Below are 94661 nucleotides of genomic sequence, written 5' to 3'. Positions count from 1 at the left end.
GCGGAGGGGAAACGCCCGGTAACATTCCGAACCCGGAAGCTAAGCCCTCCAGCGCCGATGGTACTGCACTCGGGAGGGTGTGGGAGAGTAGGACACCGCCGGACAATCTTTCAATGAGGGCCACCCCCGACGGGGTGGCCCTCATTGCGTTTCCCCCCGTTTCCGGGGAAGTGGCTCAGCGGCGCTGGACGCCCTCGCGGATCTGCCGGAACAGGGTCGCCGCGTCGCCGACCGGACGGCCCGGGAACATGCCCATCGCCACACTGCCGTGGTCGGCCCACCCGCAGACCGCGAAGTCGCCGCCGTCGCCGCTGGTCCGCCCGCACTTCATCACCCCGCCCAGGCGGCCCGCGTCGACCTCGCGGAGGCCGGCCACCTTGCCGGTCTCGTCCGCCATCAGGTCGAACAGGGTGTCCAGGTCGCGTTCCGGCTGCCAGAGCAGCGTGGTGCCGCCGAACAGCAGCACCGACCGCTTCGCGTCCGCCGGATCGCTGTAGACCGTGCCGAAGCTGCGGTCCAGGTCGATGTCGGCGGCGAACCCGTCGCGCAGGTACTCGGCGGTGCTGCGGGCCCGGTCGCTGTCGTCGCGGGTGAGCCCGGCCACCCCGGCCGGCGTGGTGAGCCGCGTGTCCTTCTGCTCGAAGACCCGCCAGCCGGCGATGCCGAGCGCGCCGGCGCCGGCGAGACCGACCGCCAGGGCGGCGGCCAGCACGATCTTCCGGCGCCGCGAGACGGGCCGCCGTTCGGGCTCCAGCGCGGGATCGCGGCGGCTCAGTCTGATCGGCTCGTCGGTCAACTCGACCGGACCGTGACCCCCGTCGACCGGACGCTCGAAGAGATGCGCGTCGGACATGTCCGCCACCGTACGCGAATCACCGGTGGCGCACGTCGGGTCCCCGAAAGCGCTCCGTAGACTTTCCCAGGTGACCGAGAGACTGGATGCCCGACGCCCCGACGCCCCGACCCTTGCCGGCCAGTACCAGCCCGGCGAGGTAGAGCAGCGACGGTACGAGCAGTGGGTAGCCGGCGGGCACTTCCGGGCGTCGGCCGACAGCGACAAGCCACCCTTCACCATCGTCATCCCGCCGCCGAACGTCACCGGGTCGCTGCACATGGGCCACGCGTTCGAGCACACGCTGATGGACGCGCTCACCCGGCGCAAGAAGATGCAGGGCTTCGAGGCCCTGTGGCTGCCCGGCATGGACCACGCCGGCATCGCCACCCAGAACCTGGTCGAGCGGCAGCTCGCCGGCGAGGGCCTGTCCCGCCACGACCTGGGCCGGGAGAAGTTCGTCGAGCGGGTCTGGCAGTGGAAGGCCGAGTCCGGCGGCGCGATCCTCGGCCAGATGCGCCGGCTCGGCGACGCCGTCGACTGGGACCGCGAGCGTTTCACCATGGACGCGGGCCTCTCCCGGGCCGTGCAGACCATGTTCAAGAAGCTCTTCGACGACGGCCTGATCTACCGGGCCAACCGGATCATCAACTGGTGCCCGCGCTGTCTCACCGCGCTCTCCGACATCGAGGTCGAGCACACCGACGACGAGGGTGAGCTGATCTCGATCCGCTACGGCGACGAGGTGGTGGTCGCCACCACCAGGGCCGAGACCATGCTCGGCGACACCGCCGTCGCGGTGCACCCGGACGACGAGCGCTACCGGCACCTGATCGGCACCGAGGTGGCACTGCCGCTCACCGACCGGCGGATCCCGATCGTCGCCGACGAACACGTCGACCCGAGCTTCGGCACCGGCATGGTCAAGGTGACCCCGGCCCACGACCCGAACGACTTCGAGATCGGCCAGCGGCACGACCTGCCGTCGCTGACGATCATGGACGAGCGCGGCGTGATCACCGCGCCCGGGCCGTTCGAGGGCCTGGACCGCTACGAGGCCCGCCCGGCCATCGTGGCGGCGCTGCGCGAGCAGGGCCGCGTCGTCGCCGAGAAGCGGCCCTACCTGCACGCGGTCGGGCACTGCTCGCGGTGCAAGACGACCGTCGAGCCGCGGCTGTCGCTCCAGTGGTTCGTCAACACCGGTCCGCTGGCCAAGGCCGCGGGTGACGCGGTGCGCGACGGCCGGGTGACGATCGAGCCGGCCGAGTTGGCCAAGCGTTACTTCGCCTGGGTCGACAACATGCACGACTGGTGCATCTCCCGCCAGCTCTGGTGGGGCCACCGCATCCCGGTCTGGTACGGCCCGGCCGGCGAGATCGTCTGCGTCGGCCCGGACGAGGCGCCGCCGACCGGCGAGGGCTGGCGGCAGGACGAGGACGTGCTGGACACCTGGTTCTCCAGCGGCCTCTGGCCGTTCTCCACGCTGGGCTGGCCGGAGCGGACCCCGGACCTGGCGAAGTTCTATCCGACGAGCGTGCTCGTCACCGGCTACGACATCCTGTTCTTCTGGGTCGCCCGGATGATGATGTTCGGCCTGTACGCCATGGACGGCGTCCAGCCGTTCGACGTGGTGGCCCTGCACGGCATGGTGCGCGACGAGCACGGCAAGAAGATGTCGAAGTCCTTCGGCAACGTGGTGGACCCGCTGGACTGGATCGACCGGTTCGGCGCCGACGCCACCCGCTTCACGCTGGCCCGCGGCGCCAACCCCGGCCAGGACGTGCCGGTCAGCGAGGAGTGGTGCCAGGGCTCCCGCAACTTCTGCAACAAGCTGTGGAACGCCACCCGGTTCGCGCTGCTCAACGGCGCGCACACCGACGGTCCGCTGCCGGCCGCCGACACCCTGTCGACCGTCGACAGGTGGATCCTGTCCCGCCTCGCGCACGTCACCGCCGAGGTGGACGAGCAGTTCGAGACGTACGAGTTCGCCAAGGTGTGCGACCTGCTCTACCACTTCGCCTGGGACGACGTCTGCGACTGGTACGTGGAGCTGAGCAAGCCGGTGCTCGCCGAGGGCGGCCCGGCGGCCGACGCCACCCGGCGGGTGTTGGGTCACGTGCTGGACCAGCTCCTGCGGCTGCTGCACCCGGTGATCCCGTTCGTGACCGACGAGCTGTGGGCCGCGCTGACCGGCGGCGAGACGGTGCTGACGGCGGCCTGGCCGGTCGCCGACCGTACCGGAGTCGACGACGCCGCGGAGGGTGAGGTCGCCACGGTGCAGCGGGTGGTGACCGAGGTCCGGCGGTTCCGCTCCGACCAGGGACTGCGGCCGACCCAGCGGGTCGCCGCCCGGCTCGACGGCCTGGCCGGCGCCGGCATCGCCGCGCACGAGCCGCTGGTCCGCTCGCTGGCCCGGCTCGACGCCCCCGGCGACGACTTCCAGGCCGGCGCCACGCTCGCCATGCCCGGTGCGGTGAGCGTCACGCTGGACACCCGCGGCGCCATCGACGTGGCGGCCGAGCGGGCCCGGCTCACCAAGGACCGGGCGGCCGCCGAGAAGGAGGCCACCCAGGCGCGGGCGAAGCTGGACAATCCGGCGTTCGTCGGCAAGGCGCCCGAGCCGGTGGTGGCGAAGATCCGGGAGCGGCTGGCGGTGGCCGAGGCGGATCTGGTCCGGATCGACGCCGCCCTGGAGGGGCTGCCCTCATGAGTGACCGCACCGATCCGGCGTTCGCCGAGGTGGAGGCCGCGCTCGCCGCGCGCGGCTTCACCCGGATCCGCTTCGACCTGGAGAAGATCGAGAGCCTGCTCGACCTGCTGGGCAGCCCGCAGCGGGCCTACCCGTCGATCCACCTGACCGGCACCAACGGCAAGACCTCGACGGCCCGGATGATCGACTCGCTGCTGCGGGCGTTCGGGCTGCACACCGGCCGCTACACCAGCCCGCACCTGGAGACCGTCCGGGAGCGGATCAGCCTGGACGGCGAACCGGTGAGCGAGGAGCGGTTCGTGTCGACGTACCGGGAGATCGCGCCGCTGGCCGAGTTGGTCGACCAGCGGTCCGCCGAGCCGCTCACCTACTTCGACCTGACCACGGCGCTGGCGTTCGCCACGTTCGCCGACGCCCCGGTCGACGTCGCGGTGGTGGAGGTCGGGCTGGGCGGCGCGGAGGACGCGACGAACGTGATCCAGGCCGGCGTCGCCGTGATCACCCCGATCGGGCTGGACCACACCGAGTGGCTCGGCGACACCATCGAGGACATCGCGCTGCACAAGGCGGGCATCATCCACCCCGGGGCCACCGTGATCGCGGCGGCGCAGGAGGAGGACGCCGCCCGGCCGATCCTGGAACGCTGCGCCGAGGTCAACGCCACCGTCGCCCGCGAGGGCGCCGAGTTCGGGGTGATGCGCCGGGCGGTCGCCGTCGGCGGCCAGGTGCTCACCATCCAGGGCCTGGGCGGGGTGTACGAGGAGATCTTCATCCCGCTGCACGGCGCGCACCAGGCGCAGAACGCGGCCGTGGCGCTGGCCGCGGTGGAGGCGTTCCTCGGTGCGGGCGCGCGGCGGCAGCTCGACATCGAGGCGGTCCGGGAGGGCTTCGCCGCGACCAGCTCGCCGGGCCGGCTGGAGCGGGTACGCACCGCCCCGACGGTGCTGCTCGACGGCGCGCACAACCCGCACGGGATGGCCGCCACGGTGACCGCGGTGCAGGAGGAGTTCGCGTTCAGCAAGCTCGTCGGCGTGCTGGCCGTGCTCGGCGACAAGGACGCGGCCGGCCTGCTCGAACTGCTCGAACCGGTGCTCGACTCGATAGTGGTCGCGGAGAACAGCTCGCCCCGGGCGATGCCCGTCGACGAGCTGGCCGAGCTGGCCCGGGAGATCTTCGGGTCGGAGCGGGTGCAGGTGGCCCGCGAGATGCCGGACGCGATCGAGGCGGCGGTGGCCGAGGCCGAGGCCGACGTGCCGGGTGAGCTGGCCGGCGTGGGCGTGCTGATCACCGGTTCGGTGGTGACCGTGGCCGACGCCCGCCGGCTGCTCAAGCGATGACCGGCCCTTCGCCGGAGCAGCCGGGCGGCCCGCGCCGCTCCGGGCTGCGCAACCCCGACAAGGCGGTACGCGGTCTGGGTGCCGGCACGCTCTCGCTGGAGGCGCTGGTGCTGCTGCTGGCCATCCAGCCGATCCGGGTGGTCGGCGGCGACCTGAGCGGCGCCGCGATCGGCGCGATCGTCGCGTTGGCGGTGGCCTGCGTGGTGCTGGCCGGAATGATGCGCCGGAGCTGGGCGTGGCACGCCGGGACCGTGGTGCAGGGGCTGCTGCTGCTCTCCGGGCTGCTGCACTGGTCGCTGCTGGTGCTCGGCGTGATCTTCTCGCTGGTGTGGGCGTACGCGTGGCACGTGCGCCGGGTGATCCTCGGCTGAGCCTTCCCGGGTCAGGCGTCGGCGAGCGAGCGCCATTGGGTCAGCGCCACCCCGTGACCGTCCGGGTCGCGGAAGGCGGCCGCCCACACCTCCAGCTTGGTGCCCCGGTTGACCACCCGGGGGGCGTAGGTGAACCGGACGCCGGACTCGCGCAGCCGCTCGTAGGCCGCCTGGATGTCGTCCACCTCCAGGTTGACGTGCACCAGGCGGCGGCTGATCGGGGCGGCGCCGGTCACCCGGCGCAGCACCAGCCGGGTCGGCCCCGAGCCGAGCACCGCGTTGCCCTCGCCCCGGTCCAGCTCGTCGAAGCCCAGCTCCCGGTAGAAGGCCAGGGACCGGTCCAGGTCGGTGACGAGCAGCGTGATGCCGACCCCGCTGATCGGGCTGCCCAGGTCGTCCGGCTCGGCGGCGCCGGACGGACCGAAGATGGCCTCGTCCAGCTCCTCCGGGGTGGGCGGGGCGTCCCGCTCCGGGGCGTCCAGCGGAACGTCGATCGAGTCCACCGCCACCGTCGTGTCGTCGGCCCGTTCCTCGGCCGGCGGGCGGGGCGCCGGCGCGCGCCGGGGGAGCGGGCCCGCCGGCGTCGGCTCGACCAGTTGCCCCTCCAGCACGACCGGGCCGCCGGGCCGCTGGCGCATCACCACCGGCTCGCGGTCCTCCGGCCGGGGCGGGAGGTCGTCCCGCAGTGGGTCCGGCGCGGGCGGGTAGTCGTCGCGGAGGAAGTCGTCCTCCGGGGCGCGGCCGGCCCACGGCGGGGCCTCCTGCGCGATCAGCGTCTCGTCGAACGGGTCGGCGTCGGCGTACTCCGGCGGGAGGTCGGCGACCGGGGCGGAGTTCTCGGCGTGGGTGGGCACCTCGTCCCAGAGGACCCGGACGTGGCGCTGGTCGTCCAGGGCCACCCGGACCGGCAGCGCCTGGCCCAACGAGGGCCACTTGGCGACCGGCACCCGCGGCTCGATGATCTTCTTGGAGCGGGGCGGCAGCCCCGGCGCGTCGATCACCAGTTGCAGCTCGCAGCGCCCGAAAGCGTACTGGGTGGGCGGTTCGGAGGCGCTGTGCACGTGCCCCAGGCCGACCACCCAGGTGCGGCCCCCGCCCCGGACCGTGGCCAGGGCGATCGCCAGCACCAGCAACGCGACGCCGAGCGCCACGATCGCCCAGCTCGTCATCCCCAGGCCGAACAGGGTCACGAACGCGGCCACGGTGCCCAGCACCGCGCCGATCAGCTTGCGCACCGGCGCGATGGTGCGGTTCCCGCCATTCGCCACAGTGGACCTCCCAGGGGTTCCATGGTCAGGCTAGGCCGCCGCGGCGGGCCAGGGAAGACGCAGCCGCCGCGCCGGCGCCGGGACCGGGTCGCTACGCTGACCGTACCCAGCCGACCCGGTTTGAGTGCACAGGAGGAAGCCAGCGTGTCCAGCAGCAGCCCGGACGAGCGGACGCTCGTACTGATCAAGCCCGACGCGGTGCGCCGTGGTCTGGTGGGCGAGATCCTGTCCCGTTTCGAGCGCAAGGGCCTGCGGATCGACGCGCTGGTGAGCCGGACCATGGACGGCGACTTCGCCGACCAGCACTACGCCGAGCACGTCGACAAGCCGTTCTACCCGCCGCTGAAGACGTTCATGACCGGCGGCCCGCTGGTGGCGCTGGTGCTCTCCGGCGACCAGGTGATCGAGGTGGTCCGGGGCATGATCGGCAGCACCGACGGCCGCAAGGCCGCCGCCGGGACCATCCGCGGCGACCTGTCCCTGTCGAACCGGGAGAACCTGGTGCACGCCTCCGACTCGACGGACAGCGCCAAGCGCGAGATCGCTCTCTGGTTCCCCGAGCTGGGCTGACCGACCTCCCGAGGGCCCCGGCTCCCCGCGTGGGACCGGGGCCGCCGTCCGTTCAGCGGCCGACCCGGGTCAGCTTGTCCGGGTTGCCGACCAGGTAGAGGCTGGTGATCCGGCCGTCGGCGGCCGCTACACCGAGGGTGTACCGGACCCCGGACGGCCAGGTCAGCAGCAACGCCGGCGCACCGTTGAGTTCCACCGGAACGGCCCGGACGCCGGGGCGGCGACGGTGGTAGACGCCGGCGAAGAAACGGGCGATCCGGTCCGCGCCGTACACCGGTCTGCGCGCCGCGCGGATTCGCCCGCCGCCGTCGGACCACGCGGTGGCGTCGGTCGCGACCAGCTCGGTCAGCCGGACCAGGTCGCCGTCGCGGGCGGCGGCGAGGAAGGCGTCGAGCAGCCGGCGCTGCTCGGCCGGGCCGGCGGTGAAGCGCCGCCGGTCCCCGGCGAGCCGGGCCGTCGCGCGGTGGTGCAGTTGCCGGCAGTCCGCCGCCGACCGGTCCAGGATGTCGCCGATCTCCGCGTACGGCAGCGCGAATGCGGTGTGCAGCACGTAGACCGCCCGCTCCGGCGGGGTGAGCCGTTCCATCAGGTGCAGCAGGGCGGTGGAGACGGTCTCCCGCAGCTCGGCGGTCTCCAGCGGGCCGAACGGCGACTCCTCGGTGGGCACCGGCTCGGGCAGCCACGGCCCGACGTACGTCTCCCGGTCGGCCCGGCGGGCGCGCAGCCGGTCCAGCGCCAGCCGGGTCACCACCCGCGACAGGTAGCGGCGTGGCTCGGCCACCGCCCCCCGGTCGACGTCGAGCCAGCGCAGGTACGCCTCCTGGAGCACGTCCTCGGCGTCGTGCAGGCTGCCCAGCAGCCGGTAGGCCAGCCCGAGCAGCATCGGCCGGTGCGCGGTGAGCGCACCGGCCGCCTCCGCCGCGCCGGTGGAGGTCACACCTCGCGCGGTGGCTGGGTCCGGCTGCTGACCACGATCCGGTTCCACACGTTGATTGTCGCGATCGCGACGACGAGGTCGGCCAGCTCCTTCTCCGACCAGACCTTCGCGGCGGCGTCCCACACCTCGTCGGGCACGCCGTGCTCGCCGAGCCGGGTGACCGCGTCGGTCAGCGCCAGCGCGGCGCGCTCCCGCTCGTCGAAGAACGACGGGGCCTCCCGCCAGGCGGCGAGGACGAAGAGCCGCCGGCTGTCCTCCTCGGCCGCCAGCGCCTCGCGGGTGTGCATGTCCACGCAGAACGCGCAGCCGTTGATCATCGACGCGCGGATCTTCACCAGCTTCAGCACGGTGTGGTCCAGGTTGCCCCGGATGTAGGTCTCCAACCCGCTCACCAGGCGGTACGCCTCCGGGGCCACCGCCATCATGTTGATCCGGCTCATCGCCGCCTCCCTCGTGTCGTCGGTTCACCCGCACGACGGATCAGCACCCGTCCGGCGTGACGGCGCGACGGTGTGACACCGGTCATGCGAGGTGTTAAGCGGGGCCCCCTCCTCTACCGGAGGCGTTAACCGGGGGCCCCGCCTTACTCGAAGGCGGGGCGGGGGGTGGGGCGGGTAAGCTTGGACGCACAGGCGACGACCCGGCCATCACCGGTGAGCCTCCGGAAGAACGGCCGGGCAACCGGCCCAGTAGAACCGGACGGGACGGCCCGTCACAGCCGACCAACGAGCGGGCGGTCGATCCTGACCGTCAAGCGGGGTGGTACCGCGGACCACCCGGGAGCGCCGTCGAGGCGTACCCCCGGACGGTTCGTCCTCGCAGACCCACCGACGAGTGAGCTGCGCGAGGAGAGCGACACCCGATGGCCTATCCGTTGCACGACCCGACCGGCGCCGGCGTCCCGGCGAGCCCGGACCTGCCCGCGGTCGAGCGCGGGGTGCTGGAGCACTGGACCGCCGACAAGACCTTCGAGGCGAGCCTGGAAGCCCGCCCCGCCGGAGACGACGGCAAGAACGAGTACGTCTTCTACGACGGCCCGCCGTTCGCCAACGGCCTGCCGCACTACGGCCACCTCTTCACCGGCTACGTCAAGGACGTGGTGCCGCGCTACCAGACCATGCGCGGGCGGCACGTGGAGCGGCGGTTCGGCTGGGACTGCCACGGGCTGCCGGCCGAGGTGGTGGCCGAGAAGCAGCTCGGCATCACCACCAAGGCGGAGATCCTCGACCTCGGCGTGGCCCGGTTCAACGACGCCTGCCGCGCCAGCGTGCTGGAGTTCACCCAGGACTGGGAGCGCTACGTCACCCGGCAGGCCCGCTGGGTCGACTTCGCCAACGACTACAAGACGCTCGACCTGGACTACATGGAAAGCGTCATGTGGGCCTTCAAGACCCTGCACGACAAGGGCCTGGTCTACGAGGGCTTCCGGGTGCTGGCCTACTGCTGGCGGTGCGAGACCCCGCTGTCCAACACCGAGACCCGGATGGACGACGTCTACCGGGACCGGCACGACCCGACACTCACCGTGTGGTTCGAGCTGACCGCGGACGAGAGCGCGCCGGAGCCGCTGCGCGGGCCGGTCAGGCTGGGCGTCTGGACCACCACGCCGTGGACGCTGCCGTCGAACCTGGCGCTCGCCGTCGGCCCGGACATCGAGTACGCGGTGCTGGACCGCGACGGCGAGCGGTACGTGGTCGGCGCGGCGCGCCTCGGCGCGTACGCCAAGGAGCTGGAGGGGTACGAGCAGGTCGGCACCGTGCACGGCCGGGACCTGGTCGGGCGCCGCTACACGCCGCTCTACGACTTCCTGGTCGAGCCGGCCGGGCCGAACGCCTACCAGGTGCTCGGCGCGGAGTTCGTGACCACCGAGGACGGCACCGGGATCGTCCACCTGGCGCCCGCGTTCGGCGAGGACGACCAGAACACCTGCAACGCGGCAGGCATCCCGACCGTGGTCACCGTGGACGACCACACCCGGTTCACCGCGCTGGTCCCGCCGTACCAGGGCGAGCAGGTCTTCGACGTGAACAAGCCGGTGATCCGGGAGCTGAAGGAGCGGGGGGTGGTGCTGCGGCAGGACGTCTACACGCACTCGTACCCGCACTGCTGGCGCTGCGACACCCCGCTGGTCTACAAGGCGGTGTCGTCGTGGTTCGTCGCGGTGACGCAGTTCCGGGACCGGATGGTCGAGCTGAACCAGGAGATCAACTGGACGCCGGGGCACATCAAGGACGGCTCGTTCGGCAAGTGGCTGGCCAACGCGCGGGACTGGTCGATCAGCCGGAACCGGTTCTGGGGCTCGCCGATCCCGGTGTGGCGCTCCGACGACCCGAACCACCCGCGGATCGACGTCTACGGGTCGCTCGACGAGATCGAGCGGGACTTCGGCGTACGCCTGACCGACCTGCACCGGCCGGCGGTGGACGACCTGGTCCGCCCCAACCCGGACGACCCGACGGGCAAGGCGATGATGCGCCGGGTGCCGGAGGTGCTGGACTGCTGGTTCGAGTCTGGCTCGATGCCGTTCGCCCAGGTGCACTACCCGTTCGAGAACCGCGACTGGTTCGAGCACCACTACCCGGGTGACTTTATCGTCGAGTACATCGGGCAGACCCGCGGCTGGTTCTACACCATGCACGTGCTGGCCACCGCGCTGTTCGACAGGCCGGCGTTCCGCAACTGCCTGAGCCACGGCATCCTGCTCGGCTCGGACGGGCGCAAGATGTCCAAGAGCCTGAAGAACTATCCGGACGTCTACCACGTCTTCGACTCCTACGGGTCGGACGCGATGCGGTGGATGCTGATGTCCTCGCCGGTGCTGCGTGGCGGCGACATGGCGGTCACCGAGACGCTGATCCGGGACGCGGTGCGCCAGGTGCTGCTGCCGCTGTGGAACGTCTGGTACTTCTTCACGCTCTACGCCAACGCGGACGGCTACACCGCGCGTCGGCGCACCGACTCGACGAACGTCCTCGACAGGTACGTGCTGGCGAAGACGAACGAGCTGGTGGCGACCGTCGGCGCGCAGATGGACGCGTACGACATCTCCGGCGCCTGCGCGACCGTCCGGTCCTACCTGGACGCGCTGACCAACTGGTACGTGCGCCGCTCGCGGGACCGGTTCTGGGCCGGCGACGCGGACGCGTTCGACACGCTCTGGACCGTGCTGGAGACGCTCTGCCGGGTGGTGGCGCCGCTGGCGCCGCTGACCGCCGAGGAGATCTGGCGCGGGCTGACCGGTGAGCGGTCGGTGCACCTGACCGACTGGCCGGCCGCCGAGGAGTTCCCGGCCGACCACGAGTTGGTCTCCGCGATGGACAACGTCCGGGCGGTCGCCTCGGCCGCGCTGTCGCTGCGCAAGGCGAAGGGCCTGCGGGTCCGGCTGCCGCTGGCGAAGCTGACCGTGGCGTCGCCGGTGGCCGACCAGCTCCGGCCGTTCGCCGACCTGGTCGCCGACGAGGTGAACGTGAAGGAGGTCGTGCTCGCCGGCGACGTGGAGAGCTACTGCCAGCAGGTGCTGACCGTGGTGCCGCGGGCGCTCGGCCCGCGCGTCGGCAAGGCGGTCCAGCAGGTGATCAAGGCGGTCAGGGCGGGGGAGTGGGAGCTCGTCGACGGCGCCCCGGTCGCCGCCGGGGTCACCCTGGCCGAGGGCGAGTACGAGCTGCGCCTCATCGCCGCCGACGCCGAGCACTCCGCGCCGCTGCCCGGCGGCGAGGGCGTGGTCGTGCTGGACACCGAGGTCACCCCGGAACTGGCCGCCGAAGGGCTGGCGCGGGACGTGGTCCGGGTGGTGCAGCAGGCCCGACGGGACGCCGACCTGGACGTCTCGGACCGGATCACGGTGGCGGTCTCGGCCTCCGAGGAGGTGCGCGCGGCGGTCGCCGCGTTCCGTGACTTCGTGGCGCGGGAGGTGCTGGCGGAGAGCATCGACTTCACCGAGGGCCTCGACGGTTTCGCCGGCGAGGCCGGCGACGGCGAGCGCGTGGTGGTCGCCGTCCGCCGGGTGTAAGGCGGGGCCCCTTCTTAACGCATTCGGTAGAGGAGGGGCCCCCGCTTGACCGGGCGTACCGAGCGGGTGGACTGCGGGCCACCCGCTCGGCCTCCGGTGGCGGCGTCGGCTACCGTGACAGCGCCTGTTTCGCGTACGACCGCCGGAGGACCCGTGCCCCTGCTCTACACCATCGGCAAGCTCACCGTGGCGCCCGCGCTCCGGTTGGCCTTCCGGCCGCACGCGGAGGGGTTGGAGCACATCCCGGCGACCGGCGGCGCGATCTTCGCGGGCAACCACCTCTCCGTCGCCGACGAGCTGCTGCTCGGCACCGTGGTCCCGCGGCACCTGGCGTTCTGGGCCAAGTCGGAATACTTCAACGGCACCGGGGTCAAGGGCGGCTTCTCCAAGTTCGTGCTCACCGGGCTGGGCGCCATCCCGGTCGAGCGGGGCGGCGGGCGGGCGGCGCTGTCCGCGTTCGACGCCGCGATCCCCGTGCTCAAGGCCGGTGACCTGGTCGCCGTCTACCCGGAGGGCACCCGGTCGCCGGACGGGCGGCTCTACCGTGGCCGCACCGGCGCGACCCGGCTGGCGGTCGCCGCCGGCGTCCCGATCATCCCGGTCGGCGTGACCGGCACCGACAAGGCCCAGCCGATCGGGACCCGGGTGCCCCGACCGGGCCGGGCGAAGATCACCATCAAGTTCGGCAAGCCGCTGGACTTCACCGGCCGGCCCGACGACCGGTCGTCGCTGCGGGCCATGACCGACGAGCTGATGGCCGAGATCCAGAAGCTCACCGGCCAGGAGTACGTGCCCCGCTACGCCCCGAAGCGCAGCGAGGAGCCGCCGGCCTGACCGGCCCGCTCAGGACTGCTTCGGGACCACCACCTGCTGGCGCAGGTCGTTCAGCAGTCGACCGCTGTCGTCCACCGACAGCCGGGTGAACACGCCGGTCGCGAGGCTGCCGTGGTCCACCGAGGTGCACACCACCACCGCGTCGCCGTCCGCGCGGCCCACCGCGCAGCGCTCGTACCGGCCGCGTACGCCGGTGTCCACGGTCACCGAGGGTTGCAACGCGTAGTCGTCGGTGAGCCGCTTCAGCTCGGCCTCGGCGTCGGACTCCGGGGTGAAACGGAAGCCGGTGCTGCCGAAGAGCGTCACCCGCTTGCCGTCGTCCGTGCCGTAGATGCCGGCGAACGTGTCCTCGGCGAGCCAGTCCGCCTGGCGTATCCCGCTCTTCAGGTCCTCGGCCGTCGACTGGCTGCCCTGGTCCTGGCGCAGCCGCATCGAGTCGAGCTGGTCCGGGAGGGTGGCGCTGGCCGGGTACTGGCTGGACAGCGGCTGGATCCACCAGAGCGGTACGCCGCAGCAGCACGCCACGCTGAGCAGCAGCACCCAGGGCCAGCGCCGCCGACGGCGGACCGGCACCGGCACGTACCCCTTGGGAGCCTGCCATCCCAGCGGCGGCGCGGCCGGCGGCGCGGGCCGGCCCCGGCGCTGCTTCGGCGGCCGGGCCTGCTTCGGCGGTGGGGACACCGGGCGGCTGGCCGGCGGGCCCGGATACGGCGGTGACACCGGCCGGGCGGCCGGTGGGGCCGGGTAGGGCGGGGTCCGCGCGGGCGGTGGGGTCGGGTACGGCGGGGTCTGCGCGGGTGGCGACACCGGTCGGGCGGCGGGCGGTGACGCCGGGTGAGCCGGCCACGGCGCGGTGTAGGGCATCGTCGGCGGCAGCGCCGGAAGCTCGACGGAGTGCAGGTCCCAGCCGGTGGTGTCCACGCCCGCCCACGGGTCGACCGGGGTGGCGTGCTCGGGGGAACCGGCCGGCGGCACCGGCGTGGGCTCGGCCGACTCGCCCCAGGAACGCCGGCGCGACGGCGGCGGCGGGACCGCGGCCGAGCCGCTCCACCGCGGCGCGTCGTCGACCCGGGTGGGATTCGGCGGGTTCGGGCCGCCCTCGACCTTCGTCCGGTCCGGCGCGTGCTCGATCTTCGTCCGGTCCGGTCCGTGCTCGATCTTCATCCGGTCCGGCGCGTCCTCGGCCCGGGCGGAGTGCGGCGCGTCCTCGACCCGGGTGGGGTCCGGCGTGTGCCCGACCCGGGCGGGGTTCGGGACCGGCGTCGCGCGGCCGGACACGGCGGCCGAGCCCCGGGCCCGAACGGCCGGCACGGGCGGGGTGTCGTCGGCGTCGGACGGCTCGTCAGCGGTCTCCGGGGCGGGTGTTCCGGCCGGGCCCGGCGGGGTCGCTCCGGTCTCGCCCGGGGTGGCCGTCGCGGTCTCCGGCCGGGCGTCCGGCGGCTCGGGGCGGGCGTCGCCCGTCTCCGCCGGCGCGGTGGCGTCGACCGGCACGTCGGAGCCCTCGCCGTCGACAGGCTGCGGCGTGGCGTCGACCGGCTGGCCGGACCCCTCGCCGTCGACAGGCTGCGGCGTGGCGTCGACCGGCTGGCCGGAGCCCTCGGCGTCGACGGGCTTCGGCGCGGGCGGCGTCGGCTCGGCGACGGCCCGCTCCTCGGCACCCTCGGCCGGCCGGTCCGCCCCCGGCTGCGGCTGCGACATCGCGGCAATCTCCTCTCGCGCCCGTTGCGAGGTTAGTACCGCCCCGCCACCCCCGCCGAATCCCGACCGCCCCACCCGGCCGGATGATCAAGGAGTTGGCGTCGGCCGGGGGCGCGGTTCGAGGCGTCGACTCCTTGGTCGTCGGCGACGTGGCGCGGGAATGGTGCCGGTGGGGCAGGGGCAGCCGGGGCACCGCGTACCCTTGGGCATCATGAGTGCCCCGTCCACGACCCCACGTCCTCCCGCCGCCAACTCGGTGTGGCCCCGGCTGGAGCCGTTGCTGCCCCAGGTGACCAAGCCCATCCAGTACGTGGGTGGCGAGCTGGGCGCGGTCGTCAAGGACTGGGACGCCGCCACCGTCCGGTGGGCGCTGATGTATCCGGACGCCTACGAGGTGGGCCTGCCGAACCAGGGCGTGCAGATCCTCTACGAGGTGCTCAACGAGCTGCCCGACGTGCTCGCCGAGCGGACGTACGCGGTCTGGCCGGACCTGGAGCGCCTGATGCGCGAGCACGGCGTGCCGCAGTTCACCGTCGACGCGCACCGCCCGGTGCGCGACTTCGACGTGTTCGGCGTCTCGTTCTCCACCGAGCTGGGCTACACCAACCTGCTCACCGCGATCGACCTGGCCGGCATTCCGCTGCTCGCCGCCGACCGCACCGACGCCGACCCGGTGATCGTGGCCGGCGGGCACGCCGCGTTCAACCCGGAGCCGATCGCCGACTTCGTCGACGCCGCGGTGCTCGGTGACGGCGAGGAGGCGGTGCTGGAGATCACCGCCATCGTCCGGGAGTGGAAGGCCGAGGGCTCGCCCGGTGGCCGGGACGAGCTGCTGCTGCGGCTCGCCCGCACCGAGAGCGTCTACGTGCCGCGCTTCTACGACGTCGACTACCTGCCCGACGGCCGGATCCAGCGGGTCGTGCCCAACCGGGCGGACGTGCCGTTCCGGGTGCACAAGCGCACGACCATGGACCTGGACGCCTGGCCGTACCCGAAGAAGCCCCTGGTCCCGCTCGCCGAGACGGTCCACGAGCGGTACGCGGTGGAGATCTTCCGGGGCTGCACGCGCGGCTGCCGGTTCTGCCAGGCCGGCATGATCACCCGTCCGGTGCGGGAGCGCTCGATCACCACCGTCGGCCAGATGGTGCAGCAGGGCCTGGAGTTCTCCGGCTTCCACGAGGTGGGCCTGCTGTCGCTGTCGTCGGCCGACCACTCCGAGATCGGCGACATGTGCTCCGGCCTGGCCGAGCAGTACGCGGGCACCAACGTCTCGCTGTCGCTGCCGTCGACCCGGGTGGACGCGTTCAACATCGACCTCGCCCAGGAGCTGTCCCGCAACGGGCGGCGGACCGGTCTGACGTTCGCCCCGGAGGGCGGCTCGGAGCGGATCCGCAAGGTGATCAACAAGATGGTGTCGAAGGAAGACCTCATCCGCACCGTCGTCACCGCATACTCCAACGGCTGGCGGCAGGTGAAGCTCTACTTCATGTGCGGCCTGCCCACCGAGACCGACTCCGACGTCCTGGAGATCGCCGACATGGCGCACGAGGTGATCCGGGCCGGCCGGGCGGCCACCGGGTCCAAGGACATCCGCTGCACGGTCTCCATCGGCGGGTTCGTGCCCAAGCCGCACACCCCGTTCCAGTGGGCCTCGATGGCCACCCCCGAGGTCATCGACAACCGGCTCAAGCTGCTCAAGCAGGCGATCAACAGCGACCGTTCGCTGGGCCGGGCGATCGGCTTCCGCTACCACGACGGCGAGCCGTCGCTGATCGAGGGCCTGCTGTCCCGGGGTGACCGCCGGGTCGGCGCGGTGATCCGCAAGGTCTGGGAGAACGGCGGCCGGTTCGACGGCTGGAGCGAGCACTTCTCCTACCAGCGCTGGGTGGAGGCCGCCGCCGAGACGCTGCCGGCGTACGGGGTGGACCTCGACTGGTACACCACTCGCGAGCGCGAGGAGTTGGAGGTCCTGCCCTGGGACCACCTCGACTCCGGCCTGGACAAGGACTGGCTCTGGCAGGACTGGCAGGACTCGCTGTCGGAGTACGAGCAGGACGACTGCCGCTGGACGCCCTGCTTCGACTGCGGCGTCTGCCCGTCCATGGACACCGAGATCCAGATCGGCCCGACCGGCCGCAAGCTGCTGCCGCTGACGCCGGTCGGCGGGTTGAAGCAGCCCGCCGCCGCCCAGGGCTGAGCGCGCACCACGTCCGACGGAGCGCGGGAACCGGACGGTTCCCGCGCTCCGTCGCGTTTCCCGCCGACCGTCCCGCCCGCCGGGGCGGGGGTGCCCCGACTGGAGCTTCCTCGATACGCTGCGTCCGTATTGGACCGGCCCTCGGGCCGGCAGCGGGGAGGACAGCATGGGCATCAAGCCGCCGGACACCGGCGATCTGCACGTCAGCGTCGAGGACCTGGACGCCGCCGCGGAATACGTCGAGCGCCTCAAGCAGTACGTCGACGACACCATCGGCTACGAGATGGAACGCATCAAGGAGCGGATGAAGGGCGACAGCGCCAACGCGCAGGCGGTGCCGAACGGCACCCCGTTCGGCGCGTACGAGGACGCCCGGATGCAGTGGGCGGCGCTGACCACGTCCACGGCCAACATGGAGGCCCACCTGAAGGAGATCTCCCGGAGGTTGGCCGGCCTCAAGCAGGGCACCGAGGACATCGCGAAGGCGTTCCGCGACGCGGAGGCCCGCAACGCCGCCAACGGCAAGCAGATCGAGCGGCTGCTGGAGTCCGCGGCGCCGCCGCCGGAGGCCGGGCAGCAGCCCACCTACCCGTACACGGCCTGAGGGGAGACGGTCATGGCTGGAGGCACCTGGGAGCGCGCGGTGCGTGAGGTCACGCTGTCGGCCGACCCGGAGACCGTCGGGTCGGTGGGCGCGGGCTGGAGCAACCTCTCCACCGCGCTGGGCTACCTGCGCGACTCGCTCGTCGGGCGCTCGTTCGTCGGCCCGATCGCGCCCGGCCAGGAGCGCCCGCACAGCGGCGGCCTGCCCGGCCTGCTGGCCGGCTGGAAGGGCAGCGGCGGGGACGCCTACCGCGAGCACCTGGGCGGCATCGGCAAGGACATCGAGGAGCTGATCACGCACGCCAGCGGCGTCAGCGGGGCGCTGTCGCGGATCGAGGGCGACATCCGCACCGCGGTCGCCAGCATCCCGATCCCGTTGATGGACGACTTCGGCTGGAACGAGTGGAGCCTGCCCGGCGGCACCGAGCTGGACGACGCCCGCGACGGGGAGAGCCAGTCGGGCTTCCTCGCCTCGCTGCGCCGCGACTACGGGCAGCACCCGGAGCTGTACGCCGACGGCGCGTTCCGCGACAAGGCCGACGACCTCGAGGCGACCATGAAGGTCGACGGCAACGCCAGCGACCAGAAGCGTGGCGGCTGGTGGGACACCAAGTCGCATCTGGACAACTGGTACCGGGACAACCAGCAGGCGGCCAACACGGCGATGTCGCCGCTGCCCACGGCGGTGGAGACCGAGCGCCCCAAGCTGGCGGTGCCGCGACCGAACACCAGCGTCGACGACTTCCGCCCGGACACCCGTACCCCGCCCTCCGGCCTGCCGGACACCAGCCTGCCGGGCGGTGGCGGGGGCGGTGGTGGTGGCGGCGGGGGCAAGATGCCCTCGCTCGGCAGCACCGGGATCGGCGGCGGTGGTGGCGGGGGTGGCGGCGGCTCGTTCACGCCCCCGCCGACCCTCGACGGCGGCGACTTCGGCGGTGGCGGGTCCGGCGGCCCCGGCTCGTACGTCCCGCCGGTCACCGGCGGCGGGCCCGGCTCGGGCAGCGGCTACCCGGGCTCCGGCGGCCACGACTACGGCACCGGCCTGGCCGGCGCCGGCGGGCCGGGCACCATCACGGCCGGCGGGCCGGGCAGCGGCTTCGGCGGCGGTGCCGGCGGGCTGGGCACGGCCGGCGCGGGCGGCGGTTTCGGCGGCGGCGGGGCCGGCCTCGGCTCCGCCGGCGGAATCGGTGGCGGCGGTCTCGGCGCGGCCGGCGGGATGGGCGTGGGCGCGCTGCCCGGCATGGTGGGCGGCGGCAACGGCAAGGTCCCGCCGCTGACCAGCGCGGCCAACGCGGTGCGCGGCGCCACCGGCGCGGGCGGTGCGGGCGCCGGTGGCGCCCGTGGCGGGATGGCCGGCGCCGGGATGGCGGGCGGCGGCATGATGGGCGGCCACGGCGGCGCCGGGCACGGCGGCGGCGGTGGCGAGCACTCGTCGTGGTTGACTGAGGACGACGATCCGTGGGGTTCCGGTGACGCTGGGTCCCCGGGCATCCTGCGATGAGGACGGACGGATGAGGGTGTACGTCGGTGCGCTCCGGCCGGTGGTGGCCGGGCTGGTGGCCGGTCTGACGGTGCTGGGGGCCGCGCAGCCGGCGGTCGCCGCGCCGCGCCGGGCCGAGCAGTGGTACCTGGACGAGCTGCGGATCGACCGGGCACACCAGATCTCCACCGGTCGGGGTGTCGTGGTGGGGCTGGTGGACACCGGCGTCGAGGCCGACCACCCGGACCTGCGCGGCCGGGTGCTGCGCGGGGCCAGCACCCGGGACACCGGCGACGGCCGGCGCGACCCGGACGGCCACGGCACCCACATGGCCGGGATCATCGCGGCCAACGGCGCCGGAGTGGAGGGCATCGCGCCGGACGCTCGGATCCTGCCGATCCGGAAGCCGCCCGGCGACTCGTTCACCGTGCAGGATTCCGCGACCGGCATCCGGATGGCAGTCGACGGCGGCGCCAAGGTGATCAACCTGTCCTACGGCGGCACGGGCGCCGTCGACGAGGGCGAGGTGGCCGCCGTTCGATACGCGCTGGAACGCGACGTGGTCGTGGTGGCCGGCGCCGGAAACGTCCGGCAGCTCGGCCCGGACATCGCCGCGCCCGCCAAGTTTCCCGGAGTGATCGCGGTGACCGGCACCAGCCGGGGCGGTGGCTTCTGGAGCGGCTCGGCGCAGGGCCCGGAGGCGGTGGTCTCCGCGCCGGCGGACGAGGTCTACAACATCGGCCGGAACCGGGGTTACGGCTGGGGCGACGGCACCTCCGACTCCAGTGCCATCGTGTCCGGCGTCGCGGCGCTGATCCGCTCGAAGTACCCGAAGCTCTCCGCGCCCGACGTGATCAACCGGATCATCCGCACCGCCCGGGACGCCGGGCCGCCCGGCCGCGACTCCCGCTACGGCTTCGGTCGGATCGACCCGGTGGCGGCGCTCACCGCCGACGTCCCGTCGGTGTCGGCGAACCCGCTGCTCGGCGGCGCCACCGCCGCGCCGGGCACGTCCGCGCCGGCGGCCGCCGCCGGCGAGGACGACAACTTCGACGTGACCAAGTACGGCGACCGGGGCGGCCCGACCGACCAGCAGGTGATGGTGGTCGGCATCGGGATCGCGGTGGCGCTGGTGGTGCTGCTGGCGTTGGTGGGGTTCCTGGTCTGGAACCGGCGCCGGCACCGCCGCGAGCTGGCTCGGGCCGGCGACATCCCGGACGAGGTGCTCGACCGGATGGACGCCGACGGGCACGGCCCGCCGGTCCCGGCCGGCCACGCCCCGCCGGGCTCGTACCCCCAGCCGGGCTCATACCCCCGGCCGGGCTCATACCCCCGGCCGGGACCGGGCGGTTATCCGCCCCCCGCGCCCGGCACCGGCCCCTACGCGCCACCACCCGGGCCCCGGAACCCGTCGGGCGACGAGCGTCCCTGACCACCAGCGGTCGATCACGGGATCGGCGGGTCGCGCGGAGATCGACTCCGCCGCCGACCTCGTGGTCACCCGCGTGCACCGGCCGGACCGCCCGCCCCCGGTCGCGGGCCGTGGCCGTGGCTGCGCCAGGATGGGTCGGACACGCAGGCACATCCGAGGAGCTCACGATCGCCAGAAAGCCTCAACCCGAGGGCGGCCAGGCACCCGTCGTCCAGCGGGTCCGCATCCGGTACGCCAAGCGTGGGCCGCTGCGGTTCACCTCGCACCGGGACTTCGCCCGGGCCTTCGAGCGCGCGCTGCGCCGGGCCGGCGTGCCGATCGCCTTCTCCCAGGGTTTCACCCCACACCCCAAGATTTCGTACGCCTCGGCGGCGCCGACCGGCGTGGCCAGCGAGGCCGAGTACCTGGAGATCGGCCTGCGTGAGCCGGTCGACCCGGAGCAGCTCCGGGCGGCCCTGGACGCCGCGCTCTCGCCGGGGCTCGACGTGCTCGACGCGGTCCAGGCCACCGGCGGCAGCCTGGCCGACCGGATCGAGGCGTCGCGCTGGCGCATCGAGCTGCCCGAGGTCGACCCGGAGGTGCTGCGGGCGGCCGTGGCGGCCTTCACGGCCGCCGAGGAGATCCAGGTCGAGCGGATGACCAAGCAGGGTCGGCGCACCTTCGACACCCGCAGCGCCGTGATGGCCATCGATGCGGCGGCGCCGGCTGAGACGCCTTCCCAAGCGGCGGCCGTACCGTGTGCGATACTCGAACTGGTCGTGCGGCAGGTCACCCCGTCCGTACGACCCGATGACGTCCTTTCCGGCCTCCGCGTGGTGGCCGACCTGGAGCCGCCGGTCACCCCGAAGGTGATCCGGCTGGCGCAGGGCACGCTGACCGCGCAGGGCGAGATCGTCGATCCGTTGGACGCGGATCGCGACGGGGCAGCCATCGGAGGGCACTGACCGGACGGTCAGCGCTCTGGCAGGCAGACTTCGGCGGTCGCGCTCCCGCGCGCCCGGCGGAAACACCTTTGCGGCAACCCTGCGTGGCAGCGCTCAACCGCGCCCGGGGCAGCCAGAACTGGAGAACGTCCATGCTCGAGAACGAGCCCGAGGGCGGCGAACGGACCGGCGCGGAGCCGGCCGACGCGACCGCCGCCGACAGCACCGCCGGCACCGCCGAGGCGAAGCCACCGGCCCGCAAGCGGGCCACCCGCCGCAAGGCCGCGCCGCTCAACCAGCCGGAGCAGACCGACGCGCCGGTCGAGGCGCCCGCCGTGGCGACCGGCAGCGGCGAGTCGCCGCAGGCCGAGGTGTTCGCACCGGTGGCGGGGGAGTTGGACACCGCGCCGAAGACCACCCGCCGGCGTCGCAAGGCGACCCCGGCGAAGGCGGTCGAGGAGCCGGTGGCCGTCGCCGGGGTGGAGGCCACCTCGGACGAGGTGGTGCCGCCGGTCAAGGTGACCCGGACCCGCCGCCGCAAGGCCACGCCGCCCGCTGCCGAGGCGGTCGCCGAGTCGCCGACCGAGGCCCCCGCCGAGGCGGCCGGGCCGGCGGTGGAGCCGCGCGCCGACGCCGTGCTCGACGGGCCGGCGGTGGAGCCGTCCGCCGCGTCGCGCTCGGACGCCGTGGTCGACGGGCCGGTCTCGGTGCCCGGCGGCGCCGGCGAGATCGCCGAGGGGCGCGCGCCGCTCGACGAGGACGAGGACGAGAACCCCGACGCGGTGGGCGAGGACGCCGTCGACGAGCCCACCCCGGCCGAGGTCGCCGCGCCGACGCGGCGCACCCGTCGGCGTACCGCCGGGGGCGAGGACGCCGCCCCGCGGCACACCGACGAGGCCGACCTGGCCCGGGCCGGTGGGTTGGCCGACGCCTCCGGCGCGGTGTCCACGGGCGCCGCGGTGCCGGGCGCCGCGGACGAGCCGGCGGCCGAGGAGCGGCCGACCACCGGCCGCCGCCGGCGGGCCGCGCTCTCCGCGCCGACCGTCCTGTTCATGCCCCCGCAGCCGGAGGAGGCCCCGGACGTCCGGGTCACCTACCCGGTGGCCGAGGAGACCGCGGAGGAGCCGGCCGAGACCGGTCGCCGCCGTCGTCGTGGCCGTCGCGAGCCGGAGCCGGTCGAGGCCGAGGTCGAGACGGTCGAGGAGGAGCCGGCCGCCGAGGCCGAGGAGACCGAGACCGACGAGGACGACGAGACGGCCGAGGGCCGGCGGCGGCGGCGTCGCGGTCGCCGGGGCCGGGGTCGCGGCAAGGGCGGGGCCGACGACGCCGAGGACGAGGAGTCCGGTACGGCGGAGACCGCCGACGCCGAGGCCGAGGAGACCGCCGAGGACGAGGACACCGAGGGCGAGGGGATGACCCGTCGCCGCCGTCGCCGGCGCCGCCGGGGCGCGGGGGAGGCGGAGACCACCGCCGAGGACGGCGTGCCCACCGTCGTCAAGATCCGTGAGCCGCGCAAGGCTGTCGACGAGGTGCAGGGCGTCTCGGGGTCGACCCGGCTGGAGGCCAAGCGGCAGCGCCGCCGGGACGGCCGGGAGCAGCGGCGTACCCGGCCGCCGATCCTGAGCGAGTCGGAGTTCCTGGCCCGCCGCGAGGCGGTCGACCGGACGATGGTGGTGCGCCAGCGCGGCGACCGCACCCAGATCGCGGTGCTCGAGGACGGCGTGCTCGTCGAGCACTACGTGACCCGCAACTCGTCCGGCACCATGGCCGGCAACGTCTACCTGGGCAAGGTGCAGAACGTCCTGCCCAGCATGGAGGCGGCGTTCGTCGACATCGGGCGCGGCCGCAACGCCGTGCTGTACGCCGGCGAGGTCAACTGGGACGCCACCGGGCTGGAGGGACGGGCCCGCTCGATCGAGCAGGCGCTGCGCTCCGGCGACGCGGTGCTGGTGCAGGTCACCAAGGACCCGATCGGGCACAAGGGCGCGCGGCTGACCAGCCACGTCGCGCTCTCCGGCCGGCACCTGGTCTACGTGCCCAACGGCAACGCCTCCGGGATCAGCCGCAAGCTGCCGGACAACGAGCGCAAGCGGTTGCGCGACATCCTCAAGAAGCTGGTGCCGGACGGCGCCGGCGTGATCGTCCGGACCGCGGCCGAGGGCGCCAGCGAGGACGAGCTGGCCCGGGACGTCAAGCGGCTCCAGGCGCAGTGGGAGGACATCCAGGCCAAGGCGGCCGCCGGCGGCGCCCCGGTGCTGCTCTACGAGGAGCCGGACCTGGTCATCCGGGTGGTCCGGGACCTCTTCAACGAGGACTTCCGCGAGCTGGTGATCGAGGGCGAGTCGGCGTACGACGTGGTCGAGTCGTACCTGTCGCACGTGTCGCCGGACCTGGTGGCGCGGCTGCGCCGGCACGCCGGGACCAGCGACGTGTTCGCCGAGCACCGGATCGACGAGCAGATCCTCAAGGGGCTGGACCGGAAGGTCTTCCTGCCCTCGGGCGGCTCGCTGGTGATCGACCGGACCGAGGCGATGACCGTCGTCGACGTCAACACCGGCAAGTACACCGGCTCCGGCGGCAACCTGGAGGAGACGGTCACCCGCAACAACCTGGAGGCGGCCGAGGAGATCGTCCGCCAGCTCCGGCTGCGCGACCTGGGCGGCATCGTGGTGATCGACTTCATCGACATGGTGCTGGAGTCGAACCGGGAGCTGGTGCTGCGCCGGCTCACCGAGTGCCTGGGCCGGGACCGCACCAAGCACCAGGTCACCGAGATCACCTCGCTCGGCCTGGTGCAGATGACCCGCAAGCGGATCGGCGCGGGCCTGCTGGAGGCGTTCAGCGAGACCTGCGAGTGCTGCAAGGGCCGGGGTGTGGTCATCCACACCGAGCCGGTGCCGGAGAAGCCGCGCGCCGGTGGCGCCGGGGAGAAGGTCAAGGCGGTCGCCTCGGCGGTCGCGCCGGCCGAGGAGAAGGGCCGCCGCCGGGGTCGCAAGGCCGCCGCGGAGAAGCCCGCCCCGGAGGCCGCGACGGAGCCGTCGGCCGCCGCCGAGCCGGCCCGGACCGTGGCCGAGGTGGTCCAGACCCCGGACGACGACTACTACGACACCCAGGGTTACGACCTGTCCCGGTTCGCCGACACGTCGGCCGCGCCGGCGGTCGTGGACAGCCAGGAGGGCGACTCGGCCCGGCTGGCCGCCGCCGACGACCCGGACGCGCTCGGTGACGGCGAGGCCGACGACGAGGGCGGCGACGGTGGCACCCCGCGGCGGCGGTCCCGGCGCGGCGGCGCCCGGCGGCGTACCCGGCCGTGAGCCGCTGACCTGCGGGGCGTTTGACAGGGCCCCCGCTCCGGCAACAGAGTGCCGGGCAGGGGCCCTGCCGTTTCCCGTCTACCCCCGGTCGGGTCGGCTCGTCCCGGAGGGAGGAGACATGCGTCGGGTGTTCGCGGTCACCGCGTTGGCCGGGCTGCTGCTGGCCGGGGCGGGTTGTGCCCGCAACGACGATCCGTTCGCGGTGGGCTTCGCCTCACCGGCCCCGGCGGCCACGTCGCCCGCTCCGGCCCCGACCGCCACCGGCGACGCGGGCGTCTGCGCCCGGGCGAAGCAGTCCGGCTCGGCGACCGTGCAGACGTACGTGGCGAAGCTGGCGGAGATGCTGCGGGCCGGCGCGACCGGGGACCGGAGCACGGAGAAGGCCGCCCAGCGGGACGCGGAGACCGCGCTGGCGGGCTGGCGGGACGTGCTGCGGGAGCAGTCGGGCAAGGCCACCGACCCCGGACTGCGCACCCTCCTGGCGGACCTGTCGACCGAGGTGGGCAAGCTCGGCACCGACGTGCGGGCGATCGACGAGACGGAGTTCGACCGGCTCCAGCAGCGGCTGGACCAGCTCTGTCCGGCCTGACCGGCGGGCCCGGTTTGGGCGGCGGGCACCTGATGGCGTACGCTTGCCTGCGGCGCACTTTGGTGTGCCTAGTTCCCGCGTGCCCGCGCCGCCGGTGTCACGGCTCCCGGCGAGACGCCGTGGGAACGACCCGCCGGTGACGGTGGGTGAAGACGTCAGCAGCCTCAACGACAGGGAGTCCGCCTCCGATGTACGCGATCGTCAAGACCGGCGGCAAGCAGTACAAGGTCGCCGAGGGCGACGTGATCGAGGTCGAGAAGCTCACCGGCGCCCCCGGTGACGCGGTGAAGCTCACCGCGGTGCTCCTCGTCGACGGTGACGACCTGGTGACCGACGCGGCGAAGCTCGCCAAGGTCGCGGTGTCCGGCGAGATCGCCGCGCACACCAAGGGCCCGAAGATCCGGATCCACAAGTTCAAGAACAAGACCGGCTACCACAAGCGTCAGGGTCACCGGCAGCCGCTGACCCAGATCAAGGTGACCGGCATCTCCAACAGCGGGAAGTAGGTCGTCCTCCAATGGCTCACAAAAAGGGTGCGTCCAGCTCGCGCAACGGTCGTGACTCCGCGGCCCAGCGGCTCGGCGTGAAGCGCTTCGGTGGTCAGGTCGTCAGCGCGGGTGAGATCCTCATCCGTCAGCGTGGCACCAAGTTCCACCCCGGTGACCTGGTCGGCCGTGGCGGCGACGACACGCTGTTCGCGCTGTCGGCCGGTGCGGTCCAGTTCGGCACCAAGCGCGGTCGCAAGACCGTCAGCATCGTGCCGCAGCAGTAGTTCGAAGGCGAAGCGGGCCGCGGACCTCGGGTCCCGGCCCGCTTCGCCTTTCCACGTGCGGGGCGGATCCCCGCTGGAAGGATTGGCGTCGTGACGACGTTCGTTGACCGGGTCGTCCTGCACATGCAGGCCGGCGACGGGGGGCACGGCTGTGTCTCCATCCACCGGGAGAAGTTCAAGCCCTTCGGTGGCCCGGACGGCGGCAACGGCGGCCACGGGGGCAGCGTGTCGCTGGTGGTCGACCCGCAGGTCACCACGCTGCTCGACTTCCACTTCCGGCCGCACCTGAAGGCGGAGAACGGCAAGGGCGGGGCCGGCTCGAACCGGGACGGCGGCAACGGCCGCGATCTGGTGATCAAGGTCCCGAACGGCACCGTGGTGCAGAGCCTCGACGGTGAGGTGCTGGCCGACCTGGTCGGCGTGGGCACCACGTTCGAGGCGGCCCGGGGCGGCCGGGGCGGCCGGGGCAACGCCTCGCTGGCCAACGCCCGTCGCAAGGCGCCGGGCTTCGCCGAGCTGGGTGAGCCGGGCGACAAGCTCGACGTGGTGCTGGAGCTGAAGAGCGTCGCCGACGTCGGCCTGGTCGGCTTCCCGTCCGCCGGCAAGTCGTCGCTGATCTCGGTGATCTCCGCCGCCAAGCCGAAGATCGCCGACTACCCGTTCACCACGCTGGTGCCGAACCTGGGCGTGGTCCGGGTGGACAACCACACGTTCACCGTCGCCGACGTGCCCGGCCTGATCCCGGGCGCGGCCACCGGCAAGGGTCTGGGCCTGGAGTTCCTCCGCCACGTCGAGCGCTGCGCCGTGCTGGTGCACGTGGTCGACACCGCGACGCTGGAGCCGGGTCGGGACCCGCTCGCCGACATCGACGCCATCGAGTCGGAGCTGACCCAGTACGGCGGGCTGGCCGACCGGCCCCGGCTGGTCGCGCTGAACAAGGTCGACGTGCCGGACGGCAAGGACCTGGCCGACATCGTGCGCCCCGACCTGGAGGCGCGCGGCTTCCGCGTGTTCGACGTCTCCAGCGCCACCCGGGAGGGGCTGCGCGAGCTGACGTTCGCGATGGCCCAGCTCGTCGACGAGGGCCGCCGGGCCGCCCCGCCGGCCGAGCCGACCCGGATCGTGATCCGCCCGAAGGCGGTCGACGACGCCGGCTTCACCATCGAGGCCGAGGAGGACGGCTCCTACACGGTCCGTGGCAGCCGGCCGGAGCGCTGGGTGAAGCAGACCAACTTCGACAACGACGAGGCGGTGGGCTACCTGGCCGACCGGCTGGCCCGCCTCGGTGTCGAGGAGAAGCTGGCGAAGGCCGGCGCGCAGGCCGGTGACCTGGTGCGGATCGGCGAGCGGGAGTTCGACTGGCAGCCGACGCTCTACGCCGGCGTCGACTTCGTCCCCGGCAACCGGGGCACGGACCTGCGGCTGGAGGACAAGTCGACGCGTCCCCGGGCCGCCGACCGGCTGGAGGCCCGCAAGGCCCGCCGGCGTCGCCCGGAGGACGAGATCGAGGGCGCGCCCGCGTCCCCGGCGGACGACCTGGACGACCCGGACGACGATTAGTTCGGCTCCGTCCGTGTTGGGGACGTTGGCCGGAAACCTCCGCGAAATCCGGCCGACCTAGCGTGGCCGGATGCTGATCGAATCCCGGCCCGCCACCGATCCGGAGATCGCCACGCTCGTCGTCGCCCAGCAGCGTGAGCTGCGGGACGCCGACGGCGGCCTGGACGGTCAGGTGACCGTGGTGCACGCCGACATCCACTACCTGGCGGCCGTGGTCGGCGGCCGGGCGGTCGGCTGCGGCGGCCTCCAGGCGCTCGACACCGACACCGGTGAGCTGAAGCGGATGTACGTCCGCCCGGCGTTCCGGGGCCGGGGGATCGCGCGGCAGTTGCTGCTCGCGCTGGAGGAACTGGCCTTCCGGCAGGGGCACCGCACGGTGTGCCTGGAGACCGGCACCTACCTGCCGGCGGCGATCGGGCTCTACCGGTCCGCCGGTTACCGGCCCGTCCCGGTCTACGGCGAGTACGTGGACAACCCGTACAGCGTCTGCTTCGCCAAGCGCCTGCCGGTGGCGGCGTAAGGAGGGGCCCCTTCTTGACGCCTGAGGTCGAGAAGGGGCCCCTTCTCACACCCCGCTCGGCGTGTCGTGCCTGGTCAGGGGCGGTCGATCGGGGTGTCCAGGCGGCTGCCGGTGCCCCGGTCGTTGCTCAGCAGCAGGCCGGTGGCGAGCATGCCGAAGCCGAGCGCCAGGTGCAGCCAGTTGTCGGCGTGGTTCACCGGCACGAAGTTGATCGCGCTCTCCCGGCTGTCGATGGCGAAGCCGTAGAGCCAGAGCACCAGGTAGAGCGCGCCGCCACCGGCCAGGAACGCCCGCGCGCCGGCCAACCGGCGGGCCGCCACCAGCCCGACCAGGCCGAACAGCAGGTGCACCAGGTTGTGCAGCACCGACACCTGGAACAGCCCGAGCAGCTTGGCCCCGGAGTGGTGCCCGGCGAACGTCATCTCGCCGTAGTGCGCGGTGACGCCGGGGACGAAGCCGAGCACGCCGATCAGCACGAAGAGGGCCGCCGCCGCGAGGGCGACCTTCTGTACGGCCGCTCGCGCCGGTGCGTGTTCGCGTGCCATCACGGTCACCCCCGTCGGTGCTGCTCGCCGCCCGGGTCGGGCGGCACCCCATTCTCTGACCGTGCCGGGGCGGTTCCGCAGAGAAATGACGAATCAGGCATGGACCCGGCGACCGGGGGTAGGGCAGTTGTCACGCGGAAAGTAATCGCGTGCCCCCCGATATCGAAAACCGCTGGATCACGAGCGGAAGGGACACCATGACTCAGGATCTTTCCCCCACGTCCGCCACGTACGAGTCGACGAACGGCGGCGGCGTACGCGACCAGGCGCGCCAGGTCGGCAGCGACGCCGTCAACGCGGGCGGCGCGGTGGCGCAGACCGCCAAGGAGCAGGGCCGGGAGGTGGTGGGCGAGGCCAAGCGGCAGGCCCGCGACCTCTACGGCGAGGCGCGCAACCAGGTCACCTCGCAGGCCGGCCAGCAGCAGCAGCGGGCCGCCAGCGGCCTGCGGTCGCTGGCCGACGAGATGCGGTCGATGGCACAGCAGGGTGGCGGCTCCGGGCCGGTCACCGAGCTGGCCCACCAGGCCGCCGAGCGGGTGCACGGGGTGGCCGGCTGGCTGGAGCAGCGTGAGCCGGGCGACCTGCTCAACGAGGTGAAGGGCTACGCCCGCCGCAACCCCGGCACGTTCCTGGTCGGCGCCGCCCTGCTGGGTGTGGTCGCCGGCCGGCTCACCCGGAACATCGCCGCGGTGGGCAACGACGGCGGCGCCGGGCAGTCGTACGACCCGGACCGGACCGCCGTGATCCCGACCGCGCCGGTCGTGCCGGCCCAGACGCCGCCGGGCGGCTACCTGGACCCGACCCCGGGCAGCTACGCCGAGCCGGACCCGGGCTACTCCGCGCCGGGCGCGACCTACCCGGGCGGCGGCGCCCCGAACACCTGGGCCGACCCGGCGGGCGGCACCGGCCAGCCGCTGCCCCCGCCCACCCAGACCGACCCGCTGCCGGGCGTCCCGTCCACCGGCGCCCCGCGCCCGTGAGCCGGCGGACCGGCGGAAGGGAGGCGACGGCATGACCGTGCCGACGCAGGACCCGGGCTACCAGGCGCCGGGCGCCCCGCACCAGGCCGACGAGGTGCGGGCGAGCTCCATCGGGCAGCTCATGAGCCAGGTCACCGGCGACCTCTCCACGCTGATGCGGCAGGAGGTCGAGCTGGCCAAGGCCGAGATCCGCCAGGAGGGCAAGAAGGCCGGCAAGGCGGCCGGCCTGTACGGCGGCGCCGGCTTCGGCGGCTACATGGTGGCGCTCTTCGTCTCGATCGCGGTGTGGCAGTTCCTCGACAACGTCATGGACTCCGGCCTGGCCGCGCTCATCGTGGCCGTGGTGTGGGCCGTGATCGCCGCGGTCCTCTACTCGAAGGCGAAGAAGAACGCCGAGCAGATCCGCGGCCTGAAGCAGACCAACGACAGCGTGCAGCGCATCCCCGACGCGCTCAAGCCGCACCCGGAGGGAGTCACCCGATGAGCACCGATCCCGACCAGATCCGCCGTGAGATCGAAGCCACCCGCAACAACCTCAGCTCGGACGTGGACGCCCTGGCGTACAAGGTCAGCCCGGGCCGCATCGTCGACGACCGCAAGCAGCGCGTGCGCAGCGCGCTGACGAACGTGAAGGACAAGGTGATGGGAACCGCTTCCGACCTCGGCCACAGCACCGGCCACGCCGCCCACTCGGTGGGCGACAAGGCGCACTCCGCCGCCTCCACCGTGGGCGAGGCCGCCCAGCGGGCCCCGCAGGTGGTGCGGCAGAAGTCCCAGGGCAACCCGATCGCCGCCGGCGTGATCGCCTTCGGCGTCGGCATGCTGGTCTCCTCGCTGATCCCGGCCACCCGTCGCGAGCAGGAACTCGCCGCGCAGGTCAAGGAGAAGGCGACCGAGCACGGCGGCGCGGTCAAGGAGAAGCTGGGCGAGGTCGCCGGCGAGCTGAGGGACGAGCTGCGCGAGCCGGCCCAGCACGCCGCCGAGTCGGTGCGCTCGACCGCGCAGGACGCCGCGCACGCGGTCAGGGACGACGGCCGCAGCGCCGCCCAGGACGTCCGGGAGAGCGCGCACCAGGCCCGGTCCTGACCACCGCTCCTCGTGTGAGGCGGGGGCCCTTCTTATCGCTAAGGCGTTAACAGGGGCCCCCGCCTTCGCATGTCTCGACCCAGCCGGCCAGCTCGTCCGGGCGACGGGCCATCCGCCTGCGCAACGCGCGGGGGGAGTGCGCGGCAACCGTCAGCCGGCTGCCCGCGTAGGGCACCCCGCCGCGCAGCCGCCGGCCCAGCGCGAGCCAGCCGCACACGCCGCGCTCCAGCAGCCACAGCGGCGCGGCGAGCGTGGTGTGCGCCGGGAAGACCCGTGCCCCACCCGCCCGCCGCCGGCCCAGCTCCGCCACCGCGACCGTGACCAGCCCGGCCCGCAGCAGCAGCCCCGGACGGCGGGCGGCGAGCGCGACCGCCGAGGCCGGCAGCACCGCCAGCGCGGCCAGCAGCCACGCCGGTCGGGCCGTCTCGTCGTACGCCTGCCGGACCCGCTGGCCGAGGAAGCGCGCGGCGGTCGGCGGGCGCCGCCGCACGTACAGCCAGGCCGGGGTGGCCGTGCTGCCGCCGTACGCGCGCACGGTCCGGTGCAGCTCCAGGTTCTCGAAGAGCACGTCCGGGTCGTAGCCGCCCATGGCCAGGAAGGTGCCCCGGCGCACCGCCAGCGTGCCCGGCCAGTCACCGCCGAACACCCGGGCGAGCAGCGTCCGGCCGGTGTCCCACCAGGCGTGCCAGGGCAACGGGTCGAAGTGGTTCTGCGGCCGGACCAGATCCACCCGGTCGAGCAGCTCGTGCACGGCCCGCAGCGCCGGCGGGTCGTACCGGACGTCGTCGTCGGCGATCACCACGTGTTCGTGCCGGGCCAGCGCGACGCCGGTGAGCACGCCTACCGCCTTGCCGTTGCGCCCGCGCAGCGCCGGGTCCGGCGGGACGTGCCGGACCAGCCCGCGCCAGGCGACCGCGTGCCGGGCGAAGCGCTCCGGCGACGAGCCGTCGACCACCACCACCTCGACCCAGCGGGACAGCTCGCGCAGGTATCCGGTCAGCTCGTCGAGGCCGTGGTCGTCGGTGGCGCGCACCGGCAGGACGTACGCCATCGGCAGCCGGACCGGCGTGGGCCCGGCGGCGGTCCGGGCGGGGCGCGGGCGGGCCGGAGCGGTGCGGGTCACGTCGCCTCCCGTGGGATGGGCTCCGCGAGTAGCCGGAATACGACCCCTGAAACCGGCTCGTGCGGATCCGGTCGGTCCCGGTGCCGACGGACCGGATCGCGGCCGGCGAGGTCGGCCCCGGTCACCCGGCCGGCCGCACCCCGTCGACGATCAGCCCGCTGGGCGGCAGCGCCGGCATCCGGCCCAGGTCCAGCGCGAGGTCCTGCGGCGGGACCCGGTAGCTCATCGCGCCGGTCAGCGCGGCCGCCGCCCGCTTCATCAGCTCGATGGTGATCCACTCGCCGGCGCAGCGGTGGCCGGTGTGGTCGCCGCCGCCCTGCGGGACCAGGCCGAACGGGTCGTCCCGCCAGCCGGCGAAGCGTTCCGGACGGAACCGCTCCGGCTCCGGCCAGATCTCCGGGTGGTGGTTCGTCCCGTACAGGTCGAGCAGCACGCGGCGGCCCTGCGGGAACGCGTGTCCCCGCCACTCGAACGAGCGGCGGACCCGGGCCGCGGCGAGCGGGAAGAACGGGTAGTAGCGGCGGACCTCCTGCACGAACTGCTCGGCCGTGGCGTCGTCGGCGCGTACCGGGTCCCGCCACTGCGGGTGGTCGTGCAGCGCCAGCGCGAGGAAGACCACGTACCTGTCGACCGCGACCGTGGGGCGGAGCACGTTGAGCAGCTCCACCGCGGCGATCCGGCGCGGCAGCGGCGCGCCCCGCTCGTCCCGGTGCTCGGCGATCACCCGCAGCGCGCTGCCCTCGGGTGCGGGCAGCGCGCCGGCGCGTACCCGTTCGACAAGCTCGCCGGCCCACCGTTCGGCGCGGCGGCGGCCGACCAGGCCGCGCCAGTGCTTCGGGCCCAGCACGGCCGGCCCCTCGATCATCGCGTGCATCTCGGCGGTGCGGCGGCGCACGTCGGCCTCGGCGAGCGGCGCCCCGGCCCAGGCCCAGACCGCCCGGGTCAGCATCCGGCCCACCTCGTCGTAGAGCACCACCGGGCCGTTCTCCGCCCAGGCCGGGATCCGGGTCCGCCACTCGTCGGCGAAGAGCTGTCCCAGCTCGCGGATAGAGTCCGGCGTCATGAGCGACATGAACATCGCCTTGCGGGCGCGGTGCGCCGCCCCGTCGAGGCCCTGCACGCCGCCGACCCCGGTCAGCGTGCGCTGCCCGCGCATCGGCATCGCCCCGCGTCGGACGAACCGCTCCTCGTCGTAGAACAGCTCGGCGGCGTCCCGGCCGCGCAGGCAGATCGTCGGCTCCAGGAGCAGCCGTGTCTGCACGACGTCGCTGCCGAGCCGGTCGCAGCGCGCGCCCACGAAGCGGTAGCCCTCACGGAGGAACGCCAGCGTGCTGTCCGGGCTCCGGTCGCTCGGCACGGTGCTCATCTCGGTTGCTCCTGACGCCTGTCGACCGCCCTGCACGGCGATGCCACCACCTACCCGGGGCGACCCGACCGAATCCCCCATCTCCGCAGCTCAAACCCGGTCGGAGCGGAGGCCGGGCAGCCGGAGGAGGGCTGGCCCCTCCCCGGGGACGGAAAAGCTGGTTGGCTCGACTCACGGATCGGCTACCGTCGGTCCGCCCCCGCCGGGCCGAGGTCCGCCGGGGGTCACCGGAGACGGGGGAGGGCACGGATGCGTGACAACCGGGCGGCACGGCGGTGGCACCGCGACGCGGTGGCCGGGCTGCGGGGTGGCGGCCGGGAGGCGCCGTTGATCGGCGGGCCCCGGCGGCCCGGGGCCCGCCCACCGCGGTTCTTCACCGTGCACCTGGGCTTCGCGGCCGCCGACCCCGCCGCCGCACGCGAGCTGGCCGTCGCGTACGCGGAAGCGCTCGACCTGCTCCGCCCGGAGTTGGCGCTCGGCGCGTCGGCGCTGTCCCCGGCGGACGCCTGGCACCGCGCCGAGCGGCTGTTCTGCGGCGCGCTCGGGCCCGACGGCGAGCGTTGCGCGGACGTGGCCGGCCATCCCGGCTTCCACCACGCGCCCGGCCCGGGCGGGCTCGGCTGGGGTGACGGTGACTGACCCGACGGGGTCAGTCCAGGTCGAACTCGCCGTCCTGCGCGCCCGCGACGAAGGCGTCCCACTCGGCCTGGGTGAAGACCAGGACGGGGCCGTCCGGCTCGGCCGAGTTGCGCATGCCGATCAGGTCGTCGACGAAGGCCACCTCGACCGCCCCCTCGGACGTGTCGCCCTCCGCTCGCTGCCAAACCGCCTGAGAAAGGTCGAAATCGCCCTTGGGGTGCTGACCCATCGTTGTTCCTCCATCGCCACGTGTCACGGGAAGGCCCGTCCGGACCTCATCGGGCAGGATAAGCGGATGCCGAGCCTGACCCGTGCAGAGGCGACCGCGCGCCGCGCGTCGATCACGGTCGAGTCCTACCAGGTGGACCTCGACCTGACCGGCGACGCCGAGCGGTTCCGCTCCACCGCCACCATCCGGTTCCGGGCCACCCCCGGCGCCGAGACCTTCGTCGACGTCAAGCCCCGCCGACTCCTGCGGGCCCGCCTCGACGACCGTGACCTCGACCCGGCGACGCTCGTCGACGGGCGACTGCCGCTGACCGGGCTGGCCGCGACCAACACGCTCACCGTCGAGGCCGAGATGGCCTACTCGAACACCGGCGAGGGGTTGCACCGGTTCGTCGACCCTGCCGACGGCGAGACCTACCTCTACGCGATGTCCTTCCTGGACGACGGTCCGCGCATCTTCGCCGCGTTCGACCAGCCCGACCTGAAGGCCCCGGTGACGCTGACGGTCACCGCGCCGCCGGAGTGGACGGTGGCGGCCAACGGCCGGCTCGCCGACCGGCCGGAGCCCGGCCGCTGGGAGTTCGCCCCCACCGCGCCGCTGGCCACCTACTTCGTCTCGCTCGTCGCCGGGCCCTGGCACGTGCTGCGGTCCGAGCACGACGGCATCCCGCTCGGCCTCTACTGCCGGCGGTCGCTCGCCGCGCACCTCGACGCCGACGCCGACGAGATCCTCACCGTCACCCGCCAGTGCCTCGACCGGTTCCACCAGCTCTTCGCCGAGCGCTACCCGTTCGACAAGTACGACCAGGCGTTCGTGCCCGAGTTCAACGCCGGCGCGATGGAGAACCCGGGCCTGGTCACGTTGCGGGACGACCTCGTCTTCCGCTCCGCCGTCACGGACACCCAGCGCGAGCTGCGCGCCACCACCATCGCCCACGAGATGGCGCACATGTGGTTCGGTGACCTGGTCACCATGCGCTGGTGGGACGACCTCTGGCTGAACGAGTCCTTCGCGGAGTACCTCGGCACCCGGGTCACCGCCGAGGCGACCCGGTTCGACCGGGCGTGGACCACGTTCGCGAGCCGCCGCAAGGCCTGGGGCTACACCGCCGACCAGCGCCCCTCCACCCACCCGGTCGCGCCGGTGGAGGTGGCCGACGCCGCCCAGGCCCTGCTCAACTTCGACGGCATCTCCTACGCCAAGGGCGCCAGCGTGCTGCGCCAGCTCGTCGCCTGGCTCGGCGACGACGCGTTCCTGGCCGGCCTGAACGCGCACTTCGCCGCGCACCGCTTCGGCAACGCCACGCTCGCCGACCTGCTGTCCGGCCTGGAGTCCGCCAGCGGTCGCGACCTCGACCGCTGGGCCGAGCGCTGGCTGCGCCGCGCGCAGGTGAACACGGTGCGGGTCGAGACCGCGGTGGACGCCGACGGCCGGTGGACCGAGGTGGCGGTGGTGCAGACCGCGCCGCCGGACCATCCGGTGCTGCGCCCGCACCGCATCGCGGTGGCCCACCACACCGCCGACGCCCCGGCCCGGCTGGTCGAGGTCGACCTCGACCCGGACGCCGACGGTGGCCGCACGCCGCTGCCCGAGCTGGTCGGGCAGCCGGCCACCGGCCTGCTGCTGCCCAACGCCGGCGACCTGACGTTCGCCAAGATCCGGCTGGACCCGGCCTCGGCGGAGGCGGTGCCGACGCTGTTGCCCGGCCTGGCCGACCCGCTGGCCCGGGCGCTGCTGTGGGGCGAGGCGCTGGACGCGGTCACCGACGGGGAACGGCCCGCGACCGCGCTCGTCGGTCTGATCGCCGCCGCGCTGCCCGCCGAGACCGAGGTGACAATCGTCGAGGACGTGCTGCTGCTGAGCCGCCGGCTGGTCGACCGCTACCTCGACCCGTTGGCCCGAGAGGCCGCGTTGCTGCGGGTGTCGACCGCGTGCGCGGCGCTGCTCGCCGCCGCGCCGGCAGGTGGCTCGCTGCAACTCGCCGCGGCCCGGGGGCTGATCGCCGCCACCACCGACAGCGGGCTGCTGGCCGGCTGGCTGGCCGGCAAGGAGGTGCCGGCGGGGCTGGCCGTCGACACCGACCTGCGGTGGGCGGTGCTGCGCCGGCTCGTGGTGCTCGGCGCGGCCGGCGCGGCGGAGATCGACGCCGAGGCGGCCGACGACCGCAGCGCTACCGGCGCCGAGCGGGCCGCGGGCTGCCGGGCCGCGCTGCCCGACCCCGCCGCGAAGCAGGCCGCCTGGGAGATCATCACCCGCAACACCGAGCTGTCGAACCGGCTGGTGGAGGCGACCGCGGAAAACTTCTGGCAGCCCGAGCAGGCCGAGCTGACCGCCGGCTACGTCGAGCGCTTCTTCGCCGACATGCCGGAGGCGGCGCGACTGCGTACCGCGTGGGTGGCCGACTCGGTCACCATCGGGGCCTTTCCGCGCTACGCGGTGGCGCAGCCCACCCGGGAGCTGGCCGCGGCGCTGCTGGCCCGCGACGACCTCACGCCCGGCCTGCGCCGGTGGGTCACCGACCTGGACGACGACCTGCGCCGGGCGCTGGTGGCCCGGACGGCGGTGGCCGCCGCGGGCGCCTGACCGGCGACGCGCCGGGCGGGTCAGGCACCCGTCCGGCGCGCGCCCCGGCGACCCCGCCCGAGGGTCACCGTCGCGCGGCCTAGGATCGCGGGGTGGAGGAAGACATCCGGCGGATCGGCATCATGGGCGGCACGTTCGACCCGATCCACCACGGTCACCTGGTGGCGGCGAGCGAGGTGGCCGACCGGTTCGGCCTGGACGAGGTGGTCTTCGTGCCGACCGGTCAACCGTGGCAGAAGGCGGACGAACCGGTCAGCCCGGCCGAGGACCGCTACCTCATGACGGTGATCGCCACCGCCTCCAACCCGCGCTTCCAGGTGAGCCGCGTCGACATCGACCGCGGCGGGCCCACCTACACCGTCGACACGCTGCGCGACCTGCACGCCGAGTACGGGCCGAAGACGCAGTTGTTCTTCATCACCGGCGCGGACGCGCTGGAGCGCATCCTCTCCTGGAAGGACCTGGACGAGGTCCTCGAACTGGCCCACTTCATCGGCGTGACCCGGCCCGGCTTCGAGCTGTCCGACCAGCACCTCCCGGCCGACTCGGTCAGCCTGGTGCAGGTGCCGGCGATGGCCATCTCCTCGACCGACTGCCGCGCCCGGGTGGGCCGCGGGGAGCCGGTCTGGTATCTGGTGCCGGACGGTGTGGTGCAGTACATCGCCAAACGGCGGCTCTACCAGCGGTGATTCCGCCCGTTGCGTCCCCGTTCGTCCCGGAAACCGACCAGAACTGGCAAGTCGCCGCACCGCCGGGTGTGAGAGGCTTGGAGGCGTCGCACGGATGATCGAAGGAGAACGGTGACCACCATTCCCGAGCGCGCGTACGAGCTGGCGATGGCCGCCGCCCAGGCCGCGGCCGACAAGAAGGCGCAGGACATCGTCGTCATCGACGTCGGTGACCAGCTCGCCATCACCGACGCGTTCCTGGTGGCCTCGGCGCCGAACGAGCGTCAGGTGCTCGCCATCGTCGACGCCATCGAGGAGCGCCTGCTGGAGCTGCCGGAGAAGGCCAAGCCGGTCCGCCGCGAGGGCGAGCGGGGCGGTCGTTGGGTGCTGCTCGACTACGTCGACATCGTGGTGCACGTCCAGCACACCGAGGAGCGCGAGTTCTACGCGCTCGACCGGCTCTGGAAGGACTGCCCGCAGATCCCGTTCGTGGATCGCGACCTGGCCGACTCGGCCGCCGGCACCGCCACCGCCGAATGACCCGCCTGATCATCTGGCGGCACGGCAACACCGACTGGAACGCCGAGAGCCGCGTCCAGGGCCAGACCGACGTGCCGCTCAACGACCTCGGACGGGAGCAGGCCCGCGCCGCCGCGCCGGTGCTGGCCGCGCTGCGCCCCGACGCCGTCGTCGCCAGCGACCTGCGCCGGGCCGCCGACACCGCCGCCGCGCTGGCCGCGCTGACCGGGCTGCCGGTCCGTTCCGACGCCCGGCTGCGCGAGCGGCACTTCGGCAGGTGGCAGGGCCTGGCCCTGACCGAGGTCGCCGAGCGGTTCCCCGACGAGTACGGCCGCTGGCGCGCCGGCGACCCCGACCCCGGCGCCGGCATCGAGAACCTCGACGACCTCGGCAACCGGCTCGGCGCGGCGTTCCGCGACGCGGCCGACCTGGCCGCCGGCGGCACCGTGGTGGTGACCACCCACGGCGGCGGCGCCCGGCAGGGCGTCGGTCACCTGCTCGGCTGGGATCACGCCGTGCTGCGCAGCGTGGGCTCGCTGGCCAACTGCCACTGGACCGAGCTGCGCCACGACGACGTCCGGGGCTGGCACCTGCGCGCGCACAATGTCGGGCTGATCACCCAGCCGGCGCTCACCGACGCGGTCTGAGCCCTTCGGCCCCGGCGCGCGGCGGCGACATCGGCTAGCGTGCCGGTCATGCCCGTAGCGGTCGTCACCGACTCCACCGCCTACCTGCCCCCCGATCTGGCCCGCACGCACGGGCTCACCGTCGTCCCGCTGACCGTGGTGCTCAACGGCGCCGAAGGGCTGGAGGGCATCGAGACCTCCCCGGCGGACGCCACCCTCGCGCTGAGCGCCCGCCGCGTCTCGGTGAGCACGTCCCGCCCCGCGCCGGAGCAGTTCGCGCAGGTCTACCGCGCGCTGCTCGCCGAGGGCGCCGACGGCGTGGTCTCGGTGCACCTCTCCGCCGAACTGTCCGGCACCGTCGAGGCGGCCCGGCTGGCCGCCGGCGAGATCGGCGACGACCGGGTCACCGTCGTGGACAGCCGTTCCACAGGCATGGGCCTCGGCTTCCCGGCGCTCGCCGCCGCCGCGGCCGCCGCCGGGGGAGCCGACCTGACCGGGGTACGCGCGGCGGCGCTGGACGCGGTCGACCGGACCACCATCTACTTCTACGTCGACACGCTGGAGTTCCTGCGCCGGGGCGGCCGGATCAACGCGGCCGAGGCGCTGCTCGGCACCGCCCTCTCGGTCAAGCCGATCATGCACATGCCGGACGGCGCGATCGTGGTGCGGGACAAGGTCCGCACCGCCAGCCGGGGCGTGGCGCGCCTGGTCGACCTGGCCGTCGAGGCGGCCGGCGACGCCGACGTCGACCTCGGGGTGCACCATCTCGCCGCCCCGCAACGCGCCGAGGCGCTGCTGGCCGCGCTCACCGAGCGGCTGGGCGACCGGCTGCACGACACGTACGTCACCGAGGCCGGGGCGGTGGTCGCCGCGCACGCCGGCCCCGGACTGGCCTGCGTGGTCGTCCACCGCCGCCGATGAGCGCGCGGTCGTACGTCGTCACCGGCGGCGGGCGTGGGGTCGGGCGGGCGATCGTCGAGCGGCTGACCGCCGACGGCGGGACCGTGGTCGTCGTCGAGCGGGACACCGACGCGACGGACTGGCTGGCCGGGCACCCGGCGGCCGGCCGGCTGCACGCCGTCACCGGGGACGCCGCCGACGAGACGGTCGCCGGCCGCGCCGCCGACCGCGCCGAGGCGCACGGCCCGCTGGCCGGCTGGGTGAACAACGCCGCCGTCTTCCGCGACGCCGCGCTGCACCACGAGTCCGCGGGCGAGGTGTTCGACCTGATCGCGGTCAACCTGCGCCTCGCCGTGGTCGGCGCCGGCACCGCCGTACGCCGGTTCCTGGCCGCCGGCGACGGTGGCGCGATCGTCAACGTCTCCTCCCACCAGGCTCGTCGGGCCGTGCCGGGCGCGTTGCCGTACTCGACAGCGAAGGCCGCGGTGGAGGGGCTGACCCGGGCGCTTGCGGTCGACTACGGCCCGCGCGGGATCCGCACCAACGCGGTCGCGCTCGGCTCGATCCACACCGAGCGGCACGCCGCCTTCCTCGCCGGGCTGGACCCGGCCGGGGTGGCGCACGTCGAGTCGGAGCTGGCCCGGCTGCATCCGGTGGGCCGGATGGGGCGCGCCGGGGAGGTGGCCGACGTGGTGGCGTTCCTGCTGTCGCCGGCGGCCTCGTTCGTCAACGGGGTGACGCTGCCGGTCGACGGAGGCCGGGCCGCGCTCGGCCTGGACCCGGAGGCCCGCTGACCCCAGTTGTGGGTGGAACACCATGGATGTGCGGGCGTGGGGGAGTCGCGCTCTGGGCGACAGCACATCGGGGGCGTGATCGGGTGGTTGTCCACAAGCGCCCGTTGTCCACAGGCGAGGGTCCGGGGGTCGGCCCTCGGCAGGCGATCGCCGCTAGCGTCCCGAGCCGTGTCAGACGACGAGGAGACGACGGTACGGCAGCGGCTCGCCCGCCTGTTCACGCCGACGGGTCGGACGGTTGCCGCCCCGGCCGCCGTGGACGGCGTGCCGCGAGCCGTCGACGCGGCGACGCCCGAGTCGTCACCGGCGTACCCGTCTCCCGAGCCGGACCGCCCCACGCCGCGACAGCCGGACCGCGCCGTACCGCGGCAGCCGGACCGCGCCGTACCGCGACAGCCGGTCCGTTTCGGCCCGCGACAGCCGAGCGGCCCCGGCCCGCGACAGCCGGGCGCCTCCGGGCCGGGACGCGGCCACCCGGAACCCGATCACGGGTCGACGCCGTTCGGGTCCACTCCGGCGTCCGTCGAGCCCGATCCCGACGTCCTGGCGGAGAGCCCACCCGGGGCCGCGCGCGGGCCGGCGGCCCGACTACCCGGCCCCGGCGCGTTCGACCCGGGTCGGCGCGGTGTCCGTGCCCTCGCCGCCGTGGCCGCGCTCGTCGTGCTGGTGGCCGCCGTCTGGGCGTGGCGCTCCCGCCCGACCGCCGAACCGGTCCGCCCGGCCGCGCCGTCCGGCGACGCCTCGGCCGAGACGGCGACGCAGGCGGTGACCGGGGCGATGACCGGGGCGGCGGCGCCGGCCGGGTCGTCCGGTCAGGTGGTCGTCGCCGTCGCCGGCAAGGTCCGCCGGCCCGGCCTGGTGCGGCTGCCGGCCGGCGCGCGGCTGGCCGACGCCGTGGAGGCGGCCGGCGGCGCGCTGCCCGGGGTGGACGTGGCGCTGCTCAACCCGGCCCGCAAGGTGACCGACGGCGAGCTGATCCTGGTCGGCGTCACCGCCCCGCCGGGGCAGGCCGCGCCCGGCCCGGCGGGCGGCGGCGGTGCGCCCGGTGGTCCGGCCGCCGGGCCGGTCAACCTGAACACCGCCACGCTGGCGCAGCTCGACGCGCTGCCCGGCGTCGGCCCGGTGCTCGCCCAGCGCATCCTCGACCACCGGGAGCAGCACGGCGGCTTCCGGTCCGTCTCCGACCTGCGACAGGTCGAGGGCATCGGCGACGCCCGTTACGAGCAGCTCAAGGATCTGGTGACGGTGTGAGCGGCGACGACGGTGCGGACGCGCGACCGGACCTGCGGCTGGCCGGATTCGCGGCGGCGGTCTGGCTGGCCGCGCTGGCCGGGCTGCACCTCTCCGTCCGGGCGACCGGTTGGCTGGCCGCCGTCGCCGCCGGCCTCGCGCTGGCCGCGGGCCTGCTCCTGCGCCGCGCGCCGATCCGCCGCTACGGCTGGATCACCGTGGCCGTCCTGCTCGGCGTGCTCTGCGGGGCGGCGGCGACCGGGGCCCGACTCGCGGTCCGCGACGCCGCCCCGGTCCGCGCGCTCGTCACCGAGCGCGCGCTGGTGACCGCCGAGCTGGTGGTGCGCGACGACCCCCGCCGGGTGCGCGGCTCACCGGGCCGCCCGGCGCCGCTGCTGGTCCGGGTCGATCTGGTACGCCTCACCGGCCCCGACGGCGGCCGGGTCACCGGCCCGGTGCGCGGCCTGGTGCTGGCCACCGACCCGGGCTGGCAGGGGCTGCTGCCGGGGCAGCGGGTCACCGCCCGGGGCCGGCTCGCCGAGCCGCGCGGCGGCGATCTGACCGCCGCGGTGCTCTCGGCCTCCGGGGCGCCCGTTCGGCAGGGCGTCCCGTCAAGGGCGCAGCGCGCGGCCGGCGCGTTGCGGGCCGGGCTGCAACGGGCCTGTGAGCCGCTGCCCGACGCCCCGGGCGGGTTGCTGCCCGGGCTGGTGGTGGGCGACACCAGCCGGCTGCTGCCCGAGGTGGAGGAGGACTTCCGGGCCACCGGGATGACGCACCTCAACGCGGTTTCCGGTTCCAACGTGGCGATCGTCGTGGGGGCGGTGCTGCTGCTGGCCCGCTGGGCGCGCGCCGGGCCGCGTACCGCGGTGGCGCTCTGCGGGCTGGCCCTGGTCGGCTTCGTCGTCCTGGTGCGACCCTCGCCGAGCGTGGTGCGGGCCGCGGCGATGGGCGCGATAGGCCTCGCCGCGCTTGCCGCCGGGCGGCCCCGGGCCGCGCTGCCCGCGCTTGCCGCCGCGGTTGCCGGCCTGGTGCTGCTCGACCCGGACCTGGCCGGCGATCCGGGCTTCGCGCTGTCGGTCTGCGCCACCGGCGGGCTGCTGCTGCTCGCGCCCGGGTGGCGGGACGCGTTGCGTCGTCGGGGCGTACCGCCGGGGTTGGCGGAGGCGCTGGCGGTGCCGGCCGCCGCGCAGCTCGCGTGCGGCCCGGTGATCGCCGGGCTGTCCGCGACCGTCAGCCTGGTGGCGGTGCCGGCGAACCTGCTGGTCGTGCCCGCCGTCGCGCCGGCCACGGTGTTGGGCGTGCTCGCCGCGGTGCTGTCGCCGGTGTGGCCGGGCGGCGCCGAATTCCTCGCCTGGCTGGCGAGCTGGCCGGCGCGCTGGCTGGTGACGGTGGCGTCGCACGGGGCAGGGCTGCCGGCCGGGAACGTGCCGTGGCTGGGCGGGGTGGCCGGCGCGTTGCTGCTGGCGGCGGTGAGCGTGGCGCTGCTGCTGGCCGCCCGGCGGCGTCGCACCCGCCGGGTGGTAGCGGTCGTCGTGGTGGCCGTGGTGCTGGGCGTGGCGCCGATCCGGTTGCTGGCCTCCGGGTGGCCGCCGCGCGGGTGGGTGGTGGTGGCGTGCGCGGTGGGGCAGGGCGACGCGGTGGTGCTGCCGGTCGCCGCCGGGCGGGCCGTGGTGGTGGACGCCGGCCCGGAGCCGTCCGGCGTGGACGGCTGCCTGCGGCGGCTCCGGATACGCGAGGTGTCGTTGCTGGTGGTCAGCCACTTCCATGCCGACCACGTGGGTGGGGTGGCCGGGGTGTTCCGAGGGCGGCGGGTGGGCGCGGTGGTGGGCCCGCCCTGGACCGAGCCGCCCTACGGGGTGGCCCAGGTGCGCGAGGCGGCCCGTCGTGGTGGCACCCGCGTCGATCCGGTGCCGGCCGGTTGGCGCTGGCGGGCCGGCACGGTCGAGCTGGCCGCGCTCGGGCCGCCGTACCCGCTGCGGGGCAGTCGCTCGGACCCGAACAACAACTCGCTGGTGCTGACCGCCACCGTGGCCGGGGTGCGGATCCTGCTGGCCGGCGACGCCGAGACCGAGGAGCAGCGGGCGGTGCGGGAGACGGTGCCGGCCGCCGCCATCCGGGTGGACGTGCTGAAGGTGCCGCACCACGGGTCGGCGTACCAGGACCCGGAGTTCCTCGCCGCGGCCCGGCCGGCGGTGGCGTTGATCTGCGTCGGCGTGGACAACGACTACGGGCACCCCAACCCGGGCCTGCTGGGCCGGCTGACCAGGGGCGGGGCGCGGGTGATGCGGACCGACACCGACGGCGACGTGGCAGTGGTGCGTGCCGGCGCCGGGCTGGCGGTGGTGGCGCGGGGCGTCGAGCCGGGGCGGTCGCGGTGAGCCCGCCGACGCGGATCGGGGATCTTGTTGGCATAGCTTCCGCATCAAGGCAAATGTCTGGATTTGCGTTGAGTGCGGGCTGTGCCGTCACAGTCCCCGATGAGCAGGCACGAACCGGTCGGAGTGCGTGCGAGTATGGGCGACGTGAGCCCCGCCAGCCTGCCTCCCATTCTGCTCGTCCTCGGCGACGAGGAGCTGCTCGCCACGCGCGCAGTCTCCGAAGCCGTTGCCCGGGCCCGGGCGGTGGACCCCGACGCGGACGTCCGGGAATACCAGGCCGGTTCGGTGGCGGTCGGCGAGATCGACGAGATGCTCAGCCCGTCGCTGTTCGGCGGCCGCCGGGTGCTGGTCCTCCGCTCCGGGCAGGACGCCCGCAAGGACCTGTCCGCCGCGCTGCTGGCGTACGCGAAGAATCCCGACCCCGACGTGCAGCTCGTGGTGCTGCACCTGGGTGGCGGCAAGGGCAAGGCGTTCGCCGACGGGCTGCGGTCGGCCGGCGCCACGGTGGTGTCGGCGGCGAAGCTGAAGGGGCACCGCGAACGGGTCGCCTTCGTCCGGGACGAGATCCGCCGCCACGGGGGGAAGTGCGCCGACGACGCGGCCGAGGCCCTGATCGCGGCCGTCGGCAACGACCTGCGCGAGCTGGCCGCCGCCTGCTCGCAGCTCGTCGCCGACACCGACGGGCGGATCGACGCCGAGACGGTGTCCCGCTACTACCGGGGCCGGGTCGAGGTCACCGGCTTCACCGTGGCCGACGCGACGATGGTCGGCGACGTCCCCGGCGCGCTGGAGGCGCTGCGCTGGGCGCTGCACGTCGGGGTGGATCCGGTGCCCATCGCCGACGCGCTCGCCGACGGCGTACGGACCGTGGCCCGGGTCGCCTCGGCCGGGCGGGGGAGCGCCTACCAGCTCGCCAGCAGCCTGGGCATGCCCGCGTGGAAGATCGAGCGGGCCCAGCGCCAGGGGCGGGGCTGGACGCCGGAGGGCCTGGTCCAGGCGATGCGCGCGGCTGCCGAGTGCAACGCGGCGGTCAAGGGCGGCGCCGACGACCGGGCCTACGCGCTGGAGCGGGCCGTCTTCTCGGTGGCCGCGGCCCGGCAGGGTGGCGCCCGGTGACCCGAGCGTGGTCGACAGTGCCGACGGACGAGGAGCGGTACCGCCCGCTCTACGCCCGGGTGCTCGGACTGCGCTTCGTCAACCCGGGCGGGGTGCTCTGCTTCCTCTTCTTCGAGGGCGCCGCGGCGCTGGCCGTGCTGCTCGCGCTCGCCGAGCTGGTGAGCTGGTGGGCGGTGCTGGTGCTGCCGACCGCCGTGGCGGTGATGGTCAAGCTGAACGACGTGGTGGCCGAGATGGTGATCCGGACCGCCGCGCAGGTGCCCGAGCAGGAGCGGGGCCGGTTCCGCCGGCAGATGGAGCCGGTCGTCGGGCGGGCGCGGGTGCCGACCGCCGCCCGGGCGCTTCCCGGCCGCCGCACCGAGTCCGAGATCACCTGGCCCGACTCCTTCCGCTGACCGGACGCTTGATTCAATAGAAATCTGTCAATAGATTGAGGGTGGGCACCGCCGTGGCCCGGGCGATCGGGCCGACGGCGGCGGACAGGTCCACCCCGAGCCGGGCACCTCGGTCGTACGCGCCGACCAACCGCTGTGGCGCACCGTCGCGCCGCACCCAGGGCGTGCCGCCGCGCCGCGTCCGTCCAGGACGCGCGTCGCCGCGCCGCCTCCGCCCCGCTCGAAGCCGAAGGACCCTCCATGACGATTTCCCGCGCCCGCACCGCCCCTGCTCTGGCGGTCGTCGTCGCGCTGGCCGCCACCGTGGCCGCGACCGGAACGGCCCTGCTCGCCGGCCCGGCCGCCGCCGCGCAGGGCTGCCGGGTCGACTACACGCCCAACCAGTGGACCGGCGGATTCACCGCCACGGTCAAGGTCTCGCCCGGTGACACCGCCGTCTCCGGGTGGACCGTCACCTGGACGTACGCCGGGGACCAGCGCGTCACGAACGGCTGGAACGCCACGGTCAGCCAGTCCGGTGCGACGGTGACCGCCCGCAACCTGTCGTACAACGGCAGCATCCCGGCCGGTGGCTCCACCGAGTTCGGCGTCCAGGGCACGTTCGCCACCGGTGGCGGCGTGCCCACCGGGTTCACGCTCAACGGCGTGCCGTGCAACGGCGCCGGGCCGACTGGCGTGCCCACCACGACGACACCGACCACCGCGCCACCGACCACGGCCCCGCCCACCAGCGCGCCGCCCACCACGGCCCCGCCGCCCACCACGCTCCCGCCGACAAGCGCGCCGCCGACCACGAACCCGCCGGCCGGGTGCGCCGGAGCGGTGCTGTGCGACGGCTTCGAGAACCAGACCGGCTCGACGCCCTCCGGCGACTGGACCGTGGTCAACCCGGACTGTGCCGGCGCCGGCACGGCCACCGTCGACACCGCCACCACGCACAGCGGCAACCGGGCGATCCGGATCAACGGCGCGGCCGGCTACTGCAACCACGTCTTCGTCCGGTCGACCAAGAACCTCGGCAGCGTGGGCAGCGTCCGGTACGGCCGGATCTGGGTGCGGCACACCACCGCCCAGCCCACCGACCACACCACGATGATCGCGATGACCGACGCCGCCGACGGCAACAAGGACCTGCGGATGGGCGGCCAGAACGGCGCCATGCAGTGGAACCGGGCCTCGGACGACGCGACGCTGCCCGAGCAGAGCCCGGCCGGGGTGGCGCAGAGCGTGCCGCTGCCCACCAACCGGTGGGCCTGCCTGGAGTTCATGGTCGACGGCTCGGCCGGTCAGCTCCGCACCTGGCTGGACGGCGCCGCCGTCGCCGGGCTCACCGCCGACGGCGTGCCGACGCACGACATCGACGGCCAGTGGTACAACCGCACCTGGCGCCCGCAGCTCACCGACCTGAAGCTGGGCTGGGAGAGCTACGGCGGCGGGGCCGACACCCTCTGGTACGACGACGTCGCGGTCGGGTCCAGCCGGATCGGCTGCTGACCCGTACCGCCCGGCGGGTCCGGAAACGCGGACAGCCGGAAGCCCCGGGACGGTGCGTCCCGGGGCTTCCGGTCAGGTCTGCGGTGTCGTCAGGCCGAGAACGAGGCGACGCGCTTGGCGATCGCCGACTTCCGGTTGGCCGCCTGGTTGGCGTGGATGACACCCTTGCTGGCAGCCTTGTCCAGCTTGCGGGTGGCCTCCTGCATGAGGACGGTGGCCTTCTCGGCGTCACCGGCCTCCGCAGCCTCGTGGAACTTGCGGATGGCGGTCTTCAGCGACGACTTGACCGACTTGTTCCGCAGCCGGCGCTTCTCGTTCTGCCGGTTGCGCTTGATCTGGGACTTGATGTTCGCCACGCGACAGCCTCGTCTTGATAGCTCGGGTTGGTCAGCTTCCGCGCGCGACGAGCATGCGTCATCGCCGCGCGAATGGCCAGGTTACCAGGTCGGTCCCCGCCGAGCCAAAACGCCTGTGAGAAGGGGCCCCTTCTCCACCGGAGGCGTTAACAGGGGGCCCCTCCTTACACCTGCCAGTGCTGGCGGGTGGCCAGCCAGGCGAGCGCCTGCTCACCGCTCCACCGCTGGTGCGACCGCAGGTGCGGGGAGGCGCTCGACGAGCGGGCGGCGGCGCCGGTGAGGAAGTAGCCGGCGAGTGCGGCGAGGCTCACGTCCAGCGCGTCGGCGGGTGCCCCGGCGGCCGCCGGGTGGCCGGCGAAGGCGGCGTCCGCGTCCAGGCCGGTGGCGTACCCGGTGATCAACAGGCCGGCCAGGTCGAACCAGGGCGGCCCGTGGCAGAGCCAGGTCCAGTCGCAGAGCCAGGCCCGACCGTCCGGGTCGACCAGGAGGTTGTCCACCCGCAGGTCGCCGTGGGCCAGCCCGGCGGCGGCGTCCGCGTAGCCGGGGAGGCGGGACTCCAGCGCGACCAGCTCCGCCAGCGGCGCCCGGGCCGCCGGCTCGGGCAGCGGCTCCCGGCCGGCCGCCACCTCGCCCCACCAGAGGATGTCGTCGCGGGCCAGGTCGGCGAGGCGGGGCAGGCCGAGCGCGACGAGGTCCGCGGGCGGGTCGGCCAGCGCGGCGGCGACCTCGGCGTACGTGGTGAGGGCCGCCGCCAGCTCCGCGGGGTCCCAGGGCAGCCGGGGGGTGCGCCCGTCGATCGCGTCCAGCGCGAGGGCGTACCAGCCGGACTCGGTGAGCGCCCAGCACGGCCGGGGCACCGGCAGGCCGGCGGGGAGCCGGGTGAGGATCGCGGCCTCGTGGGCGTACCAGTCGACCAGGTGCCGCTGCCCGTCCAGCGCCGCCGCCTTGACGAACACCCGCTCGCCGGTGGGGCCGGTGAGCACGGCGGTGAAGCCGCGGGTGAAGCCGCCGCCGGCCACCTCGACCGCGACCGGCGGGCCGCCCAGCCGGGACGCCAGCGCGTCGCGCAGCCCGGCCGGCAGGTCACCCCAGCCGGGCCGGACGGCCGTCGCCCCGTACGGCACGGGCGGTAGCGAGATCGGGCGCACCGCACCATGCTGCCGCACCGGCGCGCGGCCGGGCACCGGCGGCGCGTCGGTGGGCTCTGCCAGACTGCCGACCATGAGGACCGAGGACTTCTGGCAGTTGATCGACCAGGCCCGGGCCGGGGCCGGGGGAGAGGCCGACGCGGTCGCCGCCCGGGCGGTCGCGCTGCTGGCCGAGCGCGACCCGGAGGAGATCGTCGGGTACGCCCACCACCAGCGGCGGGTGCTCGCCGCCTCCTACCGGGTCGACCTGTGGGGCGCGGCCTACCTGATCAACGGCGGCGCCTCGGACGACGGCTTCGAATACTTCCGGGGCTGGTTGATGACGCAGGGCCGGGCCGTCTTCGCGCGGGCGGTGGGCGAGCCGGACTCGCTGGCCGAGCTGCCCGGGGTGCGGGCCGCGGCGCTCAGCGGCGAGGAGTTCGAGTGCGAGCGGATGCTGTCGGTGCCGTGGGAGGCATATCGGAAGGCCACCGCGGCCGAGTTGCCCGCCGAGCGTGATCCGGTCCCGGTGCCGGACCTGAACGACTTCTGGGACTTCGACGACGAGGAGGAGGCCCGCCGCCGGCTGCCGAGGCTGGCCGCGCTCTTCGTCGAGCCGCCGGCGGAGTGACGGGGGAGCCCGGGCGCGGCGCGGGCGACGTGGGAGCATAGAGGGGGCCGGCGCCGCGCCGGCCCGCTCACGTCAGCCGACCAGAACGGACCGCTGTGCCCCCGACGCTCGATCCCGGCGCGAACGCTCCCGGTGCCACCGACCCGGCGCGCATCCGGAACTTCTGCATCATCGCCCACATCGACCACGGGAAGTCGACCCTGGCCGACCGGATGCTGCAGCTCACCGGTGTGGTCGACCCCCGGCAGATGCGCGCGCAATACCTGGACCGGATGGACATCGAGCGCGAGCGCGGCATCACCATCAAGAGCCAGGCCGTCCGGATGCCGTGGACGATCCGGGAGGGCGACCGGACCGGCGAGTCCGCCGTGCTCAACATGATCGACACGCCCGGGCACGTCGACTTCACCTACGAGGTGTCCCGCTCGCTTGCCGCCTGCGAGGGCGCGATCCTGCTTGTCGACGCCGCGCAGGGCATCGAGGCGCAGACGCTTGCCAACCTCTACCTGGCGCTCGAGAACGACCTGCGCATCATCCCGGTGCTCAACAAGATCGACCTGCCGGCCGCCCAGCCGGAGAAGTACGCCGAGGAGCTGGCCCACCTGATCGGCGGTGACCCGGCGGACTGCATCCGGGTCTCCGGCAAGACCGGTGAGGGCGTGCCCTACCTGCTCGACGAGATCGTCAGGCAGTTCGTGCCGCCGGTGGGCGCGGCCGAGTCCCCGGCCCGCGCGATGATCTTCGACTCGGTGTACGACGTCTACCGCGGCGTGGTCACCTACGTCCGGGTGATCGACGGCCGGATCTCGGCCCGGGACCGGATCAAGATGATGTCCACCGGCGCGGTCCACGAGCTGCTGGAGATCGGCGTCATCTCGCCGGAGATGGTGAAGGCCGACGCGCTCGGCGTCGGCGAGGTGGGCTACCTGATCACCGGCGTGAAGGACGTCCGGCAGTCCCGGGTCGGTGACACGGTCACCATCAACGGCAACCCGGCCAAGGAGGCGCTCGGCGGCTACAAGGACCCGAAGCCGATGGTCTACTCGGGTCTCTATCCGATCGACGGCTCGGACTACCCGAACCTGCGCGAGGCGCTCGACAAGCTCAAGCTCAACGACGCGGCGCTGGTCTACGAGCCGGAGACCTCCGGCGCGCTGGGCTTCGGCTTCCGCTGCGGCTTCCTCGGCCTGCTGCACCTGGAGATCATCCGGGAGCGGCTGGAGCGGGAGTTCAACCTCGATCTCATCTCCACCGCCCCCAACGTGGTCTACCGGGCCATCACGGAGGACGGCGAGGAGATCGTGGTCACCAACCCCAGCGAATACCCGACCGGCAAGATCGCCGAGGTGTACGAGCCGACGGTGCGGGCCACGGTGCTCACCCCGAACGACTACGTGGGCGCGGTGATGGAGCTGTGCCAGGGCCGGCGGGGCACCCTGCTCGGCATGGACTACCTCTCCGCCGACCGGGTGGAGCTGCGCTACACGCTGCCGCTGGCCGAGATCATCTTCGACTTCTTCGACCAGCTCAAGAGCCGCACCAAGGGTTACGCCTCGCTCGACTACGAGCCCTCCGGCGAGCAGGCGTCCGACCTGGTGAAGGTGGACATCCTGCTGCACGGCGAGCCGGTGGACGCGTTCAGCGCGATCGTGCACAAGGACAAGGCCTACAACTACGGCACGACGATCGCGGCGAAGCTGCGCTCGCTGATCCCGCGCCAGCAGTTCGAGGTGCCGATCCAGGCGGCCATCGGCAGCCGGGTGATCGCCCGGGAGACGATCCGCGCGATCCGCAAGGACGTGCTCGCCAAGTGCTACGGCGGCGACATCAGCCGCAAGCGCAAGCTGCTGGAGAAGCAGAAGGAGGGCAAGAAGCGGATGAAGATGGTGGGCCGGGTGGAGGTCCCGCAGGAGGCCTTCATCGCCGCGCTCTCGTCCGACTCCGGCGACGCCAAGGGCGCCGGCAAGAAGTAGCCACCAGAGCCCGCACGACCGGCCGGCACCCCTTCCGGGGGTGCCGGCCGGTCCGCGTACTCAGGAAATTTTCAGTTAACGGCAGCGCTCCCACCTGCGGTTTCGGCCGGCGGGGCGGTCGCGGACCGGGTCGACGGGATTCCGGCCGGTTTCGATTTTCGGCCGGTCGGGAACTTAGCGGTCACGACAGCAACCGCACAGAACGTGCGAAACCGCTTATTTGGAGGACCGATCGTGGAGCTCACCGTCTGGGGCATCATCACCGCGCTGATCGTCGGCCTGATCGTCGGCGCGCTGGGCCGGCTGGTCGTGCCGGGCCGGCAGAACATGCCGATCTGGCTGCACATGGTGATCGGCGTCGGTGCCGCGCTGCTCGGCACCATCGTCGCCCGCGCTTCCGGCTTCGCCGACACCGCCGGCATCGACTGGCGCGAGCTGCTGCTGCAGGTCCTCTTCGCCGCCATCGGCGTGGCCCTGGTGGCCGGTGTGGGTCGTCGTCGCGGCGTCACCCACCACTGACCGCGTATCACGCGCCTCGACGGGCGCCCGGCCTTCCGGCCGGGCGCCCGTCGGCGTTTCGGCATTGAACCCCGTCGGTCCGGGCGATGACGCGCCGGGCGGCCTTTTGTGGACCAAGCAGCAGCTCAGGGTCGGTACGAACAATTCGTCACCGGAGTCGGTTTGGGATTTTGGCGGGTCGGGAACTTAGCGGTCACGACAGAAACCACACGAACTCGTGTGACACGATCCGAAGGAGGAGGGCGACCATGGAGCTCACCGTTTGGGGCATCATCACGGCGCTGGTCGTTGGTCTGATCGTCGGCGCGCTGGGCCGGCTGGTCGTGCCGGGCCGGCAGAACATGCCGATGTGGCTGCACATGCTGATCGGCGTCGGCGCCGCGCTGCTGGGCACCATCGTCGCCCGGGCCTCCGGCTTCGCCGAGACCGCCGGCATCGACTGGCGCGAGCTGATGCTGCAGGTGCTCTTCGCCGCCATCGGCGTGGCCCTGGTGGCCGGTGTCGGCCGTCGGCGTGGCGTCTCGCGCTACTGACCCCGCACCACAGCTTCGACGGGCGCCCGGCCACCGGCCGGGCGCCCGTCCGCGTACCCCCGCTCTGGCCTGCCCGGACGGCACCCCTGCCGGCCGGGCCTTCGGCTGCGATACGGTCGCCTCGGCCGCCCGCCGCGAACCTCCCCCTGTTGTAAAGGAAATTTTCCTACTAAGGTGCGGCGGAGAAGGTTAGTGCCAAACGGCCCTGAGGGAGATATGGCGTGAACAGGTGGAAGCGGCTGGCTCCGGTCACCGCCATCGTGGCGTCGGCCGCGCTGGTGCTGACCGGATGCGGTGGCTCCGGCGACGACGACAAGGCCGCCGACAACAGCAAGCTGACGGTTTGGATGATGGGTGAGGGCGGCGACGCCCAGACCGCGTTCCTCGACACGGTCGAGGCGGAGTTCAAGAAGAAGCACCCCGAGACCGACGTCGTGGTGCAGTACATTCCCTGGCTCGAGGCGCCGAAGAAGTTCCAGGCCGCGCTCGCCGGCGGTGAGGGCCCGGACGTCACCGAGCTGGGCAACACCGAGACCCAGGGCTGGGCGGCACAGGAGGCCCTCGCCGACGTCACGGACAAGTTCAACGGCTGGTCCGAGGGCAAGGACATCCTGCCCGACCTGGTGAAGAACGCCCAGCTCGACGGCAAGCAGTACGGCGTGCCGTGGTACGCCGGCGTGCGCGCCGTCTACTACCGCACCGACTGGTTCGCCGAGGCCGGCGTGAAGCCGCCGACGAACTGGGACGAGATGGTCGCCGCCGCCAAGGCCGTCCAGGCCAAGAAGCCCGGCACCTACGGCATCGCCCTGCCCGGCAACTCCGAGCTGCCGTTCTACTCCTTCCTCTGGGGCGCCGGCGGGGAGATCGCCACCAAGGACGGCGACACCTGGAAGTCGGGCTACAACACGCCCGAGGCGCAGAAGGCGGTCAAGTTCTGGACCGACCTGGTGACCGTGCACAAGGTCGCCCCGCCCGCGTCGGCCGGCTGGAACGAGGTCGACGCCCGCACCCAGTTCGCCACCGGCAAGGCCGCCATGGCGTTCGCCGGTAGCTGGCAGGGCGGCGCGATGAAGAAGGACAACCCGGACATCGAGAAGGTCTGGGGCACGTTCCCGATCCCCGGTCCGGACGGCAAGGCCGCCCCGGCGTTCGCCGGTGGTTCCGACATCGCGGTCTGGAAGGACAGCGAGCGGCAGGCCCTGGCCTGGGACTACACGACCGTGCTGCTGAGCAAGCAGAAGGACCAGGAGTTCGCCTCCAGCCTCGGCTTCTTCCCGGTCTACAAGGACCTGGTCAGCGGCGGCAACTACGCCGACGACAAGGTGATGGCCGCGTTCGCCACCGCCATCCAGAACACCAAGCTGACCCCGCTCACCCCGAAGTGGGTCGAGGTCAGCCGCACCAAGACGGTGACCCAGGCGATGAACAGCTCGGTCATCAAGGGCCAGAAGACGGTCGAGAAGGCAACCGCCGACGCGGCCACCGAGATGGAAAGCATCCTCAACGCCAAGTGACCACGCTGACCGAGGCCACCGACGGGGCCGCCGCGCGGGAGACCCCCGCGCGGCGGCCCCGCCGAAAGGTGGACCGCCTCCCGTACCTGCTGCTCCTGCCCTGCCTGGCGATCATCGCCGTGCTCCTGCTCTGGCCGCTCGGCCAGGTCGTGATGATGTCCTTCTACAAGCTGGACAGCGTCCGACAGCTCCGGGGGGACCGCGAGTGGCCGTGGGTCGGCCTGGCCAACTACGCGCAGATCCTCGGCGACCCGTTCTTCCGTACGGTGTTGCGCAACACCGTGCTCTTCGCGGTCGCCAACGTGGCGCTGACCATGGTGCTCGGCACGCTCGTCGGGCTGCTGCTCAACCGGCTCGGCAAGAAGATGGCCACGTTCGTGGCGAGCTGCGTGATGCTCGCCTGGGCCACCCCGGCGCTGACCGGCACGATCGTCTGGAAGTGGATCTTCGACGACACGAGCGGCCTGGTCACCTGGCTGTTCAACAAGCTGCCCGACGGCCTGTCCACCACGCTGTTCGGCCGGAGCGACTGGACCGGCTACGGCTGGTTCAACGACCCGCTGCTCTTCTTCGGCATCCTGACGCTCGTGGTGGTCTGGCACTCGTTCCCGTTCATCGCGGTGAGCGTGCTGGCCGGGCTCAAGAGCGTGCCGGGCGAGTTGCAGGAGGCGGCCCGGGTCGACGGCGCCGGCCCGTGGCGGGTCTTCTGGTCCGTCACGTTCCCGATCCTGCGCCCGGTCTTCGGCATCCTCGTGGTGCTCTCCACGATCTGGGACTTCAAGGTCTTCACCCAGCAGTTCGTGCTGGCCGGCGGCACCCAGGACCGGTCGACGTTCATGCTGTCGATCTACTCGTACGCGGAGGCGTTCTCGCCGCCGCCCAAGTACGGCCTCGGTTCCGCGATCGCCGTCATCCTCACCGTCATCCTGCTCGTGGTGACCGCCCTGTACGTCCGCATGGTGCTCCGGCAGGAGGACGAATCGTGAAGAAGCTCGCGCTCAACGGGGCCGGCCTGCTGGTCGCGCTCTTCGCCGCGTTCCCCGTCTACTGGATGATCGCGACGTCGCTCAAGCCCAACCGGGAGATCTTCTCCGCCACGCCGCGCCCGGTGCCGGCGGAACCCACCCTGGAGCACTACCGGGAGATCCTCACCGGCAACCTGATCCCGGGCGTGACGTTCCTCGACTTCTTCCTCAACAGCGTGCTGGTCGCGGTGGCCACCGTGCTGCTGAGCGGGCTTGTCGCGCTGCTCGCCGCGACCGCGGTGGCCCGGTTCCGGTTCAAGCTGCGCACCAGCTTCCTGATCCTGCTCCTGGTGGTGCAGATGATCCCGCTGGAGGCGCTGGTCATCCCGCTGTTCCTGATGATCCAGCGGCTCGGCCTCTACAACACGCTGCCCAGCCTGATCCTCACCTACCTGGGGTTCTCGCTGCCGTTCGCGGTCTGGATGCTGCGCGGCTTCGTGGCGGCGGTGCCGAAGGAGTTGGAGGAGGCCGCCGCGATCGACGGGGCCAGCCGGGCGCAGACCTTCCGCAAGGTGCTCTTCCCGCTCGTCGCGCCCGGCCTGGTCGCCACCAGCATCTTCTCGTTCATCACCGCCTGGAACGAGCTGATCTTCGCGTTGACGTTCATCAACGACCAGCAGAAGTACACGCTGCCGGTGGCGATGACGTTCTTCTTCGGCCGGGACGACACCGCCTGGGGCTCGGTGATGGCCGCGTCCACCCTGTTCACCCTGCCGGTGATCGTGTTCTTCCTGCTGGTCCAGCGCCGGATGGTCTCCGGGCTGGTGGCGGGCGCGGTGAAGGGCTGAGCCCGGTCGATCAGGTGTCGGCGAAGACCTCGGCCAGCACCTGCGTCGTCGGGTCGCCCTTCACCCGGGCCCAGGTGCCCTGCTCGGCCGTCCACTCCAGGTTGCCGAACCGGACCGACTTGACGCCGTGGTCGTCGGCGTGCGAGACCAGCCAGTGGGCGTACCGCCAGCCGTTGCGGTCGTCGCTTGCCGGCACCGTCAGCCCGGTCAGGTTCGCCGCCGCGGTCAGCCGGGGCAGCCCCCAGTCCAGCGTCAGGCCCTCCAGCACCGCGCTGGCCGCGGCCGGTCCGCGCATGGTCGGCGTCGATCCGACCGTGCAGGCCACCGCGCCGGTCGCCTGGCCGAGCAGCGCGCGGGTGAGCACCGCCGACTCGTCCGCCCACTTCTCGTACGCCTCGGGGTAGGCCGACCGCTGCACCCGCTGCGCGGCCTCGGTGACCCGCATGTCCTGCCAGCCCTTGACCTTCTTCAGCGCGGCGTAGAACTTCCGCGCCGCGTAGCGCGGGTCGCGGATCTCCTCCGGGGTGCCCCAGCCCTGGCTGGGGCGCTGCTGGAACAGGCCGAGCGAGTCGCGGTCGCCGTGGGCGATGTTGCGCAGGTGCGACTCCTGGTAGGCGGTGGCCAGCGCCACCACCACGGCCCGTTCCGGCATCTGGCGCTGGATGCCGATGGCGGCGATGGTGGCCGCGTTGGCCATCTGGTCGGCGCCGAGCACCACCTCGCCGTCGGCCTGCACGGTGCAGGTCCGGCTGGCCAGCGGCAGCCGCAGGTGGTGACCGAACTGCTTGGTCACGAACCAGACCGCGAGCAGGGCCAGTACGCACACCACCACACCAGATGCCACGATCGCCGCACGCGTCCGCACCAGCACCCCCAGTCCCGACAGTCCGACCAGCGTACGTCGCCGGCGCCGGTTCCCGACTCGGCCGACCGGCCTGCTCGCCACCGCGTCACCGCCCCGTCACGGCGCGATCGTCAACAAGGGGCCCCGCCTATACCGGAGGCGTTAACAGGGGGCCCTTCCTTCTATTCTCCGGCGGGCACCCACGCCGCCGGACGCTTCTCGCGGAACGCGAGCACCCCCTCCCGCCCCTCGTCGGAGAGGAAGTACCCGGTGGAGAGCGCCGCCAACTCGCCGATCTCCGCCCGCAGATCAGTCGCGGAAGGCCGCCGCAGCAGCGACTTCGCCCCGGCCAGCGCGGCCGGCGCCCCCTTCACCAGCGAGGCGCAGTAGCGCGCCACGGCCGCGTCCAGCCCGTCCGCCGGCACCGCGGCGGTGACCAGGCCGATCTCGGCGGCCCGCCGCCCGTCGAAGGTGTCACCGGTCAGGTACAGCTCGGCGGCGGCACGCGGGTTCAGCCGGGGCAGCACGGTCGCCGAGATGACCGCCGGGATCACGCCGATCCGCACCTCGGTGAACGCGAACGTGGCCTCCTCGGCGCAGACCGCCAGGTCGGCGGCGGCGATCAGGCCCAGGCCGCCGGCCCGGGCCGGCCCGGCCACCTTCGCCAGCACCGGCTTCGGGCACTCCCGCACGGCGACCAGCACGTCGCCGAGCATCCCGGCCGGCACGCTCCCACTGGCGTACGCGGCGGCGGTCTCCTTCAGGTCGGCGCCGGAGCAGAACACCGGGCCGGTGTGGTCCAGCACGACCGCCCGGACCGCGTCGTCGGCGACCGCCGCGGCCAGCCCGGCCAGCAGCTCGGTCATCAGCGGGGTGGAGAGCGCGTTGCGGTTGTGCGGGCTGTCCAGGGTGAGGGTGGTCACCCCACGGGCCGTGGCGACCCGCACGAGAGCGTCCGGAGAGGTCATGCCGGGCACACTAGTGGCCATGCCCGGCGTCCTTCCAGAAGGTGAACCCGTTCCGCGCGACGGGTCGCTGCCCGCCACCGCCCGAAGCGCCGTCGGCGCCCGCGGCTTCGGGGTGTACGTGCACGTCCCGTTCTGCGCCAGCCGGTGCGGCTACTGCGACTTCAACACGTACACCGCCGCCGAGCTGGGCGGCGGGGCGAGCCGGGAGACGTACGCCGACACCGTGCTGGCCGAGCTGGCGCTCGGCGCCCGGGTGCTGGGCGACACCCCGCCGCCGCGGGTGGACACCGTCTTCGTCGGCGGCGGCACCCCGACGCTGCTGCCCGCCGACGACCTGGCCCGGATCCTCGACGGCATCGACCGCACCTGGGGGCTTGCCGCCGACGCCGAGGTGACCACCGAGGCGAATCCCGAGTCGGTGACCCCGGAGTCGTTGAGGACGCTGCGGGCGGCCGGCTACACCCGGATCTCGCTGGGCATGCAGTCGGCCTCGCCGGGGGTGCTCGCGGTGCTCGACCGGCGGCACAGCGCCGGCCGGGCGGTCGCCGCCGCGCGGGAGGCGCGCGACGCCGGGTTCGCGCACGTGAACCTGGACCTGATCTACGGCACGCCGGGGGAGACGGCGGACGACTTCGCCGCCTCGCTGGCCCAGGTGGTCGAGGCGGGGGTGGACCACGTCAGCGCGTACGCCCTGATCGTGGAGGACGGCACCCGGCTGGCCGCGCGGATGCGCCGGGGCGAGCTGCCGTACCCCTCCGACGACGTGGCGGCGGACCGCTACCTGGCCGCCGAGGCGGCGCTCGGCGCGGCCGGCTTCTCCTGGTACGAGGTGTCCAACTGGGCCCGGTCGGAGGCCGCGGCGTGCCGGCACAACCTGCTCTACTGGACCGGCGCCGACTGGTGGGGCCTGGGCCCGGGGGCGCACAGCCACGTCGGCGGGGTGCGCTGGTGGAACGTCAAGCACCCGTCGGCGTACGCGGAGCGGCTGGCCGCCGGCGCGTCGCCCGCGCTGGCCCGGGAGCGGCTCACCGGTGACGAGCAGCACATGGAGGACGTGATGCTGCGACTGCGGCTCGCCTCCGGACTGCCGCTCGACGTGCTGGACGACGCCGGCCGTGTCGGCGCCGAACGGGCCCGGGCCGGCGGGCTGCTCGACCCCGGCGCGTACGCCGAGGGCCGGGCCGTGCTCACGCTGCGCGGCCGGCTGCTGGCCGACGCGGTCGTGCGCGACCTGCTGCCCTGACCGGTCCGGCCGGCCCCGCCGCGCGGGACCGGCCGGCGGCTGTCACTTGATCAGGCTGGCCGACATCGGATAGCGGTAGAGCTGGCCCTCGTTGGCCTTCACTCCGCCCAGGATGCCGAAGATGATGCCGACGATCATGGCGCCGAAGCCGATCACCACACCGATCAGGATGCAGGTGAGGATCCAGCCGACCAGGGCGATGACCGACCAGATGAGCTGGAAGTTGAGCGCGGCGATCGCGTGCGCCCGGACGGTCGGGGACTGGTTGCCCCGGGCCAGCAGCGCCACCAGCGGCGCGATCCAGCCCAGCACCCCGCCGCCGATCAGCATCCCGGCCGCGCCGCCGAAGTGCGCCACGAGGGCCCAGGTCTTGTCGTCGTTGTTGGCGTAGCCGGCCGGCGTGCCGTAGGCGCCGCCGCCGGGCGCGCCGTAGCCCGGGGTGCCGCCACCAGGCGGGGGGTAGCCGCCAGGCGGGGGATAGCCGCCCGCCGGAGGTTGGCCGCCCGGGGGCGGATAGCCACCGGGCGGGGGATAGCCGCCTGCGCCGGGTGCCCCGGACAGTGGTGCGGTGGGCGGCTCGTCGGCCGGCGACGAGCCGTAGGGCGCCGACGGCGGGTTCGGGTCGGGCTGGGGGTTGGGGTCCCCCGCTCCGGGCGGGCGAGGAGGTTCAGTCATGCACGTCACGGTAGGTGCCGGAAGCAAGTGGCACCAGAGCTGTTCGGCCCGGCCGGACCGGGCCGTCGCGGCGGGTCGGACCGGGGGTCCGCCACTGATCATCGCGCCGGTGGGTCTGCCGACGTAGACTGGCACTCGCTACAGTCGAGTGCCAGCCGCCCGGCGGATGCCGCGCGTCGCCCGGCCGAGGTGCGTCAGGAGGTGGGGAGATGGGTCTCGACGACCGCAAGCTCGCCGTGCTGCGCGCCATCGTCGAGGACTACGTGGCCACGCAGGAACCGGTGGGCAGCAAGGCCCTCGTCGAACGGCACCAGCTCGGTGTCTCGCCGGCGACCGTGCGCAACGACATGGCGGTGCTGGAGGAGGAGGGCTACATCCGGCAGCCGCACACCAGCGCCGGCCGGGTCCCCACCGACCGTGGCTACCGCCTCTTCGTCGACCGGCTCTCCCGGGTCAAGCCGCTCAGCCCGGCCGAGCGCCGGGCGATCGAGCGCTTCCTGGTCGGCGCCGTCGACCTCGACGACGTGGTGCACCGCACGGTCCGGCTGCTGGCCCAGCTCACCCGCCAGGTCGCGGTGGTGCAATATCCCAGCCTGGCCCGGTCCAAGGTGCGCCACCTGGAGCTGGTGCCGATCTCCACCACCCGGCTGATGGTGGTCATGATCGCCGACACCGGGCGGGTCGAGCAGCGGCTTGTCGAGCTGCCCGCCCCGGTCCCCGCCGACCACGTCACCGACCTGCGCCGGCTGGTCAACGAGAAGCTCGTCGGCAGCCAGCTCGCCGAGACGCCACCGCTGGTGCAGGCGCTCGTCGAGGAGTCCGCGCCGCACCTGCGCCCGGCCATGACCACGCTCTCCACGGTGCTGCTGGAGACGCTCGTCGAACGGCACGAGGAACGGATCGCGCTGGCCGGCACCGCCAACCTCACCCGGGGTGGGCTGCTCGACTTCCAGGGCTCGCTGCGCCCCATCCTGGAGGCGCTGGAGGAGGAGGTCGTGCTGCTCAAGCTGATCGGCGAGACCGAGCCGAGCAACGCCACCCGGGTGCTCATCGGCGACGAGAACGAGTTCGACAACCTGCGGGCCGCCTCGGTGGTCAGCACCGGCTACGGCCCGGGCGCCACCATCGTCGGTGGGCTCGGCGTGCTCGGGCCGACCCGGATGGACTACCCCGGCAATATCGCCATGGTGAGGGCCGTGGCACGCTACGTGGGCGAACTGCTGGCCCAGAACTGACCAGTCAGGGCCGACGGCCGGCCACGGCCGACGACCGGCGACACGCGAGACGAACATGAGGACACCGAACGCAGTGGCCAGGGACTACTACGGCATTCTCGGCGTGAGCCGGGACGCCTCCGACGACGACATCAAGCGTGCCTACCGCAAGCTGGCGCGGCAGTACCACCCGGATGTAAATCCGGACCCGGAGGCACAGGAGAAGTTCAAGGACATCAACGCCGCGTACGAGGTCCTCTCGGACGACCGGAAGCGGCAGATCGTCGACCTGGGCGGCGACCCGCTCGCCCCGGGCGGCGGCGGCGCGGGCCCGGGCGGCCCGGGCGGGGCCGGCCCGTTCGTCGGCTTCCAGGACATCATGGACGCGTTCTTCGGCGGCGCGGCGGGCGGCAGCCGGGGTCCCCGGCCGCGCACCCGGCCCGGCGCCGACGCGATCCTGCGCCTGGAGCTGGACCTCAACGAGACCGCGTTCGGCGTCGAGGCGCCGATCACCGTCGACACCGCCGTGCTCTGCACCACCTGCTCCGGCGCCGGCACCGCCGCCGGCACCCACCTGGCCACCTGCGAGGCGTGCGGCGGCCGGGGCGAGGTGCAGTCGGTGCAGCGGACGTTCCTCGGCCAGGTGGTCTCCGCCCGGCCGTGCACCGTCTGCCAGGGCTACGGCACCACGATCCCGCACCCCTGCCCGACCTGCGCCGGCGACGGCCGGGTGCGCACCCGCCGCTCGCTGACCGTGAAGATCCCGGCCGGCGTCGAGGACGGCATGCGGATCCGGCTGGCCCAGCAGGGCGAGGTCGGCCCGGGCGGCGGCACCGCCGGCGACCTCTACGTCGAGATCCACGAGCGGACCCACGACGTCTACTCCCGCAAGGGCGACGACCTGCACTGCCGGGTCACCGTGCCGATGACCGCCGCCGCGCTCGGCACCCGGCTGACCATCAAGACGCTCGACAGCGAGGAGGTCGTCGACGTCAAGCCGGGCACCCAGCCCGGCAGCACGCTGCGGCTGCGCGCCCGTGGCGTGCCGCACCTGCGCGGCGCCGGCCGGGGCGACCTCTACGTCCACCTGGACGTGCGGACCCCGACCAAGCTCGACGCCGACCAGGAGCGGATGCTGCGCGACTTCGCCAAGACCCGGGGCGAGGAGGTCGCCGAGCTGACCAAGCAGGGCGGCTTCTTCTCCCGGATGCGCGACGCGTTCAACGGGCACGCCTGAGGTGTCGGCGCCGCTGTTCCTGGTCGAGGCGCTGCCCACCGGTGACACGGTGACGCTCGACGGCCCGGAGGGCCACCACGCGGCCACCGTGCAGCGGCTGCGCGTCGGCCAGGAACTGCTGCTCGCCGACGGCCGGGGCGGCACCGCCGCCGCGGTGGTCACCGCCGTCGGCCGGGGCGCCCTGGAGGCGCGGATCACCGGCCGGGGGTACGCCGACGCGTGCGTCCCCCGCCTGGTCGTGGTGCAGGGCATCGCCAAGGGCGACCGCGGCGAGCTGGCCGTGCAGGCGATGACCGAGGTCGGGGTGGACGAGATCGTGCCCTGGGCGGCGTCCCGCTCGGTGACCCAGTGGCGTGGCGACCGGGGCGTACGGGCCCGGGAGAAGTGGGCGGCCACCGCCCGGGAGGCCGCCAAGCAGGCCCGCCGCCCGTGGCTGCCGGTGGTGGCCGGCGCACCGGACGAGTCCACCGCCACGGTGGCCCGGCGGATCGCCGGCGCCGCCGCGACCTTCGTGCTGCACGAGGAGGCCGGCGAGCGGCTCACCACCGCCGAGCTGCCGTCGACCGGCGAGATCGTCCTCGTGGTCGGGCCGGAGGGCGGCATCGCCGAGGCGGAGCTGGCCGCGTTCCGCGACGCCGGCGCCCGTACCGTCCGGCTCGGGCCGTCCGTGCTGCGGACCTCCACCGCCGGGGTGGCCGCGCTCAGCGTGCTCGCCGCCCGCCTCGGCCGTTGGTGACTCAGGGGCGCGGGAAGATCGGCACCGGCTGCTCCTCGGGGCCCAGGTCCAGGCCCGCCGGCCCGATGATCAACGGGTCGGGCGTGCCGACCACGTCGACGTCCTTGCCGTCGTAGTCGAACCGGTGCAGCACGTGCCGGATCGCCTCCAGCCGGGCCCGCTTCTTGTCGTTGCTCTTCACCACCGTCCACGGCGCGTCAGCGGTGTCGGTCCAGAAGAACATCGCCTCCTTGGCCTCGGTGTACTCGTCCCAGCGGTCGAGTGAGGCCAGGTCCATCGGGGACAGCTTCCACTGCCGTACCGGATCCACCTTGCGCACCACGAACCGGGTGCGCTGCTCGTTGCGGGACACCGAGAACCAGAACTTCACCAGCCGGATCCCGGAGCGCACCAGCATCCGCTCCAGGTCGGGGGCCTGCCGCAGGAACTCCAGATATTCGGTACGGGAACAGAAGCCCATCACCCGCTCCACGCCGGCCCGGTTGTACCAGGACCGGTCGAAGAGCACCATCTCGCCCGCGCTCGGCAGGTGGGCCAGCCAGCGCTGGAAGTACCACTGACCGGCCTCCCGCTCGTCCGGCTTGACCAGCGCGACGACGCTCGCGCCGCGCGGGTTCAGGTGCTCCATGAAGCGCTTGATGGTGCCGCCCTTGCCGGCCGCGTCCCGCCCCTCGAAGAGGATCACCAACCGCTCGCCGCTGTCCTTCACCCAGTCCTGGAGCTTGAGCAGCTCAATCTGGAGCAGACGCTTCTGGCGGTCGTACTCCTCGCGGTCGAGACGCTGCCCGTACGGGTACTCGTCACGCCACGTCTCGACCGGGCTGCCGTCCGACCGCAGCAGCACGGGATCGTTGTCGTGCCCGTCGACCACGCGGTAGTCGGCGGCGATGTCCAGCAGCTCGGTGTCGGCCATACCCGGGGTACCTACCCCGTCACCCGGTTTCGACGCGTCAGCTCCGCAGGTAGGACGCGCCGTTCAGGTCGACGATGGTGCCGGACGCCCACTCGGCCTCCGGGCTGGCCAGCCAGTGCACCGCCGCCGCGATTTCCGCCGGCCGGGCCACCCGGTTAAACGGCGACTGCGCCCGCACCGCCTCGCCCCGCTCGCTCTTGAGGTGCTCGTTGGTCATGTCGGTCTCCACGAAGCCGGGGGCCACGCACGCCACCCCGATGCGGTACGGCGCCAGCGCCACCGCGAGCGACTGCGCCATCGCGTTCATCCCCGCCTTGCTGGCCCCGTATGCCGGGTTGGCCGGCTCGCCCCGGAACGCGCCCCGCGACGAGACGTTGACGATCCGCCCGCCCCGCTCCCGCATGTGCCGGGCCGCGCACCAGGACGCGTTCGCGGCGCCGAACAGGTTGACGTCCAGCACCTCCCGCCACCGGGTCCGCCACTGCTCGTAGGTGCTCTCGAAGACCGGGTGCGGCGGATCGGCCGGCCCGAACACGCCGGCGTTGTTGACCAGCACGTCGAGACCGCCGAGCCGTTCGGCCGCGGCGTCCACCATGGCCCGGACCGCGTCCGGGTCGGCCAGGTCGGCGCGGACCACCACGTGCCCGTCGCCGGGCAGCTCGGCGCGCAGCGCCTCGGCCAGGTCGGCCGAGTCCCGGTGGTGCACCGCGACCCGGTCCCCGCCGGCCGCGAACGCCCGCGCCACCGCCCGCCCGATGCCCCGCGAGGCCCCCGTCACCAGCACCGCCCGTCCCGCCATGCCGGCCATCCTGCCGTACGTTCCCTACACTGCTGCGATGGGAGTCGACTGCCTGTTCTGCCGGATCGTCGCCGGGGAGATCCCGGCCACCATCGTCCGCGAGACCGCCACCACCCTGGCCTTCCGGGACATCGACCCGAAGGCGCCCACCCACGTGCTGGTGATCCCCAAGGAGCACTACGCGGACGTGGCCACGCTGGCCCAGGGCGACCCGACGCTCGCCGGTGAGCTGCTCCACACCGCCGCGCTGGTGGCCGAGGAGGAGGGCCTGACGGTGGACGGGTTCCGGCTCATGTTCAACACCGGTCCGTACGGCGGCCAGGAGGTCTTCCACGTGCACGCCCACCTGCTCGGCGGCGCGCCGCTGGGCCCGATGCTCTGCCGCTGACCGGTGACCACGATCTCCGACCGGCTCGGCCGGATGACCCGGCAGGCCCAGGCGAAGGGGCGCATCCCGGCCGTGTCGGCGGCCCTGCACCGGGCGGACCGCCCGCTCTGGACCTGCGCGGTGGGCGGCACCGGCAACGACACGCCGCTCGACGAGGAGACGGTCCTCCGGATCGGCTCGGTCACCAAGACCTTCACCGCCGCGCTGGTCATGCAGTGCCGCGACGACGGCCTGCTCGACCTGGATGACCCGGTCGGGCGGCACCTCGACCTGCCCGCGCACGGCGAGCTGACCGTGCGCCGGCTGCTGTCGCACACCGCCGGCCTGCAACGCGAGCCGCACGGCGACGTGTGGGACAGCCTGCGCGCCCCGGCCGTCGAGGAGCTGCTGGCCGACCTGGCCCGGGCCGAGCGGGTGCTGCCCACCGGCCGCCGCTTCCACTACTCCAACCTCGGTGTGGCGCTGCTCGGCGAGCTGGTCGCCCGGCGGCGCGGCGGCACCTGGGCCGAGGTGCTCGCCGACCGGGTCCTCACCCCGCTCGGGCTGGCCGCCACCGCCACCGTGCCGGGGGAGCGGGCCGCCACCGGACACCTGGTCGACGCCTACTCCGACGAGGCGCACCCGGAGCCGCCCACCGACTTCGGCGCGGTGGCGCCGGCCGCCCAGCTCTGGAGCACCGCGTCGGACATGGCCCGCTGGGCGGCCTTCCTTGCCGACCCGGCCGCGCTCGACCCGGCCGGCGCGGTGCTCGCCCCGGCCACCGTCGAGGAGATGCGCTGGCCGCTCACCACGACCGACGAGTCGCTCTGGGCGGCCGGTTTCGGCCTCGGGCTGATCCTGGTGCCGCAGCCGGACCGGGTGACCCACGTGGGGCACGACGGGGCGATGCCCGGCTTCCTGGCCGCCGTCTACGGCCGGCGCGGCGGGGCGGGCACCGCCGGCGCCATGGGGTGCGCGGTGCTCGGTTCGTCCGGCGCCGGGGTGGAGATCTTCGACCTGGCGCACGCGCTGCTGGCCGCCGCCGCCGAGCACGACCCGGCCGAGATCGAGCCGTGGCGTCCCGGCCCGCCCGCGCCCGCGCACCTGCGCGGCATGCTGGGCCGCTGGTGGGGCGAGGGCTTCGAGTACGTCTTCTCCTGGCACGACGGGGCGCTGCGGGCGCGGGGCGCGGACGATCCGGCCGGGAAGCCGCCGGCGGTGTTCGCGCCGCTGGCGGAGCGGCCGGACGTGTTCCGCACCATCTCCGGGCGGGAGTCGGGCGAGCTGCTGCGGCTCACCCGGGACGAGCACGGCGTGGTGGTTCGGATGCACTGGGCGACCTACCGTTTCACCCGCGCCCAGGAGACGTTCGGCGGCTACGACTTTCGGGCCGGTGGCTGACCGCCGAGCACCGGAAATGGGCGCGGTGCCCACGGTGCCGACCCGATACGATGGGAGCTGTCGTCCGCCGCGCCAGCAGGGCCCGGCACCGAGATCGGAGAGCAGGTGGCGCAGGGCCCCACGGCCCGACCTATGACCGGCACCCCACCTCCCGGCCCGCCCCGGGCGCAGACCAGGATCACGGTCTCCGACCCGAAGATCATGGTGAACCTGCTCGGCGCGGGCGACGAGATCCTGCGACTCGTCGAACGCTCGGTCACCAGCGACGTCCACGTGCGCGGCAACGAGATCACCATCACCGGCGCGCCCGCCGACAACGCCCTCGCCGAGCGTCTCTTCAGTGAGCTCCTCGAGTTGATCGAGAAAGGCGAGACCCTGACCACTGACGCCGTCCGGCGTACCGTCGGCATGCTCGAACAGGGCAGCGCCGAGCGGCCCGCCGAGGTCCTGACGCTCAACATCCTCTCCCGGCGCGGTCGCACCATCCGTCCCAAGACGCTCGGGCAGAAGCGCTACGTCGACGCGATCGACTCGCACACCATCGTCTTCGGGATCGGCCCGGCCGGCACCGGCAAGACCTACCTGGCGATGGCGAAGGCCGTCCAGGCGCTCCAGGCCAAGCAGGTCAACCGGATCATCCTGACCCGGCCGGCGGTCGAGGCGGGCGAGCGGCTCGGCTTCCTGCCCGGCACCCTGAACGAGAAGATCGACCCCTACCTGCGCCCGCTCTACGACGCGCTGCACGACATGCTCGACCCGGAGTCCATCCCGAAGCTGATGGCCGCCGGCACCATCGAGGTCGCGCCGCTGGCATATATGCGCGGTAGGACCCTAAATGACGCTTTTATCATTCTCGACGAGGCGCAGAACACCACGCCAGAGCAGATGAAGATGTTCCTCACCCGGCTCGGCTTCAACTCGAAGATCGTGGTCACCGGCGACATCACCCAGGTGGACCTTCCCGGCGGGACGAGCAGCGGCCTGCGGGTGGTCCGGGAGATCCTGAACAACGTCGAGGACGTGCACTTCGCCCAGCTCTCCAGCTCCGACGTGGTTCGCCACAAGCTGGTGGGCGAGATCGTCGACGCGTACGCCCGCTGGGACGCCGAGCGGGAGAGCCAGCAGGCGCAGAGCGTGCACGCCGTGCCGGGGCGGACCGCCCAGGGCGGCCGGGCCGGCCGGCGCCGCTAACCCACCAGAGGAAGACAGAGTTGTCCATCGAGATCGCCAACGAGTCCGGTGTCGACGTCGACACCGACGCCGTGCTCGCCGTCGCCCGGCACGCGCTCGACGAGATGGGGGTCAACCCCCTCGCCGAGCTGTCCGTGCTGCTCGTCGACATCGAATACATGTCGGAGCTGAACCACCGCTGGATGGGCGGGGACGGCCCCACCGACGTGCTCGCGTTCCCCATGGACGAGGGCAGCGTCGACCACGGGCCGGGGGAGAGCGCCCCGGCCGGCGGCGAGCCGGCGCTGCTCGGCGACATCGTGCTCTGCCCGGAGGTGGCGGGCAAGCAGGCGGCCACCGCCGGGCACTCGGCCGGCGACGAGCTGCACCTGCTCACCGTGCACGGCGTGCTGCACCTGCTCGGCTACGACCACGCCGAGCCCGAGGAGGAGCGGGAGATGTTCGGTCTCCAGGCCCGGCTGCTGGCCAGCTGGCGGTCGACCCGGTCGCAGTGATGGTTCCCCTCGCGGCGGCCGGTTCCCCGGCCGGTCTGCCCGACCTCCAGTTGCTGTTCTTCGGAGCCGGGCTGGTGGTGCTCGCCGGTCTGATCGCGATGACCGAGGCGGCGTTGGCCGCGGTCTCCCCGGCGCGTGCCGCCGAGCTGGCCCGGGACGGCGCGCGCGGCGCGCGCGCCCTCCAGGCGGTCGCCGGTGACGTGGTCCGCCACCTCAACCTGCTGCTCCTGCTCCGCCTGCTGGCGGAGCTGACCGCGACCACCCTGGTGGCGCTGGTGGCGGTGGACACGTTCGGCGCCGGCTGGCGGGCGGCGCTGGTGACCGCCGGGGCGATGACAGTGGTGAGCTTCGTGGTGGTCGGTGTCGCGCCGCGCACGTTGGGCCGCCAGCACGCGTACGCGGTCGGCCGGGCGGTCGCGCCGCTGGTGCGCTGGCTGGGGCGGGCGCTCAACCCGTTGGCGTCGCTGCTGATCCTGATCGGCAACGCGGTCACGCCGGGCAAGGGGTTCCGCGAGGGGCCGTTCGCGACCCAGGTGGAGCTGCGGGAGCTTGTCGACCTGGCCGAGCAGCGGGGCGTGGTGGAGCACGGCGAGCGCCAGATGATCCATTCGGTCTTCGCGCTCGGCGACACCATCGCCCGGGAGGTGATGGTGCCGCGCACCGAGATGGTGTGGATCGAGGAGCGCAAGACGCTGGCCCAGGCGCTGGCGCTCTTCCTGCGCTCCGGGTTCTCCCGCATCCCGGTGATCGGCGAGAACGTCGACGACGTGCTCGGGGTGCTCTACCTGAAGGATCTGATCCGGCGTACCCAGGGCGACCGGGGGGCGCGGCAGATGCCGGTGGCCGAGCTGATGCGCCCGGCGACGTTCGTGCCGGAGTCCAAGCCGGTGGACGACCTGCTCTCCGAGATGCAGGCGGCCCGCAACCACCTGGTCATCGTGGTCGACGAGTACGGCGGCACCGGCGGCCTGGTCACCATCGAGGACATCCTGGAGGAGATCGTCGGTGAGATCACCGACGAGTACGATGTCGAACGCCCACCGGTGGAGCACCTGCCGGACGGGGCCGTGCGGGTGACCGCCCGGCTGCCGGTGGAGAATCTGGGCGAGCTGTTCGACACCGAGCTGCCCACCGACGAGGTGGAGACGGTCGGTGGCCTGCTCGCCCAGGCGCTCGGCCGGGTGCCCATCCCGGGTTCCGGGGCCGAGGTGGCCGGTCTGAGCCTGGTCGCCGAGGGCACCACCGGCCGGCGTAACCGGATCGACACCGTCCTGGTGAGCCGGGCCGGGTCGGGCTCGACGCCGGACGGCTCGGGCCCGGCCGAGTCCGGTGGCAATCCCAACCATTCCGAGGAGAGGCAACCCGCCGATGCCTGAGTCAGCCGCCGTGCCGGCCGCCCTGCCCACGCCCGCCGATCCGGCCGAGCTGAGCGCCGAGGACGCCAAGCTCGTGGTCCTGGCCCGGGGCGCGCGGGGCCGGGTGGGTGCCGTGGAGGGCGCGGCGGTCCGCGACCAGGACGGCCGGACGTACGCGGCGGCAAGCGTGGCGCTGCCGTCGCTGACGCTGACCGCGCTCCAGTTGGCGGTCGCCTCGGCGGTGGCCGCCGGGGCGAGCCGGTTGGAGGCCGCGGTGGTGGTGACCGAGGCGTCGACGCTCGACGGCGCGGGGCACGCGGCGGTGCGTGACCTGTCCGCGGACGCGCCGATCCACGTGGCCGCGCCGGACGGCGCCGTGCTCGGCACGGTGGTCGAGTGACCACGCCCGAGGCGCGTCCCTACCGTGCCGGTTTCGCCTGTTTCGTCGGTCGGCCGAACGCCGGCAAGTCGACGCTGACCAACGCGATCGTCGGCACCAAGATCGCGATCACGTCGAGCAAGCCGCAGACCACCCGGCACATCATCCGGGCGGTGCTGCACCGGCCGGAGTCGCAGCTCGTGCTGGTCGACACACCGGGCCTGCACCGGCCCCGCACGCTGCTCGGGGAGCGCCTGAACGATCTGGTCCGGGAGACCTGGAGCGAGGTCGACGTGATCGGGCTGTGCGTGCCGGCCAACGAGCCGGTCGGCCGGGGTGACCGGTTCATCACCGGCGAGCTGTCCAGCCTGAAGGCCACCGTGCTGGCGGTGGTCACCAAGACCGACCTGGTGGACAAGAAGCGGCTGGCCGAGCAGTTGCTCGCGGTGAGCGAGCTGGCCGACTTCGCGGCCGTGGTGCCGGTGAGCGCGGTCTCCGGGCACCAGGTCGACACGCTCGTCGACGTGATGACCGACTACCTGCCGGAGTCGCCGCAGCTCTACCCGGACGACATGCTCACCGACGACCCGGAGCAGGTGCTCGTCGCCGAGCTGGTCCGGGAGGCGGCGCTGGAGGGGGTCCGGGACGAGCTGCCGCACTCCATCGCGGTGGTGGTGGAGGAGATGATCCCGGAGGGCAACCTCACGAAGATCTACGCGGATCTGTACGTGGAGCGGCCGAGTCAGAAGGCGATCGTGATCGGTCACCGGGGCAGCCGGCTCAAGCACGTGGGCAGCACCGCGCGCCGGCAGATCGAGGAGCTGCTGGGCACCCGGGTCTACCTGGATCTGCACGTGCGGGTGGCGAAGGACTGGCAGCGCGACCCGAAGCAGTTGCGCAAGCTGGGGTTCTGAGGTCAGGTTCAGTCTGGCCTATGGGGCATCTCACCCCGAGCGGACGTCCTTACACGTTTCACAGCTCGCCGGAGCAGGGTAGGGGCTTGAGTCTCTGCCCCCGGACCCCGCTGCGAGCTGATGCGAAACCGCTACCTCGACCTGCTGCGTTTCCTGGCCATCCTGCGAGTCGTCACCTACCACGTCACCGGCTACGCCACGCTCACCCTGGTGTTCCCGGCGATGGCGGTGATGTTCGCGCTGGCCGGGTCGTTGATGGCGGCGTCGCTGGACCGCACCGGGGTGCCCGCGGTGGCGCGCCGGCTCCGACGCCTGCTGCCCTCGCTCTGGGTGCTCGCCGCGGTCTTCGTGCCGGCGATGCTGCTGACCGGGCTGCAGTTCAGCCCGAAGGTGCTGCTCTGGCTCTTCCCGATCAGTGACCCGCCGGCCAACTACTGGGGTGGGCTGGCGCTCAGCCCGATCTGGTACCTGCGGGACTACCTGTGGTTCGTGCTCGCGTCGCCGCTGGCGCTCTGGCTGTTCCGCCGCGCGCCGCTGCCCACGCTGGCCGCCCCGTACGCGCTGCTGGCCGCGATCGAGTTCGGTGTCCTGCTCAACCCGCCCACCGTGCTGCGCGAGTTCGGTCTCTACTTCGGCGCCTGGCTGCTCGGCTTCGCCCACCACGACGGTCTGCTCCGGCGGATGCGCAACCGGGTGCTGCTGCCGCTCGCCGGCGTCCTCGCGGCGGCCGGCGGGGCCTGGATCGTCACCCATCCCGGCCCACGCGGCTACGACATCAACGACATCCCGCTCGGCAACGCGCTCTGGGCGACCGCGTTCATCCTGGTGGCGATCGGCCGGGCGCCGACCGGCGTGGCCTGGGTCGACAGGTTCCCGGCGTTCGGCCGCGCGGTGACCGTGGTCAACCGGCGGGCGCTCACCGTCTACCTGTGGCACATGCCGTTCGTGGTGGCGCTCACCCCGCTGGTCGGGCTGGTGGGCTGGTCGACCACCGACCCGGTCGGCCTCTGGGTACGGGTGGGGCTGGTCCTCGCGCTGGTCGGGGTGGTGACGCTGCTGGTCGGCTGGGTCGAGGACGTGGCCGCCCGGCGTACCCCGGAACTGGTGCCGGGCCGGCCCCGGCGGTCGGCGGCCGAACGGGCGGCCGACGCCCCGGCGAGCCCGGCTCCGGCCGGCGCGGCCGGCGGGCTGGTCGGCGCCGCGTCCCGGCTGCCGGCGCCGCGCCGCAGCCCCGAGCGCTCCGCCGACCGCGTCGCCGACTGAACGGCCCGCTCAGCGGCTGGTGACAGTGACGTTCCCGCTGGTCGCGGAGACGTCGAGCAGCAGGGACGCGGCCGGGTCGTTGGTCACCCGCACGTCGGTGTCGCCGGATCTGGCGTCGGCGCGCACCCGGTAGCGCCCGGCCGGTACGGCCAGGTCGACGTTCCCGCTGCTGGCGTGCAGCCGGGCCGGGGCCGGCTGGTCCAGCTCGACGGTGAGGTTTCCCGAGGTGGTCTCCGCGTCGACCGCGGAGGCGAGCCGGCGGGCCTCGACGTCGCCGGAGTCGGCGCGCAGCCGGACCGGGCCGGCCGCCTCGACCAGCCGGATGTTGCCGGACGTGGTGGCGGCCCGCACCTCGCCGCTCGCCCCGTTGACGGTGAGGTCGCCGGAGCTGAGCGTGAAGTCGACCGCGCCGACGTCGGTGAGGTCGACGGTGCCGGAGTCGGTGCCACCGCGCACCGCCACGCCCGCCGGCGCGGTCACCTCCCAGGAGATGCTGCACCGGTGACCGCAGTCGGTGGGCAGCACCAGCTCGTCGCCCTTGAGCGAGTAGCGGCTCTCCGGCTCGCCGCCCTGGTAGCGCACCACGCGCTTGATCTTCACCTGGTCGGCGGGGCCGTTGCCCCGGACCACCACGTCGCCCGAGCCGCCGCCGTCCACGGTGATCCTGGTGACCTTGGTGCGTTCGGTCTGGTGGTATTCGAGCCGGCGGAACGACAGGGTGTCACACCCGGCGAGCACGATGAGCGTGGCGGCGGCGGCCGCGGCCGTCACCGCGCGACCCGTTCGGAGCGGAACCATGGCCAGAACCCTAGGGCGGGCGGGGCGGCCGGCACATCGGGGATCGGCCGCCGGTCCACCCCGAGCCGACCCTGAGATCGCACCCCGAGAGAGAATGGACCGATGGCCGGATACCGCCGACAGCTCTACCGCGACGACGCGGTGGTCCTGCGCGTGCAGAAGCTTGGCGAGTCCGACCGGATCATCACCCTGTTCACCCGCCGGCACGGCCGGCTACGCGCGGTGGCCCGGGGCGTCCGGCGCACCACGAGCCGGTTCGGCGCCCGGCTGGAGCCGTTCGGGCACGTCGACCTGCAGCTCGCCGGCGACCCCAAGGGCAACCAGGGCAGCTCCCTGCACACCGTCAGCCAGGTCGAGGCGATCGAGCTGTACGGCAAGCGGTTCCTCGGCGACTACCCCCGCTACACGGCGGCCAGCGCGATCGCCGAGACCGCCGAGCGGCTGACCCCGGTCGAGCGGGAGCCGTCGCTGCGGTTGTTCCAGCTCACCCTCGGCGCGCTGAAGTCGCTGGCCCGCGGCGACCACGCCACCACGCTGGTGCTCGACGCCTACCTGCTGCGCGGCATGTCGTACGCCGGCTGGGCGCCGGCGCTGACCGCCTGCGCGGTCTGCGGTGAGCCGGGCGCGCACCGCGCGTTCTCGGTGCCGGCCGGCGGCGCCGTCTGCCCGGACTGCCGGCCCCCCGGCGCGGCCCACCCGGCGCCGGCCACGCTCACGTTGATGTCCGCGCTGACCACAGGCGACTGGGCGTACGCCGACGTCGCCGAGACCGCCGTCCGCCGCGAGTGCAGCGGCCTGGTCGCGGCGCACCTCCAGTGGCACCTGGAGCGCGCGCTACGCTCGCTGCCGCTGGTCGACCGGGGTGCCCCGGCGCCCGGCGCGGTCCCGCCGCCCGCCGGCGCGGGGCCGGGTGTGGTCCCGCCGCGCACCGGCGCCGGACCGGCCGCCGCCGGTGTCAACAGGGAGATGACCGAGTGATCCGATCGACGAGGGCGACCCGCCGCGAGCCGTCGCCGCCGACCCCGCACCCGTCCGGCGCCCGCCCGCCGGCGCTGCCGGCCGCCGCGCTGCCCCGGCACATCGCCATCGTGATGGACGGCAACGGCCGCTGGGCCAAGGAGCGCGGGCTGCCCCGCACCAAGGGCCACGAGCAGGGTGAGCACAGCCTGTTCGACACCATCGAGGGCGCGATCGAGCTGGGCGTGCCCTACCTGTCGGCGTACGCGTTCTCCACGGAGAACTGGCGGCGCTCGCCCGACGAGGTCCGTTTCCTGATGGGCTTCAACCGCGACGTCATCCGCCGCCGCCGCGACCAGCTCGTCGACCTGGGCGTGCGGGTGGTCTGGTCCGGCCGGGCCGGCCGGCTGTGGAAGAGCGTCATCTCCGAGCTGCAGACCGCCGAGGAGATGTCCCGCGGCAACTCCACGCTGACGCTGCAGTTCTGCGTCAACTACGGCGGCCAGGCGGAGATCGCCGACGCCGCCGCGGCGATCGCCCGTGACGTCGCCGCCGGCCGGCTGCACCCGGACAAGGTCACCGAGAAGACGGTGGCCCGCTACCTCTACCACCCCGAGGTGCCCGAGGTCGACCTGTTCCTGCGCCCCTCCGGCGAGCAGCGCATTTCCAACTTCCTGCTCTGGCAGACCGCGTACGCGGAGCTGGTCTACCTGGACACGCTCTGGCCCGACTTCGACCGCCGCCACCTCTGGTACGCCTGCGAGCTGTACGCGCAGCGGGACCGCCGCTTCGGCGGCGCGCTGCCCAACCCGGTCGCGCCGGGAGTCTGAGCTCACGCTTACCGACGCGGCGCGCTGGGTACCGGTAGGGACAACAGCACACACGCGGAGGTGAACCACATGATTCAGAAGCGGATCGCGCAGTGGGCGGTCATGGCGGTCGCCGTGCCGCTGGCGGCAGCCGGCGCGCGCCGGCTCAGCCACTCCCTGGAGGCCCGTCGCGGCCCGACCGGGGTGAGCCGCCTGCTGACCAAGGGCGCCGACCTGATGCGGCCGCAGAAGGCCAAGCGACGTCGGTTCTTCTGACCTGTCCGGCCGGCGTCGACCGGCCGTCGGCGGAACGCCCCGCATCCGCGGGGCGTTCCGTCTTACCATCGGCGCAGGGCGCGCCGCCGGGACGCGCCGCCACGGGGGTGGAGGATGCGCGATCTCCGGTACGAGATGACGGCCGCCCTGGCCGCCGCCGACCTGGTGGAGCCGACCCGCCGGGAGGCGGTCGCCGAGCTGTGCGCCGGGGTGGCCGAGCGGCACTGCGCCGACCTCGGGCACACCCCGGCGGTCCGCTCCGGCGAGATCGCCGAGCTGGCCACCGGTGAACCGGTCGCCGGCTGGGCCCCCGACCCGCCCGAGCGGGCGTGGTGAGCCTCAGCCCTCCACTTCGGAGCGGTCGCCGGCCCAGAGCGTGTGGAACGAGCCGTCCCGGTCCACCCGGTGGTAGGTGTGCGCGCCGAAGTTGTCCCGCAGGCCCTGGATCAGCGCGGCCGGCAGCCGCTCGGCGCGCAGCGCGTCGAAGTAGGCCAGCGACGACGCGAAGGCCGGGGTCGGCACGCCCGCCCGGGCCGCGTCGGCCACCACCCGCCGCCAGGCCGGCACGCCGGCGCTGACCCGGTCGGCGAACCAGGGCGCGACGAGCAGCGTCGCCAGGTCCGGCTCACCGTCGTACGCCTCCTTGATCCGGTCCAGGAAGCGAGCCCGGATGATGCAGCCGCCCCGCCAGATGGTGGCCGTGCCGCCCAGGTCGATGTTCCAGTCGTACTCCCGGCTGCCGGCGCGGATGTGGTCGAAGCCCTGCGCGTACGCGACGATCTTGCTGGCCAGCAGCGCGCGGCGCACGTCCTCGACGAACGTGTCCCGGTCGTCCACCTGCCACTTCTCGCCGGCGTCGGCGAACACCCGGCGGGCGGCCTCGCGTTGGTCGGCGTGCCCGGACAGCGACCTGGCGAACGTGGCCTCGGCGATGCCGGTGATCGGGATGCCCAGGTCCAGCGCGCTCTGCACGGTCCAGCGGCCGGTGCCCTTCTGCTCGGCCTGGTCGAGCACCACGTCCACGAACGCCTTGCCGGTCGCCGCGTCGGTGTGGCCGAGCACCTCGGCCGTGATCTCGATGAGGAACGACTCCAGCTCGCCGCCGTTCCACTCCCGGAAGATCTCCGCGATCTCCGCCGGGCTCGCCGACAGGCCGGCCCGCAACAGGTCGTACGCCTCGGCGATGAGCTGCATGTCGGCGTACTCGATGCCGTTGTGCACCATCTTGACGAAGTGACCCGCGCCGTCCGGCCCGACGTGCCGGCAGCAGGACTCGCCCTCGACCTGCGCGGCGATCTTCTCGAAGATCGGGCCCAGCTTCCGGTAGGACTCCGCCGAGCCGCCCGGCATGATGCTCGGGCCGCGCAGCGCGCCCTCCTCGCCGCCGGAGACGCCGGTGCCGACGAAGTGCAGGCCGTGCTCGCGCAGCGCCTCCTCCCGGCGGCGGGTGTCGGCGAAGTGCGCGTTGCCGCAGTCGACGACGATGTCCCCCTCCTCCAGCAGCGGGATCAGCTCGTCGATCACGGCGTCGGTGGGCGCGCCGGCCTTCACCATCACGATCACCGCGCGCGGCCGCTCCAGCGAGCCGACGAAGTCGGCGAGCGACTCGGACGGCACGAAGGTGCCCTCGTCACCGTGCTCGGCGACCAGGCTGCGGGTGCGTTCCGGCGACCGGTTGTGCACCGCCACGGAGAAGCCGTTGCGGGCCAGGTTCCGGGCCAGGTTGCGACCCATCACCGCCAGACCGGTGACCCCGATCTGCGCCGTCGCCTGTTCTGCCATGCGTACCGCCACCTCTCGTCCTCGCTGCGTCCTGCGACCGTATCGCGGTCGTCGCATGAGCGGACCACACCTCGACGGTGGGTGAGGAGGCGGTGGCGCCGTGTCTCACCCCTCGGCGAGACGCGCCTCGACGTGCGCCACCTTCGCGGTCAACGCGTCGGTCACCCCGGGACGCAGATCGGCCTTGAGCACCAGGCTGACCCGGGGCGCCCGGGCCGCGACGGTGTCGACGGCGCGCTTCACCACGGCCATCACCTCGTCCCACTCACCCTCGACGGTGGTGAACATGGCGTCGGTGCGGTTCGGCAGGCCGGACTCGCGGACCACCCGTACGGCGTCGGCGACCAGGTCGCCCACGGACTCACCCACGCCGAGCGGGGTGATCGAGAACGCGATGAGCATGCCGACGATGGTGCCAGTAATTCGGCTGCGGCCGCCGACCGTGGCGGGCTAGCGTGTCGGCATGCGTAACTGACGCCCTTCCTCCGAGCCCGGTCCACCGCCGCAGTCGCCGTGGACCCGTCCCGCTCCGGGCGTCCGCATCCGCTTCCCGTCGCCGTTTCGTCGCGGTGTCCGTCGTGGTCGGTCCGCACCGGGGCACCCGCTCGGCGCGTCGCCGGTCGGCGCGCCCGACAGACAGGAGGCCCGCGGATGCCCGCGAAGCGCAGTCCGAAGAAGTCCCGCCGATCGTCGCCGCCCACCCCGACGCCGCCCGACGGCGCGTCGGCCGTCCCGGCGCTGTCCGACGCGGCGTTGCCCGCTTCGCTCCGGCTCGGTGAGGTGGTGCCCGGTGGTTCGGTCCGGCCCGGTGAACCGGGTGGCAGGTTGGACGCTCCGGTCTTGCCGGGAGTGGCGGCGCCCGCGGCGTCGACGCCCGTCGAGAGCCTGTCCGGCCTGGTGGCACCCGGCGCGCCGGTGCCGGGCGACGAACCGTCCGGCGCGACCCCGGGCGAGCCGAATCCGACCCGTCCGGCGCCGCCGAAGGCCGGCCCGCCCGGTGGCCGGGGCACCCGGATGAAGGGGAACAGCCAGCGTGCCGGCCAGACCCGCTTCTACGCCTTCCGGCGCAGCTGACCGTCGCGGAGCTGCCGGCCCCCGGGGCGGGGCCGGCAGCGCGCCGACCTCCCCGGAAGCGCACCCGCCACGCCCCCAGGGGCCCGAGACACCCACCGCGTTCCACCCGCCGCTCACCGGCCCCGTGAGTGGAACGGCATGGGTGTCTCGGGCGCGCCTAGACACCCATCGCGTTCCATCCGCCGCTCGCCGGGCCCACGAGTGGAACGGCATGGGTGTCTCGGGGTGCGAGTCACACACCCGCGGAATGCGGCGCGATCGCGGTGCGCCCCCCTTGGCCTCGCGCCGGCAAGGCTCCCACCAGCCGGCCTCCCCGAACACCTCCCTCTCCAGACCCCCACCCCGCTCCGTCGATCATGAAGTTGGCGGCGACAAAACGGACGAGACCCGCCGCTAACTTCATGATCGACGGGGCGAGGGCGAGGGCGGGGGGAGGACAGTCAGCCGAGGAGGGGGCGGAAGGTGCCGAGGAGGATGCTTGTGGTCAGGGCGGCGGCGGCCAGCAGGGCGGCGGCGACCACGAGCAGGGCGTCGGCCCGGGTGAAGCGCTGTCGGCGGGCGACCGTGCGCGGGGTGCCCGCGTCGAAGCCGCGCGCGTCCATCGCCACCGCGAGTCGGGTGCCCCGCCGGATCGCGCCGACCAGCAGGGTGAACGCGGTGGACGCGAAGAGCCGCAGCTTGGCCACCGGGTTGCGGCCGGCGTCCACGCCCCGGGCCCGGCGGGCCATGCTGATCATCCGCCACTCCTGTTCGAGGAGCGGCACCAGCCGGAACGCGGCAAGCGCGCCGATGGCGAACCGGGCGGGAGCCTTCGCGTTCTGGATCAGCGCGTCGGCGAGTTCGGTCGGATCGGTGGTGGCGAAGACGATGATGCCGGGCAGCGCCACCGCGAGCATGCGCAGCACCAGCCCGAGCGCGGTGACCAGCACGCCCTCGGTGACCAGCACCGGGCCGGCGTCGACGAGCACCCGGCCGGACCGGTCGGCGGCGAAGAGCACGAGGGTGACCAGGATGCCGACGGCGGCGGCCAGCAGCGGCCACGCCCGCCGGGCCAGCACCCGGTAGCGGACGCCGAACAGCGGCAGCACGGCCAGCTCGACCGCGATGGCGATGGCCGGCGCGACCGGGTCCAGCGTGGCCACCAGCACGATCGTGAACACCATCGCCGCGGCCAGCTTCGCCACCGGGTTGCGCCGGGCCAGCGGGGCGCCCGGCGTCGCCACCGGCTCCAGGTCGATCACGGGGCCACCTCGGCCGGGCGGTCCAGGGTGAGCGTGCGGTCGGCGAGCGCGGCCACGAAGTCGGCGTCGTGGGTCACCGCGACCACGCCGTGTCCGGCGTCGCGCAGCTCGGCCAGCAGGTCGACCAGCTCCCGCCAGGTGCGCCGGTCCTGGCCGAACGTGGGTTCGTCGCAGATCAGCAGGCGTGGCGCGGTGGCCAGGGCGGTCGCCACGCTCAGCCGCCGCGCCTCGCCGCCGGAGAGGGTGTACGGGTTGGCGCCGGCGAGCCGGTCCAGTCGCAGCCGGTCCAGCAGCGCGTCCACGGTGGCGGTGACCTGCGCCTCGGAGCGGCCGGTCCGGCGCGGGCCGAGCGCCAGCTCGTCGCGGACCGTGGCGGTGACGAACTGGTGCTCCGGGTCCTGGAAGACGGAACCGATCCGGCCGGCCAGCGCGGGTGCCCGCCACCGGTGCGGGGGAGTACGCACGTCCCGGCCGGCCAGGTCGGCCGAGGCGGTGACCGTGCCGGTGCCGGGGCGCATCAGGCCGCCGAGGAGCAGCGCCAGGGTGGACTTGCCGGCGCCGTTCGGGCCGAGCACGGCGAGCGCCTCGCCGGCGCGTACCCGGAGGTCGGTGGGGGCCAGGCGGGGTGGCAGGCCGAGCCGGTCGGCGGTGAGCAGCACGTCGCCGGCCGGCGCGCCGGCGTGCCGGGGCGGCACGGTGTGGCCGGGCACCCAGACCCCGGCGGCGGCCAGCGCGTCGCCGTGCGCGGCGAAGACCGCCTCGGGCGGGCCGTCGGCGTGCACCCCGCCGCCGGGTTCCAGCACCACCACCCGGTCGACGAGCGGCAGCGCCTCGGCGACCCGGTGCTCGACCAGGATCAGCGTGGTGTCGGCATCGAGCGCGTCCGCGATGGCGTGGCGGACGAGCGTGGCGCCGGCCGGGTCGAGGTTGGCGGTGGGCTCGTCGAGCAGCAGCAGCCCCGGTCGCAGCGCCAGCGCCCCGGCGAGGGCCAGCCGCTGCTGCTCACCGCCGCTGAGGGCGGCGGTCGGGCGGTCCCGGTGGTAGGGGAAGCCGACCCGGCGCAGCGCCTCGTCGACCCGGGGCCAGATCTCCTCGGCCGGTACGCCGCGGTTCTCCAGCCCGAACGCGACGTCGTCGCCGGAGCGGGCCATCACGAGCTGGGTCTCCGGGTCCTGGAAGACCACGCCGACGCGTTCACGGGCCTTGCGCGGGTCGAGCCCGTCGATCTCGACGGTGCCCTCCTGCTCGCCGGAGTCTTCGGGCAGCAGCCCGGCCAGCGCCGCCAGCAGGGTGCTCTTGCCCGCCCCCGACGCCCCGAGCAGCAGCACCCGCTCCCCGCTCTCGACGCGCAGGTCGACCCCGCGCACCGCCCAGCGTCTCCGCCCCCCGTGCCGCCACCCGAACCCCCGGAGAACCACCCCGCTCACCGTGCCACCCCCTCTGCCTCGTCGATCATGAAGTTGACGGCACCAGAACGCGCCGAATCCACAGTCAACTTCATGATCGACACCGGGAACCCCGTCAGACCAGGGCGCGGTCGCGACCGGCGGGGAAGCGGTCCAGGACGCCGGTGTTGGCCAGCGCCCGGGTCAGCACCCACGCGCCGAAGCCGGCGACGACGGTGGCGCTGACGATGGTGATCAGCGCGTAGGGGATGCGGTAGGAGGTCAGGTCGTAGGGCTTGTTCCAGTAGACGAAGTCGAAGATCGCCGCGCTGAGGCCGGTGAGCGCGCCGGCCAGCACCGCCACCGGCAGCTTGAACGAGCGGTAGCGGAACGCGGCGAACGCCAACTCGGCGCCGATGCCCTGCATCAGGCCCTGGAGGATCACGATGCCCGCCCACTGGCTGCCCAGCAGCGCGGAGACGATCGCGGCCACCGTCTCGCAGTAGAGCGCGGCGCCCGGCTTGCGGATGATCAGGCCGGCGAGCACCGCCGGGATCAGCCAGACGCCGTAGAGCACCGCCTGCGCCGGCGGGAAGAACGCGAACGCCGCGTCGGTGGCGCTCCAGAGCAGGCCCCAGGCCCAGAAGACGACGCCGAAGGCGACGGCGATGACCGAGGCGACGACGATGTCGACGGTACGCCAGCGGTTGCTGTCGGTGTGGTTCATGACGGACTCCCAGTTCGTGGTGCGGAACCAGGAGAAGACGCACGCCGCGCCCGGAAACGCCCGGACGGCGGCGCGGCTGGAGGTCGACCGAACTCCCTGCGCTGGCATTACCCAGATCAGGTTCGAGGGTCTGCGGGCACCGGCCCGCACTCTCAGCGCTGTGCGCTCCCCTGTCGGATGTGAAGTTGTCTCGTCGCAGACGCTAGCACCGCAGCCGGCCCCGGGCCCAGCAGGGCGTCTGTCGGCTACGGTGGCGATCATGCGGATCGAGGCGCGGGGTCTGACGTTCGACGTACGCACCGGCGGCCCGGAGGACGGCGCGCCCGTCCTGCTGCTGCACGGTTTCCCGCAGCACGCCGGCGAGTGGGACGCGGTGACGCCCGCGCTGCACGCCGCCGGGCTGCGCACGTACGCGCTCGACCAGCGCGGCTACTCGCCCGGCGCGCGGCCGGACGCGGTCGAGGCGTACCGGATCCCGGAGCTGGTGGCCGACGCGGCGGCCGTGCTGGACGCGCTCGGGGTGACCGCCGCCCACCTGGTCGGCCACGACTGGGGCGCGATCGTGGCCTGGGGCCTGGCCGCGGCGCACCCGCAGCGGGTGCGGACGCTGACCGCGGTGTCGGTGCCGCATCCGGCCGCGATGGGGCACGCGCTCGCCACCGACCCCCGGCAGAAGGCGAAGTCCGCCTACATGGCGCTGTTCCGGATGCCGGGCAAGGCCGAGAAGGTGCTGCTGGCGATGCGCGGGGCCGCGCTGCGGCGGCTGCTGCGCGGCGTCGGCGACGAGGCCACGGTGGCCCGCTACGCCGACCCGATGCGCGAGCCGGGCGCGCTCACCGCCGCGCTGAACTGGTACCGGGCGATGAGCGGGTCGGACATGAAGGCGGTCGGGCCGGTGGCGGTGCCGACCACGTACGTCTGGAGCGAGAAGGACGTGGCGATCGGGCGGACCGCCGCCGAGGCGTGCGCGGCGCGGGTCACCGGGGACTACCGGTTCGTGGTGCTCCCCGGGGTCAGCCACTGGATCCCCGACGAGGCCCCCGGCCCGTTCGTCGAGGCGATCCTCGCCCGGATCGCCGGGACGGAGGAGGAGGCATGACTGTGGACGCCGAGGCGTACCTGGAGACGGTGACGTCGACGATGCGGCGGGTGGCCGCCGAGCAGCGGGCGAACGTCGCCGCGGCGGCCGACCTGATCGCCGCGGCGGTCCGCGCCGACGGGGTGGTGCACGCGTTCGGCACCGGGCACTCCGAGGCGCTCGCCATGGAGATCGCCGGCCGGGCCGGCGGGCTGGTGCCCACCAACCGGATCGCGCTGCGCGACCTGGTCCTGGTCGGCGGCGAGCCGGCCGACGTGCTCGGCCCGAAGCTGGAACGTGAGCCGGCGGTGGCGCGCCGCCTCTACGAGCTGGCGCCGGTCCGGCCGGCGGACGTGTTCGTGCTCGCCTCGAACTCGGGTGTGAACGGGGCGATGGTGGAGTTCGCCTCCGTCGTCAAGGAGCGCGGACACGGTCTGGTGGCGATCACCTCGGCGCGGCACTCGGCGCGGATGACCTCCCGGCACCCGTCCGGCCGCAAGCTCGCCGACTTCGCCGACGTGGTGCTGGACAACGGCGCCCCGTACGGCGACGCCACGCTGCCGCTGCCCGGCGGCGGCGCGGTCGGCGCGGTCTCCTCGATCACCGCGGCGTTGCTGGCCCAGCAGATCACCGTCGAGGTGGTGGCCCGGCTGCTCGCGGCGGGGGAGCGGCCACCGGTCTACCTGTCCGCCAACATCACCGGCGGTGACGAGCACAACGCCGAGCTGGAGGCGCGGTACGCGGGGCGGATCCGACGCGGATCCTGAGCCGGTTTCGTGATCATCCGATTCGGGCAATGGCGCTGCTGCCGGCGGTCGTTCACCCGCCGGCGGTGCCGTCTTCACCGGAGGTTCACGAGTGTCCAAGGAATCCGAGAAGCAGCGTTGGCAGCGCAACTTCGCCGACCTGCTCCAAGAGCTGCGCGTCGCACAGACCGGCGTGCAGATCCTCTTCGCCTTCCTGCTGACGATGCCGTTCAGCAACGCCTTCGGCCGGACCACCGAGTTCCAGCGTGACGTCTACGTCGTGGCGCTGCTGGCCGCCGCCGCGGCCGCCGCGATGATCATCTCACCTGTCGCGTTCCACCGGGCGCTGTTCCGCCAGGGCCGCAAGCCGGAGCTGGTCCGCTTCGCCCACCGGATGGCCACCGGCGGCCTGTTCTTCATGCTGATCGCGATGGTCAGCGCGGTCCTGCTTGTCACCGACTTCGTGCTCGACCGGCCGATCGCGTTCCTGCTCACCGCGGTCACCGGCGTGTGGTTCCTGGTCTTCTGGGCCGTCCTGCCGTTCGCCCGGCGCAACTGGGGCGAGGACGACGTCGACGACGATGACGACGACCCGGAGACGCTCACCGGCGACTGACGGTCCGCCAAATCGGACGTGCACGCGACGCTACCCCTGGGTAACACCCGGGGGTAGCGTCGTTTTCGTCGCATCCGGACCGACCATCCAGGAGGCTCCCGTGACCACGACACAGAACAATGCCGACGGGGTGGGGCCGCTGCCCACCGAGGCGGGCCAGGTCTCGGAGAAGGAGGCCCGCCAGGTCGCCGAGGCGGCCCGCGAGTCCGCCTGGGACCGGCCCAGCTTCGGCAAGGAACTCTTCCTCGGCCGGTTCCGGCTCGACCTCATCGACCCCTGGCCCCGGTCCGACCCGGCCGACGTGGCCCGCGCCGACGAGTTCCTCGGCGCGTTCGGGGCGTACCTCGGCAGCGAGGTGGACGGCGCGGCGATCGAGCGCGACGCGCGCATCCCGGACGAGGTGTTCCACGGCATGGCCCGGCTCGGCGCGTTCGGCATGAAGATCGACCGGAGGTACGGCGGCCTGGGGCTGAGCAACCTGCACTACTGCCGGGCGCTGATGCTCGCCGGTTCGGTCAGCCCGGCGATCGGCGCGCTGCTCTCCGCGCACCAGTCGATCGGCGTGCCGCAGCCGTTGAAGATGTTCGGCACGCCCGAGCAGAAGGACCGTTTCCTGCCCCGGCTGGCCGCCGGCGAGGTGTCCGCGTTCCTGCTCACCGAGCCGGACGTCGGCTCCGACCCGGCCCGGCTCGCCACCACCGCCGAGCCGACCGCCGACGGCGCCGGCTACCGGCTCAACGGGGTGAAGCTCTGGGCCACCAACGGCACGGTCGCCACCCTGCTGGTGGTGATGGCCCGGGTGCCCGCCGGCGAGGGGCGGCGCGGCGGGATCACCGCGTTCGTGGTGGAGGGCGACAGCGAGGGCATCACGGTGGAGCGGCGCAACTCCTTCGTCGGGCTGCGCGGCCTGGAGAACAGCCTCACCCGGTTCCACGACGTCTTCGTGCCGGCCGAGAACGTGATCGGCGGTGAGGGCAAGGGCCTGAAGATCGCGCTGACCACGCTGAACACCGGCCGGCTGTCGCTGCCGGCGATGTGTGTGGGCGCCGGCAAGTGGGCGCTCAACGTGGCCCGGGAGTGGGCCGCCGACCGGGTGCAGTGGGGCCGGCCGGTCGGCGAGCACGAGGCGGTGGCGAAGAAGCTGTCGTTCATCGCCGCCACCACGTACGGCATGGAGTCCATGCTGGACCTGTCCTGCCTGCTCGCCGACGACGACCGCAACGACATCCGGATCGAGGCGGCGCTGGTCAAGCTGTACGCCAGCGAGATGGCCTGGCGGATCGCCGACGAGCTGATCCAGATCCGGGGTGGGCGCGGATACGAGACGGCCGACTCGCTCGAGGCGCGGGGCGAGCGACCGGCTGCTGTCGAGCAGCTCCTGCGCGACCTGCGCATCAACCGCATCTTCGAGGGCTCCACCGAGATCATGCACCTGCTGATCGCCCGGGAGGCGGTCGACGCGCACCTGTCGGTGGCCGGCGACATCATCGACCCGGACGCGGGGCTGGGCCGCAAGGCCGCCGCCGGCGCGCGGGCCGGCGCCTTCTACGCGAGGTGGCTGCCCACCCTCGCGGTCGGCCGGGGGCAGGCGCCCGGGGCGTACCAGGAGTTCGGGCCGCTGGCCGGGCACCTGCGGCACGTCGAGCGGACCTCCCGCAAGCTGGCCCGCTCGACCTTCTACGCGATGTCCCGCTGGCAGGGGAAGATGGAGCGCAAGCAGGCGTTCCTGGGCCGGGTGGTGGACATCGGCGCGGAGCTGTTCGCGATGTCCGCGGTCTGCGTCCGGGCCTACGCCGAGCTGGCCGAGCACCCGGAGAACGTCGAGCTGGCCGACCTGTTCTGCCGGCAGGCGCGGCTGCGCGTCGACGAGCTGTTCACCGGCCTGTGGTCGAACACCGACTCGGTCGACGTGGCGGCGGCGAAGCGGATCGTCGCCGGCCGGTACGCCTCGGTGGAGGACGGCGTCCTCACGCCCCCCGCCGACCTGCCCTGGGTGGCCCGCTGGACCCCCGGCCCGTCCACCGCCGACGACGTCCGCCGCCGGCTGTGAAAGGAGGGGCCCCCTGTTAACGCCTCCGGTAGAGGAGGGGGCCCCTCCTCACACCCGCTCAGCGGCGGGCGACCGCCCAGGCGATCACCGCGGCGAGGATCAGGCCGTTCAGCGCGGCCAGCACCAGGTACGCCGACGGCGGGATCTTGCGGCCCTTGCGGACGAAACTCACCAGCACACCCGCGTAGACCAGCAGCAGCGCGGCGACGGCGATCAGGAAGTACAGCACCGGCACACCCTACCGGCCGCCGCGCAACCCCAGTCCGCGCAGCTCCAGCGCGGCGAGCGCGTCGACCGTGGCGTCGTCCCCGCGCCGCCACGCCTCGGCCACGTCCGGCGCGATCCGGTTGAGCTTCGACAGCGGCTGGCCGGCCAGCGCGCGCAGCGCCAGCAGGTCCCGGCCGGCCGGGGCGGCGGCCATCGCCTTCGCCGCACCGGCCCGGCGCATCCAGCGCACCCGCAGCGGCAGCCAGCCGAACAGCACCAGGCCGAGCGGGAACACCAGCACCGCGACGGCAAGCGCGAGGGCCAACTGGTCGACCAGCTCCTGCTGGTCGCGGCCGGCCTCGGCCATCGCCCGCGCGGCGTCGGCGGCGCGGGTGAAGGGGGCGGTCAGCTCGTCGCCGACGAGCGGCACCCGGCCCACCTTGCCGCCGGCGTCGGCCAGGTTGTCGGCCAGCCCGGCGCCCGCCCCCTCCAGCTTCTGCCCGGGTACGGCGAGCTTCTCCACCAGGTCGTGCAGCCAGAACGCGAAGCGGATCGCCGCGTACACCCAGACGACCACGAGCAGGTCGGTCAGGAGCTGGCGGAGGGCGGTCGGAAAGCGGTCGGCGTAGATCTTCACGCCGGACAGCCTGCCACGGCTCAGGCGCGCCGGCACCGGTCGGTTTTACCGGCCGGCGCAGGCCGGACAGGTCCCGAAGATCTCGAACGTGTGGCTGACCTCGGTGAAGCCGTGTTCGGCGGAGATCCGCTCGGCCCACTTCTCCACCGCCGGGCCGGCCACCTCGACGGTACGGCCGCAGGCCCGACAGACCAGGTGGTGGTGGTGACCGCCGCTGCACCGCCGGTAGAGGTGCTCGCCGCCAGGCGGGCGCATCACGTCGATCTCGTCGGCGTCGGCCAGCGCCTGCAACGTCCGGTAGACGGTGGTCAGCCCGATCCGGTCGCCCCGGCGGCGCAGCATGGCGTGCAGGTCCTGGGCGCTGTGGAAGCCCTCGACCTCGTCGAGCAGGGCGCTCACCGCGCTGCGTTGCCGGGTGGTGCGTGGGGCGCCGGTGGTCATGACGGTCCCTCCCCGGCGTGGCTGACCGCGTCCGCGACGATGTGCGCGACGTGCTCGTCGACCAGGGCGTACGCGATCTCCCGGCCGCGCCGGGAGCCACGCACCACGCCGGCCCCGCGCAGCACCCGCAGGTGCTGGGAGACCAGCGGCTGCGGCGCGCCGAGCGTCTCGACCAGCTCGTGCACGCAACGCTCGCCCTCGGCCAGCTCGCTGACGATGGCGAGCCGGATCGGGGCCGATAGGGCGCGCAGCAGCTCGCCCGCGCCCTCGAACGTGTCGTACCCGTTGGTGCCGGTCACCCCGTAACGATAACCACTACCGGTTGGGCCGGCCTCATCCGAGCACCACCTCGTGCTCGGCCGGCTCGGCGGCGGCCGTTCCGGACGCCGCCCGGCCGCGTCGCCGCAGCGCCCGCGCGCCGGCCGCCAGCAACGCCACCACCAGGAACGAGCCGATCGCCACCAGCACCACCGAGGCGCCCGGCGCGGTGTCGGCGGTGGCCGCCACCCAGACCCCGGCGCCGGCCGCGAACAGGCCCAGCGCCATGGCCGCGGTCATCGTCGACCGGAAGCCGCGCGTCACCTGCTGGGCGGTGGCCACCGGCACCACCATCAGCGCGCTGATCAGCAGCACCCCGACCGCCCGCATGGCGATGGTCACGGTCACCGCGGTGCCGACCGCGATGAGCAGGTTCAACGCCCGCACCGGCAGGCCGGACACCCGGGCGTACTCCTCGTCGTGGCAGACCGCGAACAGCGCCGGACGCAGCACCAGCATGGTCGCCAGCAGCACCGCGCCGAGCACGCCGATGGTGACCAGGTCGGCCGGCGACGTCGTGGTCAGCGACCCGAAGAGGTACGCGTTGAGCGACCCGCTGCTGGCGTCGGAGAGCCCGACCAGCATCACGCCGCCGGCGATGCCGCCGTAGAACAGCAGCGCCAGCGCGAGGTCCCCGGAGGTGCGCCCGTACGCGCGGACCAGCTCGATGACCACCGCGCCGAGCGTGGCGGCGAGCACCGCCACCAGCACCGGGGAGCGGTTGAGCAGCAGCCCGGCGCCGACGCCGGTGAGCGCCACGTGGCCGATGCCGTCGCCGATCAGCGCCAGTCGGCGCTGCACCAGGTAGATGCCGAGCGCCGGCGCGGCCAGCCCGATGACAAGCGCGCCGACGAGCGCGCGGAGCATGAAGTCGTACTGGAAGAGGTCCATCTCAGATGCCCGTCCAGAGCCCGGCGGGCTCCTCGTCGCAGTGCGGGTGGACGTGCTCGTGGTCCGGGTCGGCGTGGTGGCCGACCGGCTCGGGCACCGCCCCGTCGTGGGCGATCCCGCCCTGGTGCACCACCACGGCCCGGCTGATCAGCGGGCGCAGCGGCCCCAGCTCGTGGGCGACCAGCAGCACCGTGCCGCCGCCGTCGCGGAACGCGCGCAGCGCCCCGGCGAACGCCTCCTGGCTGGCCGCGTCCACCCCGGCGGTCGGCTCGTCGAGCACCAGCAGTTCCGGCCCGCCGGCCAGCGCGCGGGCGATCAGGACCCGTTGCTGCTGCCCGCCGGAGAGGGTGGCGACCGGATCGCCGGCCCGGTCGGCGAGCCCGACCGCGCCCAGCGCCTCGGTCACCGCCGCCCGGTCCGCCCGGCCGGCCGGCCGCAGCACGCCCCGGCGGGCCAGCCGACCGGACGCCACCACCTCGGCCACCGTGGCGGGGACGCCGCCGCCGGCGCCGAGCCGCTGCGGGACGTACCCGATGCGGTGCCACTGCCGGAAGCGGCGCTGCGGCGTGCCGAACAGGGCGACCGACCCGGCGCCCAGCGGCACCAGGCCGAGCGCGGCGCGGACCAGCGTCGACTTGCCGGAGCCGTTGGCGCCGAGCACGGCGACCACCTCGCCGGCGGTGAGGGTCAGCGACACGTCGCGCAGCACCGGCCGGCCGTCGTAGCCGACGGTGGCGTGCGCGACGTCGATCACGGGTGCGGTCATGAGCAGTCCAGGGCGGTTCGCAGGGTCTGGAGGTTGGCGCGCATCGCGGAGAGGTAGTCGCCCTCGGCCGGCGGGCCCTCGATCGGGTCCAGGACGGCGGTCTTCGCCCCGACCGTCCGGGCGATGGTCTCGGCGACCTTCGGGCTGACAAGCGTCTCGAAGAAGATCGTGGTGGCCCGGTGCTCGCGAGCCTCGTCCGTGACCTGGGCGAGCCGCTGCGGGGAGGGCTCGGACTCCGGGGTGAGCCCGGTGAGGCCGATCTGCTCCAGCTTGTAGCGCTCGGCCAGGTAGCCGAAGGCGGTGTGACTGGTCACGATCTCCCGGCGCTGGCAGGTGCGCAGGCCGTCGGCGTACGCGGTGTCGAGCGTCGTCAGCTCGGTGCGCAACGCGCCGGCCCGGGCGGTGTAGTCGGCGGCGTGGTCCGGGTCGACCTTGCCGAGGCGTTCGGCGAGCTTGTCGCCCACGGCGGCCAGCCGGGTCGGGTCGAGCCAGAGGTGCGGGTCCTTGCCGCCGCCCTCCTCCTCGTGACCGGCCTCACCCTCGTGCTCGTGCTCGTGGCCGCCGGCGGCGGCGTCGAGCAGCGGGGCCACGCCGGCCACGTCGAACGCGTGGTCGCCGCCGTTCTGCTCGACCGCCTCGTCCACGGCCGGCTGGAAGCCGGTCAGGTAGACGATCAACTCGGCGTCCACCACCTGCCCGACCTGGCGGGGGTTCAGCTCCAGGTCGTGCGGCTCCGCGCCCGGCTTGGTGAGGTTGCCGACCACGACCCGGTCGCCGCCGATCCGCTCGGCGAGGAACTGGAGCGGGTAGAACGCGGCCACCACGTCGACCTTGTCCGGGTCGCTCCCCCCGCCGCCGTCCGAGCAGGCGGCGACACCACCCAGGGCGAGCAGGGCGGCGGTGACGGCGGTCAGGGCACGGGGGGTGGCACGGACGGTCATGGGATCAACTGTCCGCGACAACGAAAATTATTGTCAAAAACGCATGCTTGCATGTCAGCGCAGGTCAGCTCGCCTCGACTCGGCCCGCGCCGGTCAGCCGACCATCAGCTTGGCCAGCGCCGCCGCGATCAGCAGGGTGAGCATCAGCAGCCGGAGCACCCGGGTCGCGGGGGCCTGCACCGGCCAGGTCACCGACATCAACCAGACCAGCCCGGCGGCCAGCACCAGCAGCAGGACGCCACCGGCCGGACCGGGCGCGAAGAGGCCGACCAGCACCAGCACCAGCGCGGCGAGGAACACCGTCGTCGGGTTGAGCCGGGCCAACCGGGACAGGACGGGACTCTGCGTACGCTGCATGGCACAAACTCTACGAGGAGGAACGCCGTGCTGGTCACCAACCGGTTCGTGGTGGACGCCGAAACGGCTGACGAGTTCACCCGGGAGGCGCACGCGGCGCTGGCCGCCCTCGCCGCCCGACCCGGCTACCTGCGCGGCGAACTGCTGCGGGCGCTCGACGACCCGGCCCACTGGTGCCTGCTCACCGAGTGGGAGTCGGTGGGTGCCTACCGGCGGGCGCTGGGCGGCTTCGACGTCAAGGTCACCGCGGTGCCGCTGCTCGCCCGATCGGTGGACGAGCCGTCGGCGTACGAGACGCTCGCCAACGCCGCCCCGCAGGGCGAGATCGTCGTCGTCGCCAGCGATCGCGCCGCAGGTCCGTACCGCTGAGTCCCGGGGCACTACCCTGGCGCGTATGACCGCTCCCGGACCGGCCGCGCCACCCCCGTCACCCGTGCCGCCCGGCGCGCCGCCGGCGGACCCGGGCGTCCCCGCGCCGCCGGCCGGTCCCGGCGTCGCGCCGCCGTTCGCCGCCCCACCCACCGAGGGCGGCCGGACCCGGCTCTGGCTCGGCCTCGGCGTCGGCGCGCTGGCCGTGCTGCTCTGCTGCGGCGGGGGCGGGGCGGCGATCGTCGGCCTGGCCGTGAGCAACGTGCAGGCGGTCGGCGAGCAGGGCCGGGCGGTCACCGACGACTACTACCAGGCGCTCGTCGCCCGGGAGTGGTCCAAGGCGTACGACCGGCTCTGCGACGACGCCCGGCGGCGCGAGTCCCGGCCGGAGTTCACCCAGCGGGTGGCCACCGAGCCGCAGATCTCCGGCTACCGGGTGGGGCAGGTCGACACCGCCACGCTCACCGTGCCGGTGGACGTCACGCTGGCCGGGGGGCGCCGGGAGGCGCAGACCGTCACGTTGGCCCCCGACCGGCAGACCGGCGGCATGGAGGTCTGCGGGGTGAGCTGACCCGCCCCCGGTATTCTGCTGGGCTCGGGGCCGACGCGGTCGTACCGTTGTCCCGAACAGCCCGGAATCATCCATCTCAACCGCGCCGACCGCCAGCCGGCGTAGGAGGAAACATGCCAGCCGACCGTATCGACGCCGTCGTCAGCCTCGCCAAGCGCCGGGGCTTCGTCTTCCCCTCCAGCGAGATCTACGGGGGCACCCGGTCGGCGTGGGACTACGGTCCGCTCGGCGTCGAGCTGAAGGAGAACGTCCGCCGCCAGTGGTGGCGGACCATGGTCCAGCAGCGCGACGACGTCGTCGGCCTCGACTCAGCGGTCATCCTGGCCCGCAAGGTCTGGGAGGCCAGCGGCCACATCGCCGAGTTCGTCGACCCGCTGACCGAGTGCCAGTCCTGCCACAAGCGGTTCCGCGCCGACCACCTGGAAGAGGCGTACGAGGCCAAGCACGGCAAGCCGCTGACCTCGCTCACGGAGCTGAACTGCCCCAACTGCGGCAACAAGGGCACCTTCACCGAGCCGAAGATGTTCAACGGCCTGATGAAGACCTACCTGGGCCCGGTGGAGAGCGACGAGGGCCTGCACTACCTGCGCCCGGAGACCGCCCAGGGCATCTTCGTCAACTACAAGAACGTGGAGACGGTCGCCCGCAAGAAGCCGCCGTTCGGCATCGCGCAGACCGGCAAGTCGTTCCGCAACGAGATCACCCCGGGCAACTTCATCTTCCGGACCCGCGAGTTCGAGCAGATGGAGATGGAGTTCTTCGTCGAGCCCGGCACCGACGAGCAGTGGCACGAATACTGGCTCTCCGAGCGCTGGAACTGGTATCTCGACCTGGGCCTGTCCGAGGAGAACCTGCGCTTCTACGAGCACCCCAAGGAGAAGCTCTCCCACTACTCGAAGCGCACCGTCGACATCGAGTACAAGTTCCAGTTCGGCGGCACCGAGTTCGCCGAGCTGGAGGGCATCGCCAACCGCACCGACTTCGACCTGTCCACGCACAGCAAGCACTCCGGCGTCGACCTGTCGTACTTCGACCAGGCCAAGGGCGAGCGCTGGATGCCGTACGTGATCGAGCCGGCCGCCGGCCTCACCCGCGCGGTGTTGGCGTTCCTGCTTGAGGCGTACGACGAGGACGAGGCGCCGAACACCAAGGGCGGCGTGGACAAGCGCACCGTGATGCGCTTCGACCCGCGGCTGGCCCCGGTCAAGGTGGCGGTGCTGCCGCTGTCCCGCAACGAGGCGCTCTCGCCCAAGGCCAAGCAGCTCGCCGCCGACCTGCGCAAGCGTTGGGTGGTCGAGTTCGACGACTCGCAGGCCATCGGTCGCCGCTACCGCCGGCAGGACGAGATCGGCACGCCGTTCTGCGTCACCGTCGACTTCGACACGCTGGACGACAACGCGGTGACCGTGCGGAACCGGGACACCATGGCCCAGGAGCGCGTCGCCCTGGACCAGGTGGAGCGCTACCTGATCGAGCGCCTCCCCGGCTGCTGAGCGTGTAAGGAAGGGCCCCTTCTTAACGCCTCCGGTCGAGAAGGGGCCCCTTCTCACACCTGCGCCGGCGGTGGCTCGACGCGCACGTCGAGGGTGGCGGCGACGCCCCGGCGCGACTCGTACGCCTCCTCGACCGTCCGCCGCACCAGCGCGGGGCTCCGCCGGATCTGGGCCGGCGTGAAGTGCAGGATCAGCACCCCCGACCGGCTCAGCTCGTTGTGCCGGTCGAGCGTGCGCGCCCAGTCGCCCGGGGTGAAGTGGAACTCCTGCGAGTCCACCTCCAGCGCCACCGCCGCGTCGACCAGGTAGCCGTCCGGCGTGGGCAACCGTCGCCCGTCCCCGGCGTACAGCCGGGGGTTCCAGAGCAGCTCCGGCAGCAGCCGGCTGCCGGCCAGGCACTCCCGCAGCTCGGCCTCGGGCGCGGACCGGGCACCGGCGACCACCTCGGCGAACGCCCTGCGGACCAGGGCCGTCCGGCTCCGCCGCGCCCGCCGGATCTCCTCGTCGAGCGCGGCGAGGTCGGTGAACCCGCGTTGCACCGACTCGGCCACGATCGCCCGTACCGGACGCAACTGCCGCAGGTCGCGGGCCGCGTCGACCACCGCCCGGGCGGGTGAGCAGACCGGATAGAGCGCGGTGTGCCGGGCCTTGCCGTCCACTGCCAGCGCGCGGGCGATCACCGCGTGACCGGCGGACCTCCGCCGGGCCCGGTGCGGCACGACCAGGTGTACGTCGTCGGTCGGCGGGCCGTATCGGAAGCCGTACCAGCGAAGCGCGGCCAGCCCGGTGAGCTGCGCCTCGGGGCCCGCGTACAGGGCTGCGGAGATCCGCCGCTGCTCGTCCGTGAGGGTCCCGGTGACCAGCGCGTACGTGGCCGGCAGCACGCGTTGCCACAGCCCGCGTCGGGTCTGCCGGTAGAGGAACATGTCGTCGAAGCCGGCGGCGAGCAACTGGGCCCGGGTGAGGATCTGCTGCTGCCGGTGCGCCGTCTCCGCCAGCTCGGTGGTGAAGTCAACCATCCCCGCAGGCTGGCCCACCGCACCCACCCCGTGCCGCCCCGCGCCCCCCGCCCTGTGGACACCGCCCGCTTGTGGAGCACCCCGACACCTGGCCTGATCTGTGATATGCGCCGTGTTAACAGGGGGCCCCGCCTATGCAGAAGGCGTTAACAGGGGGCCCCTCCTTACACTTGGGCGGTGAGTGAGCTGAAGATCGGGCCGTATGCGGTGTGGCCGCCGGTGGTGCTCGCGCCGATGGCCGGGATCACCAACGTCGGCTTCCGCCGCCTCTGCCGTGAGCAGGGCGGCGGCATCTACGTCTGCGAGATGATCACCACCCGTGCCCTGGTCGAGCGGAACCCGAAGACGCTGCGCATGATCGCGTTCGGCGCCGAGGAGCACCCCCGCAGCCTCCAGCTCTACGGCACCGACCCGGAGATCACCGCCGCCGCCGTGCGGATCGTGGTCGAGCGCGATCTCGCCGACCACATCGACCTGAACTTCGGCTGCCCGGTCCCCAAGGTCACCCGCCGGGGCGGCGGCTCCGCGCTGCCGTGGCGGCGCCGGCTCTTCGCCCGGCTGGTCAGGGCCGCGGTGGACGCCGCGTCGCCGGCGGGGGTGCCGGTCACGGTCAAGATGCGCAAGGGCATCGACGACGACCACCTGACGTACGTGGAGGCCGGGCTGGCCGCCCAGGACGCCGGCGTCGCGGCGGTCGCCCTGCACGGGCGTACGGCGGCGCAGCGCTACTCGGGCACCGCCGACTGGGACGCCATCGCCACGCTCAAGCAGGCGCTCGACGTGCCGGTGCTCGGCAACGGCGACATCTGGGAGGGCGAGGACGCGCTGCGGATGGTCGCCCACACCGGGGTGGACGGTGTCGTGGTGGGGCGTGGCTGCCTGGGCCGGCCGTGGCTCTTCGCCGACCTGGAGGCCGCGTTCGACGGCCGCACCGACCGGCGGCTGCCCACCCTGGGCGAGGTGGCGGTGACCATGCGTCGGCACGCCGAGCTGCTGGTGGAGCAGTTCGTGGCCGGGGCCCGCAACCCGGCCCGGGGCGAGCGGGACGGCTGCACCGACTTCCGCAAGCACGTGGCCTGGTATCTGAAGGGGTTCCCGATCGGCAGCGAACTGCGCCGCTCGCTCGCCATGATCGACAGTCTGGCCCAGCTCGACGACCTGCTCGGCAAGCTCGACCCGGAGGTGCCGTTCCCAGTCGAGACGCTGGGCCAGCCACGTGGCCGGACCAACTCGCCGGGCAAGGTCTCCCTGCCCGACGGCTGGCTGGACAGCCGCGACGACGACACCCCGCCGGAGGGCGCCGAGCTGGACGACTCGGGCGGCTGACCCGGTACGCCGAAGGGCCCGACCCCGGTGAGGTCGGGCCCTTCGTCACGCGGTCAGGAGCTGTAGCCGCGGCTGGCGATCCAGTGCGCCAGGGCGTCCACGTCCATCCGGTAGGAGGCCTGGTCCGGGTTCGCCGAGTCGGCGATCGTCACGACCTTGCCACCGTCGCGGTAGCCCACCACGCTGATGTAGTGGCCACCCTCGAAGGAGTGGGTGGTGCCGTCGGTGTCGGTCGCGGTGCCGGCGATGTTGGCCACCACGGCCCGGCCGTCGTCCACCGCGCGCACCACGTCGGCGCGCAGCTTGTCGGCCTTGTCGCGGGCCTTGTCGACGGGGATCTCGGTGGACTTGTAGACGTCCTTGCCGGTCTCCTTGTTCAGCACCGGGGTGATGTCGTTGATGCTGTTGGTGCCGTCCTCGGTGGTGCCCATCTCCTTGGCCATCGCGGCCACGTCGATGTTCTTGCCCTGCACCGACAGCGCGTTGCGCGCCGCGGCCGGGCCGCAGAAGTAGAAGTTCGGCTGCGCCTCGTAGCGCACGTCCAGCTCCCGCTCGCCGTGGCCCTTGCGGTCGACGACGACCTGGGCGGCGCGCTCGGCGGGGGTGGCCTGCGCGGCGACGGCGGGGCCGGCGATGCCACCGGCGGTGGCGGCGATACCGGCGACGGTCAGGGCGGTCTTGCGGATCAGATCGGTACGCA

Annotated in this window: 96 protein-coding genes, 1 rRNA gene and 1 riboswitch (1 of these 98 only partly in view); of the genes, 65 read left to right on the top strand and 32 right to left on the bottom strand. The window is 73.6% G+C overall.

All coding sequences use genetic code 11. From position 1 onward, the window contains the following. Window positions 1–104: ribosomal RNA gene (gene rrf / locus ACIA5A_RS14410) — 5S ribosomal RNA — on the top strand; the annotation flags it as partial. Window positions 105–175: 71 nt separating this feature from the next. On the opposite strand, the gene ACIA5A_RS14405 is transcribed toward rrf, so the two are convergent. Beyond that, window positions 176–853: a hypothetical protein gene (locus tag ACIA5A_RS14405; RefSeq protein WP_396761195.1), complete on the bottom strand. Its 678-nt coding sequence runs from the start codon at window positions 851–853 to the stop codon at window positions 176–178. A gap of 70 nt (window positions 854–923) precedes the next feature. Here ACIA5A_RS14405 and ACIA5A_RS14400 point away from each other — a divergent pair, with 70 nt between their 5' ends. Genes ACIA5A_RS14400 through ACIA5A_RS14390 form a run of 3 tightly spaced genes read left to right on the top strand, consistent with a single transcriptional unit; the run spans window position 924 to window position 5250 of the window. Next, entirely contained in the window at window positions 924–3542 is a 2619-nt protein-coding gene (locus ACIA5A_RS14400) for a valine--tRNA ligase (RefSeq protein ID WP_396761192.1), read from the top strand. Next, on the top strand, window positions 3539–4879 hold the full coding sequence (locus ACIA5A_RS14395) for a bifunctional folylpolyglutamate synthase/dihydrofolate synthase (RefSeq protein ID WP_396761189.1): 1341 nt from the start codon (window positions 3539–3541) through the stop codon (window positions 4877–4879). The genes ACIA5A_RS14400 and ACIA5A_RS14395 overlap by 4 nt, the downstream gene beginning before the upstream one ends. Next, window positions 4876–5250, top strand: coding sequence for a DUF4233 domain-containing protein (locus tag ACIA5A_RS14390; protein WP_396761186.1), 375 nt, complete (start codon window positions 4876–4878; stop codon window positions 5248–5250). The genes ACIA5A_RS14395 and ACIA5A_RS14390 overlap by 4 nt, the downstream gene beginning before the upstream one ends. An 11-nt stretch (window positions 5251–5261) precedes the next feature. Here the strand turns inward: ACIA5A_RS14390 and ACIA5A_RS14385 are convergent, their stop codons facing one another. Beyond that, window positions 5262–6518, bottom strand: a complete 1257-nt coding sequence (locus tag ACIA5A_RS14385; protein ID WP_396761183.1) for a VOC family protein — start codon at window positions 6516–6518, stop codon at window positions 5262–5264. Window positions 6519–6662: 144 nt separating this feature from the next. On the opposite strand from ACIA5A_RS14385, the gene ndk reads away from it, so the two are divergent. Continuing rightward, complete coding sequence (ndk, locus tag ACIA5A_RS14380) at window positions 6663–7088, top strand: nucleoside-diphosphate kinase (RefSeq protein ID WP_278104076.1); 426 nt, start codon at window positions 6663–6665, stop codon at window positions 7086–7088. Window positions 7089–7140: 52 nt separating this feature from the next. On the opposite strand, the gene ACIA5A_RS14375 is transcribed toward ndk, so the two are convergent. Together ACIA5A_RS14375 and ACIA5A_RS14370 are read right to left on the bottom strand one after the other, a co-directional pair. Next, window positions 7141–8025, bottom strand: coding sequence for an RNA polymerase sigma-70 factor (locus tag ACIA5A_RS14375; protein ID WP_396761180.1), 885 nt, complete (start codon window positions 8023–8025; stop codon window positions 7141–7143). Further along, window positions 8022–8465, bottom strand: coding sequence for a carboxymuconolactone decarboxylase family protein (locus tag ACIA5A_RS14370; protein ID WP_396761177.1), 444 nt, complete (start codon window positions 8463–8465; stop codon window positions 8022–8024). The genes ACIA5A_RS14375 and ACIA5A_RS14370 overlap by 4 nt, the downstream gene beginning before the upstream one ends. 422 nt (window positions 8466–8887) lie before the next feature. On the opposite strand from ACIA5A_RS14370, the gene ileS reads away from it, so the two are divergent. Further along, on the top strand, window positions 8888–12034 hold the full coding sequence (gene ileS / locus ACIA5A_RS14365) for an isoleucine--tRNA ligase (RefSeq protein ID WP_396761174.1): 3147 nt from the start codon (window positions 8888–8890) through the stop codon (window positions 12032–12034). Window positions 12035–12187: 153 nt separating this feature from the next. Next, window positions 12188–12868, top strand: a complete 681-nt coding sequence (locus ACIA5A_RS14360) for a 1-acyl-sn-glycerol-3-phosphate acyltransferase (RefSeq protein WP_269690340.1) — start codon at window positions 12188–12190, stop codon at window positions 12866–12868. Window positions 12869–12877: 9 nt separating this feature from the next. Here the strand turns inward: ACIA5A_RS14360 and ACIA5A_RS14355 are convergent, their stop codons facing one another. Continuing rightward, complete coding sequence (locus ACIA5A_RS14355; protein WP_396761171.1) at window positions 12878–14566, bottom strand: hypothetical protein; 1689 nt, start codon at window positions 14564–14566, stop codon at window positions 12878–12880. 211 nt (window positions 14567–14777) lie between these two features. Between ACIA5A_RS14355 and ACIA5A_RS14350 the strand changes: the two genes are divergently transcribed. The 11 genes from ACIA5A_RS14350 (at window position 14778) to ACIA5A_RS14300 (ending at window position 27956) form a co-directional block, all read left to right on the top strand. After that, window positions 14778–16763 carry a TIGR03960 family B12-binding radical SAM protein gene (locus ACIA5A_RS14350; RefSeq protein WP_396761168.1) on the top strand — a complete coding sequence of 662 codons (1986 nt, stop codon included), beginning with the start codon at window positions 14778–14780 and terminating at the stop codon, window positions 16761–16763. A 166-nt stretch (window positions 16764–16929) separates the two neighbouring features. After that, the gene (locus tag ACIA5A_RS14345) at window positions 16930–17367 is read left to right on the top strand and encodes a hypothetical protein (RefSeq protein WP_396761165.1); all 438 of its coding nucleotides are present in this window, start codon (window positions 16930–16932) and stop codon (window positions 17365–17367) included. 12 nt (window positions 17368–17379) lie between these two features. Then, on the top strand, window positions 17380–18867 hold the full coding sequence (locus tag ACIA5A_RS14340) for a hypothetical protein (RefSeq protein WP_396761162.1): 1488 nt from the start codon (window positions 17380–17382) through the stop codon (window positions 18865–18867). A gap of 10 nt (window positions 18868–18877) precedes the next feature. Next, window positions 18878–20278, top strand: coding sequence for a type VII secretion-associated serine protease mycosin (mycP, locus tag ACIA5A_RS14335; RefSeq protein WP_396761159.1), 1401 nt, complete (start codon window positions 18878–18880; stop codon window positions 20276–20278). A gap of 224 nt (window positions 20279–20502) precedes the next feature. Next, window positions 20503–21222 (top strand): TIGR03936 family radical SAM-associated protein, encoded by a 720-nt coding sequence (locus ACIA5A_RS14330; protein WP_396761218.1) that lies wholly within the window; start codon window positions 20503–20505, stop codon window positions 21220–21222. A 131-nt stretch (window positions 21223–21353) separates the two neighbouring features. Further along, window positions 21354–24515: an Rne/Rng family ribonuclease gene (locus ACIA5A_RS14325; protein ID WP_396761156.1), complete on the top strand. Its 3162-nt coding sequence runs from the start codon at window positions 21354–21356 to the stop codon at window positions 24513–24515. Window positions 24516–24633: 118 nt separating this feature from the next. Next, window positions 24634–25104 carry a hypothetical protein gene (locus ACIA5A_RS14320; protein ID WP_396761153.1) on the top strand — a complete coding sequence of 157 codons (471 nt, stop codon included), beginning with the start codon at window positions 24634–24636 and terminating at the stop codon, window positions 25102–25104. A gap of 188 nt (window positions 25105–25292) precedes the next feature. Continuing rightward, complete coding sequence (gene rplU / locus ACIA5A_RS14315) at window positions 25293–25610, top strand: 50S ribosomal protein L21 (RefSeq protein WP_091072401.1); 318 nt, start codon at window positions 25293–25295, stop codon at window positions 25608–25610. Between the two features lie 11 nt (window positions 25611–25621). After that, a complete protein-coding gene (gene rpmA, locus ACIA5A_RS14310) occupies window positions 25622–25876 on the top strand; it encodes a 50S ribosomal protein L27 (protein ID WP_088960747.1) in 255 nt (84 codons plus the stop codon). Between the two features lie 90 nt (window positions 25877–25966). Then, window positions 25967–27436: a GTPase ObgE gene (gene obgE / locus ACIA5A_RS14305; protein WP_396761148.1), complete on the top strand. Its 1470-nt coding sequence runs from the start codon at window positions 25967–25969 to the stop codon at window positions 27434–27436. 70 nt (window positions 27437–27506) lie between these two features. Beyond that, a complete protein-coding gene (locus ACIA5A_RS14300; RefSeq protein WP_396761146.1) occupies window positions 27507–27956 on the top strand; it encodes a GNAT family N-acetyltransferase in 450 nt (149 codons plus the stop codon). A 74-nt stretch (window positions 27957–28030) separates the two neighbouring features. On the opposite strand, the gene ACIA5A_RS14295 is transcribed toward ACIA5A_RS14300, so the two are convergent. Further along, window positions 28031–28501 (bottom strand): DUF4383 domain-containing protein, encoded by a 471-nt coding sequence (locus ACIA5A_RS14295; RefSeq protein ID WP_396761143.1) that lies wholly within the window; start codon window positions 28499–28501, stop codon window positions 28031–28033. A 197-nt stretch (window positions 28502–28698) separates the two neighbouring features. On the opposite strand from ACIA5A_RS14295, the gene ACIA5A_RS14290 reads away from it, so the two are divergent. The 3 genes from ACIA5A_RS14290 to ACIA5A_RS14280 are packed head-to-tail and all read left to right on the top strand — an operon-like array spanning window position 28699 to window position 30567. Continuing rightward, window positions 28699–29481, top strand: coding sequence for a hypothetical protein (locus ACIA5A_RS14290; RefSeq protein ID WP_396761140.1), 783 nt, complete (start codon window positions 28699–28701; stop codon window positions 29479–29481). Window positions 29482–29512: 31 nt separating this feature from the next. Next, the gene (locus ACIA5A_RS14285) at window positions 29513–29965 is read left to right on the top strand and encodes a phage holin family protein (RefSeq protein ID WP_396761137.1); all 453 of its coding nucleotides are present in this window, start codon (window positions 29513–29515) and stop codon (window positions 29963–29965) included. Continuing rightward, window positions 29962–30567: a DUF3618 domain-containing protein gene (locus ACIA5A_RS14280; RefSeq protein ID WP_396761134.1), complete on the top strand. Its 606-nt coding sequence runs from the start codon at window positions 29962–29964 to the stop codon at window positions 30565–30567. Before ACIA5A_RS14285 ends, ACIA5A_RS14280 begins: the two co-directional genes overlap by 4 nt. 46 nt (window positions 30568–30613) lie before the next feature. On the opposite strand, the gene ACIA5A_RS14275 is transcribed toward ACIA5A_RS14280, so the two are convergent. Together ACIA5A_RS14275 and ACIA5A_RS14270 are read right to left on the bottom strand one after the other, a co-directional pair. After that, the gene (locus ACIA5A_RS14275; protein ID WP_396761131.1) at window positions 30614–31690 is read right to left on the bottom strand and encodes a glycosyltransferase; all 1077 of its coding nucleotides are present in this window, start codon (window positions 31688–31690) and stop codon (window positions 30614–30616) included. Window positions 31691–31811: 121 nt separating this feature from the next. Continuing rightward, the gene (locus ACIA5A_RS14270) at window positions 31812–33056 is read right to left on the bottom strand and encodes a cytochrome P450 (RefSeq protein WP_396761128.1); all 1245 of its coding nucleotides are present in this window, start codon (window positions 33054–33056) and stop codon (window positions 31812–31814) included. 249 nt (window positions 33057–33305) lie between these two features. Here ACIA5A_RS14270 and ACIA5A_RS14265 point away from each other — a divergent pair, with 249 nt between their 5' ends. Next, window positions 33306–33695: a hypothetical protein gene (locus ACIA5A_RS14265; protein WP_396761125.1), complete on the top strand. Its 390-nt coding sequence runs from the start codon at window positions 33306–33308 to the stop codon at window positions 33693–33695. A 10-nt stretch (window positions 33696–33705) separates the two neighbouring features. Here the strand turns inward: ACIA5A_RS14265 and ACIA5A_RS14260 are convergent, their stop codons facing one another. Further along, window positions 33706–33924: a DUF397 domain-containing protein gene (locus ACIA5A_RS14260; protein WP_396761122.1), complete on the bottom strand. Its 219-nt coding sequence runs from the start codon at window positions 33922–33924 to the stop codon at window positions 33706–33708. Between the two features lie 66 nt (window positions 33925–33990). Between ACIA5A_RS14260 and pepN the strand changes: the two genes are divergently transcribed. The 11 genes from pepN (at window position 33991) to ACIA5A_RS14205 (ending at window position 46627) form a co-directional block, all read left to right on the top strand. Beyond that, window positions 33991–36507: an aminopeptidase N gene (gene pepN / locus ACIA5A_RS14255; protein WP_396761119.1), complete on the top strand. Its 2517-nt coding sequence runs from the start codon at window positions 33991–33993 to the stop codon at window positions 36505–36507. Window positions 36508–36599: 92 nt separating this feature from the next. Further along, window positions 36600–37196, top strand: coding sequence for a nicotinate-nucleotide adenylyltransferase (gene nadD, locus ACIA5A_RS14250; protein ID WP_396761116.1), 597 nt, complete (start codon window positions 36600–36602; stop codon window positions 37194–37196). Window positions 37197–37343: 147 nt separating this feature from the next. After that, window positions 37344–37715, top strand: a complete 372-nt coding sequence (rsfS, locus tag ACIA5A_RS14245) for a ribosome silencing factor (protein ID WP_181572514.1) — start codon at window positions 37344–37346, stop codon at window positions 37713–37715. Beyond that, a complete protein-coding gene (locus tag ACIA5A_RS14240) occupies window positions 37712–38341 on the top strand; it encodes a histidine phosphatase family protein (RefSeq protein WP_396761113.1) in 630 nt (209 codons plus the stop codon). Before rsfS ends, ACIA5A_RS14240 begins: the two co-directional genes overlap by 4 nt. A gap of 48 nt (window positions 38342–38389) precedes the next feature. Then, a complete protein-coding gene (locus ACIA5A_RS14235; RefSeq protein ID WP_396761110.1) occupies window positions 38390–39241 on the top strand; it encodes a DegV family protein in 852 nt (283 codons plus the stop codon). Beyond that, complete coding sequence (locus ACIA5A_RS14230; protein WP_396761107.1) at window positions 39238–40014, top strand: SDR family NAD(P)-dependent oxidoreductase; 777 nt, start codon at window positions 39238–39240, stop codon at window positions 40012–40014. The genes ACIA5A_RS14235 and ACIA5A_RS14230 overlap by 4 nt, the downstream gene beginning before the upstream one ends. 168 nt (window positions 40015–40182) lie before the next feature. Next, a complete protein-coding gene (locus ACIA5A_RS14225) occupies window positions 40183–41265 on the top strand; it encodes a helix-hairpin-helix domain-containing protein (RefSeq protein ID WP_396761104.1) in 1083 nt (360 codons plus the stop codon). Further along, window positions 41262–43622 (top strand): ComEC/Rec2 family competence protein, encoded by a 2361-nt coding sequence (locus ACIA5A_RS14220; protein ID WP_396761101.1) that lies wholly within the window; start codon window positions 41262–41264, stop codon window positions 43620–43622. The genes ACIA5A_RS14225 and ACIA5A_RS14220 overlap by 4 nt, the downstream gene beginning before the upstream one ends. A 135-nt stretch (window positions 43623–43757) precedes the next feature. Then, a complete protein-coding gene (gene holA, locus ACIA5A_RS14215) occupies window positions 43758–44738 on the top strand; it encodes a DNA polymerase III subunit delta (RefSeq protein WP_396761098.1) in 981 nt (326 codons plus the stop codon). Further along, on the top strand, window positions 44735–45133 hold the full coding sequence (locus ACIA5A_RS14210; RefSeq protein WP_396761095.1) for a hypothetical protein: 399 nt from the start codon (window positions 44735–44737) through the stop codon (window positions 45131–45133). The genes holA and ACIA5A_RS14210 overlap by 4 nt, the downstream gene beginning before the upstream one ends. A 240-nt stretch (window positions 45134–45373) precedes the next feature. After that, window positions 45374–46627 carry a cellulose-binding domain-containing protein gene (locus ACIA5A_RS14205; protein WP_396761092.1) on the top strand — a complete coding sequence of 418 codons (1254 nt, stop codon included), beginning with the start codon at window positions 45374–45376 and terminating at the stop codon, window positions 46625–46627. An 89-nt stretch (window positions 46628–46716) separates the two neighbouring features. On the opposite strand, the gene rpsT is transcribed toward ACIA5A_RS14205, so the two are convergent. Next, entirely contained in the window at window positions 46717–46983 is a 267-nt protein-coding gene (gene rpsT, locus ACIA5A_RS14200; protein WP_091071372.1) for a 30S ribosomal protein S20, read from the bottom strand. A 164-nt stretch (window positions 46984–47147) separates the two neighbouring features. After that, the gene (locus tag ACIA5A_RS14195) at window positions 47148–48206 is read right to left on the bottom strand and encodes a phosphotransferase family protein (protein WP_396761089.1); all 1059 of its coding nucleotides are present in this window, start codon (window positions 48204–48206) and stop codon (window positions 47148–47150) included. Here ACIA5A_RS14195 and ACIA5A_RS14190 point away from each other — a divergent pair. The 7 genes from ACIA5A_RS14190 to ACIA5A_RS14160 all read left to right on the top strand — a co-directional run bounded on the left by ACIA5A_RS14190 (window position 48205) and on the right by ACIA5A_RS14160 (window position 55093). Next, complete coding sequence (locus tag ACIA5A_RS14190; protein ID WP_307755287.1) at window positions 48205–48741, top strand: DUF4240 domain-containing protein; 537 nt, start codon at window positions 48205–48207, stop codon at window positions 48739–48741. The genes ACIA5A_RS14195 and ACIA5A_RS14190 overlap by 2 nt on opposite strands. A 95-nt stretch (window positions 48742–48836) precedes the next feature. Then, window positions 48837–50714 carry a translation elongation factor 4 gene (gene lepA, locus ACIA5A_RS14185; protein ID WP_396761086.1) on the top strand — a complete coding sequence of 626 codons (1878 nt, stop codon included), beginning with the start codon at window positions 48837–48839 and terminating at the stop codon, window positions 50712–50714. A gap of 234 nt (window positions 50715–50948) precedes the next feature. Next, complete coding sequence (locus tag ACIA5A_RS14180; protein WP_396761083.1) at window positions 50949–51233, top strand: GlsB/YeaQ/YmgE family stress response membrane protein; 285 nt, start codon at window positions 50949–50951, stop codon at window positions 51231–51233. Between the two features lie 248 nt (window positions 51234–51481). Beyond that, entirely contained in the window at window positions 51482–51766 is a 285-nt protein-coding gene (locus tag ACIA5A_RS14175; protein ID WP_030503112.1) for a GlsB/YeaQ/YmgE family stress response membrane protein, read from the top strand. A 221-nt stretch (window positions 51767–51987) separates the two neighbouring features. After that, window positions 51988–53280 (top strand): sugar ABC transporter substrate-binding protein, encoded by a 1293-nt coding sequence (locus ACIA5A_RS14170; protein WP_396761080.1) that lies wholly within the window; start codon window positions 51988–51990, stop codon window positions 53278–53280. Beyond that, on the top strand, window positions 53277–54266 hold the full coding sequence (locus tag ACIA5A_RS14165; protein ID WP_396761077.1) for a carbohydrate ABC transporter permease: 990 nt from the start codon (window positions 53277–53279) through the stop codon (window positions 54264–54266). Before ACIA5A_RS14170 ends, ACIA5A_RS14165 begins: the two co-directional genes overlap by 4 nt. Next, window positions 54260–55093 (top strand): carbohydrate ABC transporter permease, encoded by an 834-nt coding sequence (locus tag ACIA5A_RS14160; protein ID WP_396761214.1) that lies wholly within the window; start codon window positions 54260–54262, stop codon window positions 55091–55093. Before ACIA5A_RS14165 ends, ACIA5A_RS14160 begins: the two co-directional genes overlap by 7 nt. Before the next feature lie 10 nt (window positions 55094–55103). On the opposite strand, the gene ACIA5A_RS14155 is transcribed toward ACIA5A_RS14160, so the two are convergent. Beyond that, entirely contained in the window at window positions 55104–55958 is an 855-nt protein-coding gene (locus tag ACIA5A_RS14155; protein ID WP_396761074.1) for a hypothetical protein, read from the bottom strand. A gap of 161 nt (window positions 55959–56119) precedes the next feature. Next, a complete protein-coding gene (locus tag ACIA5A_RS14150) occupies window positions 56120–56905 on the bottom strand; it encodes an enoyl-CoA hydratase-related protein (protein WP_396761071.1) in 786 nt (261 codons plus the stop codon). A 19-nt stretch (window positions 56906–56924) separates the two neighbouring features. Between ACIA5A_RS14150 and hemW the strand changes: the two genes are divergently transcribed. After that, a complete protein-coding gene (gene hemW / locus ACIA5A_RS14145; RefSeq protein ID WP_396761068.1) occupies window positions 56925–58148 on the top strand; it encodes a radical SAM family heme chaperone HemW in 1224 nt (407 codons plus the stop codon). Window positions 58149–58190: 42 nt separating this feature from the next. Here the strand turns inward: hemW and ACIA5A_RS14140 are convergent, their stop codons facing one another. Then, window positions 58191–58823, bottom strand: coding sequence for a DUF4870 domain-containing protein (locus ACIA5A_RS14140; RefSeq protein ID WP_396761065.1), 633 nt, complete (start codon window positions 58821–58823; stop codon window positions 58191–58193). Window positions 58824–59032: 209 nt separating this feature from the next. Here ACIA5A_RS14140 and hrcA point away from each other — a divergent pair, with 209 nt between their 5' ends. From hrcA to ACIA5A_RS14125, 3 genes are all read left to right on the top strand, one after another. Further along, a complete protein-coding gene (hrcA, locus tag ACIA5A_RS14135) occupies window positions 59033–60058 on the top strand; it encodes a heat-inducible transcriptional repressor HrcA (protein WP_396761062.1) in 1026 nt (341 codons plus the stop codon). Window positions 60059–60131: 73 nt separating this feature from the next. Next, window positions 60132–61274 carry a molecular chaperone DnaJ gene (gene dnaJ / locus ACIA5A_RS14130; RefSeq protein WP_307755298.1) on the top strand — a complete coding sequence of 381 codons (1143 nt, stop codon included), beginning with the start codon at window positions 60132–60134 and terminating at the stop codon, window positions 61272–61274. A gap of 1 nt (window position 61275) precedes the next feature. Further along, window positions 61276–62010, top strand: coding sequence for a 16S rRNA (uracil(1498)-N(3))-methyltransferase (locus tag ACIA5A_RS14125; RefSeq protein WP_396761059.1), 735 nt, complete (start codon window positions 61276–61278; stop codon window positions 62008–62010). A 1-nt stretch (window position 62011) separates the two neighbouring features. On the opposite strand, the gene ppk2 is transcribed toward ACIA5A_RS14125, so the two are convergent. Next, the gene (gene ppk2 / locus ACIA5A_RS14120; RefSeq protein WP_396761056.1) at window positions 62012–62923 is read right to left on the bottom strand and encodes a polyphosphate kinase 2; all 912 of its coding nucleotides are present in this window, start codon (window positions 62921–62923) and stop codon (window positions 62012–62014) included. 37 nt (window positions 62924–62960) lie between these two features. After that, window positions 62961–63722, bottom strand: a complete 762-nt coding sequence (locus ACIA5A_RS14115; RefSeq protein WP_396761054.1) for an SDR family NAD(P)-dependent oxidoreductase — start codon at window positions 63720–63722, stop codon at window positions 62961–62963. A gap of 37 nt (window positions 63723–63759) precedes the next feature. Between ACIA5A_RS14115 and ACIA5A_RS14110 the strand changes: the two genes are divergently transcribed. The 8 genes from ACIA5A_RS14110 (at window position 63760) to ACIA5A_RS14075 (ending at window position 71086) form a co-directional block, all read left to right on the top strand. Next, window positions 63760–64110: a histidine triad nucleotide-binding protein gene (locus ACIA5A_RS14110; protein ID WP_396761051.1), complete on the top strand. Its 351-nt coding sequence runs from the start codon at window positions 63760–63762 to the stop codon at window positions 64108–64110. A gap of 3 nt (window positions 64111–64113) precedes the next feature. Next, the gene (locus ACIA5A_RS14105; protein ID WP_396761048.1) at window positions 64114–65490 is read left to right on the top strand and encodes a serine hydrolase domain-containing protein; all 1377 of its coding nucleotides are present in this window, start codon (window positions 64114–64116) and stop codon (window positions 65488–65490) included. A gap of 132 nt (window positions 65491–65622) precedes the next feature. Continuing rightward, window positions 65623–66681, top strand: a complete 1059-nt coding sequence (locus tag ACIA5A_RS14100) for a PhoH family protein (RefSeq protein ID WP_396761045.1) — start codon at window positions 65623–65625, stop codon at window positions 66679–66681. A 20-nt stretch (window positions 66682–66701) separates the two neighbouring features. Next, complete coding sequence (gene ybeY, locus ACIA5A_RS14095) at window positions 66702–67175, top strand: rRNA maturation RNase YbeY (protein ID WP_396761043.1); 474 nt, start codon at window positions 66702–66704, stop codon at window positions 67173–67175. Continuing rightward, a complete protein-coding gene (locus ACIA5A_RS14090; RefSeq protein WP_396761210.1) occupies window positions 67151–68551 on the top strand; it encodes a hemolysin family protein in 1401 nt (466 codons plus the stop codon). The genes ybeY and ACIA5A_RS14090 overlap by 25 nt, the downstream gene beginning before the upstream one ends. Further along, on the top strand, window positions 68544–68930 hold the full coding sequence (locus ACIA5A_RS14085) for a cytidine deaminase (RefSeq protein ID WP_396761040.1): 387 nt from the start codon (window positions 68544–68546) through the stop codon (window positions 68928–68930). Before ACIA5A_RS14090 ends, ACIA5A_RS14085 begins: the two co-directional genes overlap by 8 nt. Further along, window positions 68927–69823, top strand: a complete 897-nt coding sequence (gene era / locus ACIA5A_RS14080) for a GTPase Era (protein WP_396761037.1) — start codon at window positions 68927–68929, stop codon at window positions 69821–69823. The genes ACIA5A_RS14085 and era overlap by 4 nt, the downstream gene beginning before the upstream one ends. Window positions 69824–69943: 120 nt before the next feature. Continuing rightward, the gene (locus ACIA5A_RS14075) at window positions 69944–71086 is read left to right on the top strand and encodes an acyltransferase (protein ID WP_396761034.1); all 1143 of its coding nucleotides are present in this window, start codon (window positions 69944–69946) and stop codon (window positions 71084–71086) included. Between the two features lie 9 nt (window positions 71087–71095). Here the strand turns inward: ACIA5A_RS14075 and ACIA5A_RS14070 are convergent, their stop codons facing one another. Beyond that, a complete protein-coding gene (locus ACIA5A_RS14070; protein WP_396761031.1) occupies window positions 71096–71884 on the bottom strand; it encodes a DUF4097 family beta strand repeat-containing protein in 789 nt (262 codons plus the stop codon). Between the two features lie 102 nt (window positions 71885–71986). Here ACIA5A_RS14070 and recO point away from each other — a divergent pair, with 102 nt between their 5' ends. The 4 genes from recO to ACIA5A_RS14050 all read left to right on the top strand — a co-directional run bounded on the left by recO (window position 71987) and on the right by ACIA5A_RS14050 (window position 74262). Beyond that, complete coding sequence (recO, locus tag ACIA5A_RS14065) at window positions 71987–72862, top strand: DNA repair protein RecO (protein WP_396761028.1); 876 nt, start codon at window positions 71987–71989, stop codon at window positions 72860–72862. Next, entirely contained in the window at window positions 72859–73671 is an 813-nt protein-coding gene (locus tag ACIA5A_RS14060) for an isoprenyl transferase (RefSeq protein ID WP_307755310.1), read from the top strand. Before recO ends, ACIA5A_RS14060 begins: the two co-directional genes overlap by 4 nt. Window positions 73672–73740: 69 nt before the next feature. Next, window positions 73741–73926, top strand: coding sequence for a hypothetical protein (locus ACIA5A_RS14055; protein ID WP_396761024.1), 186 nt, complete (start codon window positions 73741–73743; stop codon window positions 73924–73926). Window positions 73927–74040: 114 nt separating this feature from the next. Beyond that, window positions 74041–74262: a thioredoxin reductase gene (locus ACIA5A_RS14050; RefSeq protein WP_396761021.1), complete on the top strand. Its 222-nt coding sequence runs from the start codon at window positions 74041–74043 to the stop codon at window positions 74260–74262. A gap of 3 nt (window positions 74263–74265) precedes the next feature. Here the strand turns inward: ACIA5A_RS14050 and gndA are convergent, their stop codons facing one another. Both gndA and ACIA5A_RS14040 read right to left on the bottom strand, forming a co-directional pair. Continuing rightward, complete coding sequence (gene gndA, locus ACIA5A_RS14045; RefSeq protein WP_396761019.1) at window positions 74266–75708, bottom strand: NADP-dependent phosphogluconate dehydrogenase; 1443 nt, start codon at window positions 75706–75708, stop codon at window positions 74266–74268. 105 nt (window positions 75709–75813) lie between these two features. Further along, a complete protein-coding gene (locus ACIA5A_RS14040) occupies window positions 75814–76110 on the bottom strand; it encodes an MTH1187 family thiamine-binding protein (RefSeq protein ID WP_396761016.1) in 297 nt (98 codons plus the stop codon). A 249-nt stretch (window positions 76111–76359) separates the two neighbouring features. Between ACIA5A_RS14040 and ACIA5A_RS14035 the strand changes: the two genes are divergently transcribed. Beyond that, the gene (locus tag ACIA5A_RS14035; RefSeq protein WP_396761013.1) at window positions 76360–76782 is read left to right on the top strand and encodes a hypothetical protein; all 423 of its coding nucleotides are present in this window, start codon (window positions 76360–76362) and stop codon (window positions 76780–76782) included. A gap of 440 nt (window positions 76783–77222) precedes the next feature. On the opposite strand, the gene ACIA5A_RS14030 is transcribed toward ACIA5A_RS14035, so the two are convergent. The 3 genes from ACIA5A_RS14030 to ACIA5A_RS14020 all read right to left on the bottom strand — a co-directional run bounded on the left by ACIA5A_RS14030 (window position 77223) and on the right by ACIA5A_RS14020 (window position 80135). Further along, window positions 77223–78023 (bottom strand): energy-coupling factor transporter transmembrane component T family protein, encoded by an 801-nt coding sequence (locus tag ACIA5A_RS14030; RefSeq protein WP_396761010.1) that lies wholly within the window; start codon window positions 78021–78023, stop codon window positions 77223–77225. Beyond that, on the bottom strand, window positions 78020–79450 hold the full coding sequence (locus tag ACIA5A_RS14025) for an ABC transporter ATP-binding protein (protein ID WP_396761007.1): 1431 nt from the start codon (window positions 79448–79450) through the stop codon (window positions 78020–78022). The genes ACIA5A_RS14030 and ACIA5A_RS14025 overlap by 4 nt, the downstream gene beginning before the upstream one ends. 94 nt (window positions 79451–79544) lie before the next feature. Beyond that, entirely contained in the window at window positions 79545–80135 is a 591-nt protein-coding gene (locus ACIA5A_RS14020) for an ECF transporter S component (protein WP_396761004.1), read from the bottom strand. Window positions 80136–80210: 75 nt separating this feature from the next. After that, a riboswitch (TPP riboswitch) is annotated at window positions 80211–80317 on the bottom strand. Between the two features lie 77 nt (window positions 80318–80394). Here ACIA5A_RS14020 and ACIA5A_RS14015 point away from each other — a divergent pair. The 4 genes from ACIA5A_RS14015 to ACIA5A_RS14000 all read left to right on the top strand — a co-directional run bounded on the left by ACIA5A_RS14015 (window position 80395) and on the right by ACIA5A_RS14000 (window position 84625). After that, window positions 80395–81234: an alpha/beta fold hydrolase gene (locus ACIA5A_RS14015; protein ID WP_396761002.1), complete on the top strand. Its 840-nt coding sequence runs from the start codon at window positions 80395–80397 to the stop codon at window positions 81232–81234. Further along, complete coding sequence (locus tag ACIA5A_RS14010) at window positions 81231–81980, top strand: sugar isomerase domain-containing protein (protein WP_396760999.1); 750 nt, start codon at window positions 81231–81233, stop codon at window positions 81978–81980. The genes ACIA5A_RS14015 and ACIA5A_RS14010 overlap by 4 nt, the downstream gene beginning before the upstream one ends. Before the next feature lie 91 nt (window positions 81981–82071). Further along, on the top strand, window positions 82072–82575 hold the full coding sequence (locus ACIA5A_RS14005) for a DUF6328 family protein (protein WP_396760996.1): 504 nt from the start codon (window positions 82072–82074) through the stop codon (window positions 82573–82575). A 100-nt stretch (window positions 82576–82675) separates the two neighbouring features. Beyond that, window positions 82676–84625 carry an acyl-CoA dehydrogenase family protein gene (locus ACIA5A_RS14000; protein ID WP_396760993.1) on the top strand — a complete coding sequence of 650 codons (1950 nt, stop codon included), beginning with the start codon at window positions 82676–82678 and terminating at the stop codon, window positions 84623–84625. A 58-nt stretch (window positions 84626–84683) separates the two neighbouring features. On the opposite strand, the gene ACIA5A_RS13995 is transcribed toward ACIA5A_RS14000, so the two are convergent. The 8 genes from ACIA5A_RS13995 to ACIA5A_RS13960 all read right to left on the bottom strand — a co-directional run bounded on the left by ACIA5A_RS13995 (window position 84684) and on the right by ACIA5A_RS13960 (window position 89183). Beyond that, window positions 84684–84854 (bottom strand): hypothetical protein, encoded by a 171-nt coding sequence (locus ACIA5A_RS13995; RefSeq protein ID WP_396760990.1) that lies wholly within the window; start codon window positions 84852–84854, stop codon window positions 84684–84686. Between the two features lie 9 nt (window positions 84855–84863). After that, window positions 84864–85469 (bottom strand): hypothetical protein, encoded by a 606-nt coding sequence (locus tag ACIA5A_RS13990; RefSeq protein WP_396760987.1) that lies wholly within the window; start codon window positions 85467–85469, stop codon window positions 84864–84866. Window positions 85470–85514: 45 nt separating this feature from the next. Then, complete coding sequence (locus tag ACIA5A_RS13985; protein ID WP_396760984.1) at window positions 85515–85910, bottom strand: Fur family transcriptional regulator; 396 nt, start codon at window positions 85908–85910, stop codon at window positions 85515–85517. After that, window positions 85907–86209 carry an ArsR/SmtB family transcription factor gene (locus ACIA5A_RS13980; protein ID WP_396760981.1) on the bottom strand — a complete coding sequence of 101 codons (303 nt, stop codon included), beginning with the start codon at window positions 86207–86209 and terminating at the stop codon, window positions 85907–85909. Before ACIA5A_RS13980 ends, ACIA5A_RS13985 begins: the two co-directional genes overlap by 4 nt. Window positions 86210–86243: 34 nt before the next feature. Then, on the bottom strand, window positions 86244–87119 hold the full coding sequence (locus tag ACIA5A_RS13975; protein WP_396760978.1) for a metal ABC transporter permease: 876 nt from the start codon (window positions 87117–87119) through the stop codon (window positions 86244–86246). A 1-nt stretch (window position 87120) separates the two neighbouring features. Then, complete coding sequence (locus tag ACIA5A_RS13970; RefSeq protein ID WP_396760975.1) at window positions 87121–87885, bottom strand: metal ABC transporter ATP-binding protein; 765 nt, start codon at window positions 87883–87885, stop codon at window positions 87121–87123. After that, window positions 87882–88826 (bottom strand): metal ABC transporter substrate-binding protein, encoded by a 945-nt coding sequence (locus ACIA5A_RS13965; RefSeq protein ID WP_396760973.1) that lies wholly within the window; start codon window positions 88824–88826, stop codon window positions 87882–87884. Before ACIA5A_RS13965 ends, ACIA5A_RS13970 begins: the two co-directional genes overlap by 4 nt. Window positions 88827–88919: 93 nt before the next feature. Further along, window positions 88920–89183 carry a DUF6703 family protein gene (locus tag ACIA5A_RS13960; RefSeq protein ID WP_278104148.1) on the bottom strand — a complete coding sequence of 88 codons (264 nt, stop codon included), beginning with the start codon at window positions 89181–89183 and terminating at the stop codon, window positions 88920–88922. Between the two features lie 27 nt (window positions 89184–89210). Here ACIA5A_RS13960 and ACIA5A_RS13955 point away from each other — a divergent pair, with 27 nt between their 5' ends. From ACIA5A_RS13955 to ACIA5A_RS13945, 3 genes are all read left to right on the top strand, one after another. Continuing rightward, window positions 89211–89552: an antibiotic biosynthesis monooxygenase gene (locus tag ACIA5A_RS13955; RefSeq protein WP_107155735.1), complete on the top strand. Its 342-nt coding sequence runs from the start codon at window positions 89211–89213 to the stop codon at window positions 89550–89552. A gap of 25 nt (window positions 89553–89577) precedes the next feature. Beyond that, window positions 89578–90123, top strand: coding sequence for a hypothetical protein (locus ACIA5A_RS13950; RefSeq protein ID WP_396760969.1), 546 nt, complete (start codon window positions 89578–89580; stop codon window positions 90121–90123). Window positions 90124–90236: 113 nt separating this feature from the next. Next, window positions 90237–91616, top strand: a complete 1380-nt coding sequence (locus ACIA5A_RS13945) for a glycine--tRNA ligase (protein ID WP_396760966.1) — start codon at window positions 90237–90239, stop codon at window positions 91614–91616. A gap of 53 nt (window positions 91617–91669) precedes the next feature. Here the strand turns inward: ACIA5A_RS13945 and ACIA5A_RS13940 are convergent, their stop codons facing one another. Further along, the gene (locus ACIA5A_RS13940; RefSeq protein ID WP_396760963.1) at window positions 91670–92635 is read right to left on the bottom strand and encodes a type IV toxin-antitoxin system AbiEi family antitoxin domain-containing protein; all 966 of its coding nucleotides are present in this window, start codon (window positions 92633–92635) and stop codon (window positions 91670–91672) included. A gap of 177 nt (window positions 92636–92812) precedes the next feature. Here ACIA5A_RS13940 and dusB point away from each other — a divergent pair, with 177 nt between their 5' ends. Continuing rightward, the gene (gene dusB / locus ACIA5A_RS13935; protein ID WP_396760960.1) at window positions 92813–93961 is read left to right on the top strand and encodes a tRNA dihydrouridine synthase DusB; all 1149 of its coding nucleotides are present in this window, start codon (window positions 92813–92815) and stop codon (window positions 93959–93961) included. A 53-nt stretch (window positions 93962–94014) separates the two neighbouring features. On the opposite strand, the gene ACIA5A_RS13930 is transcribed toward dusB, so the two are convergent. Further along, a protein-coding gene (locus tag ACIA5A_RS13930; RefSeq protein ID WP_396760958.1) for a C39 family peptidase crosses the window boundary here: on the bottom strand, window positions 94015–94661 show its 3' portion. Its footprint extends 1 nt past the window's final position; the window shows 647 of its 648 coding nt (coding positions 2–648); the start codon is cut by the window's right edge — 2 of its three bases fall inside, at window positions 94660–94661; its stop codon occupies window positions 94015–94017.

Source organism: Micromonospora sp. NPDC051300, assembly GCF_044455315.1.
In the GTDB taxonomy this organism is placed as follows: domain Bacteria; phylum Actinomycetota; class Actinomycetes; order Mycobacteriales; family Micromonosporaceae; genus Micromonospora; species Micromonospora robiginosa.
This window is presented reverse-complemented; position numbering and strand designations above follow the sequence as displayed.

What these genes read in the sequence shown, in the direction of transcription:
- ACIA5A_RS14040 (WP_396761016.1), bottom strand. Translation starts at nt 76,110, where the DNA reads ATGCTCATCGCGTTCTCGATCACCCCGCTCGGCGTGGGTGAGTCCGTG.
- ACIA5A_RS14070 (WP_396761031.1), bottom strand. Translation starts at nt 71,884, where the DNA reads ATGGTTCCGCTCCGAACGGGTCGCGCGGTGACGGCCGCGGCCGCCGCC.
- ACIA5A_RS13970 (WP_396760975.1), bottom strand. Translation starts at nt 87,885, where the DNA reads ATGACCGCACCCGTGATCGACGTCGCGCACGCCACCGTCGGCTACGAC.
- ACIA5A_RS14020 (WP_396761004.1), bottom strand. Translation starts at nt 80,135, where the DNA reads ATGAACCACACCGACAGCAACCGCTGGCGTACCGTCGACATCGTCGTC.
- ACIA5A_RS14285 (WP_396761137.1), top strand. Translation starts at nt 29,513, where the DNA reads ATGACCGTGCCGACGCAGGACCCGGGCTACCAGGCGCCGGGCGCCCCG.
- ACIA5A_RS14195 (WP_396761089.1), bottom strand. Translation starts at nt 48,206, where the DNA reads ATGGTCGGCAGTCTGGCAGAGCCCACCGACGCGCCGCCGGTGCCCGGC.
- ACIA5A_RS14085 (WP_396761040.1), top strand. Translation starts at nt 68,544, where the DNA reads ATGCCTGAGTCAGCCGCCGTGCCGGCCGCCCTGCCCACGCCCGCCGAT.
- ACIA5A_RS14010 (WP_396760999.1), top strand. Translation starts at nt 81,231, where the DNA reads ATGACTGTGGACGCCGAGGCGTACCTGGAGACGGTGACGTCGACGATG.
- ACIA5A_RS13960 (WP_278104148.1), bottom strand. Translation starts at nt 89,183, where the DNA reads ATGCAGCGTACGCAGAGTCCCGTCCTGTCCCGGTTGGCCCGGCTCAAC.
- ACIA5A_RS14110 (WP_396761051.1), top strand. Translation starts at nt 63,760, where the DNA reads ATGGGAGTCGACTGCCTGTTCTGCCGGATCGTCGCCGGGGAGATCCCG.
- ACIA5A_RS14300 (WP_396761146.1), top strand. Translation starts at nt 27,507, where the DNA reads ATGCTGATCGAATCCCGGCCCGCCACCGATCCGGAGATCGCCACGCTC.
- ACIA5A_RS14035 (WP_396761013.1), top strand. Translation starts at nt 76,360, where the DNA reads ATGCCCGCGAAGCGCAGTCCGAAGAAGTCCCGCCGATCGTCGCCGCCC.
- hemW (WP_396761068.1), top strand. Translation starts at nt 56,925, where the DNA reads ATGCCCGGCGTCCTTCCAGAAGGTGAACCCGTTCCGCGCGACGGGTCG.
- ACIA5A_RS14230 (WP_396761107.1), top strand. Translation starts at nt 39,238, where the DNA reads ATGAGCGCGCGGTCGTACGTCGTCACCGGCGGCGGGCGTGGGGTCGGG.
- ACIA5A_RS14015 (WP_396761002.1), top strand. Translation starts at nt 80,395, where the DNA reads ATGCGGATCGAGGCGCGGGGTCTGACGTTCGACGTACGCACCGGCGGC.
- ACIA5A_RS14345 (WP_396761165.1), top strand. Translation starts at nt 16,930, where the DNA reads ATGGGCATCAAGCCGCCGGACACCGGCGATCTGCACGTCAGCGTCGAG.
- rpmA (WP_088960747.1), top strand. Translation starts at nt 25,622, where the DNA reads ATGGCTCACAAAAAGGGTGCGTCCAGCTCGCGCAACGGTCGTGACTCC.
- holA (WP_396761098.1), top strand. Translation starts at nt 43,758, where the DNA reads ATGGGCGACGTGAGCCCCGCCAGCCTGCCTCCCATTCTGCTCGTCCTC.
- ACIA5A_RS14270 (WP_396761128.1), bottom strand. Translation starts at nt 33,056, where the DNA reads ATGAGCACCGTGCCGAGCGACCGGAGCCCGGACAGCACGCTGGCGTTC.
- hrcA (WP_396761062.1), top strand. Translation starts at nt 59,033, where the DNA reads ATGGGTCTCGACGACCGCAAGCTCGCCGTGCTGCGCGCCATCGTCGAG.
- ACIA5A_RS14355 (WP_396761171.1), bottom strand. Translation starts at nt 14,566, where the DNA reads ATGTCGCAGCCGCAGCCGGGGGCGGACCGGCCGGCCGAGGGTGCCGAG.
- ACIA5A_RS14370 (WP_396761177.1), bottom strand. Translation starts at nt 8,465, where the DNA reads ATGAGCCGGATCAACATGATGGCGGTGGCCCCGGAGGCGTACCGCCTG.
- gndA (WP_396761019.1), bottom strand. Translation starts at nt 75,708, where the DNA reads ATGGCAGAACAGGCGACGGCGCAGATCGGGGTCACCGGTCTGGCGGTG.
- rsfS (WP_181572514.1), top strand. Translation starts at nt 37,344, where the DNA reads ATGGCCGCCGCCCAGGCCGCGGCCGACAAGAAGGCGCAGGACATCGTC.
- ACIA5A_RS14100 (WP_396761045.1), top strand. Translation starts at nt 65,623, where the DNA reads ATGACCGGCACCCCACCTCCCGGCCCGCCCCGGGCGCAGACCAGGATC.
- ACIA5A_RS13985 (WP_396760984.1), bottom strand. Translation starts at nt 85,910, where the DNA reads ATGACCACCGGCGCCCCACGCACCACCCGGCAACGCAGCGCGGTGAGC.
- ACIA5A_RS14295 (WP_396761143.1), bottom strand. Translation starts at nt 28,501, where the DNA reads ATGGCACGCGAACACGCACCGGCGCGAGCGGCCGTACAGAAGGTCGCC.
- ACIA5A_RS14055 (WP_396761024.1), top strand. Translation starts at nt 73,741, where the DNA reads ATGATTCAGAAGCGGATCGCGCAGTGGGCGGTCATGGCGGTCGCCGTG.
- mycP (WP_396761159.1), top strand. Translation starts at nt 18,878, where the DNA reads ATGAGGGTGTACGTCGGTGCGCTCCGGCCGGTGGTGGCCGGGCTGGTG.
- ACIA5A_RS14175 (WP_030503112.1), top strand. Translation starts at nt 51,482, where the DNA reads ATGGAGCTCACCGTTTGGGGCATCATCACGGCGCTGGTCGTTGGTCTG.
- ACIA5A_RS13940 (WP_396760963.1), bottom strand. Translation starts at nt 92,635, where the DNA reads ATGGTTGACTTCACCACCGAGCTGGCGGAGACGGCGCACCGGCAGCAG.
- ACIA5A_RS14140 (WP_396761065.1), bottom strand. Translation starts at nt 58,823, where the DNA reads ATGACTGAACCTCCTCGCCCGCCCGGAGCGGGGGACCCCAACCCCCAG.
- ACIA5A_RS14390 (WP_396761186.1), top strand. Translation starts at nt 4,876, where the DNA reads ATGACCGGCCCTTCGCCGGAGCAGCCGGGCGGCCCGCGCCGCTCCGGG.
- ACIA5A_RS14205 (WP_396761092.1), top strand. Translation starts at nt 45,374, where the DNA reads ATGACGATTTCCCGCGCCCGCACCGCCCCTGCTCTGGCGGTCGTCGTC.
- ACIA5A_RS14115 (WP_396761054.1), bottom strand. Translation starts at nt 63,722, where the DNA reads ATGGCGGGACGGGCGGTGCTGGTGACGGGGGCCTCGCGGGGCATCGGG.
- ppk2 (WP_396761056.1), bottom strand. Translation starts at nt 62,923, where the DNA reads ATGGCCGACACCGAGCTGCTGGACATCGCCGCCGACTACCGCGTGGTC.
- ACIA5A_RS13945 (WP_396760966.1), top strand. Translation starts at nt 90,237, where the DNA reads ATGCCAGCCGACCGTATCGACGCCGTCGTCAGCCTCGCCAAGCGCCGG.
- ACIA5A_RS14280 (WP_396761134.1), top strand. Translation starts at nt 29,962, where the DNA reads ATGAGCACCGATCCCGACCAGATCCGCCGTGAGATCGAAGCCACCCGC.
- recO (WP_396761028.1), top strand. Translation starts at nt 71,987, where the DNA reads ATGGCCGGATACCGCCGACAGCTCTACCGCGACGACGCGGTGGTCCTG.
- rplU (WP_091072401.1), top strand. Translation starts at nt 25,293, where the DNA reads ATGTACGCGATCGTCAAGACCGGCGGCAAGCAGTACAAGGTCGCCGAG.
- ACIA5A_RS14405 (WP_396761195.1), bottom strand. Translation starts at nt 853, where the DNA reads ATGTCCGACGCGCATCTCTTCGAGCGTCCGGTCGACGGGGGTCACGGT.
- ACIA5A_RS14340 (WP_396761162.1), top strand. Translation starts at nt 17,380, where the DNA reads ATGGCTGGAGGCACCTGGGAGCGCGCGGTGCGTGAGGTCACGCTGTCG.
- ACIA5A_RS14260 (WP_396761122.1), bottom strand. Translation starts at nt 33,924, where the DNA reads ATGGGTCAGCACCCCAAGGGCGATTTCGACCTTTCTCAGGCGGTTTGG.
- ACIA5A_RS14050 (WP_396761021.1), top strand. Translation starts at nt 74,041, where the DNA reads ATGCGCGATCTCCGGTACGAGATGACGGCCGCCCTGGCCGCCGCCGAC.
- ACIA5A_RS14190 (WP_307755287.1), top strand. Translation starts at nt 48,205, where the DNA reads ATGAGGACCGAGGACTTCTGGCAGTTGATCGACCAGGCCCGGGCCGGG.
- ACIA5A_RS13975 (WP_396760978.1), bottom strand. Translation starts at nt 87,119, where the DNA reads ATGGACCTCTTCCAGTACGACTTCATGCTCCGCGCGCTCGTCGGCGCG.
- ACIA5A_RS14320 (WP_396761153.1), top strand. Translation starts at nt 24,634, where the DNA reads ATGCGTCGGGTGTTCGCGGTCACCGCGTTGGCCGGGCTGCTGCTGGCC.
- ACIA5A_RS14265 (WP_396761125.1), top strand. Translation starts at nt 33,306, where the DNA reads ATGCGTGACAACCGGGCGGCACGGCGGTGGCACCGCGACGCGGTGGCC.
- ACIA5A_RS14235 (WP_396761110.1), top strand. Translation starts at nt 38,390, where the DNA reads ATGCCCGTAGCGGTCGTCACCGACTCCACCGCCTACCTGCCCCCCGAT.
- ACIA5A_RS14290 (WP_396761140.1), top strand. Translation starts at nt 28,699, where the DNA reads ATGACTCAGGATCTTTCCCCCACGTCCGCCACGTACGAGTCGACGAAC.
- pepN (WP_396761119.1), top strand. Translation starts at nt 33,991, where the DNA reads ATGCCGAGCCTGACCCGTGCAGAGGCGACCGCGCGCCGCGCGTCGATC.
- ACIA5A_RS14350 (WP_396761168.1), top strand. Translation starts at nt 14,778, where the DNA reads ATGAGTGCCCCGTCCACGACCCCACGTCCTCCCGCCGCCAACTCGGTG.
- ACIA5A_RS14075 (WP_396761034.1), top strand. Translation starts at nt 69,944, where the DNA reads ATGCGAAACCGCTACCTCGACCTGCTGCGTTTCCTGGCCATCCTGCGA.
- ileS (WP_396761174.1), top strand. Translation starts at nt 8,888, where the DNA reads ATGGCCTATCCGTTGCACGACCCGACCGGCGCCGGCGTCCCGGCGAGC.
- ACIA5A_RS14150 (WP_396761071.1), bottom strand. Translation starts at nt 56,905, where the DNA reads ATGACCTCTCCGGACGCTCTCGTGCGGGTCGCCACGGCCCGTGGGGTG.
- ACIA5A_RS14240 (WP_396761113.1), top strand. Translation starts at nt 37,712, where the DNA reads ATGACCCGCCTGATCATCTGGCGGCACGGCAACACCGACTGGAACGCC.
- ACIA5A_RS13965 (WP_396760973.1), bottom strand. Translation starts at nt 88,826, where the DNA reads ATGACCGTCCGTGCCACCCCCCGTGCCCTGACCGCCGTCACCGCCGCC.
- ACIA5A_RS13950 (WP_396760969.1), top strand. Translation starts at nt 89,578, where the DNA reads ATGACCGCTCCCGGACCGGCCGCGCCACCCCCGTCACCCGTGCCGCCC.
- ACIA5A_RS14395 (WP_396761189.1), top strand. Translation starts at nt 3,539, where the DNA reads ATGAGTGACCGCACCGATCCGGCGTTCGCCGAGGTGGAGGCCGCGCTC.
- ACIA5A_RS14325 (WP_396761156.1), top strand. Translation starts at nt 21,354, where the DNA reads ATGCTCGAGAACGAGCCCGAGGGCGGCGAACGGACCGGCGCGGAGCCG.